This window comes from Microbacterium pratiae, assembly GCF_047302165.1.
Classification (GTDB): domain Bacteria; phylum Actinomycetota; class Actinomycetes; order Actinomycetales; family Microbacteriaceae; genus Microbacterium.
In genome coordinates this window covers 2,664,208-2,775,284 of sequence record NZ_CP154843.1, presented here as the reverse complement: position 1 = coordinate 2,775,284, position 111,077 = coordinate 2,664,208, and the positions used below count along the sequence as shown (strand labels likewise).

Annotated in this window: 104 protein-coding genes, 1 tRNA gene and 3 rRNA genes (1 of these 108 running past the window's edge); 76 read left to right on the top strand and 32 right to left on the bottom strand. The window is 68.2% G+C overall.

Features of this window, described 5'->3' with window-relative positions:
• Together abc-f and AA0Y20_RS13160 are read left to right on the top strand one after the other, a co-directional pair.
• Window positions 1-508 carry the final stretch of a ribosomal protection-like ABC-F family protein gene (abc-f, locus tag AA0Y20_RS13165; protein ID WP_412935105.1) on the top strand. The gene continues 1,136 nt to the left of window position 1, outside the view, so only the last 508 of its 1,644 coding nucleotides appear in the window; its start codon lies off the left edge, out of view; it ends in the stop codon at window positions 506-508.
• 31 nt (window positions 509-539) lie between these two features.
• Window positions 540-947 (top strand): hypothetical protein, encoded by a 408-nt coding sequence (locus AA0Y20_RS13160; protein WP_412935103.1) that lies wholly within the window; start codon window positions 540-542, stop codon window positions 945-947.
• A gap of 13 nt (window positions 948-960) precedes the next feature.
• Here the strand turns inward: AA0Y20_RS13160 and AA0Y20_RS13155 are convergent, their stop codons facing one another.
• Both AA0Y20_RS13155 and AA0Y20_RS13150 read right to left on the bottom strand, forming a co-directional pair.
• Window positions 961-1,347 (bottom strand): GntR family transcriptional regulator, encoded by a 387-nt coding sequence (locus tag AA0Y20_RS13155; protein WP_412935100.1) that lies wholly within the window; start codon window positions 1,345-1,347, stop codon window positions 961-963.
• Entirely contained in the window at window positions 1,344-2,408 is a 1,065-nt protein-coding gene (locus AA0Y20_RS13150; protein WP_412935097.1) for a hypothetical protein, read from the bottom strand. Before AA0Y20_RS13150 ends, AA0Y20_RS13155 begins: the two co-directional genes overlap by 4 nt.
• A 126-nt stretch (window positions 2,409-2,534) precedes the next feature.
• Between AA0Y20_RS13150 and AA0Y20_RS13145 the strand changes: the two genes are divergently transcribed.
• Genes AA0Y20_RS13145 through AA0Y20_RS13135 form a run of 3 tightly spaced genes read left to right on the top strand, consistent with a single transcriptional unit; the run spans window position 2,535 to window position 4,271 of the window.
• Window positions 2,535-2,780 carry a helix-turn-helix domain-containing protein gene (locus tag AA0Y20_RS13145; protein WP_412935095.1) on the top strand — a complete coding sequence of 82 codons (246 nt, stop codon included), beginning with the start codon at window positions 2,535-2,537 and terminating at the stop codon, window positions 2,778-2,780.
• On the top strand, window positions 2,777-3,769 hold the full coding sequence (locus tag AA0Y20_RS13140; RefSeq protein ID WP_412935093.1) for an SRPBCC family protein: 993 nt from the start codon (window positions 2,777-2,779) through the stop codon (window positions 3,767-3,769). The genes AA0Y20_RS13145 and AA0Y20_RS13140 overlap by 4 nt, the downstream gene beginning before the upstream one ends.
• Window positions 3,770-3,803: 34 nt before the next feature.
• The gene (locus tag AA0Y20_RS13135; RefSeq protein ID WP_412935091.1) at window positions 3,804-4,271 is read left to right on the top strand and encodes a DUF805 domain-containing protein; all 468 of its coding nucleotides are present in this window, start codon (window positions 3,804-3,806) and stop codon (window positions 4,269-4,271) included.
• Here AA0Y20_RS13135 and AA0Y20_RS13130 read toward each other — a convergent pair.
• The gene (locus AA0Y20_RS13130) at window positions 4,252-4,641 is read right to left on the bottom strand and encodes a hypothetical protein (protein WP_412935089.1); all 390 of its coding nucleotides are present in this window, start codon (window positions 4,639-4,641) and stop codon (window positions 4,252-4,254) included. The two genes, AA0Y20_RS13135 and AA0Y20_RS13130, sit on opposite strands and share 20 nt — an antisense overlap.
• A 103-nt stretch (window positions 4,642-4,744) precedes the next feature.
• Entirely contained in the window at window positions 4,745-6,175 is a 1,431-nt protein-coding gene (locus AA0Y20_RS13125) for a carboxylesterase/lipase family protein (RefSeq protein WP_412935087.1), read from the bottom strand.
• 198 nt (window positions 6,176-6,373) lie between these two features.
• Between AA0Y20_RS13125 and AA0Y20_RS13120 the strand changes: the two genes are divergently transcribed.
• From AA0Y20_RS13120 to AA0Y20_RS13105, 4 genes are all read left to right on the top strand, one after another.
• On the top strand, window positions 6,374-7,693 hold the full coding sequence (locus tag AA0Y20_RS13120) for an ABC transporter substrate-binding protein (protein ID WP_413331625.1): 1,320 nt from the start codon (window positions 6,374-6,376) through the stop codon (window positions 7,691-7,693).
• Between the two features lie 64 nt (window positions 7,694-7,757).
• Complete coding sequence (locus AA0Y20_RS13115; protein ID WP_412939644.1) at window positions 7,758-8,651, top strand: carbohydrate ABC transporter permease; 894 nt, start codon at window positions 7,758-7,760, stop codon at window positions 8,649-8,651.
• A complete protein-coding gene (locus tag AA0Y20_RS13110; RefSeq protein WP_412939643.1) occupies window positions 8,645-9,586 on the top strand; it encodes a carbohydrate ABC transporter permease in 942 nt (313 codons plus the stop codon). The genes AA0Y20_RS13115 and AA0Y20_RS13110 overlap by 7 nt, the downstream gene beginning before the upstream one ends.
• 4 nt (window positions 9,587-9,590) lie before the next feature.
• A complete protein-coding gene (locus AA0Y20_RS13105) occupies window positions 9,591-10,922 on the top strand; it encodes a cellulase-like family protein (protein ID WP_412939642.1) in 1,332 nt (443 codons plus the stop codon).
• A gap of 6 nt (window positions 10,923-10,928) precedes the next feature.
• Here the strand turns inward: AA0Y20_RS13105 and AA0Y20_RS13100 are convergent, their stop codons facing one another.
• Window positions 10,929-11,792: an AraC family transcriptional regulator gene (locus tag AA0Y20_RS13100; protein ID WP_412939640.1), complete on the bottom strand. Its 864-nt coding sequence runs from the start codon at window positions 11,790-11,792 to the stop codon at window positions 10,929-10,931.
• An 89-nt stretch (window positions 11,793-11,881) separates the two neighbouring features.
• Between AA0Y20_RS13100 and AA0Y20_RS13095 the strand changes: the two genes are divergently transcribed.
• Complete coding sequence (locus AA0Y20_RS13095; RefSeq protein WP_412939638.1) at window positions 11,882-15,181, top strand: DUF5107 domain-containing protein; 3,300 nt, start codon at window positions 11,882-11,884, stop codon at window positions 15,179-15,181.
• The gene (locus tag AA0Y20_RS13090; RefSeq protein ID WP_412939637.1) at window positions 15,178-16,206 is read left to right on the top strand and encodes an alcohol dehydrogenase catalytic domain-containing protein; all 1,029 of its coding nucleotides are present in this window, start codon (window positions 15,178-15,180) and stop codon (window positions 16,204-16,206) included. Before AA0Y20_RS13095 ends, AA0Y20_RS13090 begins: the two co-directional genes overlap by 4 nt.
• A 27-nt stretch (window positions 16,207-16,233) precedes the next feature.
• On the opposite strand, the gene AA0Y20_RS13085 is transcribed toward AA0Y20_RS13090, so the two are convergent.
• The gene (locus AA0Y20_RS13085) at window positions 16,234-16,587 is read right to left on the bottom strand and encodes a helix-turn-helix domain-containing protein (protein ID WP_412939636.1); all 354 of its coding nucleotides are present in this window, start codon (window positions 16,585-16,587) and stop codon (window positions 16,234-16,236) included.
• A 4-nt stretch (window positions 16,588-16,591) separates the two neighbouring features.
• Window positions 16,592-18,568 (bottom strand): ABC1 kinase family protein, encoded by a 1,977-nt coding sequence (locus AA0Y20_RS13080; RefSeq protein WP_412939635.1) that lies wholly within the window; start codon window positions 18,566-18,568, stop codon window positions 16,592-16,594.
• Window positions 18,569-18,671: 103 nt separating this feature from the next.
• On the opposite strand from AA0Y20_RS13080, the gene AA0Y20_RS13075 reads away from it, so the two are divergent.
• The 4 genes from AA0Y20_RS13075 (at window position 18,672) to AA0Y20_RS13060 (ending at window position 22,450) form a co-directional block, all read left to right on the top strand.
• The gene (locus AA0Y20_RS13075) at window positions 18,672-20,480 is read left to right on the top strand and encodes a DEAD/DEAH box helicase (protein WP_412939634.1); all 1,809 of its coding nucleotides are present in this window, start codon (window positions 18,672-18,674) and stop codon (window positions 20,478-20,480) included.
• Between the two features lie 141 nt (window positions 20,481-20,621).
• Window positions 20,622-20,756 (top strand): hypothetical protein, encoded by a 135-nt coding sequence (locus AA0Y20_RS13070; protein ID WP_412939633.1) that lies wholly within the window; start codon window positions 20,622-20,624, stop codon window positions 20,754-20,756.
• A gap of 57 nt (window positions 20,757-20,813) precedes the next feature.
• Window positions 20,814-21,440: a DUF1349 domain-containing protein gene (locus AA0Y20_RS13065; RefSeq protein ID WP_412939632.1), complete on the top strand. Its 627-nt coding sequence runs from the start codon at window positions 20,814-20,816 to the stop codon at window positions 21,438-21,440.
• Window positions 21,441-21,535: 95 nt separating this feature from the next.
• A complete protein-coding gene (locus tag AA0Y20_RS13060; RefSeq protein WP_412939631.1) occupies window positions 21,536-22,450 on the top strand; it encodes an SDR family NAD(P)-dependent oxidoreductase in 915 nt (304 codons plus the stop codon).
• Here AA0Y20_RS13060 and AA0Y20_RS13055 read toward each other — a convergent pair.
• Both AA0Y20_RS13055 and AA0Y20_RS13050 read right to left on the bottom strand, forming a co-directional pair.
• Window positions 22,447-23,037 (bottom strand): hypothetical protein, encoded by a 591-nt coding sequence (locus AA0Y20_RS13055; protein WP_412939630.1) that lies wholly within the window; start codon window positions 23,035-23,037, stop codon window positions 22,447-22,449. The genes AA0Y20_RS13060 and AA0Y20_RS13055 overlap by 4 nt on opposite strands.
• A 3-nt stretch (window positions 23,038-23,040) precedes the next feature.
• Window positions 23,041-24,189 (bottom strand): zinc-dependent alcohol dehydrogenase, encoded by a 1,149-nt coding sequence (locus AA0Y20_RS13050; RefSeq protein WP_412939629.1) that lies wholly within the window; start codon window positions 24,187-24,189, stop codon window positions 23,041-23,043.
• 212 nt (window positions 24,190-24,401) lie between these two features.
• Between AA0Y20_RS13050 and AA0Y20_RS13045 the strand changes: the two genes are divergently transcribed.
• From AA0Y20_RS13045 to AA0Y20_RS13035, 3 genes are read left to right on the top strand one after another with little or no spacing between them, the layout of a single operon-like run.
• The gene (locus AA0Y20_RS13045; RefSeq protein WP_412939628.1) at window positions 24,402-25,487 is read left to right on the top strand and encodes an iron-containing redox enzyme family protein; all 1,086 of its coding nucleotides are present in this window, start codon (window positions 24,402-24,404) and stop codon (window positions 25,485-25,487) included.
• A complete protein-coding gene (locus tag AA0Y20_RS13040; RefSeq protein ID WP_412939627.1) occupies window positions 25,487-25,699 on the top strand; it encodes a hypothetical protein in 213 nt (70 codons plus the stop codon). Before AA0Y20_RS13045 ends, AA0Y20_RS13040 begins: the two co-directional genes overlap by 1 nt.
• A gap of 26 nt (window positions 25,700-25,725) precedes the next feature.
• Window positions 25,726-25,908 (top strand): CDGSH iron-sulfur domain-containing protein, encoded by a 183-nt coding sequence (locus tag AA0Y20_RS13035; protein ID WP_412939626.1) that lies wholly within the window; start codon window positions 25,726-25,728, stop codon window positions 25,906-25,908.
• Window positions 25,909-26,074: 166 nt separating this feature from the next.
• On the opposite strand, the gene AA0Y20_RS13030 is transcribed toward AA0Y20_RS13035, so the two are convergent.
• Entirely contained in the window at window positions 26,075-26,947 is an 873-nt protein-coding gene (locus AA0Y20_RS13030; protein ID WP_412939625.1) for a manganese catalase family protein, read from the bottom strand.
• A gap of 416 nt (window positions 26,948-27,363) precedes the next feature.
• Here AA0Y20_RS13030 and AA0Y20_RS13025 point away from each other — a divergent pair, with 416 nt between their 5' ends.
• Entirely contained in the window at window positions 27,364-28,203 is an 840-nt protein-coding gene (locus AA0Y20_RS13025; RefSeq protein WP_412939624.1) for an SDR family oxidoreductase, read from the top strand.
• A 123-nt stretch (window positions 28,204-28,326) separates the two neighbouring features.
• Window positions 28,327-29,511 (top strand): glycosyltransferase, encoded by a 1,185-nt coding sequence (locus tag AA0Y20_RS13020; protein WP_412939623.1) that lies wholly within the window; start codon window positions 28,327-28,329, stop codon window positions 29,509-29,511.
• A gap of 58 nt (window positions 29,512-29,569) precedes the next feature.
• Here the strand turns inward: AA0Y20_RS13020 and AA0Y20_RS13015 are convergent, their stop codons facing one another.
• Window positions 29,570-30,427, bottom strand: coding sequence for a LuxR C-terminal-related transcriptional regulator (locus AA0Y20_RS13015; RefSeq protein ID WP_412939621.1), 858 nt, complete (start codon window positions 30,425-30,427; stop codon window positions 29,570-29,572).
• A gap of 122 nt (window positions 30,428-30,549) precedes the next feature.
• Here AA0Y20_RS13015 and AA0Y20_RS13010 point away from each other — a divergent pair, with 122 nt between their 5' ends.
• Window positions 30,550-30,900 carry a DUF485 domain-containing protein gene (locus AA0Y20_RS13010; RefSeq protein WP_412939619.1) on the top strand — a complete coding sequence of 117 codons (351 nt, stop codon included), beginning with the start codon at window positions 30,550-30,552 and terminating at the stop codon, window positions 30,898-30,900.
• A gap of 17 nt (window positions 30,901-30,917) precedes the next feature.
• A complete protein-coding gene (locus AA0Y20_RS13005) occupies window positions 30,918-32,534 on the top strand; it encodes a cation acetate symporter (RefSeq protein ID WP_412939774.1) in 1,617 nt (538 codons plus the stop codon).
• 71 nt (window positions 32,535-32,605) lie between these two features.
• On the opposite strand, the gene AA0Y20_RS13000 is transcribed toward AA0Y20_RS13005, so the two are convergent.
• Window positions 32,606-33,127: a methylated-DNA--[protein]-cysteine S-methyltransferase gene (locus AA0Y20_RS13000; RefSeq protein WP_412939618.1), complete on the bottom strand. Its 522-nt coding sequence runs from the start codon at window positions 33,125-33,127 to the stop codon at window positions 32,606-32,608.
• 166 nt (window positions 33,128-33,293) lie between these two features.
• Here AA0Y20_RS13000 and AA0Y20_RS12995 point away from each other — a divergent pair, with 166 nt between their 5' ends.
• Together AA0Y20_RS12995 and AA0Y20_RS12990 are read left to right on the top strand one after the other, a co-directional pair.
• A complete protein-coding gene (locus tag AA0Y20_RS12995; RefSeq protein ID WP_412939617.1) occupies window positions 33,294-37,022 on the top strand; it encodes an AAA family ATPase in 3,729 nt (1,242 codons plus the stop codon).
• Complete coding sequence (locus AA0Y20_RS12990; protein ID WP_412939616.1) at window positions 37,009-37,203, top strand: hypothetical protein; 195 nt, start codon at window positions 37,009-37,011, stop codon at window positions 37,201-37,203. The genes AA0Y20_RS12995 and AA0Y20_RS12990 overlap by 14 nt, the downstream gene beginning before the upstream one ends.
• Before the next feature lie 5 nt (window positions 37,204-37,208).
• Here the strand turns inward: AA0Y20_RS12990 and mscL are convergent, their stop codons facing one another.
• From mscL to AA0Y20_RS12975, 3 genes are read right to left on the bottom strand one after another with little or no spacing between them, the layout of a single operon-like run.
• Window positions 37,209-37,703, bottom strand: coding sequence for a large conductance mechanosensitive channel protein MscL (gene mscL / locus AA0Y20_RS12985; protein ID WP_412939615.1), 495 nt, complete (start codon window positions 37,701-37,703; stop codon window positions 37,209-37,211).
• Window positions 37,704-37,733: 30 nt separating this feature from the next.
• Window positions 37,734-38,012, bottom strand: coding sequence for an FmdB family zinc ribbon protein (locus AA0Y20_RS12980; protein WP_091503315.1), 279 nt, complete (start codon window positions 38,010-38,012; stop codon window positions 37,734-37,736).
• A gap of 13 nt (window positions 38,013-38,025) precedes the next feature.
• On the bottom strand, window positions 38,026-38,622 hold the full coding sequence (locus tag AA0Y20_RS12975) for a 5-formyltetrahydrofolate cyclo-ligase (protein WP_412939614.1): 597 nt from the start codon (window positions 38,620-38,622) through the stop codon (window positions 38,026-38,028).
• 65 nt (window positions 38,623-38,687) lie between these two features.
• Between AA0Y20_RS12975 and galU the strand changes: the two genes are divergently transcribed.
• The 3 genes from galU to AA0Y20_RS12960 all read left to right on the top strand — a co-directional run bounded on the left by galU (window position 38,688) and on the right by AA0Y20_RS12960 (window position 41,203).
• Entirely contained in the window at window positions 38,688-39,566 is an 879-nt protein-coding gene (gene galU / locus AA0Y20_RS12970) for a UTP--glucose-1-phosphate uridylyltransferase GalU (protein WP_412939613.1), read from the top strand.
• A 20-nt stretch (window positions 39,567-39,586) separates the two neighbouring features.
• Window positions 39,587-40,228 (top strand): GNAT family N-acetyltransferase, encoded by a 642-nt coding sequence (locus AA0Y20_RS12965; protein WP_412939612.1) that lies wholly within the window; start codon window positions 39,587-39,589, stop codon window positions 40,226-40,228.
• 72 nt (window positions 40,229-40,300) lie between these two features.
• On the top strand, window positions 40,301-41,203 hold the full coding sequence (locus tag AA0Y20_RS12960) for a large exoprotein (RefSeq protein ID WP_412939611.1): 903 nt from the start codon (window positions 40,301-40,303) through the stop codon (window positions 41,201-41,203).
• 7 nt (window positions 41,204-41,210) lie between these two features.
• Here the strand turns inward: AA0Y20_RS12960 and AA0Y20_RS12955 are convergent, their stop codons facing one another.
• The gene (locus AA0Y20_RS12955) at window positions 41,211-42,410 is read right to left on the bottom strand and encodes an amidohydrolase family protein (RefSeq protein ID WP_412939609.1); all 1,200 of its coding nucleotides are present in this window, start codon (window positions 42,408-42,410) and stop codon (window positions 41,211-41,213) included.
• A 57-nt stretch (window positions 42,411-42,467) separates the two neighbouring features.
• On the opposite strand from AA0Y20_RS12955, the gene AA0Y20_RS12950 reads away from it, so the two are divergent.
• The 6 genes from AA0Y20_RS12950 to AA0Y20_RS12925 all read left to right on the top strand — a co-directional run bounded on the left by AA0Y20_RS12950 (window position 42,468) and on the right by AA0Y20_RS12925 (window position 45,786).
• Window positions 42,468-42,540 (top strand) — tRNA-Ala (locus tag AA0Y20_RS12950).
• A gap of 271 nt (window positions 42,541-42,811) precedes the next feature.
• The gene (locus AA0Y20_RS12945; protein ID WP_412939607.1) at window positions 42,812-42,961 is read left to right on the top strand and encodes an LPXTG cell wall anchor domain-containing protein; all 150 of its coding nucleotides are present in this window, start codon (window positions 42,812-42,814) and stop codon (window positions 42,959-42,961) included.
• A gap of 142 nt (window positions 42,962-43,103) precedes the next feature.
• On the top strand, window positions 43,104-43,859 hold the full coding sequence (locus tag AA0Y20_RS12940; RefSeq protein WP_412939606.1) for a hypothetical protein: 756 nt from the start codon (window positions 43,104-43,106) through the stop codon (window positions 43,857-43,859).
• A 213-nt stretch (window positions 43,860-44,072) separates the two neighbouring features.
• A complete protein-coding gene (locus AA0Y20_RS12935; RefSeq protein ID WP_412939605.1) occupies window positions 44,073-44,204 on the top strand; it encodes a hypothetical protein in 132 nt (43 codons plus the stop codon).
• A gap of 133 nt (window positions 44,205-44,337) precedes the next feature.
• On the top strand, window positions 44,338-44,607 hold the full coding sequence (locus tag AA0Y20_RS12930; protein ID WP_412939604.1) for a hypothetical protein: 270 nt from the start codon (window positions 44,338-44,340) through the stop codon (window positions 44,605-44,607).
• A 66-nt stretch (window positions 44,608-44,673) separates the two neighbouring features.
• Window positions 44,674-45,786: a CHAT domain-containing protein gene (locus AA0Y20_RS12925; RefSeq protein ID WP_413331612.1), complete on the top strand. Its 1,113-nt coding sequence runs from the start codon at window positions 44,674-44,676 to the stop codon at window positions 45,784-45,786.
• Between the two features lie 269 nt (window positions 45,787-46,055).
• Here AA0Y20_RS12925 and AA0Y20_RS12920 read toward each other — a convergent pair whose 3' ends face one another.
• Complete coding sequence (locus tag AA0Y20_RS12920) at window positions 46,056-46,319, bottom strand: hypothetical protein (protein ID WP_412939602.1); 264 nt, start codon at window positions 46,317-46,319, stop codon at window positions 46,056-46,058.
• A gap of 515 nt (window positions 46,320-46,834) precedes the next feature.
• Between AA0Y20_RS12920 and AA0Y20_RS12915 the strand changes: the two genes are divergently transcribed.
• The 3 genes from AA0Y20_RS12915 to AA0Y20_RS12905 are packed head-to-tail and all read left to right on the top strand — an operon-like array spanning window position 46,835 to window position 50,131.
• A complete protein-coding gene (locus AA0Y20_RS12915) occupies window positions 46,835-47,791 on the top strand; it encodes an ABC-three component system protein (RefSeq protein WP_412939601.1) in 957 nt (318 codons plus the stop codon).
• Window positions 47,784-48,263: an ABC-three component system middle component 2 gene (locus AA0Y20_RS12910; protein ID WP_412939600.1), complete on the top strand. Its 480-nt coding sequence runs from the start codon at window positions 47,784-47,786 to the stop codon at window positions 48,261-48,263. The genes AA0Y20_RS12915 and AA0Y20_RS12910 overlap by 8 nt, the downstream gene beginning before the upstream one ends.
• On the top strand, window positions 48,263-50,131 hold the full coding sequence (locus AA0Y20_RS12905; RefSeq protein WP_412939599.1) for an AAA family ATPase: 1,869 nt from the start codon (window positions 48,263-48,265) through the stop codon (window positions 50,129-50,131). Before AA0Y20_RS12910 ends, AA0Y20_RS12905 begins: the two co-directional genes overlap by 1 nt.
• Window positions 50,132-50,645: 514 nt before the next feature.
• Here AA0Y20_RS12905 and AA0Y20_RS12900 read toward each other — a convergent pair.
• Window positions 50,646-51,557, bottom strand: a complete 912-nt coding sequence (locus tag AA0Y20_RS12900; RefSeq protein ID WP_412939596.1) for a LysR family transcriptional regulator — start codon at window positions 51,555-51,557, stop codon at window positions 50,646-50,648.
• A gap of 237 nt (window positions 51,558-51,794) precedes the next feature.
• Here AA0Y20_RS12900 and AA0Y20_RS12895 point away from each other — a divergent pair, with 237 nt between their 5' ends.
• The 4 genes from AA0Y20_RS12895 (at window position 51,795) to AA0Y20_RS12880 (ending at window position 55,654) form a co-directional block, all read left to right on the top strand.
• Window positions 51,795-52,907, top strand: a complete 1,113-nt coding sequence (locus AA0Y20_RS12895; protein ID WP_412939595.1) for a PrpF domain-containing protein — start codon at window positions 51,795-51,797, stop codon at window positions 52,905-52,907.
• A 65-nt stretch (window positions 52,908-52,972) separates the two neighbouring features.
• Complete coding sequence (locus tag AA0Y20_RS12890) at window positions 52,973-54,328, top strand: SLC13 family permease (protein WP_412939594.1); 1,356 nt, start codon at window positions 52,973-52,975, stop codon at window positions 54,326-54,328.
• 64 nt (window positions 54,329-54,392) lie between these two features.
• Window positions 54,393-54,959 (top strand): NADPH-dependent FMN reductase, encoded by a 567-nt coding sequence (locus AA0Y20_RS12885; protein ID WP_412939593.1) that lies wholly within the window; start codon window positions 54,393-54,395, stop codon window positions 54,957-54,959.
• A gap of 101 nt (window positions 54,960-55,060) precedes the next feature.
• Window positions 55,061-55,654 (top strand): helix-turn-helix domain-containing protein, encoded by a 594-nt coding sequence (locus AA0Y20_RS12880; protein ID WP_412939592.1) that lies wholly within the window; start codon window positions 55,061-55,063, stop codon window positions 55,652-55,654.
• Here AA0Y20_RS12880 and AA0Y20_RS12875 read toward each other — a convergent pair.
• Window positions 55,635-56,303 carry a DUF1028 domain-containing protein gene (locus AA0Y20_RS12875; protein WP_412939590.1) on the bottom strand — a complete coding sequence of 223 codons (669 nt, stop codon included), beginning with the start codon at window positions 56,301-56,303 and terminating at the stop codon, window positions 55,635-55,637. The two genes, AA0Y20_RS12880 and AA0Y20_RS12875, sit on opposite strands and share 20 nt — an antisense overlap.
• A gap of 150 nt (window positions 56,304-56,453) precedes the next feature.
• Between AA0Y20_RS12875 and AA0Y20_RS12870 the strand changes: the two genes are divergently transcribed.
• From AA0Y20_RS12870 to mgtE, 5 genes are all read left to right on the top strand, one after another.
• Complete coding sequence (locus AA0Y20_RS12870; RefSeq protein WP_412939588.1) at window positions 56,454-57,980, top strand: ABC transporter substrate-binding protein; 1,527 nt, start codon at window positions 56,454-56,456, stop codon at window positions 57,978-57,980.
• 43 nt (window positions 57,981-58,023) lie between these two features.
• Window positions 58,024-58,989 (top strand): ABC transporter permease, encoded by a 966-nt coding sequence (locus AA0Y20_RS12865; protein ID WP_064954928.1) that lies wholly within the window; start codon window positions 58,024-58,026, stop codon window positions 58,987-58,989.
• The gene (locus tag AA0Y20_RS12860; protein WP_412939587.1) at window positions 58,986-59,903 is read left to right on the top strand and encodes an ABC transporter permease; all 918 of its coding nucleotides are present in this window, start codon (window positions 58,986-58,988) and stop codon (window positions 59,901-59,903) included. The genes AA0Y20_RS12865 and AA0Y20_RS12860 overlap by 4 nt, the downstream gene beginning before the upstream one ends.
• Window positions 59,900-61,546 (top strand): dipeptide ABC transporter ATP-binding protein, encoded by a 1,647-nt coding sequence (locus tag AA0Y20_RS12855; protein ID WP_412939586.1) that lies wholly within the window; start codon window positions 59,900-59,902, stop codon window positions 61,544-61,546. Before AA0Y20_RS12860 ends, AA0Y20_RS12855 begins: the two co-directional genes overlap by 4 nt.
• A gap of 368 nt (window positions 61,547-61,914) precedes the next feature.
• A complete protein-coding gene (gene mgtE / locus AA0Y20_RS12850; protein ID WP_412939585.1) occupies window positions 61,915-63,273 on the top strand; it encodes a magnesium transporter in 1,359 nt (452 codons plus the stop codon).
• A 148-nt stretch (window positions 63,274-63,421) separates the two neighbouring features.
• Here the strand turns inward: mgtE and AA0Y20_RS12845 are convergent, their stop codons facing one another.
• Window positions 63,422-64,492 (bottom strand): Glu/Leu/Phe/Val dehydrogenase dimerization domain-containing protein, encoded by a 1,071-nt coding sequence (locus tag AA0Y20_RS12845; RefSeq protein ID WP_412939583.1) that lies wholly within the window; start codon window positions 64,490-64,492, stop codon window positions 63,422-63,424.
• 94 nt (window positions 64,493-64,586) lie between these two features.
• On the opposite strand from AA0Y20_RS12845, the gene AA0Y20_RS12840 reads away from it, so the two are divergent.
• A complete protein-coding gene (locus tag AA0Y20_RS12840; protein ID WP_412939582.1) occupies window positions 64,587-65,063 on the top strand; it encodes a YbaK/EbsC family protein in 477 nt (158 codons plus the stop codon).
• A gap of 21 nt (window positions 65,064-65,084) precedes the next feature.
• Here AA0Y20_RS12840 and AA0Y20_RS12835 read toward each other — a convergent pair whose 3' ends face one another.
• On the bottom strand, window positions 65,085-65,558 hold the full coding sequence (locus AA0Y20_RS12835; RefSeq protein ID WP_412939581.1) for a SixA phosphatase family protein: 474 nt from the start codon (window positions 65,556-65,558) through the stop codon (window positions 65,085-65,087).
• Between the two features lie 4 nt (window positions 65,559-65,562).
• Window positions 65,563-66,843: a DUF445 domain-containing protein gene (locus tag AA0Y20_RS12830; protein WP_412939580.1), complete on the bottom strand. Its 1,281-nt coding sequence runs from the start codon at window positions 66,841-66,843 to the stop codon at window positions 65,563-65,565.
• Window positions 66,844-66,902: 59 nt separating this feature from the next.
• Here AA0Y20_RS12830 and AA0Y20_RS12825 point away from each other — a divergent pair, with 59 nt between their 5' ends.
• Window positions 66,903-67,175 (top strand): metal-sensitive transcriptional regulator, encoded by a 273-nt coding sequence (locus AA0Y20_RS12825; protein WP_023954607.1) that lies wholly within the window; start codon window positions 66,903-66,905, stop codon window positions 67,173-67,175.
• 111 nt (window positions 67,176-67,286) lie between these two features.
• Here the strand turns inward: AA0Y20_RS12825 and AA0Y20_RS12820 are convergent, their stop codons facing one another.
• A complete protein-coding gene (locus AA0Y20_RS12820; protein WP_412939579.1) occupies window positions 67,287-68,456 on the bottom strand; it encodes an acyl-CoA dehydrogenase family protein in 1,170 nt (389 codons plus the stop codon).
• Window positions 68,457-68,503: 47 nt separating this feature from the next.
• Between AA0Y20_RS12820 and AA0Y20_RS12815 the strand changes: the two genes are divergently transcribed.
• Window positions 68,504-68,911: a pilus assembly protein CpaE gene (locus AA0Y20_RS12815; protein ID WP_412939578.1), complete on the top strand. Its 408-nt coding sequence runs from the start codon at window positions 68,504-68,506 to the stop codon at window positions 68,909-68,911.
• Window positions 68,912-68,935: 24 nt separating this feature from the next.
• Here AA0Y20_RS12815 and AA0Y20_RS12810 read toward each other — a convergent pair whose 3' ends face one another.
• On the bottom strand, window positions 68,936-70,141 hold the full coding sequence (locus tag AA0Y20_RS12810) for an MFS transporter (protein ID WP_412939577.1): 1,206 nt from the start codon (window positions 70,139-70,141) through the stop codon (window positions 68,936-68,938).
• A 383-nt stretch (window positions 70,142-70,524) separates the two neighbouring features.
• Between AA0Y20_RS12810 and nrdH the strand changes: the two genes are divergently transcribed.
• The 7 genes from nrdH to AA0Y20_RS12775 all read left to right on the top strand — a co-directional run bounded on the left by nrdH (window position 70,525) and on the right by AA0Y20_RS12775 (window position 80,793).
• On the top strand, window positions 70,525-70,758 hold the full coding sequence (gene nrdH / locus AA0Y20_RS12805) for a glutaredoxin-like protein NrdH (RefSeq protein WP_023954603.1): 234 nt from the start codon (window positions 70,525-70,527) through the stop codon (window positions 70,756-70,758).
• Window positions 70,759-70,761: 3 nt separating this feature from the next.
• Entirely contained in the window at window positions 70,762-71,211 is a 450-nt protein-coding gene (gene nrdI / locus AA0Y20_RS12800; protein WP_023954602.1) for a class Ib ribonucleoside-diphosphate reductase assembly flavoprotein NrdI, read from the top strand.
• The gene (nrdE, locus tag AA0Y20_RS12795; protein ID WP_412939576.1) at window positions 71,181-73,349 is read left to right on the top strand and encodes a class 1b ribonucleoside-diphosphate reductase subunit alpha; all 2,169 of its coding nucleotides are present in this window, start codon (window positions 71,181-71,183) and stop codon (window positions 73,347-73,349) included. Before nrdI ends, nrdE begins: the two co-directional genes overlap by 31 nt.
• A gap of 35 nt (window positions 73,350-73,384) precedes the next feature.
• On the top strand, window positions 73,385-74,362 hold the full coding sequence (nrdF, locus tag AA0Y20_RS12790) for a class 1b ribonucleoside-diphosphate reductase subunit beta (protein WP_120265132.1): 978 nt from the start codon (window positions 73,385-73,387) through the stop codon (window positions 74,360-74,362).
• 369 nt (window positions 74,363-74,731) lie between these two features.
• Window positions 74,732-78,199: a SpaA isopeptide-forming pilin-related protein gene (locus AA0Y20_RS12785; protein ID WP_412939575.1), complete on the top strand. Its 3,468-nt coding sequence runs from the start codon at window positions 74,732-74,734 to the stop codon at window positions 78,197-78,199.
• Between the two features lie 50 nt (window positions 78,200-78,249).
• Window positions 78,250-79,770 (top strand): SpaH/EbpB family LPXTG-anchored major pilin, encoded by a 1,521-nt coding sequence (locus AA0Y20_RS12780; protein ID WP_412939574.1) that lies wholly within the window; start codon window positions 78,250-78,252, stop codon window positions 79,768-79,770.
• 93 nt (window positions 79,771-79,863) lie between these two features.
• Complete coding sequence (locus tag AA0Y20_RS12775) at window positions 79,864-80,793, top strand: class C sortase (protein ID WP_412939573.1); 930 nt, start codon at window positions 79,864-79,866, stop codon at window positions 80,791-80,793.
• A 70-nt stretch (window positions 80,794-80,863) separates the two neighbouring features.
• On the opposite strand, the gene AA0Y20_RS12770 is transcribed toward AA0Y20_RS12775, so the two are convergent.
• From AA0Y20_RS12770 to AA0Y20_RS12760, 3 genes are all read right to left on the bottom strand, one after another.
• Complete coding sequence (locus AA0Y20_RS12770; RefSeq protein ID WP_412939572.1) at window positions 80,864-82,183, bottom strand: MFS transporter; 1,320 nt, start codon at window positions 82,181-82,183, stop codon at window positions 80,864-80,866.
• A 23-nt stretch (window positions 82,184-82,206) separates the two neighbouring features.
• On the bottom strand, window positions 82,207-82,635 hold the full coding sequence (locus tag AA0Y20_RS12765) for a MarR family winged helix-turn-helix transcriptional regulator (RefSeq protein ID WP_412939570.1): 429 nt from the start codon (window positions 82,633-82,635) through the stop codon (window positions 82,207-82,209).
• A 113-nt stretch (window positions 82,636-82,748) separates the two neighbouring features.
• Complete coding sequence (locus AA0Y20_RS12760) at window positions 82,749-82,964, bottom strand: hypothetical protein (RefSeq protein ID WP_412939569.1); 216 nt, start codon at window positions 82,962-82,964, stop codon at window positions 82,749-82,751.
• Window positions 82,965-83,003: 39 nt separating this feature from the next.
• Here AA0Y20_RS12760 and AA0Y20_RS12755 point away from each other — a divergent pair, with 39 nt between their 5' ends.
• From AA0Y20_RS12755 to AA0Y20_RS12690, 14 genes are all read left to right on the top strand, one after another.
• Complete coding sequence (locus tag AA0Y20_RS12755) at window positions 83,004-83,429, top strand: MarR family winged helix-turn-helix transcriptional regulator (RefSeq protein WP_413331602.1); 426 nt, start codon at window positions 83,004-83,006, stop codon at window positions 83,427-83,429.
• A 22-nt stretch (window positions 83,430-83,451) separates the two neighbouring features.
• The gene (locus AA0Y20_RS12750; RefSeq protein ID WP_412939568.1) at window positions 83,452-83,913 is read left to right on the top strand and encodes a DUF3817 domain-containing protein; all 462 of its coding nucleotides are present in this window, start codon (window positions 83,452-83,454) and stop codon (window positions 83,911-83,913) included.
• A gap of 9 nt (window positions 83,914-83,922) precedes the next feature.
• The gene (locus AA0Y20_RS12745; protein ID WP_412939567.1) at window positions 83,923-84,333 is read left to right on the top strand and encodes a hypothetical protein; all 411 of its coding nucleotides are present in this window, start codon (window positions 83,923-83,925) and stop codon (window positions 84,331-84,333) included.
• A gap of 57 nt (window positions 84,334-84,390) precedes the next feature.
• Entirely contained in the window at window positions 84,391-85,152 is a 762-nt protein-coding gene (locus AA0Y20_RS12740; protein ID WP_412939566.1) for a DUF1684 domain-containing protein, read from the top strand.
• 93 nt (window positions 85,153-85,245) lie between these two features.
• Window positions 85,246-86,760 carry an ABC transporter substrate-binding protein gene (locus AA0Y20_RS12735; protein WP_412939565.1) on the top strand — a complete coding sequence of 505 codons (1,515 nt, stop codon included), beginning with the start codon at window positions 85,246-85,248 and terminating at the stop codon, window positions 86,758-86,760.
• Complete coding sequence (locus tag AA0Y20_RS12730; protein ID WP_412939773.1) at window positions 86,757-87,743, top strand: ABC transporter permease; 987 nt, start codon at window positions 86,757-86,759, stop codon at window positions 87,741-87,743. Before AA0Y20_RS12735 ends, AA0Y20_RS12730 begins: the two co-directional genes overlap by 4 nt.
• On the top strand, window positions 87,740-88,615 hold the full coding sequence (locus AA0Y20_RS12725) for an ABC transporter permease (protein WP_412939564.1): 876 nt from the start codon (window positions 87,740-87,742) through the stop codon (window positions 88,613-88,615). Before AA0Y20_RS12730 ends, AA0Y20_RS12725 begins: the two co-directional genes overlap by 4 nt.
• Complete coding sequence (locus AA0Y20_RS12720) at window positions 88,612-89,427, top strand: ATP-binding cassette domain-containing protein (protein WP_412939563.1); 816 nt, start codon at window positions 88,612-88,614, stop codon at window positions 89,425-89,427. The genes AA0Y20_RS12725 and AA0Y20_RS12720 overlap by 4 nt, the downstream gene beginning before the upstream one ends.
• Complete coding sequence (locus tag AA0Y20_RS12715) at window positions 89,424-90,203, top strand: ABC transporter ATP-binding protein (protein ID WP_412939562.1); 780 nt, start codon at window positions 89,424-89,426, stop codon at window positions 90,201-90,203. The genes AA0Y20_RS12720 and AA0Y20_RS12715 overlap by 4 nt, the downstream gene beginning before the upstream one ends.
• 504 nt (window positions 90,204-90,707) lie before the next feature.
• Window positions 90,708-92,227 (top strand): 16S ribosomal RNA (locus tag AA0Y20_RS12710).
• A gap of 374 nt (window positions 92,228-92,601) precedes the next feature.
• Window positions 92,602-95,708, top strand: a 23S ribosomal RNA gene (locus tag AA0Y20_RS12705).
• Between the two features lie 100 nt (window positions 95,709-95,808).
• Window positions 95,809-95,925: ribosomal RNA gene (gene rrf, locus AA0Y20_RS12700) — 5S ribosomal RNA — on the top strand.
• The 16S, 23S and 5S rRNA genes sit together here, the layout of an rRNA operon.
• A gap of 100 nt (window positions 95,926-96,025) precedes the next feature.
• Window positions 96,026-96,682 (top strand): GntR family transcriptional regulator, encoded by a 657-nt coding sequence (locus AA0Y20_RS12695; protein WP_412939561.1) that lies wholly within the window; start codon window positions 96,026-96,028, stop codon window positions 96,680-96,682.
• Window positions 96,683-96,707: 25 nt separating this feature from the next.
• The gene (locus AA0Y20_RS12690) at window positions 96,708-97,730 is read left to right on the top strand and encodes a 1-aminocyclopropane-1-carboxylate deaminase (RefSeq protein WP_412939559.1); all 1,023 of its coding nucleotides are present in this window, start codon (window positions 96,708-96,710) and stop codon (window positions 97,728-97,730) included.
• Between the two features lie 6 nt (window positions 97,731-97,736).
• Here AA0Y20_RS12690 and AA0Y20_RS12685 read toward each other — a convergent pair whose 3' ends face one another.
• A complete protein-coding gene (locus tag AA0Y20_RS12685) occupies window positions 97,737-98,861 on the bottom strand; it encodes a class I SAM-dependent methyltransferase (RefSeq protein WP_412939557.1) in 1,125 nt (374 codons plus the stop codon).
• A 68-nt stretch (window positions 98,862-98,929) separates the two neighbouring features.
• On the opposite strand from AA0Y20_RS12685, the gene AA0Y20_RS12680 reads away from it, so the two are divergent.
• A complete protein-coding gene (locus AA0Y20_RS12680) occupies window positions 98,930-99,325 on the top strand; it encodes a hypothetical protein (protein WP_412939555.1) in 396 nt (131 codons plus the stop codon).
• Here the strand turns inward: AA0Y20_RS12680 and AA0Y20_RS12675 are convergent.
• Window positions 99,304-99,957, bottom strand: coding sequence for a response regulator (locus AA0Y20_RS12675; RefSeq protein ID WP_412939554.1), 654 nt, complete (start codon window positions 99,955-99,957; stop codon window positions 99,304-99,306). The genes AA0Y20_RS12680 and AA0Y20_RS12675 overlap by 22 nt on opposite strands.
• Window positions 99,954-101,594 carry an ATP-binding protein gene (locus AA0Y20_RS12670; RefSeq protein WP_412939553.1) on the bottom strand — a complete coding sequence of 547 codons (1,641 nt, stop codon included), beginning with the start codon at window positions 101,592-101,594 and terminating at the stop codon, window positions 99,954-99,956. Before AA0Y20_RS12670 ends, AA0Y20_RS12675 begins: the two co-directional genes overlap by 4 nt.
• Before the next feature lie 174 nt (window positions 101,595-101,768).
• Here AA0Y20_RS12670 and AA0Y20_RS12665 point away from each other — a divergent pair, with 174 nt between their 5' ends.
• Window positions 101,769-103,277 carry a CitMHS family transporter gene (locus AA0Y20_RS12665; protein ID WP_412939771.1) on the top strand — a complete coding sequence of 503 codons (1,509 nt, stop codon included), beginning with the start codon at window positions 101,769-101,771 and terminating at the stop codon, window positions 103,275-103,277.
• Between the two features lie 4 nt (window positions 103,278-103,281).
• Here the strand turns inward: AA0Y20_RS12665 and AA0Y20_RS12660 are convergent, their stop codons facing one another.
• Window positions 103,282-104,295, bottom strand: a complete 1,014-nt coding sequence (locus AA0Y20_RS12660; protein ID WP_412939552.1) for a Gfo/Idh/MocA family protein — start codon at window positions 104,293-104,295, stop codon at window positions 103,282-103,284.
• A gap of 51 nt (window positions 104,296-104,346) precedes the next feature.
• Between AA0Y20_RS12660 and AA0Y20_RS12655 the strand changes: the two genes are divergently transcribed.
• On the top strand, window positions 104,347-105,678 hold the full coding sequence (locus AA0Y20_RS12655; RefSeq protein WP_412939551.1) for a M20/M25/M40 family metallo-hydrolase: 1,332 nt from the start codon (window positions 104,347-104,349) through the stop codon (window positions 105,676-105,678).
• Here the strand turns inward: AA0Y20_RS12655 and AA0Y20_RS12650 are convergent.
• Window positions 105,671-106,186 carry a hypothetical protein gene (locus tag AA0Y20_RS12650; protein WP_412939549.1) on the bottom strand — a complete coding sequence of 172 codons (516 nt, stop codon included), beginning with the start codon at window positions 106,184-106,186 and terminating at the stop codon, window positions 105,671-105,673. The genes AA0Y20_RS12655 and AA0Y20_RS12650 overlap by 8 nt on opposite strands.
• 187 nt (window positions 106,187-106,373) lie before the next feature.
• On the opposite strand from AA0Y20_RS12650, the gene AA0Y20_RS12645 reads away from it, so the two are divergent.
• The 4 genes from AA0Y20_RS12645 (at window position 106,374) to mmsA (ending at window position 111,072) form a co-directional block, all read left to right on the top strand.
• Window positions 106,374-107,381 carry a LacI family DNA-binding transcriptional regulator gene (locus tag AA0Y20_RS12645; RefSeq protein WP_412939548.1) on the top strand — a complete coding sequence of 336 codons (1,008 nt, stop codon included), beginning with the start codon at window positions 106,374-106,376 and terminating at the stop codon, window positions 107,379-107,381.
• A 157-nt stretch (window positions 107,382-107,538) separates the two neighbouring features.
• On the top strand, window positions 107,539-108,255 hold the full coding sequence (locus AA0Y20_RS12640) for an L-ribulose-5-phosphate 4-epimerase (protein ID WP_412939770.1): 717 nt from the start codon (window positions 107,539-107,541) through the stop codon (window positions 108,253-108,255).
• Window positions 108,256-108,318: 63 nt separating this feature from the next.
• Window positions 108,319-109,446: a multiple monosaccharide ABC transporter substrate-binding protein gene (chvE, locus tag AA0Y20_RS12635; protein ID WP_412939547.1), complete on the top strand. Its 1,128-nt coding sequence runs from the start codon at window positions 108,319-108,321 to the stop codon at window positions 109,444-109,446.
• A gap of 96 nt (window positions 109,447-109,542) precedes the next feature.
• Window positions 109,543-111,072 (top strand): multiple monosaccharide ABC transporter ATP-binding protein, encoded by a 1,530-nt coding sequence (gene mmsA, locus AA0Y20_RS12630; RefSeq protein WP_412939545.1) that lies wholly within the window; start codon window positions 109,543-109,545, stop codon window positions 111,070-111,072.
• Window positions 111,073-111,077: the final 5 nt, after the last annotated feature.

Genomic DNA, 111,077 nt, shown 5'->3' with positions numbered 1-111,077 from the left:
CATCGGCATCACCGGGCCGAACGGTGCCGGTAAGTCGACGCTGCTGCGCACGATCCTCGGTCGGCAGACTCCCGACGAGGGATCAGCGGGACTCGGGTCGAGCGTCAGCATCGGCGAGATCGACCAGGCGCGCTCGCTGCTCGTGGGCTCACGCCCGCTGGCCGACGCGTTCGAAGGGCTTGTGCCCGAGATGGCATCCGGCGAGGTCCGGACGCTGCTCGCGAAGTTCGGTCTCAAGGCCGATCACGTGCTGCGCCCGGTCGACGAGCTGTCGCCGGGGGAGCGCACGCGTGCCGGCCTCGCGCTGCTGCAGGCGCGCGGCGTGAACGTCCTGGTGCTCGACGAGCCGACGAACCATCTCGACCTGCCCGCGATCGAGCAGCTCGAACAGGCGATCGAGTCGTACGACGGAACGCTGCTGCTCGTCACCCACGACCGGCGGATGCTGGATGCCGTGAGCACGAACCGTCGCTGGCACGTCGAGGGCGGCCGCGTCACCGAGGCCTGAGTCTCGACAGCCATCCCGATAGGGTGCAGGCATGCGATCGCCGATGAAAGCACTGCTCCTGGCCGCACCGATCCTGTTGCTGGCCGGCTGCTCGGCAAGCGATCTGCCCGAGTTCGCGACCGAGCAGACCGAGCGCGACGTCGTTGCCGACGCGCGGGCAGCCGATGGCATCGCGTCCGAGACGACGCGCTTCGTCGGCGAGGTGGACGGGGTCGAGCTGTTCCTCGCGAAGAGCCAGGACGACGAGATCTGCCTCATTCAGCTCCGCGACGGCGGCTTCGAGAGCACCGCGTGCTCGTCCGGCGGCGGGCTCGGAACGACCGTTGCGGGAGGGCCAGCCATCGAGGTGGGCGATTTCCGGTACCTGCCGGATGCCGAGAACCGCCCGGGCCGTGAACAGATCAGTGACAGCGTCGTTGTCATCCGGAGTGGGCTGTAGCCCGCCCCCTGCCTCAATCGGTCGGCGGCTGCTCCGTCTGAGCGTTCCACTGCGCCCGCAGCACGCTCACGACATCGTCGAGCCCCGCGCCGGTGCGCAGCGCCTCGTCGGTCAGCTCGCGGATCCGCTTGAGCACGGCATGGGGGAGCACCGCCGCCGATTCCGCGACGCGGGTTCCCGCGGCGGTGCGGGTGACCACGAGCCCCTCCTGCTCGAGCAGCTTGTAGGCCTTCGCGACGGTGCCGGGCGCGACGCCGAGGTCGGCGGCGGTCTGGCGGACGGTGGGAAGGCGTTCGTTGGTCGCGAGCATGCCCGACACGATGAGTCCGCGCAGCTGGAGGTAGATCTCGCGCGACGGGGTGCTCTCGTCAGCCGCGGAGAGCGGTCGGGTGACCGTCATCGGGCGTACCCGACATCCGTCGCCGAGGGCCCCGTCCCCGGGGATGCCGGGGCAGCGGCCGAGGCCTGGTCGGCGCGCGGCACGAGCGATCCTCCGACGACGAGAAGCAGGCAGAGCGCGACGATCTCGACGATCGGTGCGGTTGCGCCGGCGATCGAAGCGAGCTCGGCGTAGCGCCACGCGACGTCGTACGAGCTCGATGTGCCCGGACCGTCGATCACGAGCGTCGTCGTCGAACCCGCGTTGCCGATGAGGCGCCACCCGCCCGCGAGGGCGAGCAGGCACGCGCCCGTCGTGAGCCACACGACCCCGCCGGCGGTGCGGCGGCGGGCTGCGCGTTCGATCGCGACGGTCTCGGGCCGGAGGAACGAGCGTGCCGCATTGCGGTCGAGGGCACGCCAGGCGGCGATCACCAGCAGCACCAGCCCGACGAGGGCGGGCACGCCGTAGACCCAGCCGTAAAAGACGACGCGCAGCGGGTCGACATCCGCGGCGTTCGGGATCGGGATGACGAGCCAGAGCCAGTCGCCGGCATCGTCGGGCGACGACGCGAGTCCGGCCGCCACGGTGGTCCCCGCGAGCGCGAGGGCTGCGACCGTCACGGCGGAGAGGGCCACCGGTGAGGTGAACGACACCCACGACCTGCGCACCGGTGGCGACACGGGCCGCTCGGACGCGCCCGATCCGCGCGTGCGGACCAGGACGAGCGCGGTGACGACGCCCATCAGTGCGACGACGAGTGGTGCCGCGACGCGCCACCACGACGCTCCGGAGCCGTCCCAGAGGTAGCCGCGGAACAGGAACTCGAGAACGAAGCCGAGGGCGATGGCGACCCCCGCGACGGCGAGGGCGATGTGCTCTCCGGCATAGCGACGCCGAAGCGCTGACCGGCGCGCACCGATGAGTCCGGCGCCGCGCTCGTCACCGCCGCTCGTGTTGGCCCGGATCGCGACGACGGTCGCGGCGGCCACGAGTCCGAGGACGAACGACATCGGGGGCCACGTCGCGATGGCCCCGGTGAGATCCAGGGGCCCGAAGCTCGCGAGAGAAGGGATGAGCATGCGTGATGCCTTTCGCTTGTACCTCGATGATGACACGAAATGTATCAGGAGCGTGACACAAAACGAGCGCGGCCCGATGAGCAACCAAGGTTGACAAGCTCGTTCCGAGCAACCTATGTTGCTTACATGGAATCCACCCAGATCGCCGGCGTCGCCGCAGACACGCGTGATCCCCGTGCGGGTCTGCGCGCCATCGCCTCGCTGCGCTCTCTCACCGAACGCCTCGAGCTGGCTCAGGTCGAGGCGGGCTTGCGTGCCGGCATGAGCTGGCAGGAGATCGCCGATGCGCTCGGTGTCTCGCGCCAAGCCGTGCACAAGAAGTACGCCAAACGGATCGACCCGAGCATCGACGTCCCGAGGAGAACCCGATGAGCAAGCTGACGGTCGCGACCGCGACGATGTACGACCTGTCTCTCGCCGGCGCCGAAGAGGCATCCCGCTTCGGCGCGCACAGCGGTGACATCGACCATCTCCTGCTGGCCCTGACGATCAACGAGCAGGTCGCCGGCCAGGTCCTGCGTGCGCTCGGAGTGGATCTCGAACGCACGCGGACGGCGGTGGAGCAGCAGCACGCTGACCAGCTCGCCTCGCTCGGAGTGCAGGCCGAGGCGCCCGTTCCCGGCCGCATCACGTATCACGAGCGTGGGGAGTTCGCGTGGAACGACCGCGCCCTCGATGTTCTGCGACGTGCGGGGCAGGGCGGCAACCGCGGAGACGCCGCCGCGGTGCTGCGCGAGCTGGTCGACGAGGGGAGCGGGCTGATCGAAGCGATTCTCCATCGCCTCGACGCGAGTCCTCAGCAGGTACGCGAGCTTCTCGACCAGGCGGAGCGCTACCCCGCGCTGCCGACTCGCGCCGCCGATAACGGTCGGTCGATCTCGGGCACCGGTGCAGCGCACGTCACCGCTCCCGTCGCGGAGGTGTGGGCGCTGCTCAGCGACCCCGCGCGGATGCCGGAATGGGATCTCGGTTTCGGCCGGGTCGACGACCTGCCCGCCACAGCCACGCCGGGCACCGCCTGGTCCGCGTACGCGCTCGAGACGGCACCGAACGGAAAGCCGCAGCGGATGCACCCCGAGCGTCGATGGGCTCGTGTCGAACTCGTCGAGAGCGAGCCCGCGACGGCGATCGAGTGGGTCACGACCTGGCCCGACTCGCCGACGTCGAACAGACGCCGGATGCGGATCGAACTCGAACCCGCTGCCGGCGGCACTCGCCTGCTGGTGCGTCAAGCGTGGGAGCGCACCGCCTCGCGGCGAGGCTTCCCGCCGCTGCGGTGGGTCATGCGACCCCTGTACAGCTTCGCGATCTGGCTGCAGATCTCGCAGATCGGTGCATCGATCGGTCGCGTGTTCCGGTAGACGCGCATGTGAGGGCGCCCCATAGGCTCGGGGAATGACGAGTGAAGTGACACCCCGACCGAACCGTCTCGCCGAGCCCCCGCTGACTCGGCCCTACGTCGGCGCGCCGCCGCTCGCGGCACTGCGGCGGTGGATGCAGAACTACGCGACCTTTCGCGGTCGCGCGAGTCGGTCGGAATTCTGGTGGCCGATGCTCGTCATCGTGCTGTTCCCGATTGTTGTCCAGGTGCTCAACGGGCTCGCGACGGGCGACTGGCGGCCGATCGACACGCGCGTCGTGCAGGACCTCCCCGATGTCATCGTGCTCGTCTTCTCGCTGGCCACACTGCTGCCGATGCTGGCCGTCACCTGGCGCCGCCTGCACGACACCAACCGCAGCGGCATCTGGTTCTTCCTGATCCTCTTGCCGCTGATCGGCTGGATCGCCCTCGTGATCATGCTCTCGATCCGGGGCGAGCGCGGGGGAGCGCGCTTCGATCCCGTTACGATCGACGCGCGATGAGCACGGCGATGACGGCGACCACCCCGATGACCGCGGCGATCCGTGCGGCTTTGCCGGTGCGCCGAGTGAGGCTGAGCGCCCCGTCGGCGATCTTGACGTTCTGATCTATCCGGGCGGTGGCGAAGCCGGCGGCGGCGTCGACGATCTTGTCAGCGACGTCGGGGACGGCGTCGGGAAGCGCGTCCTTCGCGGCATCCTGTGCCTTGTGGATGGCGCCCTTGCCGGCATCGGCGACACCGTGCACGACCCGCGACGCGGCGCGGGTGACGCCCGATGCGTTCTCGGATGCCTCCGGGACGGGCGTCTGCGCGTCGGCATCGTCGACGGGGGCGTCGTCGCCCGTGGCAGGTGAGGTGTTGGCGTCCGTCATGACGGCTCCGTTCGTCGGTGCGAGAGGTCCGAACGAAACTCTCGCATCGACATCGAGTCGACGGGAGGCACTAGCCGAAGCACGAGATTTCGCGTATGCCCGATCAGCTCAGGGCGTCGATCACCTCTACCCGGCGCTGCGAAAGGTCGCGGCTCGCCGCATCCCAGATGCGTGTCGTGCGCGACACCGAGAAGGGCGGCCAGCCGGGGTCGCCGTTGCGAACGAAGGCGACCCACGCCGCGTGCATGTCGCGCGCGAGATCTGCCGGAGCGTCGGGACCCGCCAGCAGCAGGGCCTCAGGGTCGCCGAGCCGGTCGAAGGCGAAGCCGATCTCCAGCGCGTGCGCGGCATCCAGGCCGCGGACGGGGCTACGCCACGCGAACTCGTAGACGAACGTCGGAGCGGTGCGCGCGCGAGCGACACGTGTCGCGGGAGCGCGCAGCATCCGGTCGGTGAGGAGCTGCCCCAGGACCTCGCCGGGCGATGCGCCGGGGAACGAGCGTGCGACGGCCCGGGCCGCCCGCTCAGACATCCCCATCGCGCGGCGCGCCACCCACGCCTTCAGCCGCCCGATCCGGGCGATCGCGTCGGGGGTCAGCCAGAGGCGGTACTCGTCGGTGTTGGTGCCGATGAGGATGGGCAGATCGACCGACCTCAGTGCTTCCTCGGGCGCTTTTGGCAGCGACTCGTCGTCGAGGGCGAGCACGAACCCCGGGGCACCGCGCAGGGGGCTCGAACCCGCTGATGCCCGCGAGCGCGCGCTCAGGAGATCGGCGGCGGACGTTGCGGCGAAGGCCTCACGGGTGGTCGGGATGCCGAGCTCGCGGGCGATCGCGTCCGAGGCTCGGCGAGCCTTCTCGGGCTCGACGGCTTCGAGCGGTCCGGACTGGATGATCGCCCCCGCGACGAGCGCACGCGACCGCGGTTCGCTCACCAGCGCGGCGACGAGAGCGCCACCGGCCGACTCACCCATGAGCGTGACGCGCGCCGGATCGCCGCCGAACGCGTGGATCTCGTCACTCACCCAGCGCAACGCCGTCGCGGCATCCCGCAGCCCGAGGTTGAGCGGTACCCCGTCGAGCACGCTGAAGCCCTCGACACCGAGGCGGTAGTTCGCCGAGACGAAGACGATGCCGTCGCGGGCGAACGTGGTGCCGTCGTAGATCGTCTGGGCAGCCGCCCCGCGTTCGAGAGCGCCGCCGTGCAGCCACAGCACGACGGGAGCGCCCTTCGCCCCCGCGGGAGCCCATACATTGACGGTGAGGATGTCGTCGCCCTCGATCGTCGGCACCGTGAGTAGCTCGCCGAGCTCGCCCGGGTACGGAGTCTGCGGCGACGTCGGCCCGAACCGCGTCGCGTCGCGCTCGCCGTCCCACGGGTCGACGGGCTCCGCGCTCCGGAAGCGGAACTCACCCACGGGCGGTTTCGCGTACGGGATGTCGAGATAGCGGTCGACCCCGTCCGTCCGCGAGCCTCGCAGCCGGCCGCCGCCGATGCTCACTCGCGCTTCGTCTGAGACGTCGTCGTGCGGCATCCCTGCTCCCTTCGTTCCCCTCACCGTATGAGAGCCGCTTATGAGGTGTCCCGGAGCAGGTCCACACCCGGCGCCATGATCAGCGGATCGTCCAGGGGGCACGCTCATTCGGCTATGTCCGCACGGCATCGCCGGTTCTAGCGTGTGAAATCCGGCTGCTACCCGAGCAGCTCGTCGCACACATGCAAAGGGGCATCGATGTCTACTCCACCCCGGCGGCTCCGCGGCCGTCGCCTTCTTCCGCTCGCGGTCACGGTCGCCGTCATCGCGCCGCTCGCGGCCTGTTCCTCGCCCGCCGACGAGGGCCCGGTCACCCTCACGTTCCAGACCTGGGTGCCCGGCATCGACCAGGCCGTCGACCTCTTCAACGAGCAGCATGACGACATCCAGGTCGAGCTGCAGACGATTGTCTCGGGCGCCGAGGGCGGCTACGCCAAGATGCTCTCGGATGTCCAGGCCGGCAACCCCGCGGATGTCGCGCAGGTCGGCTACGACCAGATGCCGACGTTCCTCCTCAACGGCGCCCTCGAGGACATCACCGACTACGTCGGCGACGACGTCGACGTCTTCTCCGACTGGCAGATCGGCGCGACCACGTTCAGCGACCGCGTGTACGGCATCCCGCAGGCAGCCGGCCCGATGGGGCTCTATTACCGCTCGGACGTCTTCGCCGAGGCCGGCATCACCGAAGCCCCCGCGACATGGGACGACTTCTACGCCGCCGCCGTGGCGGTGCGGGCGACGGCGCCCGACCGCTACATCGCGGCGTTCGCGCCGAACCAGGCTGCCTGGATGGAAGGCCTCGCCGAGCAGGCGGGCGAGCCCTGGTTCCAGGTCGAGGGCGATGCCTGGAAGGTCGCGATCGACAACCCCGACACCCTCCGCATGGCCGAGTACTGGCAGCGCCTGATCGACAAGGACCTCGTGAAGGTGCAGGCCGACCTGTCGAGCGAGTGGTTCGCCGACGTGCAGGCCGGGCGCATCGTGTCGTGGATGAGCGGCTCGTGGGCCGACGCGATCATCCGCAACAACGCCCCCGAGACCTCGGGGCTGTGGTCGGTCGGGCTCATGCCGCAGTGGGACGCGGCGAACCCCCGCTCGGCGAGCTGGTCGGGCGGTTCCGCGAACGTCGTGCTGAAGGGCTCGGCGCACCCCGAGCAGGCGGCCGAGTTCGCCCTGTGGCTCAACAGCAACCTCGACAGCGTGAGCCTGCTCACGGAGAACGGCGCCGGCTGGCCCGCGATCGCCGATGTCGACTCGATCCCCTCGATCCAGTCGGCCCCGGAGGTGTTCGAGTTCTTCGGCGGCCAGGACATCTGGGACGTGTTCGCCGAGTCGAACGAGCAGGTCGCGCGCGACTGGCAGTGGCCGCCGCTCGTCGACGCCCTGAACGCCAGCCTCCTCGACGAGGTCGCCGCCGCCGTCGAGTCGGGCACCCCGCTCACCGAGGCCTACGCCGCGGTACAGGAGCGCATGGTGGCCGAGATGACGGCGAAGGGGATCTCGGTCGCCGACTGACCCGAGCGGGGCGGACGGCAGCGACGCCGTCCGCCCCGACCGGTCGCGCCCCGAAGGGAATCGCATGCACACCACCCGAAGCCGGCTGCCGCTGTTGCTGCTCCTCGGCCCGTTCCTCCTCGCCTTCGCCGTCTTCTACGTCGCGCCCATCATCTGGGCCATCGTGCAGAGCCTGTTCTCGGTGCGCGCGAGCGGCCTCGGCCTCGGAGCGCCGGAGACGCTCTTCGTCGGTCTCGACAACTACGTCCGGGCGCTCGCGAACCCCGCGTTCGTCTCGAGCCTCGTACGCATCGCCGTCTTCGCCCTCATCCAAGTACCGCTGATGGTCGTGCTCTCGGCGGTGCTCGCCCTGCTGCTGGAGTCGACCCGGGCGCGCTGGCCGCAGTTCTTCCGCGTCGCGTTCTTCATGCCGTACGGCGTGCCCGGCGTCATCGCCTCGCTGCTGTGGAGCTTCCTCTACGTGCCGAGCACGAGTCCGATTCTCCAGGGGCTCTCCGCCCTCGGCATCTCGGCCGCACCCCTCGAATCGGGCACCGTCATGTTCGCCATCGCGAACATCGGCATCTGGACGTTCGCCGGCTACAACATGCTCGTGCTCATCGCGGCGCTCCAGGCCGTGCCCGCCGACCTGTACGAGGCCGCCCGCATCGACGGCGCAGGCGAGTGGCGCATCGTGTGGGAGATCAAACTGCCGCTGCTGCGGCCCTCGCTCGTGCTGACCACGGTGTTCACGATCATCGGCACGCTGCAGCTGTTCGTCGAGCCCCTCGTGCTCCGCCCGCTGACGACCGCCATCAACACCGACTACACACCGAACCTCGCCGCCTACAACCAGGCGTTCACGCAGAGCAACCCGAACCTCGCCGCCGCGATGGCCGTCATCGTCGCCGTCATCGCCTTCGTGTTCTCGTTCGTGTTCCTGCGGCTGGTCAACCGGAAGGGGAACCGCGCATGGTGATCGCGCCCGTCACCGAATCCACCCGCTCGGTCACCACCGGCGCGGCATCCGATCGTCGGGATCGCCGGGCGGCCCGCCGCGCCGGGGGACCGGGCGCGGGGTTCTGGGCATCGCTGCCGACCCTGGCCGTGCTGGTCGCAGCGCTCGTCTACTTCGCGCTGCCGGTCGTATGGGTGCTGTTCGCCGCGACCAAGAGCAACGCCGACCTCTTCGGGACATTCGGACTCTGGTTCAGCGATGCGCCCCAGCCGCTGACCAACCTCCAGAACCTCTTCGCGACCGATCGCGGCATCTACACGCAGTGGCTGCTCAACAGCCTGTTCTACTCGGGGCTCGGCGCGCTGATCGCGACGATCCTCAGCGGCGCGGCGGGCTACGCCTTCGCGAAGTATGCCTTCGCCGGACGAGAGGCCGTGTTCGCGATGATCCTCGGCGGCGTCCTCGTGCCCGCGACCGTCATCGCGCTGCCGACCTACTTCATGTTCAACGCCGTAGGCCTCACCGGCACGTACTGGTCGTTCCTGCTGCCGAGCATCGTCAGCCCGTTCGGCGTCTACCTCTGCCGCATCTACGCCACCGCGGGCGTGCCCGACGAGGTCATCGAGGCCGCGCGCCTGGACGGCGCCGGCGACGTGCGCATCTTCGCGACCATGGCCACCCGCATGATGGCACCCGCCCTCGTGACGGTGTTCCTCTTCCAGTTCGTGGGAATCTGGAACAACTACCTGCTGCCGCTCGTCATGCTGAACGACGCCCGCACGTTCCCGGTCACCCTCGGGCTCATGCTGTGGAACGGTCAGACGCAGCGCGCACCCCTGTACTACGAGCTCGTCGTCACGGGAGCCGCGGTCTCGGCCGTGCTGCTCATCGTGGTCATGGCCGCTCTGCAACGATTCTGGCGAGCCGGTCTCACCGCCGGCGCGACGAAGGGATGACCCGATGACCCGCTATCTCGGCTCCGGACACGACCCGGCCCCCGACACCCGGGCGCTGACGGGTGCCGTTCCCGCTCACCTGCCGCCGCGCCTCACGATCACGCTGTGGGACTTCTCCTGGTACACGCGTGCCGGCGCGGGCGAGCCATACGCCGACCTCGGCGCCGCCCTCGACGAAGCGGTCGACCGCGGCTACAACGCCATCCGCATCTGCGCGGCGCCGCTGCTGCTGTTCGGCGGCCTCGGGCTCGACGACCTCGCGAGCGACCTCGAGATCGAAGGGCTCGGGCGCTCGCCGCACGGTGAGGTTTTCGGCAACGGAACACGCTGGTACGACGTGCCCGGCGGCTACCGGCTCGACCTCCGCACGCGCTTCTTCGATCTGCTGCGCGGCGCCCGCGAACGCGGCATCGTCGTGATCCTCGCGAGCTGGGAGTACCAGCAGTCGCCGGCGTTCGCGGCGGACGAGCGCTGGTTCCGCGTGATCGACGCCGTGCCGCTCACCGACCGCTACGACGCGTTGGCGACGGCGACGATCCGGATGCTTGATGAGATCGAGGCCGCGGGGCTGTCCGACACGATCGCCTTCGCCGAGCTCCACAACGAGGTCGACTTCGCGATCGTCCCCGCCTTCGCCGACGGCGGGGATGCCGCCCTCGATCGAGTGCGGGCCGCGCACCCCGGTCACCTCGTCACCGCGAGCTACGGCAAAGCGCCCTTCCTCGACCTCGCGGGACTCTCCGAGCGTTTCCAGGTCGGCCAGCTGCACGTCTACGCGTACGGCGTGCTCGACGCGCTGCAGCGACGCATCGACATCCGCTCCGAAGGCACCGACGGCTTCCCCGGCGAGGCCATGCGAGCGCTGCTGGTCGACGACGCGCCCACGTTCGCCGAATATGGCCGCGCCGCCGACTGGAAGTTCGAGGCCACCGTCATCACCGACCAGCAGATCTACGGGTACGACTGGGTCGACCCCGATCTCTGGGATCGCTGGCTCTACAACCACTACGGGCTCTACCGCGAAGAGATGCTGCGTGAGATCGGGTCACGGGTGACGGCGCTCGCCGCGTGGTCGCGGCGTCGCGGCATCCCCGCGGTCGTGGGGGAGGGCTGGGTCGGCTACACCCCGTTGCGGGCCGACTTCGAAGACGGCCCGGTCGGAACCGAGCTCGCCGAGCACGGGGTGCGGACCGCACTCGAGCACGGGGTGTGGGGCATGGTGCTCAGCTCGAACGCGGCGCCCCATCATCCGCAATGGTCGGACGTCGCGTGGCAGCGGCGTCTGAACGCCGAGATCCTCGCAGCCCCGACGACCGCCGCCCGCGTCGGAGACTGAGCGGCGTCATCCGCGACGCTCCTCCCGGTAGCGGCTCGGGCTCATGCCGTGCACGCGTCGGAAGTGCCGGGAGAAGTAGAACGGGTCGCTGTAGCCCACATCCGTCGCGATCTGGCCGACGGTGCGGTCGGTGCGCTCCAGGAGGGTGCGTGCTGCCGTCATCCGGAGGCCCGTGTGGTACGCCAGGACGCCGCCGCCCGTCGCACGCCGGAACAGCGACGTGAGGTGGGATGCCGATACGCCGACGAGCGCGGCCAGCTCGCTGACCGGCACCGCGCTGTCGAGCCGCTCGGCCAGGAACGTCATGGCGCGCTCCAGCGGGTCGCCGCGCTCGGGAAGCGCCTGGTCGGACGCGAGCTGCGTCATGAGCTTGAACGCGGCACCCGTGACGGCGACGAGACGCACGGGTGACTGATCGCGTTCGAGCCCTCGCACGATCTCATCGAGCAGCGACACCGCGCGCTCGACGCTGTGGAGGCGCACGAGCGGGCGCGCGGCCGTGGTGCCGATCGCCGCAGTGAGGTCGTCGACGTCGGAGCCGACGACATGGCACCACCAGATCGTCCAGGGATCGTCGGCATCCGCTCCGTAGGCGTGCGGTGTGCGTGCGGGGATCACCACCGCGGTACCGGCCTGTACGCGATGGCGCGTGCCGGCGATCTCGACCCATCCCGCGCCCGCCGTGCACACGATGACGATCGTCGTGCGAATGCCGCGCTCGCGGGTGCGTCCGTGATCCGCGGCGTGCGGGAACCAGCCGGCGTCGGTGACGACGAGCCGGCGGGTCACGGGGCGCTGCAGTGCTGCGGTGATCGCGGGCGCTGGCACGACGCACAGTCGTTCGCCCGCGAAACCGTCGGAGATGGCCATGATCGTCATCCTGGCACATCGGCGAATCGTCCAGGTGCACGGACGCTTCCGCCATGTCGCACGCTCGTGCGCTCGGCGACGCTGGAGGCATGCATTCGACCTCGACATCCTCGCTGCGACTTCCCGAGCCGCCCGCGGACGAGCAGGTGACGCTCGACGACGGCGGTGTGGCCGTCTGGGAGCAGCCGCTCACGATCCCCACCTACGAGCCGGCGCAACCGGAGAAGCTCCCGATGTTCTTCGACCGTCGCGTCTACCAGGGATCGAGCGGGCGGGTGTACCCGCTGCCGTTCACCGAGCGGATCGCCGCCGAGCCGCGCGATCGCGACTGGCGCGCCGTGCACCTCGAGAACCGGTGGATCCGGCTGGTGCTGCTTCCCGAGCTCGGCGGCCGCATCCACATCGGCTACGACAAGACCGCCGACTACGACTTCTTCTACCGCAACAACGTCATCAAGCCCGCCCTCGTCGGCCTGGCCGGCCCCTGGGTGTCGGGCGGCGTCGAGTTCAACTGGCCGCAGCACCACCGGCCCGCGACCTTCCTTCCCATGGAGAGCTGGATCGAGCGCGAGCCGGACGGCGCGGTCACGGTCTGGATGTCGGATCACGATCCCTTCGCTCGCATGCGCGGCACCCACGGCATCCGCCTGCGACCTGACAGCTCGTTGATCGAGCTGCGCGCACGGCTGCACAACCGCACCGAGGTTCCGCAGACGTTCCTCTGGTGGGCCAACGTTGCGGCGCGTGCGCACGAGGACTACCAGTCGTTCTTCCCGACCGACGTCCGCTACGTCGCCGATCATGCGCGTCGCGCCATCACCGCCTTCCCGCGAGCCGACCGCCCCTACTACGGCGTCGACTACCCTGCCCGGGTCGACGCGAATCGCCCCGACGCAGACCGCATCGACTACTACGGCAACATCCCCGTGCCGACGTCGTACATGGTGGTCGAGACGCGCGACGACTTCTTCGGCGGATACGACCACGCGGTCGGAGCGGGCTTCGTGCACTGGGCCGATCGGCGCATCGCGCCGGGCAAGAAGCAGTGGACCTGGGGCAATGCTCCCTTCGGCCACGCCTGGGACGACCAGCTGACCAACGGCGACGGCCCATATGTCGAGCTGATGGCCGGTGTGTACACCGACAATCAGCCCGACTTCTCGTACCTCGCACCGGGGGAGGTCAAGACGTTCTCGCAGTTCTGGTTCCCGATCACCGGCATCGGGGCGGCGCACCAGGCGACGAAGGATGCGGCCGTCTCGGTCCGCCTCGACGCGGGACAGGTGCACGTCGGCGTCGCCGTCACCTCGGCGGTGCCCGAGGCTCACCTGCGGATCACCGTCGGGACCGACACCGAGGAACGCGTCGTGGGTCTCGAGCCGGGCCGTCCCTTCGTCGATTCGCTGTCCTGCCCGGAGGGGATCGATGCCACTGATGTGGAGGTGGTCGTCCACGACGGCGACCGTGAGCTCGTTCGCTGGCGTCCGCGCGCGGACGACGACGGTGCGCCCGAGCCCGCCGTCGCGACCGAGCCGCCGCTTCCGGCCGACATCGCCTCGGCCGACGAGCTGTACCTCACGGGCGTCCACCTCGCGCAGTACCGCCACCCGACGCGGCATCCCGAGCCGTACTGGGAGGAGGCGGTTCGCCGTGACCCGGGCGATGCCCGCTCGAACACGGTGCTCGGCGCCTCCGCCTACGGACGGGGGGAGTACGAAGCGGCTGCCGGATACCTGCGCGCCGCCATCGACCGGCTGACCTTCCGCAACCCGAACCCCGCCGACGGCGAGGCGCACTACCGCCTCGGACTCGTCGAAACGCGTCGAGGCCACGATGAGCGGGCCTACGACGCGTTCGCCAAGGCCGCCTGGGATGTGCGGTGGGCGCACCCCGCCAGCGTCCAGATGGCTCTACTCGACGCGCGAGCGGGGCGGGATGTCGCGGCACTCGGCCGACTCGATGACGCGCTGCGCCATGGATCGGATGACCCGCTCGCCCGCAACATCCGGGTGATCGTGCTGCGGCGTCTCGGACGGGAGGACGAAGCGGCGGCCGAGCTCGCGGCGCTCGGTCGGACCGATCGCCTGGACGTGCTCACCGGCTTCATCGGTGGCGGCACCCTGCCGGGCGACGGCCTGGTGCTGCTCGATCTCGCGGGCGACCTCGCCCGCGCAGGGCAGCGCGACGACGCGCTCGCCGCGCTCGCCGCAGCCTCCACGTCTTCGGCTACGGGCGCCGGCGGCATCGCCCCCGTCGCCGAGTACGTCCGGGCGCGGATGCTCGACGAGGCCGGTGAGGCGGATGCCGCCGCCGAGGCGCGCCGTCGAGCGCAGCACGCACCCGCCGACTGGGTCTTCCCCGCGGGGCTCGACGCGCACGACGCCCTCGCGGCCGCGGTAGCCGCGGACCCGGCGGACGCCCGAGCACGGTCGCTGCTCGGCATGTGGCTGTACGACCGCGGACGACGGACGGACGCGCTGGCCCACTGGCGCGCCGCGGTGGACGACGCGACGGGCGACGGCGTGCTGCTGCGGAACACGGCGCTGGCCACGGCGGAGGTCGAGGGGGACCTCGACGCCGCTGCCGCGCTGTACGACCGAGCCGTCGAGGTGAGCGACGACCCGCGGCTCTGGTTCGAGCTCGACCAGCTCGCCCAGCGTCGCGGCATCTCGGCGGCCGCTCGGTTGGCGAGACTCGAGCCGAACCGAGACCGGATCATCGTGCGCGACGACCTCCTCGTGACGGTGGCCGACCTGCTGACCACGGTCGGGCGGTCCGCGGAGGCTCTCGACCTGCTCCTGAGCAGACCCCTTCAGCCGTGGGAAGGCGGCGAGGGCGTGGCGATCCGTGCTTTCGCCCGGGCGTCGATCGCGCGTGCCGGTGAGTTCGGGCACGACGCCGCGCGCGCAGCGGCGCTGCTCGAGCGAGCGCTCGACGCGCCTCGCTCGCTCGGGGAGGCATGGCACCTGCTCGACAGTCGCGCGTCACTCTGGCTGCGGCTCGGACGTCTTCGGGCGCAGCTGGGTGACACGGGCGCAGCCGATGACGCGTGGCGGACGGCGGCGACGGAGGCCCTGGCCGCCGAGACCGACACGGAATCGCTCGACGGAGCCCGAGCCGCCCGTGCCCGGGGCGACGAGAACGTCGCGACCGACCTGCGCTCGCGCGTCGCGGCACGGGTGAGCGAACTGCGCTCGGCGCCCGCACGCGTCGACTACTTCGCGACGTCGCTTCCCGAGACGCTGCTGTTCTCTCTCGACCCCGCCGAGACCGCGCGACGTCGTGCCGACGACCTCGCCGCCGCCCTGGCGCGCTACGACCAGGAGCGCGACGCGGGTGACGCGGACGGGGCGGCGATCGAGCCGGCCACGAGGCGGGTGCACGCATGAGCGGCATCCCCGAAAGCATGATGGCGAGCGTGCTGGTCTCGCCGCGGCGGCTCGAGATCCGCGACGTGGCGGTGCCGGCGATGGAACCCGGCGACGTGCTCGTCGAGCTCACGGCCGTCGGGCTCTGCGGGTCGGACGTGCACTTCTTCGAGCACGGCCGGGTCGGCGATCTCGTCGTGGAGAGCCCGCTCATCCTCGGACACGAGGCGGCCGGGGTCATCGCCGCGGTCGCCTCGCCAGCCGACGAACACCGGGTCGGGGAGCGCGTCGCGATCGATCCGCAGCGTCCCTGCCGCTGGTGCGCGGCCTGTCGTGCCGGTCGCTCGAACCTCTGCGAGCGGATGCGGTTCCCCTCGGCGCCGCCTGAGAACGGCGCGTTCGCGCGCTATCTCGCGGTGCCCGCAGACGCTGCGCACCCGTTGCCCGAGACGATGAGCGACGACGAGGGCGCGCTCCTCGAGCCGCTGTCGGTCGGGATCGCCGCCGTGCGGAAGGCCGGGGTGGTGCCGGGCTCGCGGGTGCTTGTCGCCGGGGCCGGCCCCATCGGCATCCTCACCGGGGCCGCGGCGCGCGCCTTCGGCGCCGCGGAGGTCGTCGTGGCCGACCCGGTCGCGGCTCGACGGGATGTCGCGCTCGCGCACGGAGCCACCCGTGCGGTCGATCCTGGGGAGGTGGCCGAGCTCGACGGCCGCATGGACGCGTTCGTCGACGCCTCGGGTGCGCGAGCGGCGATCGCCGCGGGTCTGCGATCGCTCCGTGGTGCCGGGCGCGCCGTGCTCGTCGGCATGGGATCGGCGACCGTCGACCTCGACCTCTTCCTGCTCCAGAGTCGCGAGCTCGTCGTCGAGGGTCTCTTCCGCTACGTCGACACCTGGCCGCTCGCCATCCAGCTGGTCGCCTCGGGTGCCGTGCGCGTGGACGACCTCGTCACGGCGCGCGGTGGCCTCGACGACCTCGCCGGGTTCTTCGCGCGCAACGCCGACCCCGACACGATGAAGTTCCTCGTCGACCCCCGGGTGAGGTGACGGTCGAGGGCTCCCGCGGCTGAGGGGTCAGCGTCCTTGGCGCTTCTTGTACGGCTTGGGCTGACCCTTCACGATGGGCGCGCGACCCGAGCCCTTCGACGCCTTCGCCTTGCCGCCGCCTGACGCTTTCTGTCGGGGCGCGACCGCCGGGGCCGGAGCCGCGGCGACCTCGGCGCGTGCGTCCGCGAGCAGCAGTGTGCCCGCCGGGGTCAGACGGGGCTTGCCGCCGTCCTTGACGAACAGCGGCTGCCCGATCTCTTCTTCGAGCCTGTCGATCGACGAGTACAGCACGGGAAGCGAGACACCGATCTTCTCGGCCGCGCGCGGGAAATGCAGAGTGTCGGCGACGGCGACGAAGTGGACGAGATCGCGGATCTTCACAGGGTCACCTTCCATCGCGGCGGACGAGCGCCGTTCGCAGAGAACGCAGCAGCAACAACAGGCCGCCGAGCCCGACCACACTACCCAGGAACGGGAACACCGACACCGAGTCGGTCAGCAGCGGGCCGTGTTGAACGACGCCGAGCATGACACCGACGATCACGAGCGTGGCTCCCACGAGCGTCGTCGTGAAGCGACCCGTGAGCGACTCGACCCAGGACCGGTCGTCGGGGGATTCGAGCGCGCGCAGCCGCACCGTGAGCCGTCCCGACTCGAGGTCGTTCAGGATGCCGTCGACCCGGCGGGGCAGCTCGCGTGCCCGCTCGATCCCGAGCTGCACCTGCACCTGCGCGGTCATCGCCGCCGAGCGCGGGTCGCCCATGTGCAGGGCGTACTGCGGTGCACGCGACAGGGCGCGCTTGATCATGTCGTAGTCGGGGTCGAGGCGCCGCAGCGTGCCTTCGATCGCGCCGAGCGTCCGGAATCCCAGCAGCAGCCCGGGCGGAAGCGCGAGCCGGTGCCGGCGGAGCACCTCGATGAGCGCGGTGAAAAGGTGCTGATCGGCGTTGGAGTTGTGCAGGCGCGTGAGGATGACGCCGATGTCGTGCTGCAGCGCCCCGACATCGAGCTCGGCGTCGGGGCGCGGCTTCACGAGCATCAGCACGGCATCCGTCGCCCCCGAGTCGTCCTCGTTGTGCAACGCGACGAGCATCGGCAGCAAGAGGCGCCGCATGCTGCGTTCGATGATGCCGACCGAGCCGAAGTCGATGAGGGCGACGATGCCGTCGGGTTGCAGGATCAGGTTGCCCGGGTGGAGGTCGGCGTGGAAGACACCTCGCAGCGCGATCTGCCCGACGATGACGTCGAGCACGGCGTCGGCGATGCGCGTCGCGTCGTCGGGGGCCACCGCACCCGGCGCGTCGCTTCCCGGCTCGGGCAGCCGGCTGAACGGGATGCCGCGCACATGCTCCATGACGATGAGCTGCTCCGTGCACAGGTCGGGGTACACGTCGGGGATCCGCACCGCGCGAGCGTCGGCGGCTGTCATCGAGTCGCGCAGCATCTCCATGTTCGCGACCTCGACGCGGTAGTCGAGCTCTTCGCGCAGGGCGACGGCGAACTGCGCGGCGAGGGCCGACGCGCCGACATCCTTCGCCCATGTTGTTCGCCGCTCGAGGTCGGCGGCTGCGCGCTCGATGATGTCGAGGTCGGTCGCGACCTGCGCCCGGGCCTTCGGGCGCTGGATCTTCACCACGACGGCGCGGCCGTCTTTCAACCGCGCGCTGTGGACCTGACCGACGGATGCCGCAGCCAGCGGTGTCTCGTCGATCTCGGCGAAGACGAGCTCGATCGGCCGGCCCAGCTGTTTCTCGATCGCGGCCTTAGCCTCGTTCCAGGGGATCGGGGTCGTGTCCATCTGGAGCGACGCGAGTGCGCTGGTGATCTCGGCAGGAAGCAGGTCGTTGCGGGTCGACAGGATCTGACCGAGCTTGACGAAGGTGACGCCCGCATCGTCGAGGGTGGCCGCCAGTGCGCGGGGCAGTTCGGCGCGCGCGGACTCGCTGCGCATCCCCCCGAGGCCGTGACGTGAGGCGATCGCGACGATGCGTGCGTAGCGAACCGCGCGTCGGCGGCGGTGCAGCGCCTCGCGGACGTAGGTGATGGGGCCGACCGGCGGGCGAGCGGGCCACATGAGCTCGAGCGTGATGAGCGCGATGAGCACGATCGCGAACAGCCAGGCCAGCACGAGGAACACGAAGCCGATCGCGACGGGCGCGTCGGTCAGCAGGCCGTTCTCCTGCAGCACGCCGGCGCCGCGCAGCACCCAGATGCCCAGCGGCCCGAAGACGACGAAGACGACGAGCGAGACGAGCGGTCCGCGCACCCAGCCGACGCGGGCCTCGAGCGCCCGCTTGGCCAGCCAGGTCGCGGCGACGGAGAAGACCACCGCCGCGATGGTGAAGAGCAGCCACTCCGGCATCGGTACCCCCTCGAGTCCGTCGACCTGGTTCGAGGCTAGGGCACCGGGCTCGGCCGCGCCGGGCCGATCATGCGATCTCGGCACGGGCGGATTACCCTGAAGCGTGTCCACTTCTGCTGAACAGCCCGCACCCGAGCCCGTCGACGAGCCGCCCGTCATCACTTTCCGCGACCTCGGGCTGGGGGAGCAGGTCCTGAAGGCGCTCTCCGATGTGGGCTACGAGACGCCCTCGGCGATCCAGGCGGCGACGATCCCGACGCTGCTCGAGGGACGCGACGTCGTCGGCCTCGCGCAGACCGGAACCGGTAAGACCGCGGCGTTCGCGCTGCCGATCCTCGACCGGCTCGATTTGACGCAGAAGACCCCGCAGGCCCTCGTTCTGGCACCCACGCGTGAACTCGCGCTGCAGGTGTGCGAGGCGTTCGAGAAGTACGCGTCGCGCACGAAGGGCGTTCACGTCCTCCCCGTCTACGGCGGCCAGGGCTACGGCGTGCAGTTGTCGGCGCTGCGCCGAGGCGTGCACGTCATCGTCGGAACCCCCGGCCGCATCATGGACCACCTCGACAAGGGCACGCTCGACCTGTCGGAGCTGAAGTATCTCGTCCTCGACGAGGCCGACGAGATGCTGAAGATGGGCTTCGCCGAGGATGTCGAGACGATCCTCGCCGACACTCCCGACACCAAGCAGGTCGCGCTCTTCTCGGCGACGATGCCCGCCGCGATCCGCCGGATGTCGAAGCAGTACCTCAACGACCCCGAGGAGATCACCGTCGCGTCGAAGACGACGACCTCCTCGACGATCACTCAGCGCTACCTGATCGTGTCGTTCCAGCAGAAGATCGACGCGCTCACGCGCATCCTCGAGGTCGAGAACTTCGAGGCGATGATCGTCTTCGCCCGCACGAAGAGCGCGACCGAGGAGGTCGCCGAGAAGCTCCGCGCCCGCGGCTACTCGGCCGCGGCCATCAACGGCGACGTCGCCCAGGTCCAGCGCGAGCGCACCGTGAATCAGCTGAAGTCGGGCAAGCTCGACATCCTGGTCGCCACGGATGTCGCGGCCCGCGGCCTCGACGTCGAGCGCATCTCGCACGTCGTCAACTTCGACATCTCGACCGACACCGAGTCGTACGTGCACCGCATCGGGCGTACCGGGCGTGCCGGTCGCACCGGCGACGCGATCAGCTTCGTCACCCCGCGCGAGCGCGGGCTCGTGAACGCGATCGAGCGGGCGACGCGCCAGCCGCTGACCCAGATGCAGCTGCCGAGCGTCGACGAGGTCAACGTCACCCGCCTGTCGCGTTTCGACGACCGCATCACCGCGGCGCTGGAGGACACCGATCGGATCGAGCGGTTCCGCGACATCGTCGCCCACTACGTGCGTCACCACGACGTTCCCGAGGTCGATGTCGCGGCTGCGCTCGCCGTCGTCGCGCAGGGCGAGACCCCGCTGCTGCTCGAGCCCGACCCCGAGCCCCGTGCGCGCGCGCCGCGCGAGGACCGCGCCCCGCGCTCGTTCGATCGCGACGACCGCGAAGGACGTCCCGAGCGTCGTCCGCGCGCGAGCAACCCCAACATGACGACGTACCGCATCGCGGTGGGCAAGCGGCACCGCGTCGAGCCCCGTCAGATCGTCGGCGCGCTGGCGAATGAGGGCGGCCTCAGCCGCGGCGACTTCGGGGCCATCCAGATCCGCCCCGACTTCTCGCTCGTCGAGCTGCCGTCCGACATGCCGCAGTCGACGCTCGACCGGCTCGCCGACACCCGCATCTCGGGCAAGGCGATCGAGATCCGCGTCGACACGGGCGGCCCGAGCCGCAGCGCCCGCGGACGCTTCGACCGTGACGACCGTCCGCGCGACCGTGACGACCGTCCCGCGCGCAAGCCCCGGCACCGCTCGGAGCCCGGCGACTGACACCTCGGCGTCGCCCGGGGGCGTGGCGCGTTTCGCACGCATCCGCTCCCGGGGCAACCCCGGTTCGCGTCATCCGCTTCACGTGCACAGTGGAGGTGTCCCGCAGGCGCGGGGCGCACACGAGCGGATCGGAGAAGTGACATGAGCGCTGACCACCACGGACGCGACGACGGGCACCAGCACGAGGGCGACGACGCGGCATCCGCCGGCTCCGAGTCGCCCGAAGAGGGTGCCGAGGCCGAAGAGGCCGCGGAGGAGGCCCGGACCGATCGTTGACGGCCACGCCGCCATGATGTCCATCGGCGGTGCTTTGCTCCCGGAATACTGGGGAGCATGAGCACCGCCGACGTCGTCGTCCCCGCGTTCCCCGTTCCTCTCGTCCCTTCCGAGGCGTGGCCGTGGGAGGTGCGGGAGGGTGGACTCGCGGTCACCGCGAAGCCGCGCAGCGACCTCTTCGTCGACCCGAGCGGTGCGGGCAGCACGGCGGCGGAGTCGATGATGAACGCCGTGAGCCTGACCGCGGTACCGCCCGCAGAAGACTTCACTCTGCAGGCGCGGGTCGGCGTCGACTTCCGGGCGACGTTCGACGCGGGAGTGCTGTTGGTCTGGATCGACGAGCGCCGATGGGCCAAGCTCTGCTTCGAGGCCGCGCCCGCGGGCACGCCCATGGTGGTCTCGGTCGTCACCCGTGACGTCTCCGACGACGCCAACGCGTTCGATGTCGCGGGCGGCGAGGTGTGGCTGCGTGTCTCGCGCGTCGGGCGCGTGTTCGCTTTCCACGCCTCTACCGACGGTCAGACGTGGTCGATGGTGCGAGCCTTCGCGCTGCCCCAGGTCGACGGCGACGAGGTCCGGGTCGGGTTCGAAGCCCAGAGCCCGACGGGGGACGGCTGCGACGTGCGGTTCTCCCACATCGTGTACACCGAGCGGACGCTGACCGACCTGCGCGACGGGTCCTGAGGGCCGCGCCGCGACGAGCGGCCGACGGCTAGCGGTTACGGCGAGCGGGCGCAACGGGGCTCGACATCCGCGCCCACGCGATCGATCCTGCATCGATGAGCGCGACCACTTCGCATCCCCGTCTCGCCGGCCGCACGATTGTCGTGGTCGGCGCCTCCAGCGGCATCGGTCGCGCGGTGGCGTTGCGCGCCGCGGCGGCCGGTGCGAGCGTCGTCGTCTTCTCGCGGCGTGCGGACGCGCTGGACGATCTCGCCCGATGCATCCGGGACCGCGGCGGCCGGGCGCACGTCGTGCCCGGCGACGTCGGCCGCACCGAGGATCTCGAGTGGCTCGCCATCGAGGCCGAGCGGGTATTCGGATCGATCGATGTCTGGGTCGGCAATGCCGGCGTCGCCACGGTGGCACCGTTCTGGGAGGCGCCGCTCGACGAGCACCTCCGCGTCGTCGACACCAACCTGGCCGGAGTGATGCGCGGGACGCACATCGCTCTGAGCCGGTTCATCGAGCGGGGGAGCGGCGTCATCGTGAACACGGCATCGGTCGAGAGCGTCGTGCCCCTCGCCCTTCAGGCGTCGTACGCCGCGACGAAGGCGGGGGTGCTTTCGCTCACCCGCGCCCTGCGGCAGGAGCTGCGGCTCGCCGGCATCACCGGCGTGGCGGTGGCGGCGGTGCTGCCCTGGGCCGTGCGTACCCCGTTCTGGCGCCACGCCGGCAATCACGCCGGGCGTGCGTTGCGACTGCCGCTGATGGACGAGCCCGAAGTCGTCGCGGACGCGATCCTGCGTGCTGCGGTCGCTCCGCGCGAGCGGCTCGCCGTCGGGTGGAAGGCGCGCGCGGCTCTCGCAGGGCACCGCGTCGCGCCCGGCCTGACGACGCGACTGGCCGCCGACCTGGTCCGGTCCTGTCTGCGACGCGGCGACGACGCGACGCCGAGCTCGGGCGCAGTCCACCACGGTCTCGGCGATCCGGCGGCCGCGGCCGAGACGCCGCGGCCGCCTCGAGCCGTCTAGCGGCGTCGGAGGACGCGACGTGCGCCGCGGAGCACGAGCCATCCCGCAAGCACCCACGGTCCTGCGACGAGGAGCGGATCGAGCCAGGTGTGGCGCTGATCGATGCGTCCGCGTCCGAACCGCGACCGGATCGGACGCCGCCGGGTCTCGCTCAAGACGCCGGTCTCGGTGATCGGGTTGTCGGGATGCGCCGACGCGAGCGAACGCACGTGGGCACCGACGGCGTCGACCCGATCGCCCGCGACGAGCAGCAGCCAGTGCGCGACGCGCCCCTCGCTGAATCGGGCGTACGCCCATCGGCGAATGTGTCCCGACAGGCCGTGGAGGGGCTGCGCTGTGCCGTACACCGGTGTCAGGAAGGCGTGCTCGATCGAGCGTTCCCGGCCGGGGTCGTCCGCTTGCCGTGGCGGCATCCCGCGGTCGGCGGCGGCGGGGTCGATCCTCTCGACGGTGCCCGATGGGCGGTCTGCGGGATCGAGATCGACGCCCCAGCCCGGAATACGCGCCCGCAGCGCCGCGCGATCGGGCGCCGGTCGCGGCACGCTCGCGGTGTACGGGGTGGGGATATCGGCGGAGTTCGTGCTCATGGGTCAGCCTTCCGAAGGGACGACGACGGTCTTCACGCAGTCATCGAGCTTGGACGAGAACATGTGGTAGCCCTCGGCGATGTGGTCGAGGGGGATGCGATGGGTGATCAGATCGCTCGGCGAGATGTACCCCGCCCGGATGTGTTCGAACAGGCGCGGCCACTGGCGCTTGACCGGTGCTTGGTTCATGCGCAGAGTCAGCCCCTTGTTGAGGGCGTCGCCGAACTTCACCGCGCTGAACAGCGGGCCGTATGCGCCGATCACCGAGACCGACCCGCCTTTCCGGGCTCCGTCGATCGCCCAGTTCAGCGCGACCGGTGAACCGCCCTGCAGCTTGAGCTTCGCCGACGTCACGTGCTGGGTGACGTTGCCGTCGGCCTCGGCACCCACGGCATCGATGACGACATCGGCGCCGAGATAGTCGGTCATCCGTTTCATCTCCACCACGACATCGCGGTGCTCGGAGATGTTCACCGTCTCGGCGTGGGCGAACTCGCGGGCCTTCGTCAGGCGGTAGTCGAGGTGGTCGAACGAGATGACCCGTCCCGCGCCCATGAGCCAGGCCGACTGCGCCGCGGCCAGGCCCACGGGCCCGGCGCCGAGCACCATCACCGTGTCTCCCTCGACGATGTTGCCCAGCTGCGCGCCGAAGTAGCCCGTCGAGTAAGCATCGGTGAGAAGGAGGGCGTCTTCGTCCGACATCCAGTCGGGGATGACGGTCGGGCCGACATCGGCGAAGGGAACGCGCACGAGCTCGGCTTGACCGCCGTCGTACCCGCCCGCCGTGTGCGAATAGCCGTAGATGCCGCCCACGGCGGTCGCGTTCGCGTTGACGTTGTGGCAGTTCGAGAAGAGTCCGCGTGCACAGAAATAGCACGAGCCGCAGAAGATGTTGAACGGAACCATCACGCGGTCGCCCACGGCGAGGTTCGTCAGGGCGCCGCCGAGCTGTTCGACGACGCCGATGAACTCGTGGCCGAATGTATGACCGACGCGGGTGTCGGGCATCATGCCGTGGTAGAGGTGCAGGTCCGAGCCGCAGATAGCGGCGAGCGTCACGCGCACGATCGCATCGTGAGGGTGTTCGATCCGAGGATCGGGCTTCTCTTCGACGCGAACCTTGTACGGTCCGCGATAGGTCATGGCCTTCATCGGTTACCTTTCTGCCGGGGTTCGTGCGTCACACTGCGCGGCCCCGCGAGTGCCGCCCACGGGCTGGACGAGCTGACCATCGCGCGCTATCGTCCACGCGCCGCGGCGGTGAGGCGCACACTGCTTGCACACCTGGATGACACGGGTCAACCCGCTCGGAGGATGCCGCGACGCGCACGTACGGTCACGGCTGTCACCCCCCGAGGAGCACCATGAGCATCACCACCGAGCCCGTCCCCGTCGACCTCGACGTCGCCGAGCCCCTGCCGTTCGAACCCCGGGGGCCCGTGAGCGCCATGCTGCAGCGGGTGCTCGTCGCGCCGGTCACGAGCGGGCTCCCGGCCGACGCTCCCGAGATCGTCGGGCGGGCCCTCGCCGAGACGGCCGACATCCTCCGCGACGACGATCTGCAGCTCGCGCTGTTCCTCATGTACGCGATTCACTACGGCTCGCTTCCCGGACTCGACGTCTCATGGGAGTGGGAGCCGTCGCTCATCGCCGCGCGCGGCCGCATCGAGCGTGCCTTCGAGGTGGCGTTGCGTTCCGCTGCCATGACCGCCGATCTGCCCGAGCCGGAGAGGGATGCCGTCGCGCGCTGGCTGTTCGACCTGACCGCTCCGACCGCGGGCCCGGGGATGGCGCGCTTCGTCGCGAAGAAGGCGTCGATCGAGCAGCTGCACGAGTTCCTCATCCTCCGCACCGTCTACACGCTTCGAGAGGCCGACCCGCACTCGTGGGCGATCCCGCGGCTTCGGGGTCGAGCGAAGGCCGCTCTCGTCGAGATCCAGTCCGACGAGTACGGCGGCGGCGACCCGGCCCGGGTGCACGCGACGATCTTCGCCCAGACCGTGCGCGGGGTGGGCCTCGACGACGCCTACGGGGCGTATATCGACGCCGTTCCGGCGCTCGTCCTGGCCAGCCACAACGCCATGTCGCTCTTCGGCCTCCACCGGCGTCTGCGCGGGGCGATCGTCGGGCACCTCGCCGCGTTCGAGATGACCTCGTCGATCCCCAACCGATCGTACGGCGACGGCTTCCGGCGTCTCGGATTCGGAACCGACGTCACCTGGTACTTCGATGAGCACGTCGAGGCCGACGCCGTGCACGAGCAGATCGCCGGCCGCGACCTCGCCGGCTCGCTCGCCGAGGACGAGCCCGAGCTGCTGCCCGACATCCTGTTCGGCGCCCGCGCATGCCTGTTGCTGGACGACCTCGTCGGTGACGACGTCCTCGCGGCCTGGGAGGCGGGCCGCATCGCGCTTCGGAGCAGCGGCATCCATCCCGACCGCGCCGTGTGATGGGCGAGGAGGACGTCGAGTACGTTCTGCCGCTGCGCTGGGACGACGAGACGCATCGCGCGGATGCGGCCGAGCTGGGGGAGTACCTCGACGGGCTCGCATCTGTTCGCCGCACATCGCCGCGACGGGGCCGCCGCCCGGGTGATCCCTATCGAGGCGCGCGACTGCGACGGGCGGCGAACAGCATGAGAACGCTACGGAAGAAGGAGTGACGGTGACCGAGCACCAGCCAGCGTCCGTGACCATCACCGCGTGCCCCGACGGGCCGCTGCTCGTGCGGGGCGACGTCGAGCTGCTCGACGATGCGGGCGAGCCGATCCCGCGCCGGCGCCGTACCGTGGCGCTCTGCCGTTGCGGCGTGAGCGCGATCAAGCCGTTCTGCGACGGCACCCACAAGCTCGCCGGCTTCACCGCCGACTGACCGCCCGCGCCGCGCCCGCCACCGCGCCGCGCCCGCCACCGCGCGCGCCGATGCAAGGGATCGTCGCCGACACCCCGTGCCGGACGGCATCCGGTCGGGGTGTCGGGCGGGATCCCTTGCATCGCGGCGCGGCGGCGGTTCGAGCCGCGGCGCCGCGAGGCAGGCGTCAGAGCTTGTCGCGAAGCACGCCCTCGGCCTTGTCGATGATGTTCGGCTTGGCGTCCGTGCCGTAGAACCGGGGGTCGGGCTGCGTCGGCGGCGGCATGGGAACCGAGGTGTCGGGACCGTCGAGGTACGTGAACTCGCCCTTGCCGTCGGGAGTGGGACCGGAGGCCCACGACCCCTCGGCGGCCGCGGCGCCGTCCGAGAAGTTGATGTACTTGTACGCGTGCTCGCGCGCCTCGTTCGAGAGCGGGAAGTTCGACGGCACGGGGATGTCCTCCACTCCCTCTTCGCGCAGCTCCTGGGCCGCCCGGATCCACTGGTTCTGATGCATCGTGTCGCGTGCCAGAAGGAACGAGAGCATGTCCCGCACGCCCTTGTCTTCGGTCATGTGATAGATCCGGGCCACCTGCAGGCGCCCCTGCATCTCGGCGTTCGCGTTGGCGGTGAAGTCGGCGAGCAGGTTGCCGCTCGCCGTGACGTACGAGCCCTGCCACGGGTTGCCGTTCGAGTCGACGGGGCGCACGCCGGCACCCGCCACGATCGCGGCCTGCACGTCCATGCCGCCGATCACCGCCCCGAGCACGGGGTCGGACTTCGCCGCGGCCTCGGACTGCTCGGCCGGAGCCTTCTCGAGCAGCTGCGCGATCATGATCGCGAGCATCTCGACGTGGCCGAACTCCTCGGCCCCGATGCCGTAGAGCAGGTCGCGGTACTTGCCGGGGATGTGGGCGTTCCACGCCTGGAATCCGTACTGCATCGCGACGGTGATCTCGCCGTACTGGCCGCCGAGCACCTCCTGCATCCGCCGCGCGAAGATCGCGTCGGGCTTCTCCGGACGTGCCTCGAACTGCAGTTCCTGTCGATGAAAGAACATCTCGCCTCCTGGGGGATCGACCGAGCGCCGAGTGCGTCGGCGCGGCGAACGTAGATCCGGCCGACGGGGGATGCCACGGGCCTTGACTCCTCTCGGAGGCGGTGCGACCATCGCGCCCGCGCGCCGGGTGGCGAGCGGTCGGCCTGTCAACCCCCGCGCGATCGCCGGAGGCGTTCCGCATCATCGACGCCGGGCTCCCGCGAGACGGGCGCTCGCCTGGTCCTGCCCGGTCATGGTCCGGTCTGGGCGGACGGCGGCATCGCACCCGCTGTGGCGATCGCCGGCTCTCGCGGCGTCGACTGATGCGTCATCGCATCACGCGCCCGCAGTGACGGAACGGCCCGCCCCGTGTCAACCCCCGTGAATCCGAGGCGCGGTCGGGGTCGGGTAGAGACACCGTTCGACGACAGAGAGGGATGACCATGGAACCCCAGCAGCAGAACGTCCCGGGAACCGATCAGCGCATGGTGCCGAAGCCCGACTACGGCGAGGAGACCTACCGCGGGTCGGGAAAGCTCACCGGCAAGCGCGCGCTCATCACCGGCGGCGACAGCGGCATCGGCAAGGCGGTGGCGCTCGCCTACGCCCGCGAGGGAGCGGACGTCGCCATCAGCTACCTCGACGAGCACGAGGATGCCGAGGAGGCGAAGCGCTTCGTGGAGGAGGCGGGTCGCCGCGCCGTGCTCATCCCGGGCGACATCTCCGACCCGGCGCACTGCCGCGAGGTCGTCCGTCGCACCGTCGAGGAACTCGGCGGCATCGACATCCTCGTCAGCAACGCCGCCTTCCAGATGAATCGCGAGACGCTCGAGGAGATCCCCGACGAGGAGTGGGACTTCACGTGGGCGACGAACGTCGACGCGTTCTTCCACCTGGTCAAGGCAGCCCTGCCGCATCTGGGGCCGGGTTCGTCGATCATCGGCTCGAGCTCGGTGCAGTCCGACCAGCCGTCGCCCAACCTGTTGCCGTATGCAGCGACGAAGGCTGCCATCGCGAGCATCACCGCCTCGCTCGCGCAGATGCTGGGTGAGCGCGGCATCCGGGCCAACAGCGTCGCCCCGGGCCCGATCTGGACGCCCCTCATCCCGGCCACCCTGCCCTCCGACGCGGTCGAGAGCTTCGGAGAGCAGACACCGCTCGGGCGTGCCGGCCAGCCGGCGGAGCTCGCCGCAGCGTATGTGCTGCTCGCGTCGGATGAGGCCTCGTACATCTCGGGGGCGCGGCTGGCGGTCACAGGAGGCAAGCCGATCCTCTGAGCCGGTTCGCGGGACCGACGCCGACGCCGGTCGTTCACGCAACGCTCGTCCGCGGTTCACTCACCGCGGGCGGGCGTTGCCGCACGATGGATCGCACCCGCCGCGTCGATCCGAAGGTCCCGAATGAACGCTCCGCTTCGCGTCCTCTCCCTCACCGAGGGCTTCTTCGCGGGCGGAGCGCGCATCCTGCACAGCGACGTGGTCGGCGGCCTCCACCGGAGCGGAGAGCAGCACCACAGCGTGCTCGCGATCGCATCCCGGGCACGGCGCGACGCCACCGTTCAGCACATGGCCGCCGACCCGCGATATCGCTCGCTGCGCGCGGCGGGCATCGCGATCGCTTCGCTCGGAAAGACCGCGGGAGCCGTGCCGCACGCACCGCATGCCTTCTCGTCACGGCAGCTCCGCGCGGCTTCTCGTGCGATCGCCGCGGCCGATGTCGTGCTCACCCTCAAAGAGCAGCCGCTGGGACTGCTGCTCGCCCTCGACGACGCGATGATGCTGCCGGCCCGGCCCGTCGTGACCTGTCTGCACCGCTCCGATCCGGAGCACTCCGGCGAGGCCCTCGCCTGGCTCGCCGACGGCGTCCGCCGCGGGATCGTGACGGCCGCGGTGTCGTGTGCGCGGTCGACGGATGCCGCCTACGCGCCCGTCCTCGGCGGAGCGTCGCGTCACGTCGTCGACAACGGCATCGACCTGTCGCGGTTCCGCCCGTCGATCACCCGCGGAGGCGACCCGGTGCGGCGCGAGCTCGGAATTCCCGACGAGGCGGTGGTCGTCGTCTACGCGGCACGGTTCGACACGATGAAGGATCCTGAGCTCTTCCTGCGGTCCGTCGCGGCGCACCGCCGAATGATCCCGGACGCCCACTACGTCATGTGCGGCGCGGGCATGACGCGTGAGAACGCCGGCCTGCTCGCGATGTCGGACGCCATCGGCGCCGAGCGCGTGCATGCCCTCGGCATCCGAGACGACATGCCGGCGGTCTACCGCGCCGCCGACGTCGTCGCGCTCACGAGCGCCTTCGGCGAGGCGGCTCCGCTGTGTCTGCTCGAGGGCGCGGCGAGCGGCGCCGTGCCGGTCACGACGGATGTCGGCGACGCGGCCCGCCTCGTCGCCGGGATCGGCATCGTCACGTCGCGCGATCCCGATGCAATTGCCGCAGGCTGGTGCCGAGCCGTCGACGAGCGCGTCGCCTTCTCGGGAGTCGCGCTCGGCGCTCGCCGGCGGCTGGGCCGCGATCGGATGATCGCCGAGTACGCCGCGGTCATCGCCGAGCACGGCGGTCGCCTGCGCGTCGCGGCTTGATCCGGCGCCGCTGTCTGATCCGGCGCCGCTGTCGGCGGGCGAGCGCGGCGGCCCGGGGTCAGGGGAGGAGACCGAGGCGCCGAGCGCGGGCGACGGCGGCGTGACGGGTCGAGGCATCGAGCTTGGCCATCGCCGCCTGGAGGTACGACTTCACGGTGCCCTCCCTGAGGCTCAGGGCCGCTCCGATCTCCGCGTTGGTCGAGCCGAGCGCACAGCATGCCAGGACGTCGAGCTCGCGCGGTGAGAGCTGCACATCGGCATCCTTCGCGGAACCGGCTCCGTCGCCCGCGACCGTCGTGAGACGACGCTCGACCGCCGCGAGTCGTGCTCGAAGGTCGGCATCGTCGACGGTCGCGGCGATGCTGCGCAGCTCGGCGAAGCTCTCGCGCAGGTCTTCACGCGCGGCCGCCGACAGGCCTGCCGCGCCCTCGGGCGTCGGAGCGAGGGCGAGCCGCCGCTGCACCTCGTCGCGGATGCGCAGCTCGGTGCTGATCGCGTCGGCCGCGCGGAACGCCGGACGTGCGACGAGGTCGCCGACCGGAGCCTGTGACCAGGAGCCGCAGTACAGCACCCCGCGCGCTCGACCGTCGGTCACGATCGGCACGGCGAAGAGCGTCGAGATGCCCTCTCCGAGGATCGCGCGGTCGTAGTCGTGGGTGATGGTGCGTGCGGTGCGGTAGTCGAGGGCGAGCCGTGGGCGCTTCTCGACCATCGCGGCGCCGCCGAGTCCACGGCCGATCCTGACCACCAGGTCGTCGATCGAGTGCGACCGTGCTCCGGCGATGGCGGTGACGTGTACCGAGCCCTGCCTTTCGAGGCCGCCGAAGACGACCGGGAAGCGGGTGCTGCGGGCGAGGTCGTCCACCGCGCGGGAGACCAGTTGAGCGTCGTTCTCGGGTGCCGCCAGTGCCGTCACGCACTACCTACTTCCGGGGGTGACGGCCTCGTTGCCGCCTTTCGTAGCGTCGACCCTACCACCGCGGTCGCTCGACGACGACGACCGCCGGAGAGCTGCTCCCCATGAGGCAAGGAGGCCACATGACCGCATCGCCCACCCACTCGCCGCCGCCCGGCGGAGTGGACTACGTCGCCGTCGAACACTCGGCGCCGTTCCAGGAACTCAAGCGGAAACACCGCAGCTTCGTGTGGCCGCTGACGATCGTCTTCCTCGTCTGGTACTTCGTGTACGTGCTGCTGTCGTCGTTCGCGACCGACTTCATGGCTCAGCGGGTCTGGGGTGACATCACCGTGGGGCTGCTGTTCGGGCTCGGCCAGTTCGTCACGACGTTCGCGATCACGATGGGCTACGTCTGGTATGCCAACCACAAGCTCGACCCGATCTCGGCCTCGATCCGCAGCGCCCTCGAGCGGCAGGAGGCGGGTTCGTGAACGGATTCTGGGAAGCGGTGAACGGCGTCGGTGCCGCCGTCGTCGCGGCGGGCGAGACCGTCGACAACAATCCGGTGCTGAACATCTCGATCTTCGGCGCGTTCGTGGCGGTGACGCTGTTCATCGTCATCCGCGCCAGCCGCAACAACAAGACCGCCGCCGACTACTACGCCGCGGGTCGCTCGTTCACCGGGCCGCAGAACGGCTTCGCGATCGCCGGTGACTATCTGTCCGCGGCATCCTTCCTCGGCATCTGCGGTGCGATCGCGATCAACGGCTACGACGGCTTCCTGTACTCGATCGGATTCCTCGTCGCGTGGCTCGTCGCGCTGCTGCTCGTGGCCGAGCTCATGCGCAACACCGGCAAGTTCACGATGGCCGATGTGCTCTCGTTCCGGCTGAAGCAGACCCCGGTGCGCATGGCGGCCGCCATCACGACGCTCGCCGTGTGCTTCTTCTATCTGCTCGCGCAGATGGCGGGGGCCGGCGGGCTCGTCTCGCTGCTGCTGGGCATCACCGAGCAGGTCGGGCAGTCGATCGTGGTCGCCGTGGTCGGCGTGCTGATGATCGTGTACGTCCTCATCGGCGGCATGAAGGGCACGACCTGGGTGCAGATCGTCAAGGCGTTCCTCCTGATCGGCGGCGCGCTCGTCATGACGATCTGGGTGCTCGCGATCAACGGGTTCAACCTCAACACCCTGCTCGAGAGCGCGGTCGCCGCGTCGCCGAAGGGCGAGGCGATCCTCGGTCCTGGCCTGCAGTACGGCGCCAACCCGTGGGACTTCATCTCACTCGCGGTCGCGCTGGTCCTCGGAACCGCGGGCCTGCCGCACGTGCTCATGCGCTTCTACACGGTTCCGACCGCGAAGGAGGCCCGTCGGTCGGTCGTGTGGGCGATCTGGCTCATCGGCCTCTTCTACCTCCTCACTCTCGTGCTGGGGTACGGGGCGGGTGCCCTGGTCGGCCCCGAGCGCATCGCGTCGGCGCCGGGCGGGGTCAACTCCGCCGCCCCGCTCCTGGCCCTCGAGCTGGGCGGACCGCTGCTCCTCGGCTTCATCTCTGCCGTGGCGTTCGCGACGATCCTCGCGGTCGTGGCGGGTCTCACCATCACGGCGGCGGCATCGTTCGCGCACGACATCTATGCGAACGTGGTGAAGAAGGGAAACGTGCCGCCCGACGGCGAGGTCAAGGTCGCCCGGCGGACGGTCATCGTGATCGGCATCCTCGCGATCGTCGGCGGCATCGGCGTACAGGGGCAGAACGTCGCGTTCCTGGTGGCCCTCGCCTTCGCCGTCGCGGCGTCGGCGAACCTGCCGACGATCATCTACTCGCTGTTCTGGCGCAAGTTCACGACGCGCGGTGCGGTGTGGAGCATGTACGGCGGCCTGGCGGCAGCCATCATCCTCATCATTCTGTCGCCCGTGTTCTGGGGCACCGAGACGAGTGTGTTCAAGAACGTCGGAACGGCGATCTGGCCGCTGAACAACCCCGGCATCGTGTCGATCCCGCTCGGGTTCTTCCTCGGCTGGGTCGGATCGGTCACCGAGCGACGGCAGGAGGACCCGCTGAAGGCCGCCGAGATGGACGTTCGGTCGCTCACCGGTCACGGCGCGGAGAAGGCGGTCGACCACTAGACCGCACCCCCACCGCACGAACGACGGCCCCGGGCATGCGCCGCCCGGGGCCGTCGCCGTTCCGGTGCGGCCTACACGCGGCCGGAACCTCCGCTGCTCTCGAGGTCGAGCAGGAACCGTTTGCGTTCGGGGTGCCCGCCGTATTCACCGATCGACCCGTCGCTTCGGACGACGCGGTGCGCGGGCACGACGATCGAGAGGGGCGTCCGCGCGCAGGCCGAGCCGACGGCGCGATGCGCGCGTGGTGATCCGGCGGCGATCGCGATCTCGCCGTACGTCGCCACTTCGCCGTACGGCACCTCGCAGACGGCGCGCAGCGCGTCGCGGGCGAAGCCGGAGGGGGCGAGAAGCCAGTCGATGGGAGTCTCGAACCGCCGCAGTCGTCCCGTGAAGTAGGCGTCGAGCTCTGCGGTCGCATCGACGGCTGCATCGGGGTCGTGGACCGGCGGCGCGCCGAGGGCCACGGCGAGGTCGATGAGGGCGATCTCGGCCGGCCGGTCGAGGATGCCGAGAGAGGCGAGGCCCGTTCCGGTCACCACGACGAGGGCGTCTCCGATCGGCGTGGGATGTACCGCGAAAGCTGCGTCCGTCATGGCTCCATCATCTCGGGCGGTCTCACGTTCAGCGCGTGTCGGGACTCGGGCGGGGGAGAGGACCGCTCCCGTGAGCGCCGGGGAGGAAACGCCGATCGTCCGGCGTGTCGGCAATAGCGCGAAACTCGGTGGCGCCTGAGTGTCGGATGCAGTTGCTCCGCTTAGGGTGTGTGCTGTGTGGCGAGGAGATCGAGGAGCCGTCCGTCCGGACGCAACCGACGAGGTTCGGGTCGAATCGGTGACCCCGGCGCAGCTCGACGTCGCCGATGAGGACGTTGTCGTCGCCCACGTGGCCGACCCGGAGCGCGAGCACATCCGCGTGCAGGCGGCTCGACTCGGCGGCCGGTCGACGCTGCTCCACTACATCGCCTCCGACGATGTCGGCATCGACATCACCAAAGCCCATCCCGGCAGCCTGCCGCAGTTCATCACGGGCCGGTCGACACTGCTGTCGAACCTGTTCCGCGACGAGGTCGCACTGCGCACGGCGCGGCTCGCGGCCGGACGCATCACCGCGAAGGACGTCGAGCTCCGCACGACCCGTGGACTCGACACGGTCCACCTCGGCGTCGGGTTCGCGTCCTGGCGTGCGGGAGGCCTCACCTACAACGCCCCCGTCCTCCTGCGGCCGCTCGCCATCCGCCGTCATCACGGTGACTTCGACCTCAAGCTGCACGGCTCGTTCTCGGTCAACCCCGAGCTCGTCGAGGTCGCCCGCACGCACTTCGGCATCGACCTCGACCGCCGCGGGCTCGCCGCGCTCGCCTACGACGGCGGCATCTTCAAGCCCCAGCCCGTCATCGACCACTTGCGCGCCCTCACCGCGCACGTCGACACGTTCACCGTGCAGCCGCGTCTGATCGTCTCGACGTTCGCTGACGTCGCGGCGCGCGCCGAGCGCGACGCGGCCGATCTCGACGTGCCGGTGCTCAACGCGCTCGCGGGTCACGAAGACGACCGGGCACTCGTCGCGACGCGGTACCCGGTGCCCGACGCGGTCCCGTCGGACGACCGGCCACCGGCATCCGATCGTCTCCTGCTCGATGCCGACGCCGAACAGGAGGGCGTTCTCGACCGCATCGTCGCGGGCCAGTCGCTCGTGGTCCACACGCTGCCCGGCACGGGCGGCACGCAGACGATCATCAACGCCGTCGGCGAGCTGGTCCGCCGTGGCAAGCGCGTCCTCGTGGTCAGCGCTCGCCGCTCGACCCTCGAAGGCGTCCGCCACCGCCTCGCCGGTATCGGGCTGCCCGGTCTCGCCGTGTCGCCCCGGGGCGTCCATCGCGACCTCATCCGTGCGATCGCCCGGAACGAGAAGGCGCAGCACCCGAAGATGGGTGAGATCGACGATGCCCTGGTGCGCCTGCGCACGGTGCTGCGCGACTACCGCGTCTCGCTGACGCAGCGGCATCCGATGCTCGGCGTCTCGCCCCTCGAGGTCCTGCAGAAGCTGACGACGATCGCCGGAGAGTCGCCGCAGCCCTCGGCCGCGACGCGATTCGACGCGGCGACCCTCCAGCGCCTCTCGACTCGTCGCGCCGAGGCCGCGGCCTCGCTCGCGACCGCTGCCCGCCTCGGTGAGTTCCGTTTCGGTCCCGACGACTCACCCTGGTACGGCGTCGCGTTCGAGACGACCGAGCAGGCACGCGCCGCGCACGCGCTCGCGGGTCGTCTGCACCGCACGGAGATCCCCGAGATCCTCGAGCGCGGTTACGAGCTCATCGGACAGACGCGGATGCGGCCGTTCACGACCCTCGCCGAGCTCGGCGCCTACATCCGGCTGCTGCAGGGCATCCGCGCCTCGCTCGACCGCTTCAGCCTCACGGTCTTCGAGCGTCCGCTGGGCGACCTCATCGAGGCGCACTCGACCCGCCGTGACACTCCGGAGATGAACGGAGCCACGCGGCGCCGACTGCGCCGGCTGTCGAAGGAGTACGTGCGCCCCGGCATGCACGTGACCGACATGCACGACGCGCTCGTCCGCGTGCAGAAGCAGCGCGAGCAGTGGCAGCGCCTGGCAGAGGTGGGCGTCGTCCCGGAGATTCCCGCAGGCCTCGACGCCGTCGCGACCTCGTGGCAGCGCGTCGACGCCGACCTCGGCGAGCTCTCGCGAGTGCTCGGCCCCGGTCACGACCTGCTGGCGACCCCAATCACGGATCTCGTGCGGATCCTCGCCGGGCTCGCCGCCGACTCCGACGTCTTCGACAACCTCGTCGAGCGAGCCACGCTGCGCGGTGAACTGGCGGCCCTCGGCCTCGAGGGACTGCTGACCGAGCTCTCCGTCCGCCACGTGCCCGAAGAGCGCGTCGCGTCGGAGTTCGAGTTCGCCTGGTGGCAGTCCGCTCTCGAGGCGATGCTCCGCAGCGATCGCGCGCTGCTCGGCGCGAACACCAGCGTCGTCGACCGCCTCGAGCGCGACTTCCGTCTCGTCGACGAGGCCCACGCGGCATCGGCGGGCCAGCAGCTGGCAGCCGAGCTCGCGACGCGATGGAAGATCGCGATCGTCGACGAGGCCGACGAGACCGCCTCGCTCAAGGCGGCGCTGCGCGAGGGCACGGCCTCGGCGGCCGAGCTCCTCGCGGTGGCTCCGAAGCTGCTCCGGACGCTCGCGCCGGTGTGGATCGCGTCACCGTACGAGGTCGCCGCGTTGCCCGCACGTCCCGCGTTCGACGTCGTGATCCTGGCGGATGCCGGTGCCCTGAGCGTCGCCGAGTCCGCTGCAGCCTTGCGCCGCGGACGCCAGGTCGTGGCCTTCGGCGACCCGGTCACCCAGCGGCCGACTCCCTTCGAGATCGCCGCTGATCGCGACCCGTCCGATGAGCCGATCGTCGACCCCGACGAGAAGAGCGTCTTCGAGCGCCTCGCCGAGATCGTCCCGGTCGAGACGCTGACCCGCAGCTACCGGGCGGGCGGCGAAGACCTCGCCGAGCTCGTCAACGAAGCCTTCTACGGTGGCGAGATCGTCTCGTTCCCGTGGGCCGGGTCGTACCTCGGTCGCGGCAGCCTGAGCGTCGACTACGTCGAGGGCGGCGTCGGTGCGCCCGACCCGGATTCCGGTGCCGTCGAGAGCCCCGATGCCGAGGTCGCCCGGGTCGTGACGCTCGTCGTCGAGCACGCCGTGAACCGTCCGAACGAGTCGCTGATGGTCGTCACCGCGTCGACGAAGCATGCCCTGCGCATCCGCGCCGCCGTCGAGGCCGCCTTCGCGGGACGCTCGGATGTCGCAGAGTTCGTCGGTCGCGAGACGGCCGAGCCGTTCGCCGTGCTCGGGCTCGAGGAGTCGGTCGCCGAGAGCCGCGATCGTGTCGTGTTCTCGCTCGGGTACGGGCTCACGCGCCATGGCCGTGTGCTGAGCGACTTCGGCGTGCTGTCGGGCCCGGACGGTGAGCGTCTGTTGACCGTCGGCATGACCCGCGCCCGCCGCTCGATGGTGATCGTGTCGTCGATCCGCCCGTCCGCGTTCGATGACGGACGCCTCGAGAACGGCGCCGCGACGCTCATGTCGATCCTCGGCGGTATCGCGGCCCGGGCTCGCGAGGCCCGCCTCGAAGACCTCGCCGACCCGCTGACTCTCGCGCTGGCGCAGAACCTCCGACGCCTCGGTGTCGCGGTCGATGTCGCGTACCGCGGACTGCTGCCGCTCGTGGCCCAGCGCGACGGCAAGGCCGTCGTGGTCGAGGGCGACCCCGAGACGATCGGGCAGTCGCTGCGTGAGTCGCTGCGCTTGCGGCCCCAGATCCTGCGGCGGCTGGGATGGCACTACATCCGCGTGCACTCGTTCGACCTCTACAGCGACCCTGCCGGCGTGGCCGCGCGCGTCGCTGCGATCCTGGGCGTCGAGCCCGAGGCGCCGACCGCGGATGCGAGCACCGAGCCGCTCGATGTCATCGAGTGATCGGCAGCGGGTCGAGCGCGTCGGAGGTCGTCGCGCGCGACTGACCGCCGCCCCGGGCACCACGGCCGAGCCGACATCCGCCGACGAGACGACGGATGCCCCGGCCGGCGCCGAGGGCGCGGCCGGGGCATCGGGTCCGAACGATGCGCGGATGCGGAACGAGGTTCCGCCGCACTACTGAACCGCTCAGGCGGAGGGGGCCGCCGGGGGAGTGTTCTGCGAGCGGCGGAGCGGCGCATCCGCGGGTGCCGGAGCCGTGCTCGTCGCAGCGGTGGCTGCGTTGTTGCGCTCGAGCAGGTCGCGGATCTGGATGAGCAGTTCCTGCTCGGTCGGGAGCTTCGCAGCCTCTTCGACCACGCCCGCCTTCGCGGCCTGCCGCTCCTTCCACTTGTTCATCGGCACGACGAACACGAAGTACACGACGAGAGCGACGGCGAAGAAGCTGATGACGGCGGTGATGAGCTCGCCGAGCGGGAAGGTGACTTCCTCGCCGTGGATGCCGGTGAGCTTGGGGCCGGCGATACCTTCGGCGTTCGGCTGATAGACCAAGCCGACGAGCGGGTTGATGATGCTTGAGACGATCGCATTCACGATTGCCGTGAACGCACCGCCGATGACCACGGCGACAGCCAGGTCGATGACGTTGCCGCGCATGATGAAGTCGCGGAAGCCCTTGATCATAGCTCTCCTCCCTTTCCGGCGGTGCCGGGTCTACGAACCCGCCGCAGCGGGCGAGGACTTGGCCTCGGGCTTCGATGATGCCGAAGACGACGAGTCGCCGCCACTGCTTGACGCGCCCGACCCCGATCCGGATGCGCGCGAGTCGGTGCGGTAGAAACCGCCGCCGTTGAAGGTGACGCCGATCGATCCGTACTGCTTGCGCAGCTCGCCCGAGCACTCGGGGCAGACCGTCAGTGCGGGCTCGGCGAACGACTGGACCGCATCGAAGCGGTGCCCGCACGACTTGCAGGCATAGGCGTAGGTGGGCATGGTTCCTCGGGATTCAGTGCGCCTCGGGAACGAGGACGACGGTTCGGGTGGGAGTGACGACGCCGGTCACCGGCTGATCGTGGAGATCGCGCGGCACCTCGTCGACGAGTTCGGAGTCGAAGAGCACGGCGTACACCGGCGGGCGGTTCTCCATCGAACCGAGGGTCTTGTCGAAGTAGCCGCGCCCCCAGCCCAGACGCATCCCTGCGGCGTCGACGGCTGCAGCGGGAATCACGAGGAGGTCGACGTCACCGACGGAGATCGGGCTCAGGACCTCGCCCACGGGCTCCGGTACGCCGAAGAGTCCGTCTGCGACGGCAGCGCCCGGCTCGGCGACGACCCAGTCGAGCAGCCCGTCGTTCCGGCTGATCGGCAGAAGCACCCGGACGCCCGCCGCGACGGCCTCGTCGATGAAGGCGCGGGTGCCCGGCTCGGTCGGCGCCGAGAGATAGCACGAGATCGAGCGGGCACCGGTGCGGGCGACGAGTTCTCGAAGTTGCGCGCGGATGCCGTCGGCGGCCGTCTCGCGGGCCGCATCCGACATCCCGTATCGGCGTTCGCGAAGGTCCGCTCGCAGCGCGCGCTTGGCGTTGTCGATCGCGTCGGACATGCCCCGATTGTAAAGGGTGTGCGCGTTACGGCTCGTCTGCGGCGCCTGATCGATATGGTGGTCCCATGTCTCAGCAGCGCATCAAGGCGGTCATCCCCGCCGCAGGCCTCGGCACCCGTTTCCTTCCCGCCACGAAGGCGATGCCCAAGGAGATGCTGCCGGTCGTCGACAAGCCGGCCATCCAGTACGTCGTCGAAGAAGCGACGCAGGCCGGCATCGACGACGTCCTGATCATCATCGGGCGCAACAAGAACAATCTGTCGAACCACTTCGACTCCGTTCCCGAGCTCGAGCACAACCTCACCCGCAAGGGCGACGACGTCAAGCTGCGCAAGGTCCAGGAATCGTCCGACCTCGCCGACATCCACTTCGTGCGTCAGGGTGAGCCGAAGGGCCTCGGGCATGCCGTGCTGCGTTCGCGCGCTCACGTCGGCGACGCGACCTTCGCCGTCATGCTCGGCGACGACCTCATCGACGAGCGCGACCCTCTGCTGCCGAAGATGCTCGCCGAGCAGGAGCGCTCGGGCCTCACCGTCGTGGCCCTCATGGAGGTCGACCCCGATCAGATCCACTTGTACGGTGCCGCTGCCGTCGAGCCGACCGACGACCCGGATGTCGTGAAGGTCACGGGCCTCGTCGAGAAGCCGAAGAAGGAGGACGCGCCGTCCAACTACGCGATCATCGGCCGTTACGTCCTCAAGCCCAACGTGTACGACATCCTCGAGCGCACCGAGCCGGGCAAGGGCGGCGAGATCCAGCTCACCGACGCGCTTCAGGAGCTCGCGACCACCGAGGGCGTGCTGGGCGTGGTCTTCCGCGGACGCCGCTACGACACGGGTGACCGGCTCGACTACATCAAGGCGATCGTGCAGCTCGCGTCCGACCGTGACGATCTCGGCCCCGAGCTGCGACCGTGGCTGAAGGACTTCGTCGAGACCCTCTGACACGAGAGACGGGAACGCGCGTGGATGCCACCGCACCCCGCCACCACGGACCGGTGGCGATCCGGTTGATCAGGCCGCGCGACGCCCGCATCCTGCAATCCGAGCTGCTCGCGAACCGGTCGTGGTTGCAGCGGTGGGAAGCGACGAGCCCCGACGGTCCCGTGTCGTTGGACATGCGCCTCGGGATCCGACGTCTGCTGCAGCAGTACCGTGACGGCAGCGGCGTACCGCTCGTCATGGAGCACGAGGGGCAGATCGCCGGGCAGCTGAACGTCTGGGGCATCGCGCGCGGCTCACTGTCGTCGGCGACGATCGGATACTGGGTGAGCGAGCGGTTCGCCGGCAAGAGCATCACGCCGACAGCCGTCGCCCTCGCGACGGACCTGTGCTTCGACGAGCTGCGACTGCACCGTATGGAGATCTGCATCCGGCCCGAGAATCGGGCGAGTCTGCGCGTCGTCGAGAAGCTGGGTTTCCGCTACGAGGGGTTGCGTCGTCGCTACATCCACATCGACGGCAATTGGCGCGATCACTTCGCTTTCGCCCTCGTGGCGGAGGATGTCCCGCGCGGCGTACTCGGGCGCTGGCTGGAGGGCGCCGTGCCTCCCGATGCGGCGACCGTTCCCCTTGCCGACCGGCGCGCGGCGGGAATCGAACCTTAAAGGTGAACAAGAACTTCAGACACGCGGGTGTCGGAGGTGGCACGACGCGGGTTGCCACGTACGGTTGATCCCATGGGTGGGCAGGTTCTCGGCGGCGGCGTGATCGTCCTCGTCGCGGTCGCGTTGTGGATGGTCTATCTGCTTCCCTCCTGGCACAGTCGTTATCGCTACGACGCCGCCGAACGCAACGCCGTCCGCCTGAACCAGGCGCTGCGCGTGCTCGCCGAGACGGCCGAGGCGCCCGAGGAGGTGCGGGTCGAGCTCTCGACGCGCACCGCGCTGGCGCAGCAGAAGCTCGCCCGTCAGGTGCAGCACGAGAAGGAGCAGCTGCGGCTCGAAAGCGATCGCCGTCAGCTCATCGAGGCGCGCCGCGAGGTCCGCGTTGCGCGGACGGCTCGCATGACCTCGCCCGAGCACCGCGCCCGTGTGCGTCGCCGGCTTCGTCTCGCGACCACGATCGTCGCCCTGCTGGCTCTCGGCGCGACCGGTGCTGGTGGCTGGATGCTGGCGTCGTCGGGGTCGGCCGCGCTGTTGGTCGCGGGCGTCGCAACGCTGCTCGTCACCGCTGTCGTCCTCAATCGCATGGCCGCCGTGGCTCGACGCGCCGTCCGCTCGGCAGCTGCCGCTCCCGCCGTCGTCGCCCGTGTCGAGGCGGCGTCCGCCGTCGTGCCCGAGTTCGAGTTCGCCGACGCGCGTGCCACCTGGACCCCGCGCGAACTGCCCCGCCCGCTCACGGCCTCAGCCGGTTCGCGCGCCGCGGCTGTCCTCGACGAGGTCGACGCGCGCGAAGCGCTACGCCAGGCCGCCGTCGGTGAGGCGATCCAGCGCGAGGCCGAGCGCCGCGCGCCGACCTCCCTGGCCGCGAGTCGGGCCGCCAAGGCACCCACCCCGGCGTTCGTGCCGACCGGCCAGGTCGACGACGCGCAGATCGAGGACCACGTCCGGCGTCTGCTCGCACAGCGCGCAGCCGGCTGACACCGGCTCAGCGCTGGAACAGGACGCGCCCGTTACCGACGACCAGCTCGCGCTCCGGCGTCCGCACGAGGGCGTCCATCGGGTTCTCCGCGTCGACGAGCATGAGGTCGGCGCGGGAGCCCCGCACCAGTCCGCCGGCCGGTAGCCCCACGAATGGCGTTGAAGCGGCCGTCGCGATGTCGACCACACGGCGCAGATCCTCATCGCGGACGAGGCTCGAGGCGCGCGCATACTGCCAGGCGATCCCGAGCAGGTCGCCGGTGCCGTAGGGGCTCCACAGGTCTCGGATGCCGTCCGTGCCGAAGCCGAAGCGCACGCCCGCGGCATCCAGTTCGTGAAGCGGCAGCTGGGGGAGACGCAGGGGCGCGACGGTCGTCATCGTGATGTCGAGTGCCGCCATCGCCTGGAGCAGGTCGCGTCGCTGCGACGCGCCGACCTGTGCGAGAGCGAACCCGTGCGCGAGGTTGACGCGTCCGGCGAGTCCCGAACGCTGGGTGCGCTCGATGATGAGCTCGATCTGGAAGGCGCCGAGCTCGGCGGGGTCGTGCAGATGCAGGTCGATCCCGACGCCGCGCTCAGCGGCGACGCGGAATAGCGCGTCGAGCTGGCCGACGGGGTCACGATCGATCGTCGCGGGGTCGAGGCCGCCGATGAACTCCGCTCCCGCGACGGCCGCCTCGTCGAGCAGGTCGATGACGCCGGGGCGGCGCAGCACGCCGTCCTGGGGGAAGGCCACGATCTGCACCTGGAGGGATCCGTCGTAGGCGGCGACGGCTTCGCGCACGGCTTCGATGCCGCGCTGGGCGACACCGAGATCGACGTCGACATGCGTGCGAATGGCGGTGGTGCCGTGACGGACGAACTGTTCGAGAACCCGTGCCGTCGTCGACACGCTGGGGATGCCCAGCTCGGCGCGGCGGGCGCGTTCGTGCCGGATGCGGCCGTCGGTGCCGCCCTCGCCGCCGTACGACTGCCAGGGCAGGCCCCACCACGACTTGTCGACGTGAGCGTGAGTGTTGACGAGGCCGGGAAGCGCGAGCATTCCGCGTCCGTCGATCTCGAGGCCGGTGTCACCCGCCTCCATCGACGGCGCCGGCGGCGTTGCCGGCTCGACGGAGGTGATGAGGCCGTCGGCGATGCGGATGTCGACGGCGGTGGCGTCGGAGACGCGGACGTTGCGAATGACGGATGCCGCGGGGTGGTGCATCCCTCCATTGTGCGCGCACGGAGCAGTCCCGACAGCGTGATAGTGTGGGGGAGTTCCGGGCCTGTGGCGCAGTTGGTAGCGCGCTTCGTTCGCAATGAAGAGGTCAGGGGTTCGAATCCCCTCAGGTCCACCGAAACGGTCACTTTCCAACTACTGACTCAATCCGAATCAGGTTGAGTCTCGACTCCCGACGCGCCCGCAGTAGAGGGCGCGTTTGAGTTGGTGGCTTCGATGATCTCCACGAGCGAGCCCATCGGCTCGCGGAGTTCGCCACGAGGGTTCAACCTCTTGTAGACGACACACCCTCGGACGCCGGGACGGTCTCGCAGACGGTTGCCCTGCCGGCAGACGTCGCTGCCGGTGCGCACCAGGTCGAGGTCCGCGGCGCCGTCTCCGGGTCGGTGTTCCTTGATCTGACGGTTGTAGAGGGCCTCGCTGCCTCCGGTGGCGACGACGCGGCCTGGTTCGCGCTCGGTGGAGCCGGTGCGCTGCTGCTCGGCGCTGGCGTCACTATCGCCATGAGGCGCAGGCGGGCGGCGGTCCAGGGCTAACAGCGTCTACAGATCGCGGGGGCGAGCGCTTGCTAGTCCCCGCGTTCTGTTGTTCAGGGATCCTGCGCCCTACGGTTGTCGCATGCTCAGGGGCCGAGACCACGCAGTATCTGCGAAGACCGCTGTGCATTTTGGGATACCGGTGCGAAGTGGCCCGAAGTATGGCCTTCGCATCTCGCGAGAGACGTATGCGCAGATCAACAAGCGCTCCTCTACGCGCTTCCCGCGAGAGCTTGATCCGGCCCTCTGGGATGCGGTCGACGAGTCCTACGAGGACGAGGATCATCGCTTCCACACGGACGCGTGGTGCTTGGAGCAGCGAGCACGGGCGCTCGAGAACTACGACCTGAACATGGCGTACTTCGCGTCGCTGGACCACGCCGAGTTCGACCAGGTGGTGAGTCGGGCGGTCACCTCTCGGCGGGGTATGCGCGAAGTCCATGACCTCAACGAATGGGACGGCACATCCGGCCTGTACGTGATGGTGCTCGACAACTACTGCCAGGTGTACGTGGGCGTCGCCACAGGCGCTGGAGGGGTGAAGGATCGGATCCGGCGCCACTGGTCATCTAGTAAGGCCTTTGATCGGCTGCTCTGGGGCGGCGTGCACGATTCGATCCTCTCCATCGACAGCTTTCGCGCTCTGGACACCACACGCATCTTCGCGGCGAAGGTCAGCGATCCCTTTGCGCTGGAGGAGCGGGTAATTCGGGCGTTCCCGAGCGGGTTCGTCCTCAACCGGATCATCGGGGGCCGCGGCGACCTGGTCGCGTTCGCTCACCGCCTTGGCGTGGACATAAACAAGCATCGTGAGTTCGAAGCAGACCTCGTGCCGCAGCGAGGTGTCGACTCGCAGGGAGCTCGACCCGTGAGTCCGCTTGGAATTACACCAGTGTGATTCAGATGTCGGTGGGCGGGTCTACCATGTGAGCCACAAACAGAGCCCCGACCGGCCGTGTGGTCGAGCGAGGCTCTCATACGGCAGATCGGGGCCGGGGTGTCTTTGGACGGACTTCTCGACTCTAGGGGCTTGATAGCCCCTACGCGAGCTGGACTCTCGGGTTCGCTCGGGTGCATCTGCTTCTTCCTTCTCACGGAGAGGAGCGGGCCGATGGCCAAATCATCGTCTCGGTCGTCCAAGCCTTCGAAGGGGCAGCTGAGCAAGGCGGGGAAGACGCTCGCGTCCAACTCGTCCAGCAAGCCGGCCAAGTCGAAGGCGGGATCGACGCTCGGCAAGGGCTGAGCGCGTGGCAGGGAGGCTCAGCGACCTGATCGTCGCGGAGCCTCCCTGCCAGACCTTCACGATGATGAGTACACGGCCTGCTGCTTCTCCGGAGACCCAGACGCCTACCAGGGCAGAAGGCGGTTCCAGCATCATGAGCAACGTTTCCTTCAACTTCGACGAGAACGCGTTCAAACGCATCGCGGAGGACGCAGTCAGAGACCTCGCGGCGAAGCAGACGCGCGAACTAGAGCAGATTCGGCAGCGGTACACCGGCCATCCGATCGCGGAGATCAAGCCTGCGCTCCAGCGGCTGTTCGCGGAGGACGGCGGCAGCATCACCGAGCCCGAGCTGACGGAGTGGGCGCAGCTGATCAGCGACGGCTCGCGGATCGAGTTCAAGCCCGAGAAGATCCGCTGGTGACGCTTCGGGCGGTGCGGCTCCTCCGGTCGCACCGTCCCGGCCGGATGAGGAACGGAGGTGTGAACCGTGGCTCGAAGTGACACCCTGCGATCAGAGATCGCTCGTCTGGAAGCGCGGAAGGGCGATCTCGCCCGTGACGTCGCCAAGCACGAGAAGGAGGCGGCCACCGCTCGAGAGGCCGCGGGTAAGAAGCGTGAGCAATCCGGCAGGACAAAGAGCGCCTCAACCGCGAGGTCGGCGCTCACTGCAGCGGGGCGGGAGGACAAAAAGGTCGTGACGGCTGAGCAGAAGATCGCCGCCGCGCGCAAACAGCTCGGAACGATTGAGAAGTCGCTCGCATCCAAGAAGTCCTCGCTCTCCACGGCGGAGGTGAGCGAGCGTCGGGCCGCGCAGACGACTCAGCGACAAGCGGACAGCAGACGCCGACGAGAAGAGCTGAGCCATGCTCGCGAGGTGGGGCGCTTGAATAACCCCGCTCCCCAAGTTCGCTACATCCAGGTGCGGCCGCCGGAACCCGAGAAGCTGCGCGTGCTCTACCTGACGGCCAATCCCGACGCAACCGAGACGACGATCACGCGACCGGACGGCAGCGTGGAGGAATACGGCACTTGGCTGCGAGTCGACCATGAGGTGCGCGAGGTCAAGAAGGCGATCCGCGGATCGAAGTACCGTGACCTCATCGAGGTCGAACACGCTCCCGCCGCCACGGTCGCAGATCTGATCGACGGTTTGAACGACCACCGCCCTCACATCGTCCACTTCTCAGGTCACGCTGGCCTCACCGGTCTACTCATGGAGAACGAAGCCGGGGACGAGGACGGGGCCGACGTGGAATTTACACTGCTCGCCCGCGTCCTCGGCGCGACTGACACTCCGCCCCGCCTGGTCGTACTGAACGCCTGCGAGAGCTTGGCGGGCGCCGATGACCTCCTGCAAACAGTTCCGGTAGTGATCGGGATGTCCGACACGATCAACGACACATCGGCCATCGTCTTCGCCGGAGCCTTTTACGCGGCGGTCTCCTCGGCGCAGTCCGTCGCGACCGCGCTCGAGCAAGCGAAAGTACTAATGTTCGCGGCCTCGCTCGATGGCGCTGACCTGCCCGAGCTACGCGCCCGTGAGGACGTCGATCCCGCCACGCTTGTGCTCGTCACGCCGCCAGCCATCACGACGACCTGACAGGCTTTCGCGCGGCGACGGTCTATGGGCTCAAGGAGCACGCCATGACCCCTGTTCACGTTCGATCAGACGGTTGCGAACCGCCTCCCAGCTGTCATTCACTGAGGGCGCGGGCGCTGCAGCGTGTTCCGGCGCCCGCTGCGTGACGCTCCTCGTCACCGGACGGCGGTCTCCGAGAGAACCAACCGAGTTCTCGGCCGCACTCGTGAAGTAGGCGATTCGCCTATGAGCGAATCGAACCCACCCGCCCCGTCCGGCAACGGCCTCGGCTACGGCCCGGTGAAGCCGCTTGCGGTCAGTTTGAACGGATCCACCCGTGCCCAGCTGGACATCATCGCGCATCTGCGCGATCGCAACGTCACTGACGAGGTCCGCCTTGTCATCGACGCATGGATCGAGCAGGCCAGAGAGATTCCGCTCTGCAGGCGCTCGCGGAGGCCGCTCGCGACGAGATCGAGCGTGAGGTGGCCGGGTTCGAGAGCGGCCTGGTCGTCGTAGATGGTCATCCGGTCGAGCAGTGCTTGGTTGAGCATGCGGCGCTCGGCGGGCTCGGCCTTGGCGTCGACCTCGTCGAGGCCGGTGACCAGCGCGAGGATGATGCAGTCCTACGTCGACGGCGACACGCAGCTTGCTTACCCGCTGGACGAGGAACGCCGACTGAGACAGTCCACGTCTAGCCGGAGGCCCGCTCCCGAAATGGTCCGGAGCGGGCCTGCGGCTGTTCGCCTACCGCTCGCCGACTTGGACGTTGCGCATGACGACTCCGGCACGACACAGACAAATGATCGCGAACAGCGGCAAGCATAACTCGATCCGTCGTCGGACCTTCGCGCAGCGAGGCGGCGTTGTCTCATAAGGTTGCGGAGAGACACTCGAACGAGGAGGTGCACGCGTGTCCGTAAGCACCCAGTCGAACGCCAGCAGGGGCGCACCACAACTCGTCGACCTGCCTGCTCCCGGTGCGTCTGGCGCCCCGGCACCGGCGCACTCTGGACCGCCCGTGCCCCCGGCGCACCGCATATACTTTTACGCGCCCGATGAGTGGGAAGTGTTCATTGCCGAATGGGCGACCGGCGTCGCTGTCTCGTACCGACAGATCAAGCAGCTCGGGGGCTCTGGCGACCGGGGTGTAGACGTCGCGGCGTTCAAGACCGACGACGGTCTTGAGGGAGCATGGGACTGCTTCCAGGCCAAGCATTACGTCGGATCACTTACCTGGTCCGACGCGTTCCCGGAGATGTTGAAGCTCTTCCACGGAGTCGTGGACGCCTTCTACTGCCTTCCGGATCGCTATGTGTTCGTCTCTCCGCGGGGATGCGGTCAGACGCTCAACCGCCTGCTGAGCAAGCCCACCGAGCTTCGCAGGAGATTCCTCGAACAGCTCGACGCGGGGGGCGCAGCAACGCGGTTGTACGATGGGCGGTCGCTGCAGTCGATTCGTGACCTCGCCGATTCATCGGACTTCTCGATCTTCCAGTCCCTCGAGTTCAACGAGATGCTCGACGTTCATCGCAAGACCCCGTATTACGCCGACAGGTTCGGAGCCTCTCTGCCCGCCCGGCCGGCCGTAGGACAGACCCCTACAGCTCTTGCTCCTGATGAAGCGATCTATCTCAAGAAGCTGGTGGACGTGTATAAAGAACAGGACCCGGTATCCGGTGCCGATGCGCACGAAATAGCCTCCCACGCCAAGTACGGCCCGCACCTCCAAAGACAGAGAGAAGCCTTCTATTCTGCGGAGGCACTGCGCCTGTACGCCCGGGATTCTGTACCGGACGGCACGTTCGAATTGCTCCAAGAAGACGTCCACACCGGTGTCATTGACACGGCAGAAGCCAACCATGCCAGCGGTCTCGACCGGCTCCGAGCCGTGCTCACCCAGTCCGGCCAGCTCGACCTCGGAGCGCACGCTCTCATCTCTGTATCAAAGCTCCAGGATCGTCAAGGCATTTGTCATCAACTGGCCAACGGTGGCAGGCTGACGTGGGTAGCCGTCAATGAGTAATCCACTCAACAGCCCGCTCGAAGTGGGCATGCGCGTGCTGATGATCCTGGTCGAAGCATTCCCCGCACATCTCGATATCAACCGTCTGGTGCTCCTCGACCACGGACTGCTCCATAGCGCGGACCTCGACGGCCCTGAGAGCCTCCACCCGCCGATCCCGGTACGAGTGGGCGAGCTCGGTGTGAAACGGCAGCACATCGAGGACGGTCTCCATGTCATGATCCGGGCTGGCCTCGCCGAGATGTCCGCCGAGGACAGTGGTATCGAGTTCTGGGCGAACGAGAGCTCCGAGAGCTTCCTCAGGTTGCTCGAAAGCGACTACGCGCACGCTCTCCACGACCGTGCGCACTGGGTCGTCGAAGAAGTCGGCGCTGTCGATGACGTGCGTCTGCGCGAACGTATGCGAGAGATATCCTCGCACTGGTCTGAGGAATTTGAGGTCATGCAACACGAGAGCGGAAACGACATCTGATGGCACGACTCACGCTTTCGCACCTGACGTTCACCGGTACCAACGCGACTCCGGCCTCGGTCGATTTTAGCCGCCACGTGACGGTCATCCATGGCCCGTCGGATACGGGTAAGTCCTTTATCGTCGATGCGATCGACTTCGTTCTCGGCGCCAAGCAGCTCAAAGAGATCCCAGAACGAGAGGGATACAGCCGCGTTCTGCTCGGCCTCGCACTCCCCACCGGCGAGCCCGTCACGCTCGCACGCTCGGTGGACGGCGGCGGCATCTCCCTCTACCGTGCCGATATCCGTGTCGAGCCCTCGACCCCTCCGGACGAGACCCTCGCGGCGAAGCACAGCGCGGCGAACATGAAAAACATCTCCCGGTACCTCCTCGATCAGGTCGGCCTCGACGAAAGGCACGTGAGGAAGAACGCGCAGAACGTGACCAACATGGTCAGCTTTCGCGACCTGACACGCCTGTGCCTCATCGGCGAAACCGAAATGCAAGCTGAAGAAGCGCCTGGTCTCAGCGGGAACCCGGTCAACAAGACCAAGGAGGTCTCGGTCCTCAAGCTGCTCCTGTCGGGCGAAGACGACTCCGCGTTAGCGGCGGTGCCCTCCGCTCAAGAGCAGAAGCGGTTACGCGGCGCTCGGCAGGAAGTCGTCGAGAGGATGCTCAGCCAACTCGAGTCGCAGCTTCAAGACGTTGCCGAGCCGGCAGAGCTCATGACGCAGCTTGGCAAGCTCAACCGCACGATCGACGACCACAGCACGATGCTTGGGACTCTCGCGGCGCAGCGTGGACAACTTCTCCGGGACTACAACGAACTCCAGTCGGCGGACAGTGCCCAGCGGTCGGAATACTCGGACGCCGCGGCGCTCCGCCAGCGGTTCGCTCTCCTGCAGCGGCAGTACGAAAGCGATCTTGCGCGCCTGGAGATGATTGCGGAGGCCGGGAACCTGCTCGGCTATTTCCGACGGAGGACTTGCGTGTTCTGTGGTGCAGAACCGGCCAGCCAGCACCTCAATGTAGGTTGCGAAGGAGACTCCACTAGCTTCGGCCGCTCCGTCGACTCCGAGACTCGCAAGACCCAAGGCCTTCTCGATGACCTCCGCGTCACGATCGAAAGCCTCGACACGCGAACCGAAGCCCTTCGAACGTCGATCAGCATGACGCGTCGAAACGCCATGGCGCTGCAGAAGGGCATCGAAGAGCTCGACGCGAGGATGAACCCCGAGAAGGGAAACCTCCGCGAACTTCTTGGCAAGCGCAGCGAGATCGAGAAGCACTTGAGCCTCTACGAGCAGGTGAAGACCTTGGAGGACATGATCCGGCGGATCGCCGACGAGACTGAGGCGGAAGTAGCGACCGCGGTTGCGGGGCTGAGCCTGACCGCCGTACGAGAGTTCTCGGCCGAGATTTCCAAGCGCCTCGCCGAATGGGGCTATCCAGGTGCCGGTTCCGTTCGGTATGACCGAAGCGAACTGGACATCATCGCTGGCGATCAACAGCGTGCGGCCCATGGCAAGGGGGTGCGTGCCGTCCTTCACGCCGCGTTCACACTGGCGCTCGCTCAGTATTGCTTTGACCGGGAGCTGCCGCACCCAGGGTTTGTAGTCCTCGACTCGCCTCTCGTCACGTACCGTCCACCGGACCAGTCCTCAGAACGAGGCGATGAACCACCCGAAGGCGTTGTTCGGGCCTTTTACCGCGACGTTCAGGACAACTTCGACGGTCAGATCATCATCGTGGAGAACACGGACCCACTGGACCCGCTCGGGGCCGATGCTTTCGACATTCGCTTCACGAAACGTGTTGATGACGGACGGTACGGATTCATGCCTGCTGTGGCCGACGACGGGTCGGCTGGCGCCCTAGCGATTTGAAGACTGATCCGAGACGTTTGAAAGTGCCACCGCCTACCGTTCGCGGCCGTGGATGCCCAGCCTGACAATGCCAACGCGTAGCAGGTGCGTACGTACGTTGCCCGCATCGAAATCGACCCACGCGCCACTGTTCACCAGCGACTCGCCCTGCTCCAAGCGGCGGACGATCTCGAGCACCTGCACCGGTGCCGGTCCTTTCCCACGGATTGTCGCGCTCCCGCAGATGGTACGCGGGCCGCTGTCGGCTACACCCAGATCGTCCGTGACCCGGCCCAGGGTCTCCCTGGTCTCATAGCGTCGTCCAGCGCCGTCACCGTCAGCCGACGGACAGGCAGCGGAAGGCGCTGCACGAAGTCGGGACAAGTCGCGGTTGGCCAGGGGCGACGAGGGATCATCACGTGGGCCGTGACCACGCGCTGTAGCGATGGGGCAAGCTCCGACCACTATCTCGCCACGTCCACCGAAACGAGAAACCGGCATCCATCAGGATGCCGGTTTTCGCATATGCGGACGGTCAGCCGGCGACGAGCTGCTCGCGGGCGACATCGACGAGGATCTGGTGCATCGCGCGTTCTCCGGGCGGGCGTACGCGGTCGCTCCGGTGCGCGATGACGATGCGCCGCGAGGGCGCCTCCTGGCCGAGGCTCACGATGCGCACGTCAGGTCGCGCTGAGACGACGGCTGTGCGAGGCGCGAGGGCGACGCCGAGCCCGACGCTCACCATGGCGAGGGCCTCCTGATAGTCGTTGGCCTCGAACGCGATGGCTGGCGTGAAGCCCGCCGCTCGGCAGCTGCGCTCGAGCACCTCCGCCACGGGGTGATCGCGCTTGCGCACGATCCACTCCTCGTGTCGGAGCATCGACATCGTGACGTGACGCGTGCGGCCGAGGCGGTGGTCCTGCGACACCACCAGCACCGTCGGGTCTTCGAAGAGGGGAGTGATCGAGAGGTCGGGCTCGTCGATGCGGTTCCACTCGTAGTCCCACAGCAGCGACAGTCCGATGGTGTTCTCCTGCAGGGAGGCGACGAGTTCGTCGAACCGGGCGCTGTGCACGTCGAGGCGCACATCGGGGTAGTCCCGTCGGAAGCGACTGATCGCGATGGGCATGAGGGTGGTGCCGATCGTGGGAAACGTGCCGACTGCGATCCGGCCGCGGCGCAGGCCCGCCAGCTCGCCGAGCTCGGACTCCGCAGCCCGCAGTCGGCGCAGGATGTATCGGGCATGGCCGGCGAGCAGAGCACCGGCCTCGGTGGCGACGACGCCGCGCGGTTGACGGCGCACGAGCGGCTGACCGACCTCCTGCTCCAAGCGCTGAAGCTGTTGCGACAGCGCCGAGGGGGAGTAGCCGAGTGTCTTGGCAGCCGCCGTCAGCGAGCCGTGATCGAGGATCGTCACCAGAACAGCAAGTCGTCGCACATCGAGCATGGGGCCTCACTTCCGGTCCTCACCGTACAGCCGAACGACTTTGGGCTGAAAGCAGATGAAGCGCAGCTTCACGCTTTCGCGTGCCTCTTGTGCCACCTTGGGCAGCCTCGACCCCGCCAGCACCGGTCGATCCACGGTCTCGCGGGTGAAGCATCTCTTCACGGGTGTGAAGCATCGGACGATTTTCCTGCACGAGATCGACGACGAGCATGGATGCCGATACCCCAGGAGGCAGCCATGTTGGAGATTCCGGCGACACTCATGCGGGGCGGGACGAGCAAGTGCTGGGTCTTCCGCCGCGACGAGCTGGAGCGTGTCGGCGCGCCCGTCGATGACATCCTGCTGCGCCTGTACGGCAGCCCCGATGAGCGGCAGATCGACGGCCTCGGCGGCGGAACCTCGACGACGAGCAAGGCCGTCATCCTGGCGCCAAGCCGTCGCGACGACGCCGACATCGACTACACCTTCGCCCAGATCGGACTCACCGACGGCCGCGTCGACTGGTCGAGCAACTGCGGCAACTGCTCGGCCGCCGTCGCGCCGTTCGCCCTCCACGCGGGGTGGCTCCAGCCGCAGGGCGACCGGACGTCCGTACGCATCTTCAATACCAACACCGGCCAGCTGATCGTGGCCGAGGTCCCTACTCCCGGCGGCATGTTCGACGAGTCGGGCGACGCGCGCATCGTCGGAGTCCCGTTCGCGGGCCTCGAGGTCGTGCTCTGGTTCGTCGACCCGGCCGGCCGCACGACGGGCCGGCTGTTGCCGTCCGGTCTGGCGCTCGAGGACATCGACGGCGTCCCGGTGACGCTGATCGACGGGGGAGCACCCGTCGTCGTCGCCGAGGCGTCGGCGCTGGGTCTGACCGGGCTCGAGACCCCCGCCGACATCGACGCGCGACCCGAGCTGCTCGCGCGCATCGACGGCATCCGACGTGAGGGGGCCGTCCGCATGGGACTCGCGGCAACCGCCGCCGCCGCGCTCAAAGCCGTGCCGAAAGTCGCTCTCGTGTCGCCCCGCAACGCCGACGATCACGACTTCGGGGTCACCATGATGTCGATGGGCAAGGCCCACCCGGCGATCGCCATCACGGGCAGTGTCGCGCTGACGCTGGCGGCGGCGACCCCGGGCACCGTCGTGTCGAGGATCGCCGGACGAGGGACCCCCGACATCACTTCGCTCCGCACGCCTTCGGGCGTCGTCAGCACCCGCATCGGCCGACACGGTGCTCTGCCCGCCGTCGGCATCACCCGCTCGGCGCGGCGGCTGGCGGATGCCTCCGTCACCCTGCCGCTGGAGCAACTGCCCGATCACGCGTCGGGACTGGTCGAGGAAGCCCTCCTCGTCCGATGATCAGATAGGCGGCCGGTTTCGTCGAAGCACAGCCGGCTGCCGCCAACCCCCGTTGGGAGACAACGATGTCACCAGAACTCATCTCGATACTCGCGTTGTTCGCGATGGTCATCATCGCCACCGTACGGCCGATCAACATCGGCATCCTCGGATTCATCGGCACCTTCCTCGTCGGAACGCTCGTGCTCGGACTCGATGAGAAGCAGATGCTCGCGGGCTTCCCGGCGGACCTGTTCCTGACGATCGTGGGCGTCACCTACCTCTTCGCCGTCGCGAAGCTCAACGGCACCGTCGACCTGATCGTCGACCGCGGCGTCCGGCTCGTCCGGGGGCGGACGGCGCTGGTGCCGTGGGTGCTCTTCGGGGTCGCCGCGATCCTGACGGCCATGGGCACCTTCCCGCCGGCCGCCGTCGCTCTCGTCGCACCCGTCGCCCTCAGCTTCGCCGCCAAGCACGGCTTGGACCCGTTGCCGGTGGGAATGACGGTCGTCTACGGTGCTCTGGCGGGGTCGCTCTCGCCGATCTCGGTGCTCGGTCTGCTCGTCAGCGGGATGGTCGGCGACACCCCGGGCTTCTCGCCCATGGTGCTGTTCGTGACGGCGTTCGTCTACTCGACGCTCATCGCGATCCTGACGCAGCTGTTCTTCTCGTGGAAGAACCGCCTGCGCGGGGGAGAGTACTCCACGGCCGGAGAGGTGAGGGGCGCCGCTGGCGGCGCTGTTCCCGGACCGCGCGTCCCGGCGACGGGCAACATCTCGGTCGGCGGTGCCGAGCCGGGTTCGGTGCTCACCCTCACGCAGACGCTCCAGACCCCGCGGGTCCGGACGACTCCGGCTCAGGTGCTCACCCTGCTGGCACTGCTGGGGCTGGCCATCGGTGCCATGGTGTTCCACCTCGACATCGGCATCCTGGCGCTCGTCGCCGGCACCGTGATCGCCTTCATCGAGAAGAAGCACCTCACGGCCGCTGTCGAGGGCATCAGCTGGTCGACCATCCTGCTCGTCGCGGGCATGATCACCTACATCAGCATCGTCGAAGAAGCCGGGGCGATCGAGTGGGTGGCGAACGGCATCGGCAGCCTCGGCTCGCCGCTCGTCGGTGTGCTCGTGCTCTGCGTCATGGCCGGTGTCGTGTCGGCGTTCGCCTCGTCGACCGCGGTCATCGCGATCTCGATCCCGATGCTCCTGCCGCTCATCCAAGACAGCCCCGTGGCCGGCGGGATGGCGATCTCGGCGGTCGCGATCGCCGCGAAAGTCGTCGACGTCTCACCGTTCTCGACCAACGGGGCGCTCGTCCTCGCGAACGCCCAGAACGTCGACCCGCCGGCCTTCTACCAGCGGATCCTGCGGTACTCAGGCGTCATCGTACTGTTCGGGCCCTTCCTCGCCTGGGCTGCGCTCGTCGTGCCGTTCTCGCTCTGACAGAAGCGCCTCGCGGCCAGGTAGAATGCATGCAACTGAATCGATCCCCCGGGAGGTTTCGTCCATGACCACCTACAACGTCGGCGTCATCGTCGGCAGCATCTCGTCGACCTCGATCAACCGTCGTCTGGCCAAGGCGCTCACCAAGCTCGCCCCGCAGGCCGGCCTCGAGCTCACCGAGATCCCGATCGCCCCGCTGCCGTTCTACTCGGCCGACAACGACGCATCGATCCCGGCAGAGGCCGCCGACTTCAAGGCTGCGGTCGAGAAGGCCGACGGCGTCATCATCGTCACGCCCGAGTACAACCGTTCGGTGCCCGGCGTCCTGAAGAACGCCCTCGACACCGCGAGCCGCCCGTGGGGCGACAACAGCTTCGCAGGCAAGCCGTCCGCCGTCGTCGGCATCTCGGTCGGCGCGGTGGGCACGGCTGTCGCGCAGCAGCACCTGCGCTCGATCCTGTCGTTCCTCGCGTCGCCCGAGCTCGCGCAGCCCGAGGGCTACCTGCAGCTCACCGAGGGACTGATCGACGACGACGGAACCGTCACCAACGAGTCCACGTCCGAGTTCCTGCTCTCGTGGCTGAAGGCCGTGCACGCGCACGTCGCGAAGAACCTCGCCGCCGTCAGCTGATCCGCAGATCGCTCGCGACAGGGCGCCTGGCCACTCGGCCCGGCGCCCTGTCGTCGTGATGCACCCCGGCGCATGGTGTCGTCGCCGGTAGGGTGACAGGCGTGACGCGCCCTCCCGAGACCGACGAAGCCCAAGCGGTGCGCGCTCTCGGCGCGACCGTCCGTGACTCGCGCAAGCGCCTCGGGCTGAGCGTGCACGCCCTCGCCGAGAAAGCGGGAGTGAGCTTCGGGCTCGTCAGCCAGCTCGAGCGCGGAATGGGCAATCCCTCGCTCCAGTCGATCCATCGGCTCGCCGGTGCCCTCGGTGTGCCGGTCGGCCAGTTGCTCGACGAGCCGGCGGGGGAGCTCGCCGTCGTGGCCGCCGGTCAGGGGCACCGGATGCCGCCGATCGCCGACATCCCTGCCGATCAGCAGTCGGTCCGCGAGCTGCTGACGCCGCGGGGTGAATCGATGCTCCAGCTGATCCGGTCGACCCTACCGGTCGGATTCAGCAATGAAAGCCGTCCGTTCCGCCACATCGGCACCGAGACCGTCACGGTCGAGCGCGGGGTGCTCATCGTCGCGCAGGGCGAGCGTCGCGTGCGGCTCGCAACCGGCGACACGGTGACCTACGGCTGCTCCGAGGCGCATTGGTGGGCCAACGGCCACGACGACGTCACGGTCGTGCTCGGCGCCGTCACGCCTTTCGAGCGCTGAGATCCAGGCGCAGATCGCTCGCGCGCAGCTCCACGAGCCGGTGGAGTTCCGCGAGCGGGTCGTCGTGGTCGTCGACCCGGAGGTCGACCCACGCGTCGCCGGTGATACCCGACGACGTCACCATGACCGCGGCGCTCTGGCGTCCCCGGCGATCGCCGCCGTGCGCTTCACCCGCCGCGAGGACGGCGACGAGGCGCGCAGCGAAAGCGGCTGCATCGGGGGCGGGCGTGATTGTCGGGTCTTCGTCGCCAGCCAGCCATGCGTCTCGCATGGCGCCGAGCACGTCTTCACCCGTCAGCAGGTTGCCGGCGACGATCAGGTCACTCTCGACGAGGTGGCCGCTCCACGGCGACGTGTCCGCACCCGTGTGCGCTGCCCCCGTGCCCGCCGCCGGCAGAACGGCGGCCTGGCGCAGTGCCGGCTCGTCGTCCCAGCGGGGGATGAGTGCGACGGCATCCGCTGCGGATCCCGACGCGACCGCGTCGAGAAGTCGGCCCCGCAGCGCCCGATTGGTCCATGCCTGGCTCGCTGCCGCGCCGACTCCCCGCCGCACATCGATGACGGCGTTGCCCACGGCGAGCGACTTGCTCGCCGTGGCAGCGCCGATCAGGTCCGTACGACCATCGCGTGCCAGGACGGTGAAGGTCATGCGATTCCTCTCGCGGGGCGATTGTGAAGATTCTGTTTCGAGTTGGGCGTGCGCTTGTCGCCCTCCCTCATGGTGGCACATACTGATCGAATCATCATCAAAATGATGCACCAGCGATGATGCCCCGACCGATGACCCGATAGGCAGACCATGAACAAGCGCACCGCATTCGGCGCCGTGACCCTCGTCGCGGCGCTCACCCTGGCCGGTTGCTCCGCGGGCGAAGGCGTCGATATCGACGGCGCCGCCGGCCTCGAAGGCGACGTCCTCGTCGCGGCCATCGGCGGTGAACCCGACCAGCTCGACCCCCATCGCACGAGCTCGTACTTCGCGTTCGAGGTGCTCGAGAACGTCTTCGACACACTCGTCGCCCCCGACGAGAATCTCGAGATGCAGCCCGCCCTCGCCGAGAGCTGGGAAGTCAGCGATGACCAGCTGACATGGACCTTCGATCTGCGCGACGGCGTCACCTTCCACGACGGCTCCGACTTCACGAGTGCGGATGTCGTCTACTCCTACGACCGCATCATCGACGAAGAACTCGCCAACGCGTGGAAGTTCAGCGCGGTCACCGACGTCACCGCTCCCGACGACGACACCGTCGTCATCACCGTCTCGCAGCCCACGCCGAACCTGCTGAGCAACCTCGGCGGCTTCAAGGGCATGGCGATCGTGAAGAAGGAGAACGTCGAGTCGGGCGACATCACCACCGCGCCGATCGGCACCGGGCCCTTCTCGGTCGCGAGCTACACGGCCGGCGACCGCATCGAACTCGCCGCCAACGAGGACTACTGGGGTGGTGCACCCGAGCTCGGCGGTGTCGAGTTCCGCTTCATCTCGGAGCCGGCCACGGCTCTCGCCGCACTTCGCGCCGGAGACATCCAATGGACCGATGTCGTGCCGACGCAGCAGGTCTCCGACCTGCAGGGCGACGACGCCGTGCAGCTCGGCCTCACCCCCTCGAGCGACTACTGGTACCTGGCCCTGAATGAAGCGCGGGGACCGTGGAGCGACGTGCGGGTGCGGCAGGCGATCGCGTATGCGATCGATCGGGACGCGATCGTCCAAGCGGTCAGCTACGGAACCGCCGCGCAGAACCAGCTCGCGATCCCCGAGCAGAGCGTCTGGTACACCTCCTACGACCGGTACTCGACCGACCTCGACACCGCTCGCGGGCTGCTCGACGAGGCCGGCTTCACCGGCGGAACGCTCGACCTGCTCGCGACGTCGGACTATCCCGAGACCGTCACGGCCGCGCAGATCATCGCCGCGAACCTCGAGCCGCTCGGCATCGACGTGCAGATCCGCCAGCCCGACTTCTCTACCTGGCTCGACGAGCAGAACTCCGGAAACTTCGACATGCTCATGATGGGCTGGCTCGGCAACATCGACCCCGACGACTTCTACTATTCGCAGCACCACACCGACGGGGCCAGCAACGCGCAGAAGTACTCCAACAGCGAGGTCGATGGACTGCTCGACGCCGCTCGCGTCGAGGTCGACCCGGACGCGCGCAAGGGCCTCTACGCCCAGGCCGCGACGATCATCGCCGACGAGGCCAGCTACATCTACCTCTACAACCCGTCGGTCATCCAGGTGTGGTCGCCGCAGGTCTCGGGCTACGAGACGCGTGCCGACCGCGCCATCCGGTTCGACGACGCATCGATCGGCGACTGAGGTGACGACCTCGAGCAGCACGGTCCGTCCGAGAGGAGGCCTCATGAGAATCAGCCCCGCGCGCATCGCCCGGTTCCTCGGCGTGCGCCTGCTCTCGTCGGCGCTCGTGCTGCTCGGGGTCGCCGTCGTCGTCTTCGCCCTCATCCAGCTCGTGCCGGGCGACCCGGTGCGCCTGGCCCTCGGCACGCGGTACACGCCCGAGGCCTACGAGGCCCTGCGTGCGGCATCCGGCCTCGATCGCCCCCTGTGGGAACAGTTCTTCGGCTACCTCGGCAGCGCCGTCACGGGTGACCTCGGGGTGAGCTTCCGCAACGGGCAGCCGGTGACCGTAACGCTGCTCGACCGCCTGCCCGCGACGGTCTCGCTGGCTCTGGTGGGTCTCGTCATCGCCCTCGTCCTGGCCGTCCCCGCGGGAATCCACTCGGCGCTGCGCGAAGGACGCGTGAGTGATGTCATCGTGCGGCTCACCAGTCAATTCGGCGTCTCGATCCCGGACTTCTGGCTCGGGATGCTGCTCATCTCGCTGTTCTCCGTGACGCTCGGCTGGCTGCCGGCGAGCGGCTACGTCGCGTTCGGAACGGATCCCGGCGGATGGCTGCGACAGGTGTTCCTGCCGGGGCTCACCGTCGGCCTGGTCGCGGGGGCGATCATGACCCGCTACATCCGAGCGGCCGTCATCGACGTGGCGTCGGCAGGGTATGTCCGCACCGCGGTGTCGAAGGGGCTTCCGCGCCGAGTCGTGACATTCCGGCATATCGTGCGCGGAGCCCTGGTGCCGGTTCTGACGATCGCCGGTATCCAGCTCGCGACGATCCTCGGCGGAGTCGTCGTGGTCGAAGTCGTCTTCGCCTGGCCGGGTCTCGGACGTCTCGTCTTCGAAGCCGTGGCTGCCCGCGACTATCCGCTCATCCAGGGAGCCGTCCTGCTGGTGGCTGTGATGTTCATCGCCGTCAACCTCATCGTGGACGTGCTCTACGCGATCGCCGACCCGAGGATCCGAGTCTCATGACCATCGATGCCTCCGCCACCCCCGAGCCCGCCACGGCACCCGCCGTCCCCGACCGCGGCCGCACGCCGGCCTGGCGTCTGTTGCTGTCCAACCCGACGACGGTGGTCAGTGGTGCCGGCCTGTTCGCCATCGTGCTGCTCTCGGTGCTGTCAGGCTGGATCGCCCCCTTCGGCATCAACGACATCGACGTCTCGCGCGCGTTGCAGCCCCCCGGCCCCGACCACTGGTTCGGCACCGATGAACTCGGTCGCGACGTCCTCTCGCGCGTGCTCGTGGCGGGGTCGACCTCGCTCACGATCGCTGTGGTCGCCGTGCTGTTCGCGCTCGTCCTCGGCCTCGCGATAGGCGCCGTCGCGGGTTACCGCGGCGGGTGGGTGGATGCCGCCCTCATGCGGGTCGTCGACGTGATGTTCGCGTTCCCGGTGCTGCTGCTCGCGCTCGCGATCGTCGCGATCTTCCAGCCGGGCCAGGTGACGACGACGATCGCGATCGGCATCGTCTACACCCCGATCTTCGCGCGGGTGGCCCGAGCCAGCGCGCTGTCGGTGCGCACCTCTGCGTTCGTCCAGGTGTCGCAGACGATGGGGACGCCCGGGTGGTGGATCCTCACCCGCCATGTGCTTCCCAACATCGCCGGTCCCGTCGTCGTTCAGACGTCGCTGTCGCTCGCCTTCGCGATCCTCTCCGAGGCGGCGCTGTCGTTCCTCGGGCTCGGGGTGCAGCCTCCGGCGCCATCGTGGGGAGGGATGCTGTTCACCGCGCAGGGCTTCCTCGGCCAGGCCTGGTGGATGAGCGTCTTCCCGGGGGCCGCGATCTTCGTCACGGCGCTCGCCTTCAACCTCGTGGGCGACGGCCTGCGCGACATCCTCGATCCGCGTCAGCGGACCCTGATCGAAGCGAGGAGGGCGCGATGACCGCCGCTGCTCACCCGGTGCTCTCGGTGCGCGATCTGCGCGTGGCCATCGGAACGAAGGAGATCGTTCACGGCCTCGGCTTCGACGTCATCGCCGGACAGACGCTCGGCATCGTGGGCGAGTCGGGGTCGGGCAAGACGATGTCGGTGCTGGCAGCGACCGGACTCATCGACGCCCCGGGGGCCCGTGTCAGCGGATCGAGCGTGCTGCGCCGCCGGAACGACGACGGCAGCATCGATGCCACGGGCGTGGAGCTGGTCGGCGCATCCGAGCGCACGCTGCGCAGCGTGCACGGCGACCGCGTCGGTTTCGTCTTCCAGGACCCGTCGACGTCGCTCAACCCGTTCCTGACCGTGGGTCGGCAGATCACCGAGTCGCTCGAGACCCATCGCCGTCTGTCACGCCGCGCGGCGCGCACGCGTGCGATCGACCTGCTCGACGCCGTCGGCCTGCCCCGACCCGACGAGCGTGTCGACGCCTACCCGCACCAGTTCTCCGGTGGGCAGCGTCAGCGCGCGATGATCGCGATCGCGCTCGCCTGCGATCCGGCGCTCCTGATCGCCGACGAGCCGACGACCGCCCTCGACGTCACCACCCAGGCCCAGATCATCGACCTCGTGCGCGAGCTCCAGAACGAGCGTGGTACCGCCGTGGTGTGGATCAGTCATGACCTCGGCGTCATCGGGCAAGTGGCCGACGACGTCCTCGTGCTGCGCGAGGGACGGACCCGCGAGCACCGACCCGTCGAAGACGTCTACGCCGCCCCTGAAGACGACTACACGCGCGAGCTGCTCCGCGCGCGGCCGCGGATCGTGGCCGATGCCGGTCCGCCCCAGCCCGCGGCATCCGAGTCCCTTCTCGAGGTGACGGATCTCGATGTGTCGTTCACGATTCCGACTCCCACCGGACGCCGTACCATCCACGCCGTCGACGGGGTGTCGTTCTCGGTGCGGCGCGGCTGCACGACGGCTCTCGTGGGCGAGTCGGGGTCGGGCAAATCGACGATCGCGAATGCGCTGACGGGTCTCGTGCGACCCGACTCGGGCACCGCGACGCTCGCCGGACGCGACGTGCTGCGCTCCGGGCGGCGCGAGCGCCGGCGGATCTCCGTGGTCTTCCAAGACCCGTTCGCCTCGCTCGACCCTCGGCGGAGCGTCGGCGACGCCATCATCGAGCCGCTCACCGTGCATCGGCTCGGCGGGTCGACCGCCGCCGCGCGAGAGCGGCGCACCGCAGAACTGCTCGACATGGTCGGTCTTCCCGCGGCGTTCGCTACCCGGTTCCCGCACGAGCTGTCGGGCGGGCAGCGTCAGCGCATCTCGATCGCTCGCGCCCTTGCCCTCGAACCGGAGCTGATGATCCTCGACGAGGCGACGGCGTCGCTCGACGTGTCTGTGCAGGCGCACGTGCTCGACCTTTTGCGCGACCTGCAGAGCGAGCTGGGACTGACGTACCTCTTCATCGCCCACGACCTCGCGATCGTGCAGCAGATGAGTCACGACGTGGTCGTGCTGCGGGACGGCAAGGTCGTCGAGTCGGCCCCTGCCCGGCGCATCTTCGCCGAGCCGTCGGACGAGTACACCCGGCGGCTCCTGGCCGCTGTGCCGCCCGAGGAGCCACGGGCCCGCCTGACGCTCTCGTGACGCGAGACCGGAAGGGGTTCTCCGGCGATGGTCGGGTTCGTTCAGGTGCGAGGCGTAGCATGGTCGGCGGGGTTCGGCCCGCGGCATCCGATGTGCCGCCGCCCGGCCCGTGATCGACGGCAGATCCTCATCTGCCCGTCGTCGACCTGCGAGAAAAAGGAAGCGAGGTGAGGTGCTCAATGAGCGGTGATAGTTGCCATCGCGAGATCATCAGCGCCGCGCCCGCTGCTGGCCCGCTCGTCGACCGAATCGACTCCTGAGCGGACGAGCCGCGGTGCGACGCGCCAGCAGGCTTCGCGATGTTCTCCGTGCCGTCGTCTTTGTGACGATGCCACGGATGTGCGCGCGTCCACATGAGGAGGGCTCCCATGACTCCGGAGCAGATCAACGAACTGACCATCGTCGTCGACGGCATCGCCGCGCCCCTGTCGCGCGGTGATCTGCCGTCGGCCGCGGCCGCTCTCGCCGATGTCGAGCCCGAGCGTCTCGCCGAGGTGCTCGAGCGACTCGACGGTCGTCGCCGCGCCGTCGCCTACCGGCTGCTGCCGAAGGACCACGCGCTGCAGGTCTTCGAAGCGCTCTCGCCGAACATGCAGGGGGAGCTGGTCGGAGACCTGCGCGACGCCGAGGTGGCGCACATCTTCGGCGACCTCGACCCCGACGACCGCGCCTGGCTCGTCGACGAGCTGCCGGCCTCGCTCGCATCCCGGCTGATGCGCGGGCTTCCCGCTCACGAGCGCGAGATGACCGCCGCCGTGCTCGGCTACCGTCGCGGCTCGATTGGGCGCCGCATGAGCCCGGAGTTCGTGTTGGTTCCGATCGGCAGCACGGTCGCGGGAGCGCTCGACCGGGTGCGGGCGCGTCTGCACGACGCCGAGACGGTGTACACCCTCCCCGTCGTCGACGCGGGTCGTCGCGTCGCCGGGGTCGTCAGCCTGCGCGACCTGCTCGCCGCCGACCCCGACGCCGACGTGCGCGACATCATGCAGAGCGCGCAGACCGCGAGCGTGGACGACGACGCCGAGACCGCCGCGCGTCGCTGCACCGAGCGGGGCCTGCTCGCGCTGCCCATCGTCGACAGTGAGGAGCGGCTCGTCGGCATCCTGACGGTCGACGACGCCGCCCGCATCCTGGAGCACGAGGAGAGCGAGGATGCCGCGCGCCAGGGCGGCGCCGAGCCGCTGCGCCGGCCCTACCTCTCGACGCCGATCCTGCAGATCGTGCGGTCACGCGTCGTCTGGCTGCTGGTGCTGGCTGTCGGAGCGACCCTGACCGTGCAGGTGCTGTCGGCTTTCGAGGCGACGCTCGCCCAGATCACGGTGCTCGCGCTGTTCGTCCCGCTGCTGATCGGAACCGGTGGCAACACCGGCAACCAGGCGGCGACGACGGTCACGCGTGCGCTCGCGCTGGGGGATGTGCGACCCCGCGATGTCGTGCGGGTGCTGAGCCGCGAGGTGCGGGTGGGATTCTTCCTCGGCAGCATCCTGGGGCTCGTCGGGTTCGCGGTCACGTCGCTCGTGTACGAGCCGCGCATCGGACTCGTCATCGGGGCGACCCTGATCGCGGTGTGCACGATGGCCGCGACGGTCGGGGGAGTCATGCCGCTTCTCGCGCGGGCCATCCGGGTCGACCCCGCGGTCTTCTCGAACCCGTTCATCACGACCTTCGTCGACGCCAGCGGCCTGATCCTGTACTTCCTGATCGCGCGCGCCATCCTGCAGATCTGAGTCCCCGCCCGCGCCGTGGATGATGGTGCCGGGATGCAAGGGATCGGGCGCGGCGCGCCGGTGCGGATGCCGTTCCGCCGGCGGGTCGGCCACGATCCCTTGCATCCGCGTCCGCGCGGAAGCGAGCGGGCAGCGGACCTGACCGGGGTCAGACCAGGGCGTCGCGGGCGGCTCCGGCGGCGAGGCGCTCGGCGGCGAGCGACTCTGCGGCGGCGAGCGGCGTGACGTCGCGCGCGTCGGCCTCGTCGAAGATGCGTCGCAGCACGTCGCCGATGCCCTCCACCCGCGTCGCGATCTCGCTGCGATCGCGCTGCTTCGCGGCGAGGTCGAGGTAGATGACGCCGCCCGCGTTCACGACGAAGTCGGGGGCGTACAGGATGCCGCGAGCGGCCAGCCGGTCAGCGCCGGAGCGATGCGCCAGCGGGTTGTTCGCGGGTCCGCAGACGGCTCGCGCGTCGAGCGCATCGATCACCTCGTCCGTCAGCACGCCGCCGATGCCGGCCGGAACGAACACGTCGGCCGAGGCGAGGTGCGCCTCCGAAGGCTCGATCCACGTGGCCCCGAGGCTCGTCGCGAGCTCGCGCTTCGCGGGATTCACATCCGTCACGGTGAGCTCCGCACCCTCGGCGGCGAGTTGCACCGCGAGGCGGCTGCCGACCTGGCCGAGCCCGGCGATCGTGACCCGTCGACCGGTGACGTCTCGAGAGCCCGTGACGCGCTCGAGGGTCGCGAGCAGCGAGGCGTGGACGCCGATGCTCGTGGGGCCCGCCGGCTCGCCCGAACCGCCCACCCGGTCGGGAAGCCCGACGACGTGCGCGGTGCGCTCGCTGACGGTGAGCATGTCGTCGGTGGTCGAGCCGACGTCCTCGGCTGTGCGGTAGAGGCCGCCGAGCGACTCGACCGCGTCACCGAGATCGAGGAACGCCGCCCGTCGGCGTTCAGCGTCGAGGACGGTTCCGGGAGGAAGCCCGATCACGGCCTTCCCGCCGCCGGCATCCAGTCCTGCCGCCGCGTTCTTCAACGTCATCGCGGCCGACAGGCGCAGGGCGTCGCCGAGGGCGTCGCTCCAGTGCGGGTACGTCCACACGCGGGCGCCGCCCAATGCGGGGCCGAGAACAGAGGAGTGAAGCGCCGCGGTGATGAAGAGGCCGCTCCGTCGCCCCGTGATCACCTCCACGCGCTCGTGCGTGAAATCGGGAAGGGGCAGGGCGTGGGTCATCGCGATCCTCTTTCGGCGGAGCCTTGTGGGCTCGTGCTCTCCGTGCCGCGGCGTTGCGGCATCCAGCCCATTGTGCCTCTTCTAGAGTGTCAGCGTGACCACCGAGCTGCCCTCGCGAAGCCGTATCGTCCACGAGTCCCTGCGCGCCGCCGGCATCCCCGGCGAGATCGTCGTGTTGCCGGATGCCGCGTCCACGGCCGCCCTCGCCGCTGCGGCCCTGGGAGTGGAGGTGGGCGCGATCGCCAACAGCCTGGTCTTCTGGTCGGACGGTGAGCCGCTGCTCGTCATGACCAGCGGCGCGCACCGCGTCGACACGTCCGCTCTGGCCGAACGCACGGGACGCACCGAGATCGCCCGAGCGAGCGTCGAGCAGGTCCGCGCCGCGACGGGACAGGCGATCGGCGGGGTCGCGCCGACGGGACACCCTGCGCCGCTCGCGACGTTCATCGACGAAGACCTCGCGCAGTACGACGAGATCTGGGCCGCCGGCGGCACCCCGCACACGGTCTTCCCGCTGACGTTCGACGAGCTCGTTCGCCTCACAGGCGGAACGGTCGTGTCCGTCGTCTGAGCGGGATGCCGGAGAGAGCGATCAACTCTTCGGGCTGTCGAACGTCCACTCGTCGGGGTCGGTCGCGGTCGCGACATCCCAATCGTCGGTCCGCCACGTGAAGGTGGCCACCGCGCAGGTCGGCATCCCGCCGATGCCGCCGTTCGACAGGCGCTCGGCGAGGACGGTCATCCCCGGGTCGTGCGCCACGACGAGCACCGACTGCGAGCCGCTGCCGCTCGCGGCGTCGAGAAGGACGCGCGCCGAGGCGCCGTAGAGCGTGTGGCGCAGATCCGGCTCGATCCCGAGGGCGCTGCCGAAAGCAGCCGCCGTCGTCCGCGCGCGGAGCGCGGTCGACGCGAGGATCCGCTCGACGGCGACTCCCGTCGACGCCAAGCGCTCGGCCATGACGGGCGCGTCGCGCAAGCCGCGGTCGTTCAGCGGACGGGCGTGATCGTCGAGAGCGGCCGAGCCCCAATCGCTCTTGGCATGTCGCACGAGGATGAGCGTCGTCATGGAATCATCCTCCCGCGCCGAAGACCGCATGAGCGATCGTGAAGATGACGAGTCCGGCGAGCGATCCGACGATGGTGCCGTTGAGTCGGATGTACTGGAGGTCGCGGCCGACCATGAGCTCGATCTTCTCGGTCGTCTCCTGGGCATCCCAGCGCTCGACCGTCTCGGTGATGACCGATGCGATGTCGGTGCGGTGACGCGCGACGAGCGTCGCGGTAGCGTCGATGACGCGCGAGTCGACGCGCTGCTGCAGTGCCGGCTCGCTCGCCAGGCGCTCGCCGACCTCCGTGAGTGCCGCAGCGATGCGGCGACGGAGCGGACTCTCTGCATCGCCGAGAGACCGGACCAGGCCGGCCTTCGCGGTGCCCCAGGCTTCGGCGGCGAGGGCCCGGACGCGGGGGCTGTCGAACACCGCCGCCTTGGCCGCCTCGAGCCGCGCTGCCGTGTCGGTCTCGCCCTGCAGATCTCCCGCGAGACGAGCGAGATACCCGTCGATGGCTTTACGTGCCGGATGTTCGGGATCGCTCCGCACGGCCGCGACGAACGTCAAGGCCTCGCGGTAGACGGTGTCGTCCACGAGACGCGTCGCCACCGACGGCAGCCACGACGGCAGGCGACGGGAGACCAGCCCGGTGAACACCGAGCGGTTGGCGACGAGCCACGTCTCGATGTTGTCGATCGCGAGGTCGACGGCTCCGTGGTGGGCGCCGGCGCCGACGACGCGCTCGAGCCATCCGCCGATCGACGGGCCCCACGACGGCGCGAGCAGGTGTTCTCGCGCCAGATCCTCGAGGAGGTCCTGCACTTCGTCGTCGCTCAACGCCGTGAGGATGCCGGACGCTCCCGCTGATGCCTCGGCCGAGACGCGCTCCGCGTTCTCCGGGCGACGCAGCCACGCGCCGAGCCGAGCGGCGATGCCCATCGACTCGAGCTTGCCGCGGATGACGCCGGCCTCGAGGAAGTTCGTCTCGACGAACTCGCCGAGGGTGCGGCCGATCTCGTCCTTGCGCCGGGGGATGATCGCGGTGTGCGGGATGGGAAGGCCGAGCGGATGCCGGAACAGTGCGGTGACCGCGAACCAGTCGGCCAGCGCGCCCACCATGCCGCCCTCCGCGGCGGCGCGCACGTACCCGAAGGCGGGCACCGTCTGCTGCAGCGGGAACGAGATCGCGAAGACGATCGCCATGAAGATGAGCGCACCGAGGGCGACGGCCTTCATCCGCCGCAACCCCTGGCGTCGAAGCTGGTCGGCGGGGGAGAGCAGGGGAGTCGGCGTGCGTGCCATCCGGTCATCCTCCCACGGGGGTTCGCCGGCGGGGGCCGGTCACGGCGTATCCTGACCGCGTGATCGACGACATCCAGAAGCGTGCCCTGCGCCGCACGAGCATCCTCGAAGGCCAGGTCCGCGGGCTCGCCCGGATGATCGAGAACGAGGACTACTGCATGGACATCATCGCCCAGTCGCGGGCCATCCAGAAGGCTCTCGCATCGCTCGACAAGCTCCTCATCGAGAACCACCTCCGCACGCACGTGACGCACATGTTCGAGAACGGCGGTGCCGACCGAGAGCAGGCCGTCGCCGAGCTCCTCAAGGCCTACGACCTGGAGACCCGCTGACGGCAGCCCCCCACCTTCCCTTTCCCCCTGTCGACTCGCCAGAGAGTGCGGATGCGGCGGCCCCGGCATCCGCACTTCTTGGCGAGTCGACGGAGACCGGGCTGGGGCGGGTCAGGGAGTCAGGGGGCCGAGCCAGGCTGCGGCGACCGTGCTGTGCGCGGACTCGGGGTCGGAGGGGTGGAACATCCCCGCGATGACGTCGCGGTACAGCCGGCCGAGCTCGGACCGCGAGAAGTACGACGATCCGCCTGCCACGAGCATGGCCTCGTCGACGACCGCCTTGGCCGACGTGACCGCCCGGTGCTTCAGACCGCTGAGCTTCGCGAACCACAGGCCGCCGTGGTCCGCCCGTTCATCGATGTCGCGGGCGATGGCCTCGAGCTGCGGCAGCATCCCGTCGTAGGCCAGCGCCATCTCGGCGATCCGCCAACGGATGTCGGGATCCTGGCTGTACGGCAGCCCGGTCTTCTTCGAGGTGCGCGCCCGAGCCGCGGCGACGGCCAGGTCGAGAGCGCGCCGGGCGATGCCGGTGTACACCGACGCGAGGAGCAGCTCGAAGACCGAGAAGATGCCGAAGACGAGCGGATCCGGACTCGGCCCGGGGGAGAGGCGGCGCACGACGCGGTCGGCCGACGCGAGGGCTCCGTGCAGCTCCGTGGTCCGCGACTGGGTTCCGCGCATGCCGACGGTGTCCCAGTCGTCGCGTGTGCGCACGGCATCGGTGCGATCGACGAAAGCGAAGACGAGCTGCGGCGCGTCGGGGCTTGTCGTGTCGAGACCGTGCAGTCCGAGGCGATCCCAGACGGGCGCGAGTGAGGTGAAGATCTTCGTGCCGGTGAAGCTGTAGCCGCCGTCGGGCCGCGGTTCGGCGGCGGTGTCGCTGCCGAACAGGACGAGGTCGTTGCCCGCCTCGCTGATGCCGAACGCGAACACCTCGCCGGCTGCGGCGCCCTCCTGCACGAAGCGCAAGGCATCGTCGCCGCGGTCGGAGAGCACCTTGGCGACCCCGGTCCACACGAGATGCATGTTGATCGCGAGGGCCGTCGCGGGCGCGGCTCCCGCGAGTCGCTGCTGGAGCACGGATGCCTGGGCCAGCGAGAGTCCCGCACCGCCATGCTCGACCGGGACGAGGATGCCGAGATAGCCGGCCGCCCGCAGCTCGGCGAGGTCATCGTCGGGGAAGACGTTCTCGGCGTCGACGGCGGCGGCACGCCCGCGGATCCGCTCGAGGAGGTCATCGGGGAGGTAGCGGGCCGGGTCGAAGTCGCTCACGGCATCCATTCTGCTCCCGCCGCTCCTCACCCGGTCGCCTGAGGCAGGATGGGGGCATGATCTCGACCGATGCCGCCCTCGCCCTGCGCGAGGCCGGGCTCGTCTGGCATCCGGCTTCCGGAGACCGGTTCCAGCTGAACGAGCCGGAGTTCGAGGCCGACATCTTCACCGTCAGCGAGATGACGATCGAGCCGCGGCGCTACCCGACGGGCACGATCCTCGCGTTCAACGGCACCACGGAATGGGCACTCGACTCCGTCGCGCTCGACGAGGCGCTCTGGCTTCCGCGCGAGGATCAGCTGCGCGAGATGCTGCGGGGCGGGTTCCGCAGTCTCCGTCGCCTGCCCGACACGCATCGGGTCGAGATCGAGTTCGCGGGCGAGGAGCTCGCGTTCGAGCACCCGCAGCCCGAAGACGCCTACGCGGCGGCCGTGCTCGCGATGCTGCGACGGGTCAGCGACTGAGCGCAGGCGGGGTCGCTGCGCGGCTCACGTGATCGTGTGGACCGGCTCGGTGTCGGGGATCGGCGACGAGTCGCGTCCGCGGAGATCGGGGAACCACTGCACGCACGTTGCGGCGACGATGAGGCCGGCGGCCGCGAACAGCGTCGCGGCGACGTAGGCGCCCTGCGGGCCGACGCCGTCGATGAGGAAACCGGCGATGGCGGAGCCGGCGGCGGCGCCGATGAGCTGGCCGGTGCCGATCCAGCCGTAGGCCTCCGCCGTCTCGCTGAACTTCACGCTCGCCGACGTGATGGCGAACATGACCGCCAGGGCCGGCGCGATTCCGATGCCCGCGACCAGGAGCGATCCGCCGAGCCACCATGCGTTGAGCGAGAAGATCGTCGCCGCGAGCCCGACGGTGACGATGAGGAAGCGCCGCGCCATCGCCCAACGTCCGATCGGGATGTGGCCGAATGACAGGCCGCCGGCGAGGCTGCCGACGGCGAACACCGCGAGCACGATGCCGGACTCGAGCCCGCCGTGACCGAACGAGGCGACGACGCCCGCTTCGACCGCCGAGCACGCGCCGATGAGGAGGAACCCGGTCGCGGTCGCGAGCAGCACCGGGGGCTTGAGGAGCACGCGGCCGAGGCTGCGCCGGCTACGGGGGATGCGCACGCGGCCGAGCTCGGGCGACATGATGAACCACGCGCCGCCGCCGATCAGGATGACGACGATGAGCAGAAGCCCGGGCACGGTGCCGGCCTGCAGCGCCACGAAGGTGATGAGCACCGGCGCGATGATCCAGATGATCTCCTGCAGCGAGGCGTCGAGGGAGAACAGCGGGGTGAGCTGACGCGAGGTCACCATCTTCGGATAGATGGTGCGCACCGCCGACTGCACGGGCGGCGTCGACAGGCCCGCGATGAGGCCGAGCGCCATGTAGACCCAGAGTGGGACGTCGAGCACGGCGAGCAGCCCGATCGCCGCCGCGCACACAGCGAGGGTCAGCGTGAGCACACGGCGCATGCCCCAGATGCCCATCCACCGACTCGTCACCGGGCCGGCGATCGCCTGTCCGACTGAGGTGGCCGCCAGGACCAGACCGGCGGACCCGTAGGAGCCGGTCACGTGCTCGATGTGGAGAAGGATGGCGAGGCTCGTCATCCCGCTCGGGAAGCGCGCGGTCAACTGTGCGGCGATGATGCGCGCGACACCTGGTGTGCGCAGCAGTTCTCCGTATCCCGCCACCCCTCAACGGTAGCGATTCCCGGGGCCTTCCGGCGACGTCCGGTCGGATGCGACCGCGACACGCCCGCGACACGCCGGGGCGACGACATCCGGCGGAATCGGATGTCTGTGGGGCGGTCTACCGTCCAACCTGTGGACAGACTCGACCCGGACGTCTCGGAAGCGCGTAATCACGCGTCGAACCGGGCTTCGATCGAGTCTCGGATCTGTGGATGAAACGGTGGACAAGATGTGTTGTACCTGGGGAGAGCGGTGCAAAACTACAGACTTGTAACTACTACCCCTTGTGGTGCCCCCCGATGTCGGCACCCATATGTAGTATTGAGGTCCCGGCGGGTTCTCAGCCGGAGATGCGTAAGAAGCGAAGGGAAACCACACTCGACATGGCGATCACGGTCTACACCAAGCCCTCCTGCGTGCAGTGCAACGCGACGTACCGTGCGCTGGACTCCAAGGGCATCGAATACGACGTCCTCGACCTCTCCGAGGACCCGGCGGCGCTCGAGCGCGTCAAGTCGCTCGGCTACCTGCAGGCCCCCGTCGTCATCACCGACGAGGACCACTGGTCGGGCTTCCGTCCCGACAAGATCGACGAGCTGGCCGCTCGCTTCGCCTGAGCCATGAGCACGGCGGTCGCGACGCGGGCGCCTCTGCTCGTGTACTTCTCGAGCGTCTCCGGCAACACCGCGCGATTCATCGACAAGCTCGGACTGCCGGCGCTCCGCATCCCCCTTCACTCCTCACCGACGCCTCTCGTCATGACAGAGCCTTTCGTGCTCGTCACCCCCACCTACGGCGGGGGACAGGGGCGCGGTGAGGAGAAGGGTGCGGTGCCCAAGCAGGTCGTCCGCTTCTTGAACGACGTGCGCAACCGCACCCTGCTCCGTGGAGTCATCTCCACCGGCAACACGAATTTCGGCGAGTCGTACTGCCTCGCCGGTGACATCATCAGCCGCAAGTGCTCCGTGCCGCACTTGGACAAGGTGGAACTGTTCGGCACGCCCGAAGACGTCGAGCGCGTGAGCGCAGGATTGGAACGATGGTGGAATCAGCACTGGAAACAGCCTTGACCGATAACGGCTTCAAGGTCGACGCACGCTTCGACGGGCTCGACTACCACGCCCTCAACGCGATGCTCAACCTGTACGGCGCGGACGGGAAGATCCAGTTCGACGCCGACAAGCGCGCGGCGCGGGAGTACTTCCTCCAGCACGTCAACCAGAACACGGTCTTCTTCCACTCCCTCAAGGAGCGCCTCGACTACCTGGTCGAGAAGGAGTACTACGAGCCCAAGGTCATCGAGAAGTACTCGCTCGACTTCATCCAGAAGCTCAACGACTTCGCCTACGGCAAGAAGTTCCGCTTCGAGACCTTCCTCGGCGCGTTCAAGTACTACACGAGCTACACGCTGAAGACCTTCGACGGCAAGCGCTACCTCGAGCGCTTCGAGGACCGCGTCGTCATGACCGCCCTCGGCCTCGCCGACGGTGACGAGAACCTCGCGATGCAGCTCGTCGACGAGATCATCTCGGGTCGCTTCCAGCCCGCCACCCCGACCTTCCTCAACACGGGCAAGGCGCAGCGCGGCGAGCTCGTGTCGTGCTTCCTGCTGCGCATCGAAGACAACATGGAGTCGATCGCCCGCGGCATCAACTCGGCCCTGCAGCTGTCCAAGCGCGGCGGAGGCGTCGCCCTGCTGCTGTCGAACATCCGCGAGGCCGGCGCCCCCATCAAGCAGATCGAGAACCAGTCGTCGGGCATCATCCCCGTCATGAAGCTGCTCGAAGACAGCTTCAGCTACGCCAACCAGCTCGGCGCGCGCCAGGGCGCCGGCGCCGTGTACCTGTCGGCCCACCACCCCGATATCCTGAAGTTCCTCGACACCAAGCGCGAGAACGCCGACGAGAAGATCCGCATCAAGACGCTGTCGTTGGGTGTCGTCATCCCCGACATCACCTTCGAGCTCGCCAAGAACGGCGAGGACATGTACCTGTTCTCGCCCTACGACGTCGAGAAGGTCTACGGCGTTCCGTTCGGCGACATCTCGGTCACCGAGAAGTACCGCGAGATGGTCGACGACGCGCGCATCAAGAAGACGAAGATCAACGCGCGCGAGTTCTTCCAGACCCTCGCCGAGATCCAGTTCGAGTCGGGCTACCCGTACATCATGTTCGAGGACACGGTGAACAAGGCCAATCCGATCAAGGGCCGGATCAACATGTCGAACCTGTGCTCGGAGATCCTCCAGGTCAACACCCCGACGACGTACAACGAAGACCTCTCGTACGCCCAGATCGGCAAGGACATCTCCTGCAACCTCGGCTCGATGAACATCGCGCTCGCGATGGACGGCAAGGATCTCGCGCAGACCGTCGAGACCAGCATCCGCGCCCTGACCGCGGTGAGCGACCAGAGCCACATCGCCTCGGTCCGCTCGATCGAGGACGGCAACGACCGTTCGCACGCGATCGGCCTCGGGCAGATGAACCTCCACGGCTACCTCGCGCGTGAGCACGTCTTCTACGGCTCGGAAGAGGGCCTGGACTTCACGAACATCTACTTCTACACGGTGCTGTTCCACGCCCTGCGAGCGTCGAACAAGATCGCGATCGAGCGCGGCACGTACTTCGAGGGCTTCCCCGACTCGACCTACGCGTCGGGCGAGTTCTTCGACAAGTACGTCGAGCAGGAGTGGGCGCCGCAGACCGACAAGGTGAAGGGTCTGTTCGACGGCATCCACATCCCGACGCAGGACGACTGGCGCGAGCTGAAGGCCTCGATCCAGCAGCACGGCATCTACAACCAGAACCTGCAGGCGGTGCCCCCGACCGGCTCGATCTCGTACATCAACAACTCGACGTCGTCGATCCACCCGATCGCGTCGAAGATCGAGATCCGCAAGGAAGGCAAGCTCGGCCGCGTCTACTACCCGGCGCCGTTCATGACGAACGACAACCTCGAGTACTACGAAGACGCCTACGAGATCGGCTACGAGAAGGTCATCGACACGTACGCCGCCGCGACCCAGCACGTCGACCAGGGCCTGTCGCTCACGTTGTTCTTCAAGGACACCGCGACCACTCGCGACATCAACCGTGCCCAGATCTACGCCTGGCGCAAGGGCATCAAGACGATCTACTACATCCGCCTGCGGCAGATGGCGCTCGAGGGCACCGACATGTCCGAGTGCGTCAGCTGCATGCTGTGACGGATGCCGGAACCCGAACCAGGAACTGAAGCGACATGACTCCCGAACCGCTCAAGCTCGTCGACCACGTGCAGGCGATCAACTGGAACCGCATCCAGGACGACAAGGACCTCGAGGTCTGGAACCGTCTGGTGAACAACTTCTGGCTGCCCGAGAAGGTGCCGCTGTCGAACGACATCCAGTCGTGGAACACACTGACGCCCGACGAGCAGACCCTCACGATGCGCGTGTTCACGGGGCTGACGCTCCTCGACACGATCCAGGGCACCGTCGGTGCCGTCTCGCTCATCCCCGATGCGATCACCCCGCACGAGGAGGCCGTCTACACGAACATCGCGTTCATGGAGTCGGTGCACGCGAAGAGCTACTCGTCGATCTTCTCGACGCTCGCCTCGACGCCCGAGATCGACGACGCGTTCCGCTGGTCGGTCGAGAACCCGAACCTTCAGAAGAAGGCCTCGATCGTCATGGACTACTACCGTGGCGACGAGCCGCTCAAGCGCAAGGTCGCCTCGACCCTGCTCGAGTCGTTCCTCTTCTACTCGGGGTTCTACCTGCCGCTGCACTGGTCGGCGAAGGCGAAGCTGACGAACACCGCCGACATCATCCGCCTCATCATCCGTGACGAGGCCGTGCACGGGTACTACATCGGCTACAAGTTCCAGAAGGGCTACGAGCAGCTCTCGCAGCCTGAGCGCGACGAGATCAAGGACTACACGTTCTCGCTGCTCTACGAGCTCTACGACAACGAGGTGCAGTACACGCAAGACCTCTACGACGCGGTCGGCCTGACCGAGGACGTCAAGAAGTTCCTGCACTACAACGCCAACAAGGCGTTGATGAACCTCGGTTTCGAGGCGATGTTCCCGGCGACGGTCACGAACGTGAACCCCGCGATCCTCTCGGCCCTGTCGCCGAACGCCGACGAGAATCACGACTTCTTCTCGGGGTCGGGCTCGTCGTACGTCATCGGAAAGGCCGAGGCCACCGAAGACGAGGACTGGGATTTCTGACGCGAATTGCGTCATACGAAAAAGGGCGGATGCTACGGCATCCGCCCTTTTTCGCGTCCCTCATCAGGCGGCGGCCAGATCGTCGACGTGTCGAATCCAACGCTTGCTGGAAGTTGGCTGTTTAGAGCATACGCATATCCCTACCGGGATCGGGTGCTAGTCCGGTAGATCTATATGTGAGCTTTCCCCGAGGTCGACGGAAACCCGAAATACCGATCGACCTGGCGAGTAATAACGCGATTCGAGCGCGCCCGTCACCCGATAGTGCGCGTCGAACCGGCAAGCAGCGAAGGACACGAACCCGTGCACGTATCGAGACGGCGGCGTAAGCCTGCCTTCACATCCCGAGAGAACAGGGCGGCGGCAGCGATGTCGCCCCTGAGGTGGACCTGGCGAGCTGTGCTCGCGTCCGCTCTTTCGCTCGGGGTGGTCGTCACCGGGCTCGTCGTCCCGTCGGCAGCGAACGCTGTGACGACGGTCTACGAGATCGAAGGCAACTGGGCATCGGACACTCCCGATCCCGTCAAGTCGGGGACCGGGCTGACAACGGTCTGGCGATACAACGTGAACGACGCCGACCCTGCACCGCTGAACCCGTCGCAGGACAACGTGACGATCACGTTCACCGCGCAGCATGCGATCTTCACCGAGCTTCCCTCCGTGTGTCTCACTTCGGGCGTCACACCGGTCTCGTCGATTCAGAACAACGGCGCGACGCTGGTGTGCAACCTCGGCACTCGCGACCTCGGCACCGCGGAACTGCTCCTCGCCGGAGTGGAGGCGCGGGGCGTGAGCGGCGACAAGGTCTCGCTGTCCGCTTCGATCGGAACACCGGGAGTCAACGAGGCGGCCGCTTCGCTTCCGCCGCTGAGCATCACCAATCCGTTCGCGATGGACATGAAGTTCGACGGCGGCACGCCGGGTCAGACTCAGGATGGCACCCAGAACGTGGTCACCTTCCCATGGTCGCTCCGTCACGCGCCGGGATCCACCGCGGGGCCGAACTCGGTGAGCTACACGCTCAACTTCTCGGCAAGCGGCGGCGAGACCATCGCTCCGTCGACGGCGGGCTGCACGACGCAAGGCTCACGCAACCCCGGATACCCCTATTCGGGAAGTGGTTTCGCCGCGAACCAGACGGCGCCGTTCCCCACGAGCTGCACTCTCGTGCAGACGGCACGGAACGTGTTCCGACTGACTTTGACCGGGATCGACTACTCCAAGACCCTGGATCCGACGGTCGACTCCACGGGCACCGCGCTGCCGACGGAGTGGGACGTTGTCGCGGCCGGCAAGATCTCCGTGCGCTTCACCTACGCGAATCCGACCACGATCTCGTTCACGTCGAACGCTCCGACCTACACCTCGACCGGGGGCGAGACGAGCAGCGACATCGCGTCGAACAACGGCAACTCCCGAGCTTCGACGCGGGGTACCTGGACAGGCGGTTGGGTGCTCAACAGGATGAATCCTCCGGTGGACGGCACGGTCTGGACGGATACCTATCGCACGATGGCAGGGCAGCCCGCCCTTGCGACTTCGGGGGTGCGTCCGCCCCAGGGGAGCGAGGACGATACGAGGGTCTGCACGATCCTCGACACGAAGTACGTCACGTTCGCCTCCTCGAGAGCGGGCACGATCTCCTCCAACGGCGTGGTCACTCCCTACTCAGGAGTCGTCTACGAGTACTTCACCGGCACCGGCACCAACGGCATGGTCGATCCGAACAGCGCCAACTACAACCCGAACAACTTCGGATGCGACGGTTCCACCGGAACCGCGTGGACCAGCACTCTGCCGACCAACCTGTCGACGATCAAGGCGGTTCGAGCGACGTTCCCGGCATCCGCGAACATCCCCGAGGCTGTCGCCACCATGTACACGTACACGACGATCAAGTCGGACGTGTCCGTCGGCCAGGACGTCTGGACCTGGACGAGTTACAAGATGGGTGCGGCCGAGTGGGTCAATCCGCATCGGACGACGAACGCGGCCGATGTTCCGCTCTCCGGCACGCGGACGCCCAACTCGCGTTACCCCTACACGGGTGGCGGCCGTGACGTGCTGCGCATCGTCGCCGGCCAGCCCCATGTCTCCAAGTCGGTGGACCAGAAGATCACCATGCCCGGCGCGACCGTGAACTTCACCCTCACTTATCGTGTCGACGCTCCCGTGAACTCGACGGTCAACGGCCTCACTCTGTCTGACGTGCTTCCGGCGGGTCTCAGCTACGTACCGGGCAGCGCGAGCGTCACTCCGACGAGCATCAGCGGTCAGACGCTGAACTGGACGCTCAACAACGTGTCGACCAACACCGACTACACGATCCTGCTCAGCGCGACGGTGGCGTCCTCGGCCGCGCCGGGAACCGTCTACACGAACACCGTGAACATCGACCTGGCCGGAGCGAGATCCTCGGCGACCGCGACCACCCGCGTGCGCGATGGTGGCTACACCTTCATCACGAAGACCGCCGACGACCAGAGAGTGCCGCACGTCGACGGAGCGGCTCAGGACGGGTGGACTGTGCGTCTCACCTCGGCGGATTCCGCTGCCCAGACGTTCACCGATACCGTCGACATCCTGCCGTACAACGGCGACGGACGGGGCACGAGCTTCTCGGGCTCGTACCAGTTGTCGGGGCCGGTGACCGCCGTGTCCGGAGCGACGGTCTATTACACGACCGCGAGTCCCGCAACGCTCAAGGACGACCCGGCGGATGCCTCGAACGGTTCCGCCGGAAGCATCGCGGGGAACACCGTCGGGTGGTCGACGACCTTCGACGCCAACGCGACCGCGGTGCGCGTCATCGGGCCGTCCCTCGCGGCGGGAGCGAGCCAGTCGTTCAAGATCAACGTGAAGACGACCGGCGCCACCTTCGACGACATGTACGTGAACCGTGCGGAAGCACGTGCTTCGCGCACCGAGCTCACGATGCGCACCTCGAGCTGGTTCCAGATCGCCGCGGTCGATTCGCTCACCATGAAGAAGTACGTGCAGGATGCCGACGGCAACTGGCACGACGCGCAGAACGTGGACGACTACCCGTCATTCCACAACGGCGACACAGTGAAATACCGACTCGTCGTCACCAACACCGGCGACCAGACGCTCACGGACGTCACGGTGACCGACGACAAGGTCGATCTCGCGGCGCTGGATCCGCTGCCGGCGGGTCTCAGCGCGGGAGCCGTCATCCCCGAGCTCAAGCCGGGCGCGAGCAACGCGGTGACCATCGAATACGACGTGCTGCTCACCGGCCATTCTGCGGGCACCAACCTCATCAACAACGCGTGCGCCACCCCGTCGGACACGAACGTCGATCCGTCGTGCGATCCCGCGGGACTCATCATCCTTCCGTCGTCGCTGTCGTGGGAGAAGGTGAGCTCCGGCAGTCCGCAGGAGCGCCTCACGGGTTCCGAATGGGAACTCGTGAAGGTCGACGATGCACAGAACCCCAGCGGGACGCCGATCCAGGTCTCGGACTGCGCCGCCGCGGATGCGTCGAGTTGCACGGGCCCCGACAAGGACCCCGCCGCCGGCGCGTTCTTGATCACCGACCTGCCCGACGGCGACTACCGCCTCACCGAGACGCGGGCCCCCGCCGGCTACGTGCTCGACTCGGAGCCGCGTTACATCACCGTGCAGGGAGTGACCGCATTCGCGTCGCCGATCACGAATGAACAACAGGAAGGTCCCGCGATGCCTCTCTCGGGCGGTGTGGGCACCTTCGGCATCTTCGCCACAGCCGGCACCCTCGGTGGGCTCGCGCTCCTGCTCGTCCTGCTGCGCCGACGTCGCCTGCGCGAATCCGCCGAGGCGGAGACCCTCGCATGACCCGTCCACATCTCTCTCTACGACCCATCACAACGAAAGGGCTTGACCTCATGAAGGCAAGTACGGCCAGACGCCGCATCACCACGATGGTGGGTGCTGCTGCGCTCGGCATCACCGCAATCCTCGGAACCTCTTCGGCTGCGTTCGCCGCCCCTCAGGACTACGGCAACGTCGACCCTGATCGAGAGGGTTCGATCACAGTCCACAAGTTCTTGAACCAGGCCGGAAGCGCTACCGGTGATGTGAGCCAGGCGCCCGCGGCGGGAGACTTCACCGACCCGGTAGCCGGTGTCGAGTTCACGGTCTACCCGCTGCTGAAGTCGGGGACCGCGGTCGACCTGACGGTCCCCGCCAACTGGAACGGTCTCGACGCGCTGACCCCCGGCGCCGCCTGCACCGCTCCGGACGGTTACACGCTCGGCACACCCATCACGATGCCGTTGACCGCTGCCGACGGATCGGCCACGGCTGATTCGCTGCCCGTAGGCCTCTACCAGGTGTGCGAGACCGCGGCCCCGGCCAACATCATCGAGAAGTCGCTGCCCTTCATCGTCACGATCCCCCTCCCGTACGAGAACGGATGGGTCTACGACGTCCACGCGTACCCGAAGAACGGGGCGGGATCGATCGACAAGACGATCGATCCTCAGCAGGACTACGGCCTCGGATCCGTCGTGAAGTTCCCCGTCACCGTCCCTGTGTCGCGCATGGCACAGGCCTGGACCGGGTTCGCGATCCGCGACACGCTGGACACCCGCCTCACCCCGGTGGCGGCAGCCGACATCGCGGTGACTGCGGACGGCACCGCGCTCGACCCCTCCTTCTACTCGATCGACATCTCGGGCCAGCAGATCACGATGAACTTCACCGCCGCCGGGATCGCGTGGCTGAACGAGGGGCCCAACGCGCACGTGGGCACCGAGATCCAGGTCGTCTTCGCCGGCGCCGTGAACGCGGTCGTGGACGGCGCCATCCCCAACACGGCGGAGTTCTGGCCGAACAACCCGGGCTTCGACCCGGACACCAACCCGCCGCTCGAGTCGCCCGAGGTCCGCACCAACTGGGGTGACCTGCAGATCACCAAGCGCGCGGTCGGCACGTCCGGGGCAACCGGTACCCTCGCGGGCGCCGAGTTCGAGATCTACGCGGCCGCTGACCCGTACGCCGCTGACTGCTCCACGGCCACGGCGACCGGTTCGCCGATCTCGGTGGGCGGACAGACGACCTTCACCTCGGACTCGTCGGGAGTCATCTCCCTCGCCGGCCTCTTCGTGAGCGACAGCGTCAATCCGGCGATCGACAACCCGCAGCGCTGCTACGTGCTGAAGGAGACCGCCGCGCCTGCCGGCTACGTCCTGCCGTCGAACCCGTTCACGCCTGTCGCCGTGCGCATCGGCGACACGGCCTCGGACAACATCGAGATCGAGAACACGCAGCAGGGCGTGCCTCAGCTGCCGATCACGGGTGGCTCGGGTCAGGTCCTTCTGATCGCCGGCGGCGTTGCAGCGCTTGCCGTCGCGGTCGGCCTGGTCCTGATGCGCGGCCGTCGTCAGGGGAAGCTGAGCGCTTAACACCCGACGGCCTCCGGGCGGTGTCGCAACATGATGCGTTGCGGCTCCGCCCGGACTCGTGTCCGCCCGCACCCCTCGCTGAGACAGGAACCCGTGACCGATACAGCCCTCCCCACGAGAGCCGACCTGCGCAAGACGCGGCATCGAACGTGGAAGCCGAGCCTCATCACTTACCTCATCGCGGTGCTCGCGCTGGGTGGGCTCGGCGCCGGTCTGTATCCGATGACCGCCGCGTGGATCTCCTCCTACAACCAATCCCAGGTCATCGAGCAGGCCGAGACGAACCTGCATTCCGTCGAGCCGGATCCGACTCGACAGCTCGAGCTCGCGCATGAGTACAACGATGCGCTCACCGCAGGGGTCGAGCTGGAGCCCGGCGGGAACGTGCCCGTCGGCGCGGGCAACTCGACCAACTCGGAGCTGCGCTACGCGGACATGCTGAAATCCGGAGACGACGGGCTCATGGGAAGGGTCAAGATCCCCGGTATCGAGGTCGACCTGCCGATCTATCACGGCACCTCCGAGGCGACGCTGCTGCGCGGAGCGGGCCATCTGGACGGGTCCCATCTTCCCGTCGGAGGCGACGGCACGAGAACCGTCATCACTGCGCACCGGGGCCTCGCGAACTCGACGATGTTCACGAACCTGAACGAGGTGAAGGAGGGCGACACGTTCAGCATCGAGGTACTCGGCAACGTGTTCGTCTACAAGGTGTTCGACATCCAGGTCATCGATCCGAGTGACAGCAGCTCACTGCGCGCCGTTCCGGGGGAGGACCTCGCGACCCTGATCACCTGCACCCCGCTGGGCATCAACTCCCACCGCATCGTCGTGACAGGGGAGCGCGTCACGCCGACGCCGCAGGCGGCCTTGGACGACGTCGGGAAGGCTCCGGATCTGCCGGGTTTCCCCTGGTGGGCGGTTCTCGGTGGAGCCGGCTTGCTGCTCGTGGGCGCGTACGTCGCGCGACGAGGGTTCGTCGATCCGCGGGGCGTGGGTGGGGGAGGACACCGCCGCCGCTGAACGGAGGAGAGCTGCACGTCGGAGGGAGGCTCGCTCGGAATCCGCCCTCCGACATGCAGATGCCCTCCGATCAGGCGTCGCCCTGACCGATGTCGGCGGCCTCCGCAACGGCAGTCTCGTGCGGCCGGCCGAGGTGGCTGAGAGTCCGGCCGGCGGCGGCGAGGATCACGATCGCGACGACGAGGGCCGCGACGCCGAGCCAGTAGGGAGCACTCGGGGTGACAGCCGCGGCGAGGGGGCCGGCGACCGCGGGGGCGATCGCCCCGCCGATGAAGCGCACGCCCGAGTAGGTGCCGCTCGCGACGTTCCGGGGCAGGTCGGTCGCCTCCATGACGGCCTCGGTCAGGGCCGTGTTGAGCACGCCGAGGAAGAGCCCCGCGACGATGACGGTGACGATCAGCACGGTGGCACTGTCGATGCCGACCGCGAGCACAGCCTCGGCGACGGCGAGCAGCCCGAGCATCGTGAACAGGACGGGTCGCAGGCCGAGTCTGCGGGTGAGCAGCGGCGCGACGAGCACGGAGGTCAGTGCGACGGCGAGTCCCCAGCCGAAGAACACGAGACCGAGCTCGTGTGCGCCGAACGTCATCCCGGCCTGCGCTGCGGCGGACTCGATGGGGTACGGGCTGTAGGCCAGCAGCACGAAGAACGCGACGTTGTAGAAGAACGCGGTCAGCGACAGCGTCAGCAACGCCGGGTTCCGCAGCGCGCGGAAGGACGCGAGGAGCGACACCTTCGCGGGTGCGGCGGTGCCGGCTGCGGGCGCAGGGGAGCGGAACACGACGAGGATCGCGAGCAGCGCGATGGCCATGAGAGCGGCGGTGCCGAAGAAGGGGCCGCGCCACGAGAGCTCGCCGAGCGCGCCGCCGAGAAGCGGACCGACGGCGAGGCCGATGCCGAGGGATGCCTCGTAGAGCACGATCGCCTGCCGGCTTCCGCCGCTCGCGGCACCGACGATCGCCGCGAGGGCCGTCGCGATGAAGAGCGCGTTTCCGATGCCCCAGCCGGCGCGGAAGCCGATGATCTCGACGACTTCGCCCGACAGCCCCGCTGCGGCGGCGAACACCACGATGAGAGCGAGCCCGAGCAGCAGGGTCTTCTTGACCCCGAGCCGTGACGACACCCAACTGGCGAACAGCATGACGATGCCGGTGATGAAGAGGTAGCTGGTGAAGAGCAGCATCGTCTCGGACGGCGTGGCATCCAGCTCGCGGCTGATCGCCGGGAGGATCGGGTCGACCAGGCCGATGCCCATGAACGACACGGTGCAGGCGAAGGCGATCGCCCATACCGCGACGGGCTGCCGCCAGATCGACGCCTTCGCGGTCTCGGCTGTCGCCTTCGTCCGATCGCCGTCCGCCGGCCGTTCTGTGTTCGTGGCGCTTGTCACGCGCACCTTCCTCTCTGTCGGGGTCATCGCAGTTCCGGTTCCTCGAGCAGGGCGGCCAGAAGCTCGGCGGCACGCCCCAAGGTCGACCGGTCGGCGGCGCTGAGCCGCTCCCATGCCGGCCTCGTCACATCGAGCGCCTGCGAGCGGAACGCCTCGAACTGGAGTCGCCCCTCGTCCGTGATCGACACGAGGGAGGCGCGGCCGTCCTCGGGATCGGGCATTCGCCCGACGAGCCCTTCCTGCTCCATGCGGCGCACGAGCGTCGTCATGGTCGGCTGGCTCACGCGCTGCCACTCGGCGAGGTCGCTGACCCGGGTGGGGCCGAGCTCGTCGAGCGCCGCGAGCGCACGCCACGTTCCCGCGGCCGCCGAGTTCTCGACGCGTCGCGCGACAGCGCGGTTGAACCGGCTCGACGCCGACATCAGACGAATGACGGAATCGGTGAACTGCATAGCTCTACTATACAACATGCATAGCTGGGCTATCTATATAGTCGCTGCGTGCGCATGACGAAGCCCCCGGCATCCTCCTCGCGAGAGAGGATGCCGGGGGCTTTCGCGTGGTGTCAGCGGCCGCCGTTGATCAGTCCAAGCCATTGACCGAACGGCTTCTCGCCGCGGATGTCGGTGTGTTGCTCGTTCTGCTCTTCGTCCGTGATCATGATGACCTCCCCGCTTCTTCCGTGGAACTCATCATGAACATCCGCGCGCGTCGGTGCGCGGTCCTTGACGAACGGGGCTGTGGGCGTTACACGCACGACACAGCTTTTCTCGGCCGTCATCACCGCACGGGAGAGCTCGCGCCTCCTACAATCGTGACCGTGTCGGAAACTCCTGCCCTCACGCGCGAGCCGCGCTTCAGCCCGGTCATCGCGCTCATCGCCGTCTCGGCGTCGTGGGAAGGCCGGCTCTCCGCAGCCCTGCGCGACCTCGGCCTCTCCACCCGTAAGTTCGGCCTGCTCGGGCACATCGGCTCGGAGCCGGGTATCTCGTTCTCGGAGCTCGCGCGTCGCTCGCACATCACGGTGCAGTCCGCGCACACCGCCGTCCGCACCCTCGTCGACAAGGGGCTCGTCGCCGACGCGACGGCGCACGCCGGCTCGGCATCCGACCTGCGCATCACGGCCAAAGGCATCGCGGTCATGGAGCAGGCCCACGAACGGCTGCTCGAGCTCGACGCCACGCTGAGCGACAACATGCCGGGCCTGGCCTCATCGATGGACGGCATCCGCGCAGGAATCGTCTGACCCGGCTGGATAGGGTTCGAGGGTGTTCCGAACCCCGCTGACCGCATTCCGCTCGCTCGCGATCGCCGAGGCCATCTCGTGGACACTGCTGATCCTGGCCCTCGTCCTCCGTTCCGCATTCGACCTCCCGATCGCCGTGACCATCGGCGGTGGCATCCACGGCTTCGTCTTCCTCTGCTACGGCGCGACCGCCGTGCTCGTCGCCGGGAACAACCGCTGGTCGATCGTCCCGACGATCTGCGCCGTCGGCGCCGCCGTGGTTCCGTATGCGACCGTGCCGACGGAGATCGTGCTGCGACGGCGTGGCCTTCTCGAGGGGGAATGGCGCACCGAGGCGACGGACGACCCGCGCGATCAGCGGGCACTCGATCGGTTCCTCCGGTGGTTCGTCCGTCGCCCCGCGGTGCTCGCCGTGATCCTCGCCGTCGGCATCATCGCGGCGTACGTCGTGCTTCTGGTGATCGGACCTCCCGGACGGGCGTAACGTGATCGGATGCTGCGCACCGTTGCCCGCTTCGCCCTCACCGCTCTGCTGATCGCCGCGGGAGTCGCGCATCTGACCGTGCTGCGGCGCGGCTATCGCATCGCGGTGCCCGACTGGGCGACGCGGCTTCTCCGCACCGACAAGGACATGATCGTCGTCGCCAGCGGCGCGGTGGAGATCATGCTCGGCGCGGGACTCGTGGCGCTGCCCCGCGAGCGCCGACGGGTCGCCGCGGCGATCGCCGCGTTCTTCGTCGCGGTGCTCCCCGGCAACATCCACCAGTGGCGCACGCGCGCTTCCGCTCCCGGCCTCGACACTGACGCGCGACGCTTCGGGCGGCTCTTCCTCCAGCCCCTGCTCGTGGCATGGGCGCTCTGGGTGGGCGGGCCCGCCCGGGACACGCCCGAGTCGTCGCGCTGAGAACGCAACAGTCGGACACGGAATTTCTCGCGGCGGGCCCGCGTTTGGTTGCCTGTCATGGTGAGCACATCCGCATCCGCAGCATCCGTCTCGTCGGCAGAGTCCGACTACCGAGCCTGGGCGGCCTTCCGCCGGGAGTCCGTTGCGGCTCCGCAGGGAGCGCTTGCTCTCGTGCTCACGCACTGGTCCGCCCCGGGTGAGCCCGCCGTCGACGACGAGGCGGCACGCGCCGGGCACCCCGTCGACGCGCTCCTGACGCGTCTCCAGCGCACCGACATCGAGACCGGCCTCCCGCAGGAGGGCTACCGCATCTGGCGCCAGGACTCGCCCGCCAACGAGGCGTTCGAAGACATCGAGCGGTGGGAGTACGACCCGGCCTGGGTGATCGAGGGCCGATTCGAGCTCGTCGACGAAGACCGGGTGGTGCCTTTCGAGCACATCAAGGACGGCGGCGCGACGCGCGGCCTCCCGGTCTCGGGAGACCTGGTCTTCGAGATCGACGGCACCGAGTATCGGCTCGCGGCGTTCGACACCAGCTACGGCGGCCCGAAGCTGCACCTCGTCTTCGGCGACAGGACGAACGGCGCCGAGTCGTACGGGGCCGGGCGCTTCCTCTTCCTCGACCACCCCGGCGCGACGGGAGACCTGACTCCGGGCGACAGCACGCCCGTCACGGTCGACTTCAACCGGGCGGTCGTGCCGCCGTGCGGGTTCTCGAACCAGATGAACTGCCCGCTCCCGCCGCTGCAGAACCGCCTGCCCTTCCCGGTTCGCGCCGGCGAGAAGAAGGTCCGCTTCGGCGGCGACTTCTCGCTCTGAGTTCTCCCGCATCACCTCCACCAGCACCATCCCGATACGGCGGAGCGCCCGCACCTCGCTCCGCCACCCCCTCCACACAGCAAAGGAACACCCGTGACTTCACGCGGCTTCTCCCGGATCGTCGTCGCCACCGCGGCGGCGACCGCCGGTCTTCTCGTCCTCGCCGGATGCTCCGGCTCCGCCGACCCCTCCGGATCGGCGGGAGCAAGCGACCCCGACGCCGAGATCGTCGTCGGGTCGCAGAACGAGCCGACGAACCTCGATCAGATCTTCGGCGGATCATCCGGCGTCACCGAGGTCTTCACGGGCAACGTCTACGAGGGCCTCTTCCGCATCACGGACGACGCGCAGGTCGAGCCGCTGCTGGCGGCCGAGACGACCGTGTCGCCGGATGGGCTGGTGTACACCTTCACTCTCGAGGACGCCACCTTCCACTCGGGCAAGGAGCTGACCGCCGACGACGTGAAGTACAGCCTCGAGCGCTTCGTGGGCGAGGAGTCGATCGCGGCGCGCAAGCGTCAGCTGAGCGTCATCGACACCGTCACGGCCGTCGACGACAAGACCGTCGAGGTGACGCTCTCGCAGCCGTCGATCAGCTTCACCTACAACCTGGGGTACGTCTGGATCGTCAACGAGGATGCCGGCGACCTCACGGCCACGGCCGACGGGACCGGCCCGTACGAGCTCGGCGACTACCGCAAGGGCGACTCGATCACCCTCGACGTCAACGACGCCTACTGGGGCGATGCGCCGGAGAACGGCGGGGTCGTCTACCAGTACTATGCCGACCCGACGGCGCTGAACAACGCCCTGACGACCGGCGCGGTCGACCTGGTCACGAGCCAGTCGAACCCCGACAGCATCGCTGAGTTCGAGGCCGCCGGCTTCCAGATCATCGAGGGCACCTCGACGACGAAGGAGCTGCTGGCGTTCAACGACCGGATCGTGCCGTTCAACGACGCGCGCGTGCGCAAGGCGATCTACTCCGCGATCGATCGGGAGAAGCTGCTCGACGCGATCTGGGACGGCCGGGGCGAGCTCATCGGCTCGATGGTCCCGCCGTCCGAGCCCTGGTACCTCGACCTCGCGGACAACAACCCCTACGACCCGGCCCTGTCGGAGGAGCTCCTCGCCGAGGCTGGACAGTCGGGCGGGTTCACGTTCACCGTCGACACCCCCGACTCGGGCGTGCACTCGACGGTCGCCGAGTTCCTGAAGTCGGAGCTGGCGAAGGTCGGCATCACCCTGAACATCAACATCATCACCGATGACGAGTGGTACCAGAAGGTCTACACCGAGAAGAACTTCGAGGCGACCCTGCAGGGCCACGTCAACGACCGCGACATCAACTTCTACGGCAACCCCGACTTCTACTGGGGATATGACAACGCCGACGTGCAGACCTGGCTCGCCGACTCGGAGGCCGCGGCATCCGTGGATGAGCAGACCGAGCTGATCAAGAAGGCGAACCAGCAGATCTCGGACGACGCGGCCAGTGTCTGGCTCTACCTCAACCCCCAGCTGCGCATCGCGGCCGAGGGCGTGTCGGGCGTGCCCAAGAATGGACTGAACTCGCTGTTCTACGTCTCCGACATCACGAAGGCCTGATCTCCATCACCCGGTATCTGCTTCGACGAACAGGATTGCTGCTGCTGGCGTTCGCGCTGGCGGTGGTGATCCTGTTCGTCGTGCTGCGCGTTCTCGGCAATCCGGTCTTCGCTCTCATCTCGGTGGGGGCGACGGATGCCGAGATCGCGGCCGCCGCCGCGCGCCTCGGGGTCGACCGGCCGATCCCCGAGCAGTTCCTGGCGTACCTGGGTCAGCTGGCGAGCTTCGACCTCGGACGATCGTTCACGAACAACCTGCCCGTCGGCGACGAGATCCTGCGCCGCCTCAACGTCACGCTGCCGCTGACTCTCATCGCATTCGCGCTGTCGGTCGTCATCGCGGTGCCGATCGGCTTCATCGCGGCCTGGAAAGCGCGCACCTGGTACGGCACCGCGTTCTCTGCCGTGTCGCAGCTCGGCGGAGCCATCCCCGTGTTCTGGGTCGGCATCCTGCTGGTGGCGGTGTTCGCGCTGAACTGGCGGCTCCTGCCGGCCGGCGGATTCCCCCGTCGCGATTGGGAGGATCCCGTCGCCGCCCTCGTGTCGCTCGCGCTTCCGGTCCTCACGATCGCGCTCGTCGCCGGCAGCGACCTGGCCCGCTACGTCCGAAGCGCGACGCTCGACGTGCTCGGCCAGCAGTATCTGCGCGCCGCGCGAGCGACGGGACAGAGTTTCGCCACGGCCATCTGGCGCCATGGCGTGCGCAACGCGGTGGTCCCGTTGATCTCGATCCTCGCGATCCAGCTGTCGACGACCTTCGTCGGCGCCGTCATCATCGAGCGGGTCTTCGCGCTTCCCGGTCTCGGCGACATGCTGCTCGTCGGCATCAAGGAACAGGACTTCCCGAGCGTGCAGGGGGTGCTGCTGTTCTCCACCGGCCTGGTGCTCCTGCTGGGGTTCGCGGCCGACATCGCCCAGCGCATCATCGATCCGCGACTGCGCGACACGATCTCGGGCAATCGCAGAGCGAAGGCGGCGGCATGACGGCGACGACCCTCCCGGACACCGGCACCGGTGCCGTCGCGTCGCCCTCGCGCCCGCGACGCCGGCGCTCGGTGAATCTCGCCGTCGGCGGCATCCTGTTCGGCGCGATCGCGGTGATCGGTCTCATCTCGCTGTTCTGGACCCCGTTCACCTTCGACGACACCGGCGGCGGCCGGCTGCAACCGCCGTCCGCCGAGCACTGGGCAGGAACCGACCGCCTCGGCCGCGACCTGTTCACGCAGCTCATGATCGGCGCGCGGCTCGCGCTCACTGTCGGTTTCGGGTCGGTGCTGATCGCGGCCGTCGTCGGCATCGGGCTCGGTCTGCTCGCCGCGGTGGCCCGGCGTTGGGTGGATGACGCGCTGACGAGCCTCCTCGATATCGCGATCGCATTCCCGACCCTGCTGCTCGCGATGCTGATCGTCGCGTGGCGGGGAGCATCCGTGGATTCGGCGATCCTCGCGATCGGCCTCGCGGGCTCCGCGGTGATCGCGCGGCTCACCCGCATCGCGGCGACCCGCGTCCTCGCGATGGAGTACGTCACGGCGGCGCGGACGTCGGGCACCGGCAGGCTCGGCATCGTGTTCCGCCACGTGCTGCGCAACGTCTGGCCGACCCTCATCGTGCCGCTGGCCCTGCAGTTCGGGGGAGCCGTCGGAGCCGAAGCATCGTTGTCCTACCTCGGGCTCGGCTCGCCTCCGCCCAACGCCTCGTGGGGGCGCATGCTCGAGGAGGCGCAGAGCACCGTGCTGGTCGCGCCGACGGCGGCGATTCTCCCCGGTGTCCTTCTGGTCGCCTTCATCATCGGCGCGAACCTGCTGGCCGACGGCCTGCGCGACATCGCCGATCCCACGACGAGGAGCATCGGATGAGCGCCGCACTGACCGCATCGGGTCTCGGCGTCCGGATCGGCGACGATCGCACGCTCGTTCACGGGGTCGATGTCAGCCTCGAGCCCGGTGAGCGTCTGGGCATCATCGGCGAGTCCGGTTCGGGGAAGTCGCTGACGGCGCTCGCGCTGCTCGGGCTGCTCGCACACCCGCTGACGTCCTTCGGGTCGGCGACGATCACGACACCGGAAGGCGAGGTCGAGGTCGTCGGGAGCCCGTCGCGCCGGCTCGACCGGGTGCGGGGACGCACCATCTCGGCCGTCTTCCAGGAGCCGCTCGCGTCTCTCGATCCGCTGATGCGCGTGGGCAAGCAGCTGGCATGGCCGCTGGCCAAGCACCGCGGTCTGTCGGGTGATGGCCTTCGCCGCGGCGTGCTCGATGCTCTCGCGGACGTGCAGCTCCCCGACCCGGAGCGCATCGCACGGTCGTTCATCCACGAGATCTCCGGCGGTCAGCGGCAGCGCGTCGCGATCGCGCTCGCTCTCGCGGCGGGCCCGAGCATCCTCATCGCGGACGAGCCGACGACGGCGCTCGACGTGACCGTCCAGGCCGGCATCATCGATCTGCTCCAGCGCGAGGTGACCGATCGCGGGATGACGCTGATCTTCATCAGCCACGATCTGCCGGTCGTATCGCAGATCGCCGACCGCGTGCTCGTCATGCGGGACGGGCGTCAGGTCGAGCTCGGTCGGACGAGCAGGCTGCTCCGGGAACCGAGCCATGAGTACACGGCGCAACTGGTCGCCGCATCCCGCGCGCTCGACGACTTCCTGCCGGCGAAGGAGATCCGATGACCGACCCCGGCGATCCGACGCTCGCTCTCGACCATGTGGATTTCGCCTACGGGCGAGGCGAAGCCGTGCTGCACGACGTGTCGCTCTCGCTCGCGCCCGGTCAGACCCTCGGCCTGGTGGGGGAGTCGGGCGCGGGGAAGACGTCGGTCCTCCGGTTGCTGCTGGGGCTCGCCACGCCGACGGCCGGTCGCGCGCTGTTCGGTGGCGCGCCGCTCCGCCCCGGTGACCGAGCGCAGATGCGCTCGCTGCGCCGAGCAGTGCAGCCGGTGTACCAGGACCCGTTCTCGTCGCTCGACCCGCGGATGACGGTGGGCCAGTCGATCGCCGAACCGCTGCGGTCCTTGGGAGTCGCCCGTGACCGGGGGCAGATCGACGCGCGGGTCACGGAACTGCTCGCAGCCGTCGACCTCGACGCGGACGCTGCGGCCCGATACCCGGACGCCTTCTCGGGCGGCCAGCGTCAGCGCATCGCGATCGCCCGTGCCCTCGCGCCGCGGCCCCGGATCCTGCTCGCAGACGAACCCGTGAGCGCGCTCGACACCTCGGTGCGCATGCACGTCATCGAGCTGTTCCAGCGACTCGCGGCAGAGCAGGGCATCGGAATGCTCCTCGTATCGCACGACCTCACGATCGTGTCGGCGCTGTGCGAGCGGATGACGGTGCTGCGTGCCGGTCGCATCGTGGAGGACGGGCCGACCGTGCAGCTGCTCACGTCGCCGCGCGAGGAGTACACCGCGCAGCTGGTGGCCGCGGTGCCGCGACTTCCCAGGGTATGACGCGGAACTGGGGCCGCGACACGCCCGGGATGTCGCGCCGCTTTGCCACGATGCCCGGAGCCGCGTAACTTATTACTTGTTCGCCCCACAGGGAAGAGCGAGAGGGCCGGAAGGTCCCGCCTCCCTCAAGCGGAGAACAACCCGAAACAGACGCTCCCGAGCGTCGCAGGTCCAAGACCTGCCACAGGGTCCCCACCACACACCACAACTCGATCGGTTCTCCGTTCGTCGTTCTGGAGCATGTGATCGGTGGGGTATGGTTGTGAAGTTGCCCTCTGGGCTGGCTGTGAGGTCAGTTGGGGGAGCGTCCGATCCTTGAGAACTCAACAGCGTGCACTTGTCAAATGCCAAATAACCTCGACTCCACTTCGGTGGGGTGAGATTCCTTTGGATCAAAGACCTTCCCTTTGGGGGAGGCAATGGATAGTCAGCAATGATTTATCTCTTTGGTCAGCATCAAACTCGCTGCTCCAGCCTTTTTCCGGTTGGTCGCAGCAAATTTTCTTTACGGAGAGTTTGATCCTGGCTCAGGATGAACGCTGGCGGCGTGCTTAACACATGCAAGTCGAACGGTGAAGCAGAGCTTGCTCTGTGGATCAGTGGCGAACGGGTGAGTAACACGTGAGCAATCTGCCCCTGACTCTGGGATAAGCGCTGGAAACGGCGTCTAATACCGGATACGAGCTGCGACCGCATGGTCAGTAGCTGGAAAGAATTTCGGTCAGGGATGAGCTCGCGGCCTATCAGCTTGTTGGTGAGGTAATGGCTCACCAAGGCGTCGACGGGTAGCCGGCCTGAGAGGGTGACCGGCCACACTGGGACTGAGACACGGCCCAGACTCCTACGGAAGGCAGCAGTGGGGAATATTGCACAATGGGCGAAAGCCTGATGCAGCAACGCCGCGTGAGGGATGACGGCCTTCGGGTTGTAAACCTCTTTTAGCAGGGAAGAAGCGAAAGTGACGGTACCTGCAGAAAAAGCGCCGGCTAACTACGTGCCAGCAGCCGCGGTAATACGTAGGGCGCAAGCGTTATCCGGAATTATTGGGCGTAAAGAGCTCGTAGGCGGTCTGTCGCGTCTGCTGTGAAAACCCGAGGCTCAACCTCGGGCCTGCAGTGGGTACGGGCAGACTAGAGTGCGGTAGGGGAGATTGGAATTCCTGGTGTAGCGGTGGAATGCGCAGATATCAGGAGGAACACCGATGGCGAAGGCAGATCTCTGGGCCGTAACTGACGCTGAGGAGCGAAAGGGTGGGGAGCAAACAGGCTTAGATACCCTGGTAGTCCACCCCGTAAACGTTGGGAACTAGTTGTGGGGTCCATTCCACGGATTCCGTGACGCAGCTAACGCATTAAGTTCCCCGCCTGGGGAGTACGGCCGCAAGGCTAAAACTCAAAGGAATTGACGGGGACCCGCACAAGCGGCGGAGCATGCGGATTAATTCGATGCAACGCGAAGAACCTTACCAAGGCTTGACATATAGAGGAAACGTCTGGAAACAGTCGCCCCGCAAGGTCTCTATACAGGTGGTGCATGGTTGTCGTCAGCTCGTGTCGTGAGATGTTGGGTTAAGTCCCGCAACGAGCGCAACCCTCGTTCTATGTTGCCAGCACGTAATGGTGGGAACTCATGGGATACTGCCGGGGTCAACTCGGAGGAAGGTGGGGATGACGTCAAATCATCATGCCCCTTATGTCTTGGGCTTCACGCATGCTACAATGGCCGGTACAAAGGGCTGCAATACCGTGAGGTGGAGCGAATCCCAAAAAGCCGGTCCCAGTTCGGATTGAGGTCTGCAACTCGACCTCATGAAGTCGGAGTCGCTAGTAATCGCAGATCAGCAACGCTGCGGTGAATACGTTCCCGGGTCTTGTACACACCGCCCGTCAAGTCATGAAAGTCGGTAACACCTGAAGCCGGTGGCCCAACCCTTGTGGAGGGAGCCGTCGAAGGTGGGATCGGTAATTAGGACTAAGTCGTAACAAGGTAGCCGTACCGGAAGGTGCGGCTGGATCACCTCCTTTCTAAGGAGCATCTGACTCTTCGGAGTCCAGAACCCAGATCGAAGGCACATGTTCTTCGCTGGGAGCTCATGGGTGGAACATTTGACATGGTGCGAAGGATGAGGTTCTTCTCTAGTACGCCGCTTGCGGTGGGAACGGGGAGGGTTTCGGGTGTCGCACCTGCACGCTGTTGGGTCCTGAGGGACCGGATGAGAGTCCGCAACCTCTGGGCCTTTTCTTCATGCTGCTTGGGTGGCGTGGGGGGAGGGTACCGCCCGTACTTTGAGAACTACACAGTGGACGCGAGCATCTTCGATGCGACACCTTCGGGTGTTGTGTCGTGAAGATGATCTTAAAGATCATTAGTCAATTTTTTGACGATTCAACTCATGTGATTTCAAGTCTTTAAGAGCAAACGGTGGATGCCTTGGCATCTGGAGCCGAAGAAGGACGTAGCAATCTGCGATAAGCCTCGGGGAGTGGATAAGCACACTGTGATCCGAGGGTGTCCGAATGGGGAAACCCCGCTGGGCGGCGTGCCGACCTAGTGACTCCCGCCTGAATATATAGGGCGGGTAGAGGGAACGTGGGGAAGTGAAACATCTCAGTACCCACAGGAAGAGAAAGCAACCGCGATTCCGTTAGTAGTGGCGAGCGAAACCGGATCAGGCTAAACCTTGCGTGTGTGATAGCCGGCAGGCGTTGCACGTTGGGGGTTGTGGGACTTTTCTGATCATTCTGCCGAGTGGTCGACGTTACAAGAAGGTATAGACGAACAGGTTTGAATGCCTGGTCATAGAGGGTGCGAACCCCGTAGTCGAAATGCTTCTCTTGGCGTGAAGAGTATCCCAAGTAGCACGGGGCCCGAGAAATCCCGTGTGAATCTGTCAGGACCACCTGATAAGCCTAAATACTCCCAGATGACCGATAGCGGACAAGTACCGTGAGGGAAAGGTGAAAAGTACCCCGGGAGGGGAGTGAAATAGTACCTGAAACCGTTTGCTTACAAACCGTTGGAGCCTCCTTAGTAGGGGTGACAGCGTGCCTTTTGAAGAATGAGCCTGCGAGTTAGCGATACGTGGCGAGGTTAACCCGTGTGGGGTAGCCGTAGCGAAAGCGAGTCTGAATAGGGCGATTCAGTCGCGTGTCCTAGACCCGAAGCGAAGTGATCTATCCATGGCCAGGTTGAAGCGACGGTAAGACGTCGTGGAGGACCGAACCCACTTAGGTTGAAAACTGAGGGGATGAGCTGTGGATAGGGGTGAAAGGCCAATCAAACTTCGTGATAGCTGGTTCTCTCCGAAATGCATTTAGGTGCAGCGTTGCGTGTTTCTTGCCGGAGGTAGAGCTACTGGATGGCCGATGGGCCCTACAAGGTTACTGACGTCAGCCAAACTCCGAATGCCGGTAAGTGAGAGCGCAGCAGTGAGACTGTGGGGGATAAGCTTCATAGTCGAGAGGGAAACAACCCAGACCACCAACTAAGGTCCCAAAGCGCGTGCTAAGTGGGAAAGGATGTGGAGTTGCTCTGACAACCAGGAGGTTGGCTTAGAAGCAGCCACCCTTGAAAGAGTGCGTAATAGCTCACTGGTCAAGTGATTCCGCGCCGACAATGTAACGGGGCTCAAGCACGCCACCGAAGTTGTGGCATTGACATTATTGGTAGGCCTTCGTGGTCCAGCCGTGTTGATGGGTAGGAGAGCGTCGTGTGGCCAGCGAAGCGGCGGTGTGAACCAGCCGTGGAGGCTACACGAGTGAGAATGCAGGCATGAGTAGCGAAAGACGTGTGAGAAACACGTCCTCCGAAAGACCAAGGGTTCCAGGGTCAAGCTAATCTTCCCTGGGTAAGTCGGGACCTAAGGCGAGGCCGACAGGCGTAGTCGATGGACAACGGGTTGATATTCCCGTACCGGCGAAGAACCGCCCAAGCTAATCCAGTGGTGCTAAGAGTCCTAACCCGGGCTTAGTTGATCCCTTCGGGGTGAGACGGTCCGGTCTAACGCTCGACCCCATGCTGGTGCGGCTAGCGTATTAACAGGTGTGACGCAGGAAGGTAGCCCAACCCGGGCGATGGTTGTCCCGGGGCAAGTGCGTAGGCCGAGTCATAGGCAAATCCGTGACTCATTAAGGCTGAGACACGATGCGGATAAAAAGTGGGTGATCCTATGCTGCCGAGAAAAGCATCGACGCGAGGTTCTAGCTGCCCGTACCCCAAACCGACTCAGGTGGTCAGGTAGAGAATACCAAGGAGATCGAGAGAATCGTGGTTAAGGAACTCGGCAAAATGCCCCCGTAACTTCGGGAGAAGGGGGGCCTTCCACTTATTAGGATTTACTCCGAAAGGGTGTGGAGGCCGCAGAGACTAGTGGGTAGCGACTGTTTACTAAAAACACAGGTCCGTGCCAAGTCGCAAGACGATGTATACGGACTGACGCCTGCCCGGTGCTGGAAGGTTAAGAGGACCGGTTAGCCGCAAGGCGAAGCTGAGAATTTAAGCCCCAGTAAACGGCGGTGGTAACTATAACCATCCTAAGGTAGCGAAATTCCTTGTCGGGTAAGTTCCGACCTGCACGAATGGCGTAACGACTTCCCAACTGTCTCAACCGCGAACTCGGCGAAATTGCACTACGAGTAAAGATGCTCGTTACGCGCAGCAGGACGGAAAGACCCCGTGACCTTTACTACAGCTTGGTATTGGTGTTCGGTGTGGCTTGTGTAGGATAGGTGGGAGACTGTGAAGCGGTGACGCCAGTTACCGTGGAGTCATTGTTGAAATACCACTCTGGTCACTCTGGATATCTAACTTCGAACCGTAATCCGGTTCAGGGACAGTGCCTGGTGGGTAGTTTAACTGGGGCGGTTGCCTCCCAAAAAGTAACGGAGGCGCCCAAAGGTTCCCTCAACCTGGTTGGCAATCAGGTGGCGAGTGTAAGTGCACAAGGGAGCTTGACTGTGAGACTGACAGGTCGAGCAGGGACGAAAGTCGGGACTAGTGATCCGGCAGTGGCTTGTGGAAGCGCTGTCGCTCAACGGATAAAAGGTACCTCGGGGATAACAGGCTGATCTTGCCCAAGAGTCCATATCGACGGCATGGTTTGGCACCTCGATGTCGGCTCGTCGCATCCTGGGGCTGGAGTAGGTCCCAAGGGTTGGGCTGTTCGCCCATTAAAGCGGTACGCGAGCTGGGTTTAGAACGTCGTGAGACAGTTCGGTCCCTATCCGCTGCGCGCGTAGGAAATTTGAGAGGATCTGACCCTAGTACGAGAGGACCGGGTTGGACGAACCTCTGGTGTGCCAGTTGTTCCGCCAGGAGCACCGCTGGTTAGCTACGTTCGGGATGGATAACCGCTGAAAGCATCTAAGCGGGAAGCCGGCCTCAAGATGAGATTTCCATGCCTTCGGGCGAGAGGCTCCCAGCCAGACTACTGGGTTGATAGGCCGGATGTGGAAGCGTGGTAACACGTGAAGCTGACCGGTACTAATAAGCCGATGACTTGATAACACACCGTTTTTGGTGCTTGCGTCCACTGAGTGGTTCTCGATGTACGGTCGAGAACCGCATAACGAATTGATCGTTGTGCAGACTGAAACATCAATAGTGTTTCGGCGGCCATAGCGTGAGGGAAACGCCCGGTTACATTCCGAACCCGGAAGCTAAGCCTCACAGCGCCGATGGTACTGCAGGGGGGACCCTGTGGGAGAGTAGGACACCGCCGGACTTCCTTCGTAAGAGGGCCACCCAATGTTGGGTGGCCCTTTTTCGTGCGCTCAGTGCGGCTGGACTTGACTGTTGCTCGCTGGTGGTGTGCAATATATTGCATGTCGCTGGCTCCCGTCTCTCGTCCTGCGTCCCTGCGCGATCATGCGTACACGGCGTTGCGCGACGCGATCGTGAGCGGCCGGCTGGAGCCGGGCGCGCGTCTCCGAGACAGTGAGCTCGAGGCGTGGCTCGGTGTGAGCCGCACTCCTATCCGCGAGGCGATCGCCCGTCTCGAGCTGGCTGGTCTCGTGCGGACGCGCCGCGCGAAGGCGACCGAGGTCGCGCCGCTCGACGAGCGCGAAGCCCTGTCTGCGCAACGCATCGCCGCCGCGTTGCACGAACTCGCGATGCGCGAGGCCGTGCCGCAGCTGACGGCTTCGGGTCTCGAGGCCATGCGTGCGGCGAACCAGCGATTCGCGCTCGCGCTCCGGGCCGGTGACGTCGATTCCGCTCTGTCTGCGGACGACGACTTCCACGCTGTCGCTGTCGCTGCGAGCGCGAACCCCCTGCTCGGCACTCTGCTCGAGCAGGTGACTCCGCTCCTGCGGCGCCTCGAACGCGCCCGATTCTCGAGCCTTGCGGGACGAGACTCCGTGTCGGCCCATGAGCGGATCATCGAGCTCTCCGCCGCCGCCGACGTCAACGGAGCGGCGTCCGCGACGCGTGAGAACTGGCTGACCCTCGAACGTCTACTGACCCATCCCGATCCCGCCTGAGCTCCACCCGACTCCAGGAGAACCGATGTCCCTCGCCGACTTCCCCCGCCACCCGTTGACCTTCGGTCCGAGCCCGGTCCATCCCCTCGATCGTCTCTCGGCGCATCTCGGGGGAGCCCGAATCTGGGCCAAGCGGGAGGACGTGTCGAGCGGCCTCGCTTACGGCGGCAACAAGACCCGCAAGCTCGAGTACATCGTTCCGGACGCGCTCGCGCAGGGCGCCGATACGCTCGTGTCGATCGGCGGTATCCAGTCGAACCACACACGTCAGGTCGCCGCGGTTGCGGCGCACCTCGGTCTGCGAGCCGTCGTCGTTCAGGAGAACTGGGTCGACTGGCCGGATGCCGTCAACGACCGCGTCGGCAACATCCTCCTCTCCCGGTTGATGGGAGCCGACGTGCGGCTGTCGCCCGCCGGATTCGACATCGGTTTCCGGGATTCGTGGAAGGAAGCGATCGCCGATGTCGAGGCCGCAGGCGGCAAACCGTACGCGATCCCCGCGGGTGCGAGCGATCACCGCCTCGGCGGTCTCGGGTTCGCCAATTGGGCGCACGAGGTGCGCCAGCAGGAGGAGCAGCTCGGCGTGTTCTTCGACACGATCGTCGTCTGCACGGTGACGGGGTCGACCCACGCCGGAATGGTGGCCGGCTTCGCCGACCTCGCGGCCAACTTCGGTGATCGGCCCCGGCGCGTCCTCGGAATCGATGCCTCGGCGACGATCGAGAAGACGCGCGATCAGGTCGAGGGCATCGCACGCCGCACGGCGGAGCTCATCGGCGTCGGTCGCGAGCTTCGCGATGACGAGATCCAGGTGCTCGAGGGGTGGGCGGGCGAGAAGTACGGCATCCCGGTCGCTTCGACGGACGAGGCCATCCATCTCACGGGGCGCCTGGAGGGCGTCATCCTCGACCCGGTCTACGAGGGGAAGTCCATGGCGGGTCTGATCGACCTGGTCTCCTCACGCGAGATCCCGGCGGAGTCGAACGTGCTCTATGCGCATCTGGGAGGTCAGCAGGCGATCAACGCGTACAGCGGCCGCTATCACTGAACGCCGTCAGCGGCGCGTCGAGACCGTCACGGTGAACTTGGGATCACGAGCGATCTGACGGGTCGGCCCGACGATCCGCTCCAGCTCGGGGCGGTACCGAAGGGTGGAGTTCCATACGCACCAGAGCTCGCCGCCGGGTCGCAGGACCCGGGCGGCGTCGCGGAAGAGGCGCGGCGCGACACGGTCGCTCACCGCGGCCCCGGAGTGGAAAGGCGGATTCAGGGCGATCAGACTCGCGGACGAGTCCGCGCGGCGAGACAGCAGGTCGTCGCGAACGACCTCCACGCGGTCGGACAACCCATTGGCGTGCATCGTGGCATTCGCAGAGTCGACGGCCGCGGCCGACTGGTCGGACGCGTAGACCTGAGCGTCGGGATGCCGCAGAGCCCAGGTCGCCGCGATGACGCCCGTGCCGCACGCGAAGTCGATCCACGGGTCCTCCGGAGTGCCGCCCGCGGCCGAGGGCGGGAGATGTGCGAGCAGCAGCCGGGTGCCGATGTCGATGCGCGCACCGGCGAAGGCTCCGCCGAAGGCCCGGATCTCCAGCCCGTCGACCCGCGCTGCGCGGGGTGCAGGAGGTGCGACCGCACGAGGCGTCCGTGCGATCAGCACCCGCGATTTCGCCCGCGCGTGCGTCACGTCGACCCGCTCGAAGGCACCGCGCAGGACGTCGTTCATCGCGACGGACATGTGCTTGACACGGCCGCCGGCATAGACGACCACGTCGGGCGAGGCGGCCGTCGCTATCGTGGCGGCGATGTCGGCGAGAGCATCGAGCGACCGCGGCAGGCGCAGCAGCACGGTCCGCGCGCCGGCGACGAGGGCGGCGTCGAGGGGCAGCGAGGTGAATCGCGCCTCCGGAACGAGACGCTCGGCGTTCGCGGCGAGGGCGGCCTCCGCGGTCAGCGGATCCTGGTGCACTCGGATGCCGGTGGCGCCCGCGGTGGCCGCTGCCAGGGTGAGCGCGCCGTAGGCATCGCCGATGACCGTGAGCTCGTCGGGGCCGGTGCCGGCGCGGGCGGATTCCGATTCGTCGAGGATCAGCAGATCGGCGGCATCGGCGGCGACGAGGCCGGGCGCTTCGACATCGGGCCAGCGGCGGAGGAGAGAGAGATCGAGCGCGCCGGACACCCGGGTAAGCCTAGTCCGGCGGAATGCAAGGGTTCGCCGGCCGGACGTGCGGAGCGCAGACTGAACGCATGAGAACCGTGCTTCGCTGGCTGCTCGCCGGCGCCATGATCTTCGCCGGACTGAGCCACCTGTTCTGGGCACGGCGCGACTTCCAGGCGCAGGTGCCCGACCTCGTCGTCGACAAGCTTCCGATCGATCGCGACGGTGTCGTCGTGGCTTCGGGAGCGGTCGAGGTGCTGTTCGGAGCGGCGCTCCTCGCGCTTCCGCGCGAGCGGTCGCGCATCGGCGCCCTGCTCGCGGGCTTCTTCATCGCCGTGTTCCCCGGAAACATCGACCAGTGGCGCAAGCGACGGAGCGCGTTCGGTCTCGACACGGATCGACGACGCGTCGTGCGGCTCTTCTTCCAGCCTGTGCTCGTCGCGTGGGCGTGGTGGTCGACCCGTCAGCCGCGGGACGCCGCGTAGCGATGCTCCGGCCGGCCCGTCGAGCCATAGCGCAGTCGGACCTCGACGACCCCACGGCCCGCCATCGTCGCGAGGTGGCGCTGAGCCGTCGCCCGTGAGATGCCGCATTCGGCGGCGATCTCGCCCGCCGACGCCTCGCCGGATCCGAGCGCCGCGAGGATCATCTGCTCGGTGGCCGAGCGCGTCGTCGTCGCGGGCCCACCGTGAACGATCGAGAGCGCACGATCGATGTCGTCCTGCTCGACCTCGACGGCGTCGAGCACGTTGCGGTAGCGGGCGTAGCGTTCGAGACGCTCGCGGAGAGCTCGGGCCTCGAACGGCTTGATCAGGTATCCGACAGCGCCCGCGCGCAACGCGCGGCGCACCGTGTCGGCATCGGACGCGGCCGACAGGACGATGGCGTCGATGTCGATCGAGCGCACGAGGTCGACGCCTTCGCCGTCGGGCAGGTAGTTGTCGATGAGGATCAGGTCGGGTCGGTCGTCGGCGATGGCCGAGCGTGCCGCGCCGATCGACCGGGCCGGCTCCAGCGACCGGAACCCGGGGACCGCGTCGACGGCGTCGCGATGAAGATCCGCGACGCGGAAGTCGTCGTCGACGACGAGTACACGGAGCAGGGGAGTCGTGGTCATGAGTCGTCCTCCTCGAGGTGGGGTTCGGCGCCCCGGAGCACGCCCGGCAGGCGTGCGGCGAACACGGCACCGGATGCCGCCGAGCCGGAGCCGCCGGGATCGATCAGCCACACGTCGCCACCGAGACGGCGTGCGAGCTCGCGCGAGAGCGGCAAGCCGATCCCACGTCCACGGATGCGATCGTCCGCCGGTTCCGCAGCCGGCGCGAAGACGTCGCGGCCCGCCGGAACGCCTGGTCCCGAGTCGGCGACCGTCGTCACGAGGGCGTCACCGTCGCCGAAGAAGGTGACCTCGACCCGGCGGGGCTCGGCTCCTCGCGCCGCGGCGGTGACGGCGTTGTCGATGAGGTTGCCGACGACGGCCGCGGCATCCTCGACGCGGGCGAGCTCGCCGAGAACGAGGGTGTCGTCGCCGACGGCGATGCTCACACCGCTCGCGGCCGCTTCGGTCGCTTTCGCCGCGAGGAGCGCCTGGAGGAAGAGGTCGTCGACCCGCTCGATGCCGGCCACCGCGATCGGAACGCTGCCCCGCTCGAGAAGCTCGTCAAGGAACGCGCGGGCGTCGGCGATCCGTTCGGCGTCGATCAGGCCCGCGGCGACGTGCAAGCGGTTCGAGAACTCGTGCCGTTGCACTCGCAGGGCCCCCGTGACCGTCTGCACCGACGAGAGCTGTTCGCCGAGCTCGGCGACATCCGTGTGATCCCGCACGATGACCACGTCGCCGAGCTCGCGGCCATCGCGTCGTACCGGGTGCACGTCGACGGCCAGCACGCGGTGACCCACGACGACATGGTGCATCGGCAGCCCGTGTTCCACCGCTGACACGATCGTGTCGGGCAGGGGGAGCGCCGCGAGCGGTTGACCCACGGAGCCCGTGAGGCCGAGGAGACGCTCGGCGGCCTCCGACGCGACCCGGACGACCCCGCTCTCGTCGAGAGCGAGTACCCCGTCACCGACGCCGTCGAGGACGGCGGTCTGCTGCTGCACGAGCGCGGTCAGCTCCTCGGGCTGGAGCCCGAGCGTCGTCTTCTCCCAGCGGCGCCGCAGAACCGAGCCCGCTGCGATGCCGACGCCGAGCGCGAGCAGCGCCGCGACACCGATCGCGAGCAGAACGGCGGGCAGATCGTCCAGCACACTGCCTTCTTCGAACCCCACGCTGACCTCACCGACCGGACCGCTGCCGTCGGGTGCCAGGACCGGCACCTTCGCGCGTGCGGAGCGGCCGAGGGTCCCCACCTCCCAGTCGACGACCTCCTCACCGGCGAGGACCCGGTCGAACGGCGTCGACACCGTCTCGCCGAGCCGCTGCGGGTTGGGGTGCGCGAGTCGGATGCCGTGATCGTCGGTGACCACGACGAAGAGCGCATCCGTCCGCTCGGCGACGGCGAGGGCGGTGAGTTGCAACGGTCCGTCCGCGAGCTCGGCGCCAGCCGGGGTCCCGGGGTCGTCGGACCACCGGGCGACGGCCGTGCGCACCTCCGGGGTCGCAGCGACCGAGCGCGCGATGTTGAGGGCGTTCTCCTCCGCGGCGTTCCGCACCTGCGTCACGGCGATCACCGCGAACGCCGCCGTGCAGACCAGCAGCACGGTCGCGACGACGGCCAGCTGCACGACGAAGAGCCGCGTGGTGAACCGCATCCGACCTCTCCTCGCTCGCGCGCAGAATGCGCAGAACACACGCTACGCGCTCAAGTCGCCGGAATGCGCCCAAGCGCGCGGACCGTGACCGGCGCGACCTAGATTCGACCGATCGCACCGCTGGTCCGTGCACCCGCCGACGAAGGAGTCGACATGACCATCCCCGCCATCCTCATGGCCGCTGCCGCGGAAGAAGACGCGTACGACCTCGCCTTCCTGCCGCCCGAGGGCGTGCTCGTCGCCCTCGGTTTCACCATGGTGCTCACCTTCATGGCGCTCATCATGACGCGCAGGCTCACGCCGATGGTCGCGCTCATCCTCGTGCCGACGGCCTTCGGACTCTTCGCCGGCGCGGGACTGGGTCTCGGCGACATGATCATCGACGCCATCACCAGCATGGCGCCGACGGCCGCCCTGCTCATGTTCGCGATCATGTACTTCGGCATCATGATCGACGTGGGGCTCTTCGACCCCCTCATCCGGGTGATCACCCGCGTGCTCAAGGACGATCCCGCCAAAGTCGTGCTCGGCACCGCTGTGCTGGCTGCAGTCGTCTCGCTGGACGGCGACGGCTCGACCACGTTCATCATCACGACCTCGGCGATGCTGCCCATCTACCTCCGCCTGGGCATGAGTCCCGTCGTGCTCACCTGCGTCGCGGGCCTGATGAACGGCACGATGAACATCGTCCCGTGGGGCGGGCCGACCGTGCGTGCGGCGTCGGCGCTCGGTCTGCAGCCCACCGACGTGTTCGTGCCGATGCTGCCGTCGCTCGCGGCGGGCATCGTCGTCTCGCTGACCTTCGCCTGGTTCCTCGGGCTGTCCGAGCGTCGACGGCTCGCCGGCAGCATCGACACGTCCCGTCTCGGCGAGGGAGACGGTGTGCTCGGCGGCCCCAAGCTCTTCCGCGGTGCCGACCCGCGACCGGGCGCGCTGGCCACGCTCCGCACCGGCAACGTCGTGACCGTGCGCGGGCGCAAGCCCGTTCCGGCGGCGCAGTGGGTCGAGGAGCGCGACACCGCCATGGCCGACACGATGCTCGACCCGAATCGGGCGACGCTGCGTCCGCGCCTGGTGTGGGTCAACCTCGCTCTCACGCTCGTGGTGATGGTCCTCCTCGTCCTCGACCTGTTCCCGCTCGCGTACGTTTTCATGGTGGGCGCTGCGCTCGCCCTCGTCATCAACTTCCCGAAGCTCAAGCAGCAGGCGGACGAGATCGTCGCCCACGCTCCCTCCATCGTCGGCGTGGTCTCGATGGTGCTCGCGGCGGGTGTGCTCGTGGGGGTGCTCAACGGCACCGGGATGGTCGCGGCGATGGCATCCTGGGTCACCGAGGTGATCCCTTCGCAGCTCGGACCGCACCTGGCCGTGATCACCGGCGTCCTGTCGATCCCGTTCACGTTCTTCATGTCGAACGACGCGTTCTACTTCGGCATCCTCCCGATCCTGGCCGAGAGCGCTGCGACGTACGGCATCGAACCTGTCGAGATGGCACGCGCGTCGATCACGGGACAGCCCGTCCACCTGCAGAGCCCGCTCGTCCCGGCGATCCTGCTGCTCGTCTCGCTCGCCAACGTCAACCTCGGCGACCATCACAAGAAGGTGCTGTGGCGCGCGGCGATCGTCTCGCTCGTGATGCTGGCCGTCGCCGTCCTCGTCGGCGTGGTTCCGTTCGCCGCGTAAGGGGTCAGCCCTCCTGCGGGTAGCGCACACCGATCTGAGCGCGGATGTCGTCGAGCACGCCCATGATGTCGACGGTCTCGGCGATCGGGAGCACATCGCCGTCGATGCGTCCGGCGGCGACGAGGGCCTCCGCCTCGAGGGCCTGGAACTGCATGCCGCGCCCCTCGATCTCGGACCGGTACTCCTCGAGGACCGTGCCGTCGTGGGACACGACCCGGAAGTCGGTGGCGGCGTACCAGACGCCGGAGATCTCGACACGGGCCTCCGTGCCGACGACGTGCGCCGTGTTCGGGCCTGCTCCGCGTGACGACGACACGGTCGTCGAGATCGCCCCCGACGCGTGGGTCATGACCGTGGCGACCTCGGCGTCGGCGCCCGTCTCCATCAGCCGGGCGAGGGCACGGGTCTGGGTCGGCAGCCCGAGCAGGTCGCAGACGAACGACACGGGGTAGATGCCGAGATCCAGCAGAGCCCCGCCCCCGAGCGCCAGGTCGTTGAGGCGGTGGGTGGGGTCGTCGGAGATCCGCTGCGTGTGATCGGCGAACACCGTGCGGACCTCGCCGAGGGTCCCGGCGGCGACGATCTCGCGCAGACGCACCATGTGGGGGAGGTAACGCGTCCACATCGCCTCCATGACGAGGACGCCGGCGTCGGCGGCGAGATCGCGCAGCGCGACGGCTTCGTCGCGGTTGAGCGTGAACGGCTTCTCCACCAGCACGTGCTTGCCGTGCTGGATAGCGAGCGCAGCGGCCTCGCGATGACCGGGGTGGGGGGTCGCGATGTAGATGATGTCGACGTCGGGGTCTGCGGCGAGCTGTTCGTACGAGCCGTGCGCGTGGGGGATGCCGTGCTCCTCGGCGAAGCGGGCGGCCGACTCCGTCGTGCGCGAGCCGACGGCCACGACCTCGCGGCCGGCCGTCCGCAGATCACGGGTGAACGCGTGTGCGATCCCGCCGGTGGCCAGGATGCCCCATCGCAGGCCTGCGCGAGAAGTCTCGGACGTCGTCTCATTCGTCATAACGCGAGCCTAGCCAGCGGCGCACCCACTCGCGCGGCGTAGGCTCGTAGCGTGGACACTGCCGCCGTCGAACGCTTCCGCGAACTGCTCCGCATCCCCACCGTGTCGCACTCCGTTCTCACAGCATCCGACGCGCGTCACCTGGGCCGCTTCCGCGAGACTCTCCAACGCCTCTATCCGCGCCTGCACGCCGAGCTCGAGCACGAGCTGGTGGGCGAGCACGCGATGCTCTACCGGTGGTCCGGTCATGCATCGGAGGCACCGCTCGTGCTCATGGCCCACTACGACGTGGTCCCCGTCGTCCCCGGCGAGTGGAAGCACTCCCCGTTCGAGGCGGTCCTGACCGGGGAGGGCACCGAGGCGACGATCCACGCGCGCGGCGCGATCGACGACAAGGGCTCGCTCGTGGCGATCCTCGAAGCCGTTGAATCCCTCGTCGCCGACGGATGGCGACCGGCCCGCGACGTCTACCTCGCCTTCGGCCACGACGAAGAGGTCGCCGGCCTCGGCGCGCCCGCGATCGTCGAGGTGCTCCGCGAGCGCGGGGTCGGACCCGCCGTCGTGCTCGACGAGGGCGGGGCGGTCGTCTCGGGCGCCGTGCCGGGCGTCGACGTCGAGACCGCGATGATCGGGGTCGCCGAGCGCGGCGTCATGACCCTCGATCTCATCGCCCGCGAAGGAGGAGGCCACGCGTCGACTCCGCCGCAGCTCCCCGCCACGGCCCGGCTCGCGCGCGCCATCGATCGGCTGCACCGACGCCCCGCGCCGGTGAGGCTCGTGCCGCCCGTGCGCGCGATGTTCCGGACTCTCGCGCCGTTCGCCCGGGAGCCCTTCCGCTCGGTCTTCTCCCACCTCGCCCTCACCGGTGCGCTGCTTGTCCGCATGCTTCCCCGCTTCGGAGCCGAGACCAACGCCCTCGTGCGGACGACCGCCGTCGTGACGGAGCTGAGCGGCGCGGAGGGCGAGAACGTGCTCGCGACGACGGCCCGCGCGGCCGTGAACATCCGCCTGCTCACCGGCGACTCGGTCGCCGCCGCGACCGAGCGCGTTCGACGTGCCGTCGCCGATCCCGACATCGAGATAGCGGTGCGCCACGGCTCGGATCCGTCCCCCGTGTCACCGTGGCGAGGTGAAGGATGGCGCCGCATCGCGACCGCGATCGGATCCGCGCTCGGCGAGGATGTCGTCGCCACGCCCTACTTGCAGCTCGGGGCGAGCGACAGCCGGTGGTTCACCGCGATCTGCGAGAACGTCTACCGCTTCGCGCCGTTCCGTCTCACGACATCCGAGCGCGAGGCGCTCCACGCGCACGACGAGCGGATCCGGGTCGATGTGTGGCTGCGCGGGATCGACTTCTATCGCGACCTGCTGCGCCTCAGCTGACCGGACTGCGCCGCGGGGGCACGTCCGAGACGCCCGTGAGGAACGCGACGATGTCATCGGCGCTCGCCGAGACCTCCGGGCCCCGCCCGAAGGTCCACCCGGCGTCGGTCGCGCGGACGGTGTGACCGGCGATCGCCGCGCGACGCGCGAACGGCGCGGTGGTCGAGGCCGCGAGCGCTACCGCTCCGGCGACGTCGAAGGGCAACGGGGGCCGAGGCCCCGGCAGGCGGAGGTACGCGCGCGCGACCGCGGTGAGGTCGCGTGCGCTCCGGCGTCGCCCGCGCACGACGGTGCCGGCGAGCTCGGCGAGGGAGGCGGTGCCGTCTCCGTCGCGCGACAGTCGGGCGTCGTCGATGAAGGCCCGGCGCGCGTCGTCCGACGCCGCCTCGAGAACCGCGGCCGCGAGGGCGATGACGGTCGATATCTGGACACGACGGTCGGCGGGTGCTGCCGCGGCACCGTCCGGAGACCGATGACTCAGAGGCAGGAAGCGCGCCAGGTCGGACATGCGGTCAGCATACGGCCGCGGGGGACCGTCGGCTCTGTCCCCCTCTCGTGTGACGCTCGCATGGGCCGTCACACGGATGCGAGCGTCGCCGTGTGACTGTCACATTCCGTGATCGCGAGTTTTCGAAACCGCCGGTGTCATAATGGGCACGAATCGATGTGAACGTGCGCATCGGGCCGGAGGATGCATGAGCGAGGACGCTGCGGGCCGTCGCCCGAGCATTCGCGATGTCGCTCGTCTGGCGGGTGTGTCGCATCAGACGGTGTCGCGCGTCTTGAACAATCATCCGAGCATCCGGGCCGAGACCAAGGAGCGCGTGCTCGCCGTCATGGCCGAGCTGGACTACAGCCCCAATCGTGCCGCTCGGGCGCTGGTCACGAGCAGGTCGCACACGATCGGCGTGCTGACCTCGTCGGCGACGCAGTACGGACCGGCATCCTCGATCGCCGCCATCGAGGCGGCCGCCCGCGAACGCGGCTACTGGGTCTCCACCGCCAACGTCGACGCGCGAGATCCGAGCTCGATCCAGGCAGGACTGGCGCACTTGGTGGCGCAGGCGGTCGAGGGGCTCGTCGTCATCGCGCCGCAGGTCCGGGTCTTCCGCGCCCTCGCCGCGCAGTCGATCGGCATCCCGTACGTCACCCTGCAATCGACCGAGGTGGACCCGGGCCACGCGCTGTCGGTCGATCAGATCGCCGGCGCACGGCTGGCCACGCGGCATCTCATCGAGCTCGGCCATCGGTCGATCTACCACATCGCCGGTCCCCAGGACTGGATCGAGGCCGAGGCGCGGATGCGTGGATTCCTCGAGGAGATGAGCGATTCCGACATCCCGACGACCGCTCCGGTGCTGGGAGACTGGACGGCCGACTTCGGCTACTACGCCGGCCGTGAGCTGCTGCGCGTGCGCGATTTCACCGCGATCTTCTCGTCGAACGACCAGATGGCCCTGGGGCTCCTGCATGCCATCCGCGACGAGGGCCTGGACTGTCCTCGCGACATCAGCATCATCGGCTTCGACGACATCCCCGAGGCGGCGCACTTCTGGCCGCCGCTCTCGACCGTGCGGCAGGATTTCGCCGAGCTCGGCCGCCGCTGCGTCGATCTGCTGCTCGGTCACGGCTCGGGTGAGGTGGACCCCGCACTGCTCGTGCCCGAGCTCGTGGTGCGTTCGTCGACCGGCCCGCTCCGCTGAGTCGCCGTTATCGATCCGAGACACGCCGGGAGTTGACACCTCGGTTCCGACCCTGGCTATAGTGTCGCAATGTGAACGGTCACATCGACTGTTACACGATCGAGGCCCGCCGATGGCGGACGGGCGAAGGAGCACTCGAGTGGCACGCAACGCAGCGATCAGCAGCGAGTACGTCGACGGCGTGAAGGTCGAAGTCGCGGTGGCGCGGGTTCGGGCCGAGGTGGCGTCTTTGCACGCGGAGCTGGTGCGTTACGGGCTGGTCGTGTGGACCGGTGGCAACGTGTCGGGGCGGGTGCCGGGGGCTGATCTGTTCGTGATCAAGCCGTCGGGGGTGTCGTATGACGAGTTGGCGCCGGAGAACATGATCGTGTGTGATCTGGATGGCAATGTGGTGCCGGGGACGCCGGGTGCTGATCGGTCGCCGTCGAGTGACACGGCCGCTCATGCGTATGTGTATCGGAACATGCCCGAGGTGGGTGGTGTGGTGCACACGCATTCGACGTATGCGGTGGCGTGGGCGGCGCGGGGTGAGGAGATTCCGTGTGTGATCACGGCGATGGCTGATGAGTTCGGGGGTCCGATCCCGGTGGGGCCGTTCGCGATCATCGGTGATGATTCGATCGGTCGGGGGATCGTGGACACGCTTCGCGGGCATCGTTCGCGGGCGGTGTTGATGCAGAACCATGGGCCGTTCACGATCGGGTCGAGTGCGAAGGATGCGGTCAAGGCTGCGGTGATGGTGGAGGACGTGGCTCGCACGGTCCATATCGCCCGGCAGGCGGGCGAGGTGCTCCCGATTCCGCAGGACGCGATCGATGCGCTGTACGACCGGTATCAGAACGTTTACGGACAGACCACCGACGACCGCCGGTAGCCCCGCACCGGGGCGCGGTCACCATTTCCCGCAAGACAGTGAAGTCACTGGAAAGGACACACAGTGAACAAGAAGTTCCTGTTCGCAGCAGCGACGCTCGCCGTCGGCGCCCTGGCGCTCTCGGCCTGCTCCAACACCGGCGGCGGCGCCGGCGGTGGTGAGGGCGGCGGCGACGGCGGCCTCATCGGCGTCGCGATGCCCACGAAGAGCTCCGAGCGCTGGATCCAGGACGGCGACGCCGTCAAGAAGGCGCTGGAGGACCAGGGCTACCAGGTCGACCTGCAGTACGCCGAGGACGACATCCCGACCCAGGTCTCGCAGATCGAGAACATGATCACGAAGGGCGCCGAGGCGCTCATCGTGGCGTCGATCGACGGTACGACGCTGACCGAGGCGCTGCAGAACGCCGCGGATGCCGACATCCCCGTCATCGCCTACGACCGGCTGATCAAGGGCACCGAGAACGTCGACTACTACGCCACGTTCGACAACGCGCTCGTCGGCCGTCAGCAGGCGTGGACCGTCCTCAACGGGCTCGGGCTGACCGACCTCGAGGGCAAGCCGCTCGACGGGGCTCCCGCGGGACCCTTCAACATCGAGCTGTTCGCCGGCTCGCTCGACGACAACAACGCCTTCTTCTTCTGGGACGGCGCGATGGAGGTCCTCGAGCCCCTCATCGACGACGGCACCCTCGTCGTGAAGTCGGGTCAGACCGACATCGAGCAGGCGGCGACGCTGCGCTGGGACGGCGAGACCGCTCAGAGCCGCATGGAGGACATCCTCACGGCCAACTACTCGGACGGCACGCAGGTCGACGCGGTCCTCTCGCCCTACGACGGCATCTCGCGCGGCATCATCTCGGCGCTCGAGGGCGCGGGATACTCGCTCGGCGACGAGTGGCCGATCATCTCGGGCCAGGACGCCGAGGTCGACTCGGTCAAGGCGATCCTCGCCGGTGAGCAGTACGCCACCATCTTCAAGGACACCCGCGAGCTCGCCAAGGTCGCTGCCGACATGGCCGCCGCGGCCCTGAAGGGCGAGGAGCCCGAGGTCAACGACACCGAGACGTACGACAACGACGTCAAGGTCGTCCCCTCGTACCTGCTCGCACCGGTTCCCGTCGTCAAGGACAACGTCGAGTCCGCTCTCGTCGAGACCGGCTACTGGACCGCGGCCGAGCTCGGACTCTGAGCCGGGGCATCCGCCCATCCTCGGACCGGCGGCGGGAGCGAACTGCTCCCGCCGCCGCACCCGAGAACCCATCCACCCCACAAGGAAGTCGGAGACGTGAGCGAAACCATCCTCGAGATGCGCGGGATCACCAAGACCTTCCCCGGCGTCAAGGCGCTCTCGAATGTCAATCTCGCCGTCCAGCGCGGCGAGATCCATGCGATCTGCGGTGAGAACGGCGCGGGGAAGTCGACCCTCATGAAGGTGCTGTCGGGGGTCTACCCCCACGGCACCTACGACGGCGAGATCGTCTACGCGGGCGACACCGTCGAGTTCAAGAATCTGCGCGACAGCGAAGCGCGCGGCATCGTCATCATCCACCAGGAACTGGCGCTCAGCCCGTACCTCTCGATCGCCGAGAACATCTTCCTCAACAACGAACGGAAGGGCGTCGGCGGCCTCATCGACTGGAACAAGACCAACTTCGCGGCCGCAGAGCTGTTGCGCCGGGTCGGGTTGAAGGAGAACCCGACGACGAAGGTCAATCAGATCGGTGTCGGCAAGCAGCAGCTGGTCGAGATCGCGAAGGCCCTCTCGAAGGAGGTCAAGCTGCTCATCCTCGACGAGCCGACCGCCGCGCTCAACGACGAGGACTCCGACCACCTGCTCGACCTCATCCTGAGCCTGCGCGAGCAGGGCATCACGTCGATCATCATCAGTCACAAGCTGAACGAGATCAAGAAGGTCGCCGACACCGTCACGGTCATCCGCGACGGCAAGACGATCGAGACGATCTCGAAGAGCGATGTCACCGAAGACCGCATCATCAAGGACATGGTGGGCCGCGATCTCGAGCATCGCTACCCCGACCACGAGCCGCAGATCGGCGACGAGCTGCTGCGGGTCGAGAACTGGACCGCTCACCACCCTCAGGACCCCACCCGCGTCGTCGTCGACGACGTGTCGGTGACGGTTCGCGCGGGAGAGATCGTCGGCATCGCGGGGCTCATGGGCGCCGGGCGCACCGAGTTCGCGATGAGCCTGTTCGGCCACAGCTACGGCACCCGCATCTCGGGCAAGGTCTTCATGCGCGGCAAGGAGATCCGCACGCGCACCGTCTCTGAAGCCATCGCCAACGGGCTCGCCTACGCCACCGAGGATCGCAAGACCTACGGTCTGAACCTCATCGAGGACATCAAGCGCAACATCTCGATGGCGTCGCTGAAGAAGCTCGAGAAGGCCGGCCTGGTCGACGACAACGAGGAGTTCTCGGTCGCCAACCAGTACCGCAAGAGCATGAACATCAAGGCGCCGACGGTGCTCGCCAAGACGGGGAAGCTCTCCGGCGGCAACCAGCAGAAGGTCGTGCTGTCGAAGTGGATCTACTCCGATCCCGAGGTGCTCATCCTCGACGAGCCCACCCGCGGCATCGACGTCGGGGCGAAGTACGAGATCTACACGATCATCAACAAGCTCGCCGCAGCCGGGAAGGGGATCATCGTGATCTCGTCCGAGCTGCCCGAACTGCTCGGCATCTCCGACCGCGTGTACGCCCTCTCCGAGGGACGGATCACCGGTGAGCTGCCCATCGCCGACGCGACCCCCGAGTCGGTCCTCAAACTCATGACCATGGAGAAGCCCCGCTGAGCGGG

Excerpts from the sequence above, each read along its gene's own strand:
- AA0Y20_RS12870 (WP_412939588.1), top strand. The coding sequence starts at position 56,454 with ATGAACAAGCGCACCGCATTCGGCGCCGTGACCCTCGTCGCGGCGCTC.
- AA0Y20_RS12980 (WP_091503315.1), bottom strand. The coding sequence starts at position 38,012 with ATGCCCACCTACGCCTATGCCTGCAAGTCGTGCGGGCACCGCTTCGAT.
- AA0Y20_RS12785 (WP_412939575.1), top strand. The coding sequence starts at position 74,732 with ATGTCGCCCCTGAGGTGGACCTGGCGAGCTGTGCTCGCGTCCGCTCTT.
- AA0Y20_RS13060 (WP_412939631.1), top strand. The coding sequence starts at position 21,536 with ATGAGCGCGACCACTTCGCATCCCCGTCTCGCCGGCCGCACGATTGTC.
- AA0Y20_RS12885 (WP_412939593.1), top strand. The coding sequence starts at position 54,393 with ATGACCACCTACAACGTCGGCGTCATCGTCGGCAGCATCTCGTCGACC.
- mgtE (WP_412939585.1), top strand. The coding sequence starts at position 61,915 with ATGACTCCGGAGCAGATCAACGAACTGACCATCGTCGTCGACGGCATC.
- mscL (WP_412939615.1), bottom strand. The coding sequence starts at position 37,703 with ATGATCAAGGGCTTCCGCGACTTCATCATGCGCGGCAACGTCATCGAC.
- AA0Y20_RS12645 (WP_412939548.1), top strand. The coding sequence starts at position 106,374 with ATGAGCGAGGACGCTGCGGGCCGTCGCCCGAGCATTCGCGATGTCGCT.
- AA0Y20_RS12695 (WP_412939561.1), top strand. The coding sequence starts at position 96,026 with ATGTCGCTGGCTCCCGTCTCTCGTCCTGCGTCCCTGCGCGATCATGCG.
- AA0Y20_RS12745 (WP_412939567.1), top strand. The coding sequence starts at position 83,923 with ATGCTGCGCACCGTTGCCCGCTTCGCCCTCACCGCTCTGCTGATCGCC.
- AA0Y20_RS12665 (WP_412939771.1), top strand. The coding sequence starts at position 101,769 with ATGGCCGCTGCCGCGGAAGAAGACGCGTACGACCTCGCCTTCCTGCCG.
- AA0Y20_RS12900 (WP_412939596.1), bottom strand. The coding sequence starts at position 51,557 with ATGCTCGATGTGCGACGACTTGCTGTTCTGGTGACGATCCTCGATCAC.
- AA0Y20_RS13150 (WP_412935097.1), bottom strand. The coding sequence starts at position 2,408 with ATGCTCATCCCTTCTCTCGCGAGCTTCGGGCCCCTGGATCTCACCGGG.
- AA0Y20_RS13125 (WP_412935087.1), bottom strand. The coding sequence starts at position 6,175 with ATGCCGCACGACGACGTCTCAGACGAAGCGCGAGTGAGCATCGGCGGC.
- AA0Y20_RS12975 (WP_412939614.1), bottom strand. The coding sequence starts at position 38,622 with ATGTCCGACGCGATCGACAACGCCAAGCGCGCGCTGCGAGCGGACCTT.
- AA0Y20_RS13140 (WP_412935093.1), top strand. The coding sequence starts at position 2,777 with ATGAGCAAGCTGACGGTCGCGACCGCGACGATGTACGACCTGTCTCTC.
- AA0Y20_RS13000 (WP_412939618.1), bottom strand. The coding sequence starts at position 33,127 with ATGACGGACGCAGCTTTCGCGGTACATCCCACGCCGATCGGAGACGCC.
- AA0Y20_RS12990 (WP_412939616.1), top strand. The coding sequence starts at position 37,009 with ATGTCATCGAGTGATCGGCAGCGGGTCGAGCGCGTCGGAGGTCGTCGC.
- AA0Y20_RS13080 (WP_412939635.1), bottom strand. The coding sequence starts at position 18,568 with ATGCCGGAGTGGCTGCTCTTCACCATCGCGGCGGTGGTCTTCTCCGTC.
- AA0Y20_RS12830 (WP_412939580.1), bottom strand. The coding sequence starts at position 66,843 with ATGGCACGCACGCCGACTCCCCTGCTCTCCCCCGCCGACCAGCTTCGA.
- AA0Y20_RS13020 (WP_412939623.1), top strand. The coding sequence starts at position 28,327 with ATGAACGCTCCGCTTCGCGTCCTCTCCCTCACCGAGGGCTTCTTCGCG.
- AA0Y20_RS12820 (WP_412939579.1), bottom strand. The coding sequence starts at position 68,456 with ATGGATGCCGTGAGCGACTTCGACCCGGCCCGCTACCTCCCCGATGAC.
- AA0Y20_RS12845 (WP_412939583.1), bottom strand. The coding sequence starts at position 64,492 with ATGACCCACGCCCTGCCCCTTCCCGATTTCACGCACGAGCGCGTGGAG.
- AA0Y20_RS12720 (WP_412939563.1), top strand. The coding sequence starts at position 88,612 with ATGAGCGCCGCACTGACCGCATCGGGTCTCGGCGTCCGGATCGGCGAC.
- galU (WP_412939613.1), top strand. The coding sequence starts at position 38,688 with ATGTCTCAGCAGCGCATCAAGGCGGTCATCCCCGCCGCAGGCCTCGGC.
- AA0Y20_RS13110 (WP_412939643.1), top strand. The coding sequence starts at position 8,645 with ATGGTGATCGCGCCCGTCACCGAATCCACCCGCTCGGTCACCACCGGC.
- AA0Y20_RS12780 (WP_412939574.1), top strand. The coding sequence starts at position 78,250 with ATGAAGGCAAGTACGGCCAGACGCCGCATCACCACGATGGTGGGTGCT.
- AA0Y20_RS12860 (WP_412939587.1), top strand. The coding sequence starts at position 58,986 with ATGACCATCGATGCCTCCGCCACCCCCGAGCCCGCCACGGCACCCGCC.
- AA0Y20_RS12675 (WP_412939554.1), bottom strand. The coding sequence starts at position 99,957 with ATGACCACGACTCCCCTGCTCCGTGTACTCGTCGTCGACGACGACTTC.
- AA0Y20_RS12930 (WP_412939604.1), top strand. The coding sequence starts at position 44,338 with ATGAGCAACGTTTCCTTCAACTTCGACGAGAACGCGTTCAAACGCATC.
- AA0Y20_RS12765 (WP_412939570.1), bottom strand. The coding sequence starts at position 82,635 with ATGCAGTTCACCGATTCCGTCATTCGTCTGATGTCGGCGTCGAGCCGG.
- AA0Y20_RS13130 (WP_412935089.1), bottom strand. The coding sequence starts at position 4,641 with ATGACGGACGCCAACACCTCACCTGCCACGGGCGACGACGCCCCCGTC.
- AA0Y20_RS12935 (WP_412939605.1), top strand. The coding sequence starts at position 44,073 with ATGGCCAAATCATCGTCTCGGTCGTCCAAGCCTTCGAAGGGGCAGCTG.
- AA0Y20_RS13135 (WP_412935091.1), top strand. The coding sequence starts at position 3,804 with ATGACGAGTGAAGTGACACCCCGACCGAACCGTCTCGCCGAGCCCCCG.
- AA0Y20_RS12865 (WP_064954928.1), top strand. The coding sequence starts at position 58,024 with ATGAGAATCAGCCCCGCGCGCATCGCCCGGTTCCTCGGCGTGCGCCTG.
- AA0Y20_RS12875 (WP_412939590.1), bottom strand. The coding sequence starts at position 56,303 with ATGACCTTCACCGTCCTGGCACGCGATGGTCGTACGGACCTGATCGGC.
- AA0Y20_RS13050 (WP_412939629.1), bottom strand. The coding sequence starts at position 24,189 with ATGAAGGCCATGACCTATCGCGGACCGTACAAGGTTCGCGTCGAAGAG.
- AA0Y20_RS13100 (WP_412939640.1), bottom strand. The coding sequence starts at position 11,792 with ATGGCCATCTCCGACGGTTTCGCGGGCGAACGACTGTGCGTCGTGCCA.
- AA0Y20_RS12670 (WP_412939553.1), bottom strand. The coding sequence starts at position 101,594 with ATGCGGTTCACCACGCGGCTCTTCGTCGTGCAGCTGGCCGTCGTCGCG.
- AA0Y20_RS12960 (WP_412939611.1), top strand. The coding sequence starts at position 40,301 with ATGGGTGGGCAGGTTCTCGGCGGCGGCGTGATCGTCCTCGTCGCGGTC.
- AA0Y20_RS13090 (WP_412939637.1), top strand. The coding sequence starts at position 15,178 with ATGAGCGGCATCCCCGAAAGCATGATGGCGAGCGTGCTGGTCTCGCCG.
- nrdE (WP_412939576.1), top strand. The coding sequence starts at position 71,181 with ATGGTGGAATCAGCACTGGAAACAGCCTTGACCGATAACGGCTTCAAG.
- AA0Y20_RS12760 (WP_412939569.1), bottom strand. The coding sequence starts at position 82,964 with ATGACGGCCGAGAAAAGCTGTGTCGTGCGTGTAACGCCCACAGCCCCG.
- AA0Y20_RS13040 (WP_412939627.1), top strand. The coding sequence starts at position 25,487 with ATGGGCGAGGAGGACGTCGAGTACGTTCTGCCGCTGCGCTGGGACGAC.
- AA0Y20_RS13155 (WP_412935100.1), bottom strand. The coding sequence starts at position 1,347 with ATGACGGTCACCCGACCGCTCTCCGCGGCTGACGAGAGCACCCCGTCG.
- AA0Y20_RS12715 (WP_412939562.1), top strand. The coding sequence starts at position 89,424 with ATGACCGACCCCGGCGATCCGACGCTCGCTCTCGACCATGTGGATTTC.
- AA0Y20_RS12890 (WP_412939594.1), top strand. The coding sequence starts at position 52,973 with ATGTCACCAGAACTCATCTCGATACTCGCGTTGTTCGCGATGGTCATC.
- AA0Y20_RS13025 (WP_412939624.1), top strand. The coding sequence starts at position 27,364 with ATGACCATGGAACCCCAGCAGCAGAACGTCCCGGGAACCGATCAGCGC.
- AA0Y20_RS13065 (WP_412939632.1), top strand. The coding sequence starts at position 20,814 with ATGAGCACCGCCGACGTCGTCGTCCCCGCGTTCCCCGTTCCTCTCGTC.
- AA0Y20_RS12835 (WP_412939581.1), bottom strand. The coding sequence starts at position 65,558 with ATGACGACGCTCATCCTCGTGCGACATGCCAAGAGCGATTGGGGCTCG.
- AA0Y20_RS13095 (WP_412939638.1), top strand. The coding sequence starts at position 11,882 with ATGCATTCGACCTCGACATCCTCGCTGCGACTTCCCGAGCCGCCCGCG.
- nrdH (WP_023954603.1), top strand. The coding sequence starts at position 70,525 with ATGGCGATCACGGTCTACACCAAGCCCTCCTGCGTGCAGTGCAACGCG.
- AA0Y20_RS12815 (WP_412939578.1), top strand. The coding sequence starts at position 68,504 with ATGATCTCGACCGATGCCGCCCTCGCCCTGCGCGAGGCCGGGCTCGTC.
- AA0Y20_RS12855 (WP_412939586.1), top strand. The coding sequence starts at position 59,900 with ATGACCGCCGCTGCTCACCCGGTGCTCTCGGTGCGCGATCTGCGCGTG.
- AA0Y20_RS12680 (WP_412939555.1), top strand. The coding sequence starts at position 98,930 with ATGAGAACCGTGCTTCGCTGGCTGCTCGCCGGCGCCATGATCTTCGCC.
- AA0Y20_RS12895 (WP_412939595.1), top strand. The coding sequence starts at position 51,795 with ATGTTGGAGATTCCGGCGACACTCATGCGGGGCGGGACGAGCAAGTGC.
- AA0Y20_RS13120 (WP_413331625.1), top strand. The coding sequence starts at position 6,374 with ATGTCTACTCCACCCCGGCGGCTCCGCGGCCGTCGCCTTCTTCCGCTC.
- AA0Y20_RS12690 (WP_412939559.1), top strand. The coding sequence starts at position 96,708 with ATGTCCCTCGCCGACTTCCCCCGCCACCCGTTGACCTTCGGTCCGAGC.
- AA0Y20_RS13045 (WP_412939628.1), top strand. The coding sequence starts at position 24,402 with ATGAGCATCACCACCGAGCCCGTCCCCGTCGACCTCGACGTCGCCGAG.
- AA0Y20_RS12955 (WP_412939609.1), bottom strand. The coding sequence starts at position 42,410 with ATGCACCACCCCGCGGCATCCGTCATTCGCAACGTCCGCGTCTCCGAC.
- AA0Y20_RS12650 (WP_412939549.1), bottom strand. The coding sequence starts at position 106,186 with ATGTCCGACCTGGCGCGCTTCCTGCCTCTGAGTCATCGGTCTCCGGAC.
- AA0Y20_RS13160 (WP_412935103.1), top strand. The coding sequence starts at position 540 with ATGCGATCGCCGATGAAAGCACTGCTCCTGGCCGCACCGATCCTGTTG.
- nrdI (WP_023954602.1), top strand. The coding sequence starts at position 70,762 with ATGAGCACGGCGGTCGCGACGCGGGCGCCTCTGCTCGTGTACTTCTCG.
- AA0Y20_RS12920 (WP_412939602.1), bottom strand. The coding sequence starts at position 46,319 with ATGCTCAACCAAGCACTGCTCGACCGGATGACCATCTACGACGACCAG.
- AA0Y20_RS13115 (WP_412939644.1), top strand. The coding sequence starts at position 7,758 with ATGCACACCACCCGAAGCCGGCTGCCGCTGTTGCTGCTCCTCGGCCCG.
- AA0Y20_RS13070 (WP_412939633.1), top strand. The coding sequence starts at position 20,622 with ATGAGCGCTGACCACCACGGACGCGACGACGGGCACCAGCACGAGGGC.
- AA0Y20_RS13145 (WP_412935095.1), top strand. The coding sequence starts at position 2,535 with ATGGAATCCACCCAGATCGCCGGCGTCGCCGCAGACACGCGTGATCCC.
- AA0Y20_RS13055 (WP_412939630.1), bottom strand. The coding sequence starts at position 23,037 with ATGAGCACGAACTCCGCCGATATCCCCACCCCGTACACCGCGAGCGTG.
- AA0Y20_RS13030 (WP_412939625.1), bottom strand. The coding sequence starts at position 26,947 with ATGTTCTTTCATCGACAGGAACTGCAGTTCGAGGCACGTCCGGAGAAG.
- AA0Y20_RS12660 (WP_412939552.1), bottom strand. The coding sequence starts at position 104,295 with ATGACGAATGAGACGACGTCCGAGACTTCTCGCGCAGGCCTGCGATGG.
- AA0Y20_RS12740 (WP_412939566.1), top strand. The coding sequence starts at position 84,391 with ATGGTGAGCACATCCGCATCCGCAGCATCCGTCTCGTCGGCAGAGTCC.
- AA0Y20_RS12725 (WP_412939564.1), top strand. The coding sequence starts at position 87,740 with ATGACGGCGACGACCCTCCCGGACACCGGCACCGGTGCCGTCGCGTCG.
- nrdF (WP_120265132.1), top strand. The coding sequence starts at position 73,385 with ATGACTCCCGAACCGCTCAAGCTCGTCGACCACGTGCAGGCGATCAAC.
- AA0Y20_RS12905 (WP_412939599.1), top strand. The coding sequence starts at position 48,263 with ATGGCACGACTCACGCTTTCGCACCTGACGTTCACCGGTACCAACGCG.
- AA0Y20_RS12910 (WP_412939600.1), top strand. The coding sequence starts at position 47,784 with ATGAGTAATCCACTCAACAGCCCGCTCGAAGTGGGCATGCGCGTGCTG.
- AA0Y20_RS13105 (WP_412939642.1), top strand. The coding sequence starts at position 9,591 with ATGACCCGCTATCTCGGCTCCGGACACGACCCGGCCCCCGACACCCGG.
- AA0Y20_RS13010 (WP_412939619.1), top strand. The coding sequence starts at position 30,550 with ATGACCGCATCGCCCACCCACTCGCCGCCGCCCGGCGGAGTGGACTAC.